Here is a 113,049-nt window from a genome sequence, read left to right as displayed (position 1 = left end):
GGGTCTGGGTCTGGCCGGGAATGTTCGAGACAAAGGTGATGGTGGCCCCGAACTCTCCCATCGCTTTGGCGAAGGCCAAAATGGCCCCGGCGATCACGCCGGGCAGGATCATCGGCAAGGTCACGGTGGCAAAAACAGCCGGGCGGGACGCGCCAAGGGTCGCGCCGGCCTGTTCCAGCTTCGGGTCCACCGCCTCGATCGACAGGCGAATGGCGCGGACCATCAGCGGAAAAGCCATGATGCCCGCCGCCAGCGCAGCCCCGGTCCAGCGAAAGGCCACGACGATGCCGAACTCGGCCAGCAACCGGCCCATCGGCCCCTGAATGCCGAAGGTCAGCAGCAGCAGGTAGCCGGTCACGACCGGGGGCAGGATCAGCGGCAGATGCACCAGACCGTTCAGAACCTGCCGTCCCGGAAACCGCCACCGCGCCAGAGCGTAGGCCACGAAGATTCCGAACGGCAGGGTGGCAAGCGTGGCCCAGAACGACACGCGCAGCGACAGTTTCAGCGCCTCAAGCTCTGCGGGTCCCAGCCAGTCCATGCCGGTCACCCATCCGGCAGGGTAAAACCCTGCGCTTTGAACTCGGCCCGCGCCGCATCCGTCTGCAGATGATCCAGAAAGGCCTGCGCACCGGGCACCGCCGTTAGGGTCACCGCTGCCGGGTAAATGATCGGCGGGTGCGTGTTGGACGGGATGACACCAACGACACTGACGCCCGGGTCCACCATCGCGTCGGAACGGTAAACGATCCCCAACGGCGCAGCCCCGGCAGACACCAGCGCCAGCGCCGCGCGCACGTTGTCGGCCTGTGCGACGCGATCCTGAACAGCATCCCACAGACCCAGCCCCTGCAACGCGGCCTTGCCGTAAATCCCCGCCGGAACCGCATCGACCAGCGCCATGGCCAGATACCCCTCGCCCAGCTCTGCAGCCAGATCATACTCGGACCCGATCTGCCCAACCGGGGTGCGGCCCGCATGGCCAATCAGAACCAGCCCATTGCCCAGCAGATCAACGCGCGAGGCCGGATCAATCAACCCCTCGCCCTGCAGCACATCCATCCAGTCGGGGTTCGCCGAAATGAAGATATCCGCCGGGGCCCCCAGCTGAATCTGCCGGGCCAGAACCGAGGACGCGGCGTATGACACGGTCACCTCCTGTCCGGCCTGCTGCGGAAACCCGGGCACAATCCGGTCCAGCGCGGTCTTCAGGCTGGCAGCGGCAAAGACCAGAACTCCCTCGGCCCCGGCGCGAACCGGGACCAGCGCCAATGCGCCAAGAACCAGCAGCGCAATCAGAACGCGGCGGACCGAGGATGGGATCATGTGCGCTCCGGACCAAAGGGTTACAGTCTTATCGGGAATATCGGAGGCCGCAGGTCACACGCAAGCGCCTTTGCCGATTCTTCGCGTGAAGGCTATTCAAATCGCTGCAAATTTGCGGCCAAGGGCCATTTCCTCCAGATCAATGGCCACAGACGCCGCAATCGGTCTTGATCCCGGGTGCCGACCCGGTGAACTCTGGCGCAAAGCCGCACTGGCCAGACCCATGAAAACAGGACATCGATTATGCTGCACGAAACACCCGGTCTGATTGACGCCATCCGCGCCCGGTTTGCCCATGTCGATGCCTGCCCCTTTCAGGGCAACCGAATCTTCTTCGAAAATGCCGGAGGTGCGCTGACCCTGAAATCCGTCGTCGAAACCTCGGCCAAATTCGCGGCGATTCCCGACAATCAGGGCCGGGACAACGTGGCCAGCCATGCGCTGGTCGACATCATCAACACGGCCAAAGCCGACCTGTCAGTGTTCATGAATACCTCGGGCGGCCAGTTCTTCGTGGGCGAAAGCGGGACCGAGTTGCTGTTCCGCATGATCCGCACCGCCTGCGTGAACGCCCCAAAAGGCAGCAGGGTGATCGGCAGTTCCATCGAACATCCGGCCAGCCGCAGTGCCGCGCGCCGATGGGCCGGGATTGCCGGGCTGGATTACGTCAACGTCCCCCATGACGACGCCACCGGTCTGGTAACGCCCGAAGCCTATGCCGCATTGATGACGCCGGATGTGTCTGTCGCGACCATCCTGCATGCCTCACCCGTGACGGGCATGGGTATGGATGTCGCCGCCATCGCAGAGGCCATTCGTGACGCGGCCCCCGACTGCTTCATCATCGTCGACGGCATCCAGCATGCGGCCCACGGCCAGCTGGACCTGAGCAGCTACGATGTCGATGGCTATGCGATCTCTCCTTACAAAGTGTTCTCGCGCCACGGATATGGCGTGGCCTGGATATCCGACCGGCTGACCGCCCTGCCCCATGACCAGTTGATCGACGCCCCGGCGGAAGGTTGGGAGTTCGGTACCCGCGACACCGGCGCCTATGCGACGATGTCGGATGTTGTCGGCTACTTCGACTGGCTCGGCACCCGGGTCTCGGACAGCACCGACCGCCGCACCCGGATCGAGGCCGCAGGACGCGCCATTCACGGCTATGAGACCCACCTGACCACCGCGATGATCAACGGCACCGGCAACCTGCCCGGCCTTCGGGACATGGACCACGTGACCATTCTGGCCGGGGCCGACAACACCGCCCGCGAGGGGCTGGTTTCGATCACGGTGCGCGACATCCCCTCGGCCGAGGTCGTGACCCGGCTGAACGAACAGGGCATCCGCACCCATACCCGCAAGGCCGATCACTACAGCGGAAATGTCCTGACCCCGCTGGGTCTGAGCGACTGTATCCGGATTTCGCTGTGCCACTACAACACCGAAGCCGAAGTCGCCCAGCTTCTGGCCGCCGTAAACGAGATGTCCACCTGACGCGCCTTTGGCAAATTCCGGCCAAGAAATTCGCGCAGACCCTCTTGCACCCGCGCGCAGGCTTGGCTACATGCACCGTCACGGGTGATTAGCTCAGTTGGTAGAGCGCTTCGTTTACACCGAAGATGTCGGGAGTTCGAGTCTCTCATCACCCACCATTCTCTTCATTTTCAATGGCTTACTCAGGGTCTTGTAACGAGAACTTGGAGACTAATTGAGGATGAATGTACGGGAATCAAAACCTCAAAACCGTGTTGGACTACCCAGAGGATTGTTCCTTAGAGGTAAAGGGTACGCTCTCAGGGTATCTGTACCGACTGAGTACCAAGACATTGTTGGCAAACGAGAGATCGTCCGAGGATTAGGAACTCAGGACCTAGCCGAAGCATTGAAGCGCCGTCCAAGAGTCCTTGAGGAAATCCTTGAGGCGATCACCGAAGGACAAACACCGTCTCAAGCATTTCGCCCAAACCTTCCGAAACAAGAGAATACTGTGAGAGATACTGCCGACAGGTGGTTAGCTGAATCGGACGGGATAAATAGCAGCACAAAGGTTAGATACCGCCAACACCTTAGGACATTTGAGGCGTACTCTGGAAACATACAGGTCACAGACATTAACCGCTCTCTTGCACTGGGCTTCATTGAGCACCTTAAGGCCACTTCTTCAAAGCGAACTGGGCAACCACTCTCGGGCCGCTCTCTTCAATCATGCCAATCTTGCTTAGCTTCTTATTGGCGTGTGCTGGACCACTGGGGGCTGGTTGATCCCGATATGCGGAACCCCTTTGGCTCTCTCCTGAGACGTGTAGCCGGTCAAAGAAAGAAGAAGGACCCACGTGTCAAGAAACTGAGGCCTGTCACTAGAGGTGAAGCTCAAAAGCTGCTGCAGTACATCGCTGGCAACAATGGCCTCAAATATCAGTTCGAGATGTATGTCACAGTAAGACTGCTTTGGGTCACTGGATGCAGACTCAATGAAATCTGCTCGAGGTACTTGAAGGACATTGAGGACAGAGGGGATCACATCAAAATCAGCATCCCTCAGAGCAAGACAGAAGCCGGAATAAGGGATGTAATGATCGTTGGCGCTGAGGATTGTCAGCTACTCCGGGAAGCTACCAAAAGGGCAACGATAGTAGAGCCAAGTTGTCCAGAGAATATCGGTAGGTTGTTTCCTCGTATTGCTTTGGGTGGCTACGATAGACACCCCAGTCACTACCTCGGGAAGGCGCTTGAGAAAGCCCGAAAGAACCTTGATGGCGATAATTCCAATTGGGATATGCATTCATTCAGGAGGACTTCTGTGTCCGCCCTAGTGAATGCTGGGGTTTCCCGAGAAGCCAGAAATCTTATCGTGGGTCACTCCAACAAAGACGATATCGGCATAAGTGTTTATGCGAAGAGAGCCGAACTACATGGGATCATTAGGAATACATTCGAGGTCCTACATAAAGAACTTGGAGGGAGTCTCGTAGGAGTAGTTCCTTTGGATTAATCCAAGGTAGGAGGTATCTATCTGTACCGTTAACAGATAGAAACTCTGAGGGACGTCGATTGGCAGCCCCTGTCGGGCTTAGGGTCATGAACTTTAAAATGAAGGCTAGAGCGGTCATTCCCAGTGTTAGATATGAAAGACCGCTCTGCGCGATAAACCTGCTGCTCGTTTTGCTTACATCGATGTCCGCTTTCAAGGCAGCATTCCCGGATTGGTTTTATTCCGAATAAGAGCTCACGGTAGTTTCATCACCCAGTCTTTATGAGTCAAAAGATTTGCACTCCAAGTTCAGCATCAACTGTCAGGTACGTAGATCGCCGCATGAACGGCTCCGTGAACGAAAAAAGCGTCGATTGCGAATTCGCCTCTAATGTAGTGGTCGCAAGCACGTTCTCTGGACCAATATCCGGCTTTCAACGGGATTTGCGATGGCGAAGGAAGGCAGAAATCTGCTGTACCGGCAGTTTCTGCGTTGTCAAACATACGGCTAACTAAGCAGTAGGATATCTTACCCGCCCCGTACAAGTCACGATGATAACCTACGCTCCCTGGCCTCAACCAAACGGATTCCACGCTATCACTGTACGTGTCCGGACAATCACACACCCTAAGTTCGGCGTTTATCTTCACAACTTCACCGGGGTTTTTCTCTCCGAACTCGAAGAGTCGCGACAACTCCTCATTTCGCCAGAACCCTTCTGGTGAGCACCCAAGAAACAGATCAAAACTTGGGGCGGATGTCTTCTCTTTACTGGCAAGGCCTGCAACAGTTAAGTTACCTACGCACGTCACATAATCCGCGTATGTGAAGTCCTCAATTTGAAGCAATAAATCCCCGCCCTTGAAGATCGACAATTCACCTTGGCTCTTTCGGACGCGGAGTCCATTCTCATCAATACTGAAGTTAGCATCGTTGTCTTCCAGAGACTGACTGCCAGCGCTGCAAATGGCTATAATGTTCTCGGCGCTCAGACCCTGCGCATTAGCATTACCAAAAGGAACCAAGCCAAGAATTAACACGGCAACGAATGGAGATGTGAGTATGCTTAAAAAACTGGCGATAATTTTTTTTATGTACATTGGACTCATCGCGTCAATTTTCGGCATTATGGTTTTTCTCCTCTATTTTTCTGATAACGCCAATTTCAATCAGCCTTGGATAAGGGAGACGGTGCCTTTCCTGTTGGACTTAATAAAGTTTATTTCAGGTGCTGCAGTTGGGACGCTTGGCACAACGATTGCATACTTTATCGAGTCCGAGAAGAAAAAAGCTTAGGGTCAGATGGCTTGCCTCTGCCGCCACATGCGCAGAGCGATGTCTTGTTCGTCCTTCCTTGCCGCTATCGGCGTAGATCGTCGTGGTAGTCGACTGCGCATGTTCCATCCACTTTTGAAGCATGGCTGTAACCTACACCGGCCTTGCGCTCCACCCCTGCTAACCTGCCGCCAAGTTCTCTGCTTGTGGTGCATATTCCGTGACTGACCTACCATTTGCAGAAGCTGACCTTCGCTACAGCACAGAGCGTCAGGAGGTTTGGGCTCCGTTGCGCCATTCGCTGCACTGCGAACCAAGGTCCGCTTTCCCAGAAAGTGAAGGGCTGTGTTTATAGGTCCTGACTCTAGAGACAAATCATCTGTCGACGATGCAGCGCTCGGACCATCCTTCACAAATTTCGAAACTATGGGTCACAGTGGAAAACACTAACGGCTTTATTTCATGTACTTGTGGATATGGCAGTATCTGCCTTGGAGGAAACAGCTTCATTGGATCGGTCCAATGGAAAACCAAAATGATTTCCTCGGGAGAGACCTTTGGGATTGAGATAAGACTATCTCTCCGAGAAGTAGTTTGAAGCTCTCAGCGACTGCCTGATTGGCTCTATGGCGACCCAAATAGCAGCCCCAGACGATGAGAGAATTTTCTTCACCAGTGCTCATTAAACGAAGTGCACTAGTCGTTAATTTGCCTGCCGACGCCTCTGTCACGCCCAGCGCATAAGGGTCTCCAACTGTACCCTTAAGGAGCCGAAGCAGCTTCGACCGAATAGCGCCTACTCAGGCAGGCTTAAGCAACCCACTCTAAATTAGCGAGACATTAAACCATGAGGCATTATCCTCTGCCATTTGCCGATTCAACATCCCTTGCCCGCCCAGTTGTCATCTTTGATCGACCATGTGGTACCGGGAAGACAACTGAGATGATCAGCAACCTTGAGGCAACAAAACGCTATCTCATCGTCACTCCATTGTTGTCGGAGTGTGATCGTATCATCCGAGAAGCCCGTGTGTCCGTGAGACAGCCAGAGGTAGTCCAAGACGACCGAGAAATTGAAACCAAGAAAGATCATCTGATTGCACTGCTGGAGGCGAGGCACAACGTCGTCACCACTCACGCCATGTTCAATAACCTTGCTGACGTTGCTCAGATGGGTCTGCTGGACGGGTACGAGATCATCATAGATGAGGTCATGACCGTTGTTGAGGACGGGTACCGAGTCAAAAAGAAGTCTTGGGAAGAGTTCTGCGTAAACGCGGGTTACGTAGTTATTGATCCTGATACTGGATTGATCACACCGACCGATCTATGGGCTAGGAACATAGATGAAGTCGACGATGCATTGAGGCCTGATATCTTTAGAACAGCCAATGCTGGTCGTCTCTATCATATCACTGATGGCATTAACATCGCGGTCATGCCTGAAGGTCTGCTCAAGGCTGGCAACTCTCTAACCGTATACACCTACAAAGCTGAGGGGTCGATCATGTACGCTTACCTAAAGCGCCTCGGGTTAGACCCAGTACACGACACAGGTTCACCAGAGATCGAGCGAGAGTTTGTCCGCAAGGCTAGAGAGCTCATCACCATCCAAGACATCCGTGCGCTCAGGGGAATTAGCCTCACCTTCAATAGCCAAACAAAAAAGAACTCTAAGAAATTGGAGGAAGTGGTCCCCAATGCTCTCAGTGGTCTTAGGCGTTACCGTCTTTCCGAGATGAGCCTTGAAAACATTCTGATCACTTGTCCCAAGCCCAAATGGTATCGGAACGGGAAAAGTCCAAAGGTTGGTAGTGATGGTGAGTTGCTAACGGCATTTAAGCCGGGGCCTTACGCCAGCGGTAGTCGTCTATCTCCCTGTGGTCGCTCTAAAGCAAGGGCCACGTGGGTACCGAATACAACCCGTGGTACGAACGACTATAGGCACTGTACTCACGCAATTTACCTGTATGACCAAAACCTTAATCCTTCGATCCTAAATTGGTTCGGTGGTCCAGATGTCATCTCTAATGATGATTATGCCCTTACTGAATTGATCCAATGGCTCTGGAGAACTCAAATCCGAGACGGGAAACCGATAACGCTGTTTTTGCCATCTTTGCGGATGCAGAAGCTGTTGCTGAATTGGTTGTGGGAAGGTGAAATTCCATCTGAGGAATGGAGCAAGATCAGGTCCTGAATTGGGTACCACAAAAACAGAAGTGTGGTGGCCCTTATTTTTCATTTATAAACAGCATCTTATGGCCGAACCCGTAAAAGAATAAAACCTTGAGGAACTCACTAGTACCGGGTCAACTGTATGTCTTGTTATGTCGGCATACGGTGGGCTTTGAAAGATAGAGGATTGGATGCTGAGGAAGCTTCTAAAAAGCTATTCAGTTGACATTGAATTACTCTCAGCGCTGGGCATCGTGTCAGTTGAAAGAACTCGATAGAAGCTGATCCTCTTCCTACTAATGAGATTAGTTGAGAGCTAACCCATAAGCAGCTTCATCCAAAATGATTTCTCAGTCTATCTTGGATCAGTCTACGGTAGCGGCTTCCTCTTTCACCTGCACTGAGCAACATACTTCCGCAAGAGGCAAACACATACTATCCACCCTTGGTGATTTAGTTCCATAACTCTGCGGAACTCTAAGCTCGGGTGAGGCTACTTTGCGTGAGATGGCCTCTTTTATGGACCGAGGGACCGTTTCTCAGAGGTAATAATAAGAACAATAATCCCCTACTTTTTGAAGTCGGTTTCTAAAACCCCCCACCCCTTTGTTTCCAGACAAAAAACGCTGCCAATAGGCCAAGGTCCAGTGTCCATCCACTGAGGGTGGCGGAAATGGTGGCAATGAAGTTGGTTTCTGCTTTTGGCAGGGAATTGACTCAACGTCTTAAAACCTAAAGGGAACCACCAACATGATCATTGGATACGCAAGAACATCTACACTGGAACAACAAGCCGGACTGGAAGCCCAACTGCAGACACTCTCGGAAGTTGGATGTGAGAAAATCTACTCCGAGCAAGTCTCCTCAGTAGCCCGTAGAGAGGCGCTGAGTGACGCCCTCAGCTTCTGCAGAGAAGGAGATGTCCTCATTGTCACCAAGCTTGATCGTCTTGCTCGTTCGGTTCGACACCTCGGAGAGATAGTGGATGAGCTCACAAAGAGAGGCGTCGCATTGAGGGTACTCGATATGTCCCTTGATACGTCCACAGCTACAGGCAAGCTCATGCTGAATGTGCTCGGGTCCATCGCTCAGTTTGAACGAGAGATGATGCTGGAGCGGCAGAGAGAAGGGATAGCCAAAGCTAAAGCTGAGGGTAAATACAAAGGCAGAAAACCAACGGCACGTATGAGGGCCTCTGAGGTGCTTCAGCTATTGGGGCAGGGCTACAAGAAGCCCGAGATAGCCCAGCGCTTGAGTATTTCTCAGAGATCGGTCTATCGGATCGTCAACGAGACCCGACAGTCTGCAGTTGTGGAGAGCAACCGCTAAAATAGATAGCAAGGAGCACAGCTAAAAGGTGTTGAAAAGACAGAAACCAACCTGTGGCTGTGCTTCCCAAGATACAGAGAGTGCTGACACTTTTTATAAAGAGGAAAGAAACGCCTACCGTACAAACCTATTAAAGCAATGCCAGAAGGCCTACATGGGAGGCGCAAGTTTCATCCAGTCTTGACCTCAACTAAAAGCGGGTCGGTAAGCTTACGACCAGAGTTATCGGCATTGCCTTTAAGTATGTTCTCAAAGACTTCGTTTCGCTTCGCCGCACGATCTGCCAAACGATTAAAATCAAGCACTTCGATCATCATATTATGCCAAGGAAAATAGCGATAGGCCATGGAACCACCCAAATTGGACAGCACAAACTCTTCTCGCTTTAAGTAAGCTTCTGCTTTTTCATTCCAATCCAGTAGAATATATGCCCGGACCATTCTGTCACTGTTAATGTTGATCTCGCGATCTCCACTGGTCTTAATGAAGCCCTTGTCTCTGATTTGCGCTACTTGATCTTTTACTTGTTGAACGGGGTTATCGGTAGGGTGTCTGGCCTCTTCATCATTTACGTACGTATTCTTGAGTGGTCGCTTCATCTCCACAATTAACAGTTCTTCTTCACTGTTGATTAGTAGATCGTGTGCGTAATCCCCTGATCGCCTCTTTCTGCCCATCGTCGTTCTGTCACTCGAGATATATTCAGCATACGCCAAGTCATCGTCGATTAACCAAAGGTTGTGCCCCTCATAGTCGATCTCTTCACTGTCTTTGTAGCGAGGATAGATCAGTTCATGAACGGCATCTTCCTTAGCCACCTTTCCATCTCGACGGTTTAGCATCTCGATTAGTACTTTAATTACATTTGTTCGGTAGGCGACGTATACGGCAAGGGCTTCCTTTGCTTCTTCCCTAATATTGTCCCTCACAACGCGTTGAAGTTCCTCATATGGCATAGAGGAATTGACTCTGGCGAAGTCGAATTTGATACGCTGTCTTTCTATGAACAAATCGCTGGCAAGTTGCTCTTTGCTCTCCAGAATCCCTCGGCTACTGACGAATTCTTCGATCGTATTGTTACCAAGACCCCGTCTAAGGATTGGATCAAATACAAGAATCTCTTGAAGGTTCCTGCGAATAATATCCCTGCGTTTCCTTGTGTAGCTTGGCTCCAATTCGAGGATGAGGTCCTTCGCTCGCTGTGCGAGAATCTTTTTTAGAGCCTGACTACTTCGCCCCTTGCCTACTTGAACATTCAAGTTTTCGATGCGGTCACGAGACTGACTTGGACGGAAGTACTCACTGGTTACGGCCACGAGGTAGAAGTACTTTCGCCCCTCTTCATCTTGAAAGGCACTTTCTTTCAGACCTTTTGAGATGTGCTCTAAATCGCTGGTAGCTCTGTTATCGGCATAGAAATACAGATCATGCTGATTTGCTTTGTCGGCATCAATCTGCATGAACGTGAACTCGAAAGTTTCCTCTTTGCCTTCGATCTCGATTGGAACTATTTGCGATCCCTTGTCCAAGATACTGCTTGAGAAATATTCGGTCAGATTGAAGGGAACCCCACCAATTTCGAGCACGAAGTTTGTAGGGACCTTGTTTTGAATAAAGTTAAGCAGAAAGTGATCTAGGATCGCTGTAACGATGCTCAATTCAGTATAGTCTTCGTCGGCTTCATCCGACGAGAAGTCAAAGAACTTAAGATGCTCTTCCTTCGGCTTGCGAAACGAAACCGAGAGCCCTCTGTCGTGTGGATGCCGTGCGATCCTATCAGTGTCATCCAAAGGAACCAGATTATCGTCGGGATCGGTAGGGCGATATTCATAAATGGCGTTATGAAACAATCCATCGGAGCTTTCTGTAGGAGAAGCGTACAACACTTCGTCGAACACCTTGAACGAGATGAAACGCCCAAAGCCTTTGCCATTCCGCCGCAACTTGTGCCCGGTAAAAGGCGTAAGAAAGTGCTTAGTGTTTACCCGAGTGAAGCCTTCGCCGTTGTCAACTACGTCAATGCGCTGTTGATCCTGATCAAACAAAATTCTGATCATGCCTTTTTGCTGCGCTTCATCGTCAAAGCGATCTTCAATTGAGTGCAGAGAGTTCGTGACAGCTTCAAACAATGGGAACAAGAAGCCCTCGAGGCCGCGTGGTAGGGATGCACGTTCAATCTGTGTCGCCAAATCGGGTGGTCTATGTTTCAAATGTCATTCCTCAGCAAAATATCCTCAGATGATTGGACTGCACTTTGTCGCTCGATCAGAGCATTTGCAATGACGTGATGAGATCAAACGCTATTATCGACGTCCAGTAGGTCACTGTCCCGAGATGTTAAATCTTCTGTCGCAAACAAGAGGTAGACGTACATGTAACGACTTGACCTCTGATTCCGTTACAGTAAGTGTCGTACTCGAACCACGAGGGTTCACCTGAGAAAACCGCAGTTGATGCTTTGGGAAAACACATACAATCCGTCACGGGTGACTAGCTCAGACAGCGGAGCGTCTGTGTAACAGTTGGTAGAGCGCTTCGTTTACACCGAAGATGTCGGGAGTTCGAGTCTCTCATCACCCAGCATTCCCTTTCTGCCATCAAACATAGCCTCCGCCAGACCGATTGCCTTGATTGCAACCGGTTGCAACGGCAGTGCGTTAGTGCATAATGCCTTTGCTATGAATACACTCTCGGCCCTCTTGCCCCGCCAACGCCTTAGGCGACCGCGATGAGCGTGACTCTGAAAGACGTCGCGGCGCTTGCGGGCGTTTCGCGCTCGGCTGTGTCGCGGACGTTTACCGAGGGCGCGTCGGTGTCGGCCAAAACCCGCAGCAAAGTTGAAAAAGCGGCGCGCGAGCTTGGGTATAGTCCGAATGCGCTGGCCTCGTCGCTGACGACCGGACGGACCAAGCTGATCGGGCTGATTTCGAACAACTTCCACAACCCGATTTTCCTTGAGGTCTTCGACCAGTTCACCCGCGCGCTGCAGGAGCGGGGCCTGCGGCCTTTGATCGTCAACCTGACCGATGAGACCGAGCCCGCCAATTCGGTCCGTATGCTGCGGCAATATTCGGTCGATGCGGTCATCGTGGCCTCATCCACCCTGCCGCCCAGTTTCGCCAAGGCGTTTCACGATGCGGGTGTGCCGGTGGTGCATACGTTCGGGCGGTCTGCCACGTCGCCCGAGGTGCACGTGGTGGGGATCGACAACGTGGAATGCGGGCGCATGGCGGCGCGGGAACTGGTGGCGCGGGGGTATCGGCGCGTGGGGTATCTGGGCGGGCCGCAGGATGCGACCTCGGCCTTGGACCGGCATCGGGGGTTCATGGAGGAACTGGCGGATCATCCCGACATCAAGGCCACGCATTGCTTTGCCGGGGCCTATTCGTTCGAGGCCGGGCGGGCTGAGATGCTGCGCCTGCTGGGCAACGCTCCGGCCGAGGCGTATTTTTGCGGCGACGATATCCTGTCGATCGGCGCCTTGTCGGCCCTGAAGGATCACGGCCTGAAACCCGGACACGATATCGGCATCATCGGCCTGAACGATATGGAGATGTCGCGCTGGGAAAGCGTCGATCTGACCACCATTCACCAGCCGATCAAGCAGATCATCACCTCGTCCGTCGATCTGGTCGAGGAGATGCTGAAAGAGCCCCAGCGCTACCCCGAGGCCAGGATCTTCCCCTGCCGGGTGATCGAGCGGGGCACGCTGCGGCCCCGCGCATGACTATCTGAACATCGGCGGGCGGGCGTCCTGCCATGCGCCATCGGCTTTACCCGAAGCAACAGCCGCATGCACAGCTGCAATTGACCGGACGCCGTCTGCCGCACCCGGCAAGCCGTCGCGGGTCTCGCCCCGGATTGCATCGGCCAGATCGCAGTAGATATTGGCCACGGCCAGCGGGAACCCCTCGGGGTGTGCGATGGCCACGCGGGACAGGCGCTGCACCTCGTCATGCAACCCGCCTTCGCCTTTTTCGATGATCTGGGTGCGGCCGCCGACCGGGGTGTAGATCAACTGGTTCGGCTGTTCCGATGCCCACAGCAACCCGCCGGTTTCGCCAAAGACCTGAATGTCGAACCCGTGCTGCCGTCCAATCGCGACCGAGGATGTCCACAGCCGCCCGACCGTGCCGCCCTCCATGCGGAAGCTGACCAGGGCGTCATCCTCCAGCTCGCGGCTGGGGATGGTCGAGGCGAGGTCGGCGGACAGGGATTTGACCTCATCATCGCAAACAAAGCTGGCCATGTGCAAAGCGTGGATACCGCAATCGGCGAACTGGCCGGACACACCCGCCATTGCGGGATCATAACGCCAGCGCACGCGCGGGTTGTCTGCGTCCGTTGCATCGCCGTGGTGGCCGTGGCTGAAATTGGTCACGACCAGACGCACCTTGCCAATCTCGCCCGCCCGCACCATCGCGCGGGCCTGGCGCACCATCGGATAGGCCGAATAGCAATAGTTCACCGCGCAGATTTTGCCCGATTTTTCGGCGACGCGAACGATCTCTTCCCCTTCTTCGACAGTCATGGTCATCGGCTTTTCGCACAGCACATTGAACCCGGCCTCAAGGAACGCTTTGGAGATTTCGAAATGGGTGGCGTTCGGGGTGGCGATCGTCACCAGATCGATGCGGTCGTCGCGGTCCTTTTCCCCGGCCAGCATTTCTTGCCAGTCGCCATAGGCGCGGTCGGCGGCGATGCCCAGCCGCTGGGCGTATTCGCGGCCCTGCTCGGGCCGGTGATCCAACGCCCCGGCGGCGAAATCAAACAGCCCGTCGGCTTGCGCGCCCAATCTGTGGGCGGGCCCGATCTGGCTGCCTTCCCCACCCCCGATCATGCCCCATCTCAGCTTTGCCATGGTCTTCGTCTCTCTTCAGAATGTGCAGGTCCTGCGATCAGAAATCGCTGATGTTTTTCCATCGCCGCTGGTCCGAGGACGCCAGCGCCGCCGCCACCACGCGGTTGACCTCGTGCCCGTCGCGGAAGGTCGGCCAGATCGCTTCGCCGGTATGAATGGCCTGCAGGAAATCCTTGGCCTCGATGATGATCTGGTCCTGATAACCGGTGCCGTGGCCCGGGCCCTGACAGAACGGCTCGTAATCCGGGTGGGCCGGACCGGTCAGGATCTTGGTGAAGCCCCGGGTGGCTTCCGGCCCGTCATGACGGTAATACCAGAGGGCGTTCTGATCCTCCTGATCAAACCGGAACGCGCCTTTTGTACCCGAGATTTCGTAGGCATAGCCCATCTTGCGCCCAGTCGAGATACGGCTGACATAGATATTGCCCATAGCCCCGTTCTGAAACCGGCACATGATTTGCGCATGGTCATCATTGGTGACGGTGCCGCCGGGGCGGGTGTGGTGAACGGTTTCGACCTCGGCCATGACCTCGGCAATGGGTCCGATCAGGGCCAGCGCGCCGTTGATCATATGCGGTGCAAGGTCCCCCATCGTGCCGTTCGGCATCCCGGTGGTGCGCCATGTGGCCGGGGCTTGCGGGTCGGCGTAGAAATCCTCGGTATGCTCGCCGCGAAACCAGGTGATGTCGCCGATGTCGCCGTCTTCAATCAGTTTGCGGGCGTATTGAGTGGCCGGGGTTCGGACATAGTTGAACCCGACCATGTTGGTGATCCCGGCCGCCTCGGCTGCGGCCACCATCGCCTGCCCGTCCTCCAGCGACGATCCCAGCGGTTTTTCACACAGCACCGGCTTGCCCAGGGCAAGCGCAGCCTCGGCAATTAGGCGGTGAGTGGACTGGGGCGAGGCGATCACAACGGCTTCGACTTTCGGGTCGTTGACCAGCACTTGCCAATCCTCGGTGGCGCGCTGAAATCCGTAAGCGGCCCGGTAGCGCTCGGCGCTTTCGGGGGTCGAAGCGCAGATCATCTCAAGCCGGGGCCGCAGCGCCGTGTTGAACACCGCGCCCACCGCCGCCATCGCGACCGAGTGCGCCTTGCCCATATAGCCGCCACCCACGATTCCAATTCCGATTTCAGGCATCTGTCACGGCTCCGAACATATCATTTGCAACCGGTTGCAAAATCAGTATCGTGTGAATCGATTCAACGCAAGGTCCAAACTTTGCCGATCCCATTTCGCCGGAGGATAAGACGTGAGCGCCTTGATGGACGGTATCAAAGGAAACCGGTTCGCCGTGTTCGGGCGCGCGGGGATGGACATGTTTGCCAATCCCATAGGCGTCAAAAGCGAACATGCCGAAACCTTTCGCGCCGATCTGGGCGGATCCTCCGCCAATATCTGCGCCGGGCTGGTGAAATTAGGCAGTCAGACATCGCTGATCACCTCGGTCTCAGACGACGCGGTGGGGCGGTTTTGCCTGAACCGGCTGGCGCATTACGGCGTGGACACGACTTTTATCCGCGTGGTTGGGGGCGAATACCGGGTTTCGTTGGCGGTCTATGAAAGCTGTATCGAGGATTTCCAGAACGTCATATATCGCAATGGCGCGGTGGATTTTCAGGTCACGGAAGAGGATATGGATGGCATCGACTTCTCGGCATTTTCTGCGGTGATCTCGGCCGGAACTGTTTTTGCCGCTGAACCGTCGCGCAGCGCCACGTTCCGGGCCTTTGACCATGCGCGCAAGGCCGGGCTGCCGATCATCTTCGACATCGACTACCGCCCCTATAGCTGGCCCTCGCCCGAGGTGGCCGCCGACGTGCTTTCCCGCGCCGGGGAAGCCAGCGACCTGATCGTCGGCAATGATGAAGAGTTCGGCTTCATGGCCGGTGGCATCGACAAGGGATTTGCCAAGGCCAAAGAGCTGGCGGAGAAACCCGGCCGGATTGTCATCTACAAGATGGGTGAGAAAGGCGCGGTCACTCTGGCGGATGGTCAGGAAATCCGCACCGGCATCTACCCCGTCACCGCGGTCAAACCCAACGGCGCCGGTGACAGTTTCATGGCGGGCTTGTTGGCCTCGGTCGCGGCGGGACATTCGCTGACGGATGCGGTGATGCGCGGCTCGGCCTGTGCGTCGATCGTGGTGTCCAAGCCCGGTTGCGCCGGAGCCATGCCTACAACCCCGGAACTGGACGCGTTCCTTGCCAATCATCCCGGCCCGACGACATAGGAGAGGCCCATGCATATCGCACCCTATGACAATCAGAACAAACCCATCGTCGATGCCGACGATCCCACTGTACCCCTGAATTACTTCAACATCGTCAAGTTGAAGAAGGGCGAGGCGTTTGAATACCAGGTGCCGGGATACGAGACCTGCATCGTCCCCGCAACCGGCAGCGTCGATGTGGATGTCGAAGGCGTGCCCTTTCCCAATCTGGGCAACCGGGGCGAGGATGTCTGGGATGGGGAACCCGAAGGGGTCTATGTACCCGTCGGCGCCAAAGCGCAGATGGTCTGCGTCTCGGACGAGGCCGAGGTGTTCGTCGCCGGGGCCAAATACGACAAGGTGCTGGATCCGTTCGACGTGCGCGAACATGACCTTGTGCAATATGGCAGCGACGACACCAAGACCCACCGCAAGATCAAGCACATCCTCGGCCAGAAACAGCACGACAAGGTGGGCCGCCTGCTGGTCAGCGAGCTGTTCACCGTCGGTCAGGGCGGCTGGTCGGGCTTTCCCAGCCACAAGCACGACACCAACCGTCTGCCCGACGAGTCCCGGCATGACGAGACCTATAATTTCCGCTTCAAGCCCAACTGGGGCTCGGGCCTGCAGATGCTGCAGCGCGCGGATAACGAGCCGGGCGATGCCTATCACATCGTCGACGGCTCGACGATCTGCATCGACACGGGCTATCACCCCTGCTGCGTGCTGCCGGGGTACGAGATGTATTATTTCACCATTCTCGGCGGTCTGAGCCAGCGCTCGCTGGTGCAGTATTTCCAACCCACCCATGCCTATCAGATCGAGACGATCCCGGGCATCAAAGACATGATCGCCAAGTTCAAATGACCCTTGTTACGCTGAAAGATGTCCTGACTCCGGCCTATGAACAGGGATACGCCGTCGGCGGTCTGGTCACGCTGGGGTGGGAGGATATGCGCGCCTATGTGGCCGCGGCCGAGGCGGAAAACGCTCCGCTGATCCTGCAGGCCGGGCCAAGCTGCCGCGAACACACGCCGCTGCCCATTCTGGGCAAGATGTTCCGCCATCTGGCCGAGGGTGCCTCGGTCCCGGTCGTGGCGCATCTGGATCATGGGTACACGTTTGAGGAGTGCAGGATTGCGCTGGACAGCGGCTTCACCTCGCTGATGTTCGACGGATCGCGAAAGCCGTTGCAGCAGAATATCGACGAAACCGCCGCCATTGCGGACATGGCCCACGCCGCGGGGATATCCTGCGAGGGCGAGATCGGCTTTGTCGGCTATTCCGGCGGCGAAGGGTCGAACGGCACCGACCCGTCCGAAGCCGCGCAATTCGCGCGCGAAAGCGGCGTGGACGCAATGGCAATCTCGGTCGGCAACGTTCATTTGCAGCAGGACAAGGAAGGCGGTCTGGACGAGGCGCGCATCGCCGAAATCGACGCCATGACCGATGTGCCGCTGGTGATCCATGGCGGCTCGGGCGTGCCGGTGGACCAGCGCAGCCGGCTGTCGCGTCAGACCTCGATCTGTAAGTTCAACATCGGTACCGAACTGCGCATGGCCTTCGGCCACGCCCTGCGCGACGCGGTGAACCGCGACCCCAGCCGGTTTGACCGCGTGACCATCCTGAAAGAAACGCAGGACCCGGTCGAAGCCGCCGCACGGGTTGTGATCCGCGCCTTCGGGGCTCCGCCGCAGAGATAGCGAAAAGGCCTAGATCGAACCGCCCTCGACCATGAAGTTGCCGGCACTGCACATGGCGGCGTCGTCCGAGGCCAGAAACACCACCATCCGCGCCACATAGACCGGATCAATCGGATCGGGCAGACATTGGCGGTCGACCTGCTTGGCCAGCCCCTCGGGCGTGACCCACAGGTCTTTCTGACGCTCGGTCATGATCCATCCGGGCACCACGGTGTTTACGCGGATTCTGTGATCTCCCAACTCGCGTGCCATGGTGCGGGTCAGGCCATGAACGGCAGATTTGGCGGTGGCGTAGGCCGGGAAACCTGCGCCCGCCTCCCACCACGAATTCGAACCGAGGTTGACGATGGCCCCGCCGCCGCGTTCGATCATCGCGGGCGCGACCGATTGGATCGTAAAGAACATATGACGGATATTCGTCGCCATGCGCTCGTCCCAATAGTCTGGCGTGAGCTCACGCCAGTCGTGCCGGTCATCATGGGCCGCGTTGTTGACCAGAACATGTGCTGCGCCGAGTTGGCCAACCAGATCGGCCAGCGCGATACGCAGCGCTTCGATATCGCGCAGGTCGCATTGGGCGAACGCATGATCCCCGCCCAGTTCCGCAAGCAACGCCTGCCCGGCGTCTGCGTTGATGTCCAGAAATCCGACCTTGGCCCCTTGCCCTGCGAAGGCGCGCACGGTTTCCGCGCCGATGCCCCCAGCGCCGCCGGTTATGAAAACGGTCTTGCCGTTCAGGCTGGGATAGGTGGCAAAGCTCGGGGTCATGCATCGCGCTCCATAATCCATTCAACCTCGGGCGCCGGAACAAACCGCCATTTCCGCAGAGGGCCGGCCATGACGTTCAGATAGTACATCTCGAACCCATAGGGCGCGCCGCAGGGGTGATGGCCGCGCGGAACCAGCACGACGTCGCCATCGGATACGGCCATCGTCTGGTCCAAAGTTCCGTCATCGGTATAGACCCGTTGAATGCCGAACCCGTTGGCCGGGTTGAGACGGTGGTAATAGGTTTCCTCCAGATAGGTGATCCTTGGGTAGTCATCCTCGTCATGGCGATGGCTGGGGTAGGACGACCAGTGGCCGTTCGGGGTGAAGACCTCGGTCACCAGCAGGCTATCGGCGTAATCCTCATTCTCCATCGCGATGTTGTTGATGTGCCGCGTGTTCACACCTTTGCCGCGTTCGGTCAGGGTGATCCCGTCGGGGCCGATCCGCCGCGCCGGATACCCGCCCATGCCCGGTGCCGAGCAAACGGCGATCACGCAATCGGTTTCGGCCACCGCCTCCCACTCGGACCCGTTCGGCAGGTACAGGCAGTGCGGCGGTGTCTTTTCGAACACGTTCATCCGGTCGCCCAGCACGCCCCAGTCCTGCCCCGCGCCGGTGATCTGCGCCTTGCCTTCCACCATGACCAGAATGACCTCGCGCTCGCCCGTGGCCTCGGCCACCCGGTCCCCGGCGCGCAGATGGTGCAAGCCGAACCCGACATAGCGCCACCCGGCGCTGGCAGGCGTGATGTCGTGGACTTTGCCGTGCGTTCCAAAGGGTTTTCTGAGCAGGTCTGCCATTTTAGTCTCCTTGATGCCTTCGCCGGATGGTCTCAGGCAGCTTGCCGTGTTTGCAGGGCCGCAAGGGCCTTTTCCAGTTCCGCCTCGGCCCACCCGTCACGAACCGCCCGCCGCAGAATATCGGCCTGGCTTTCCGGCGCATTGCCCCCGGTTGGGGGGTCAGTGTCCAGATTGGTCGGGAACGGGTACCCTTCGGCCGTTGCAACGATGGCGGCATCCAGTTCGGTCGCGGTCAGTTGGCCCCGTTGTTTCAACGCAACCAGCGCCGGGAAAACGGCTTGCGACATTGCGCGGCGGTCCACAGCTTCCATCGCGCGGCCGAAGGCGGAGGAGATTTGCAGCAGGTTCGCCATTCTGTGTATGTCCGCGCTGCTGTTTTCGCCCGCCGCGTGGAACAGGGCGGGGTTGAAGAAAACGGCATCGCCCTTGGACAGCGGCAGTTGGATACAGGCCTGTTCGAAATGATCCTGATGCGCCGGATCGTGGAACGCCAGATAGCCCGGCGGGTAGAGCTGCGAGAATGGCAACAGCTTGGTCGGGCCACTTTCCACCGGCATATCGCAATGGGCCACTGCGCCCTGCAAGGTCAGCGAAGCCGTCACCAGATGCGCGTGGGCCGGATACCGCGCCGCGCTGTCGGCGCTTTGAAACCCCAGATGATAGTCACGATGCGCCTGCTGGGCCTTGCCGCCCGGCCGCACCTGATTGATCTGCGCCGTCATTTGGTAATTCGGCCCCAGCCATGCTTCACACACAGCCGCGATTGAGGTATTCGCAAAGTAAAGCGCAAACCCTTTGGGGTCGCGCAGGCACTGTTTTTGCAGCGCGTTCCAGATCCGGTCATTCGCGCCCGAGGCCGCAAAGTGATCGCCTTCGCCCGCGCCGCTCTGGCGTTCTTCTTCGATGATCTGGCGAAAGACCATGGACGCGCGGTCAATCACCGAGGTGTCCGCATATGCGCCCCGCAAAACGATCACACCCGCCGACTTGCCAAGCACCCAGGCCCATTCCGCCAGCACGGCCCTGCGTTGGCCTGCCTGCGCCAGCATGGGGCGCAGCACGTTCATGTCATAGATCGGCACATTCTTTTCGACCGATGCCGCATGCGGAACCGCCGCAGGCGAAAGCACCTGAGAGGTCAGCGCCTTGAAGCCATCCAGATCGCAAGAGGCGCGGTCGAAGAAACCGACATATCCGGGGTCTTGTTGCTGCATCACAGGCTTCCTTACAGTTTCATCGGCATCCGTGACCTAAGTCGTGATCTCCAGCCCTGCTGCGGTGCAGACCTCGACAATGTGATCATAGCCCATCTTGGAATACTCATAAGGCGGTGCCTTGGCCGGGTCCTGCTCGGCCTCGACCACGATCCAGCCGTCATAGTCCATCGCCTTGAGCGCAGTCGCCACTGACCGGAAATCGATGCACCCGTCGCTTGGAACGGTGAAGGCCCCGCCGACAACCGCGTCCAGAAAACTGTGGTCCTTTTCGCGCGTCGCCTGCACCACATGAGGGCGAATATCCTTGAAATGCACGTGGTGCACCCGGTCGCCCCAGCGATCCAGAGTCGCCATCACGTCGCCGCCGCCAAACAGCAGATGGCCGGTATCAAAGCACAGGTTCACCTCGGGGCCTGACCCATCCATCAGCCAGTTCACCTCATCCTCGCTTTCGATGATCGTGCCCATGTGGTGGTGATAGGCCATTGGCATGCCCTGATCGGCCATCCATTTCGCAAGCTCTGTGATCCGGGCCGCGTAAGCCTGAACCTCGTCTTTCGACAGTTTCGGGCGGTGGTTTACAGGGGTGCCGATCTGGCCCTGCACTGTGTTGGAACATTCGGCATAGACGATGCACGGGCTGTTCAGCGCCACGAACTGCTCGACCTGCGCGCGCACGGCCCCGCGTTCCGTTGCGAAATCGTTGACCAGCGACGCACCGGAACACCAGCCACCGCAAAGCGCAATGTCGTTCGCGTCCAGATAGGCGCGCAGCCCTTCGGTGTCTCCCGGCATCCGCTGGCCGCGTTCGACGCCTGTATAGCCGATCTCGCGCGCCTCTTTCAGCGCCTGCTCCATGGTGAAATCCGCAGTCAGGTCCGGCAGGTCGTCATTCTGCCAGGCGATCGGAGAGATTCCGATTTTCACGCTCATTTCGCGTTTCTTTCCTTGATCGCAACCTCATAGGCCGCACGTTTTTCGTTCACTTCCGGGCGGATGCTGACCTCGGGAACCGCGACCTCCCACCATGTGCCGCCATATTCGGTCGAGGGGTAGGGATCGGTGTCGATCACCACCACGTAAGGACCCTTGATGTCAGACCGTTTCGCCAGCGCGTCCTCCAGTTCAGCAATCGATGAGACCTTGACCGAGGTTGCGCCCATCGCCGCCGCGTGCGCCGCAAAATCGATGGCTGACGGGTTTTCGTGCACAGCATGGTCCAGCAGGTTGTTAAACTCGGCCCCGCCAGTGCCCATCTGCAGCCGGTTGATGCAGCCAAAGCCGCGGTTGTCAGTGATGACGACGGTGAAGGACACGCCCATCATCGCCGCCGTCGCCATTTCCGAGTTCGCCATCATATAAGTACCGTCACCGGTAAAGCAGATCACGTCGCGGTCGGGCTCGGCCATCTTGATGCCCATAGCGCCTGCGATCTCGTACCCCATGCAGCTGAAACCGTATTCCATGTGATAGGCGCCGGGGCGCGGCGCTTTCCACAGCTTGTGCAATTCGCCCGGCATCGTCCCCGCCGCGCACATCACGACCGTATCGTTGTGCGAGGCGCGCTGAACCGCGCCCACCACCTGCATGTCGGTGGGCAGGGCGTTGCCGTCACCGGGGGCATTCGTGAGAGTATCGACCTTGCCGAACCAGTCGGATTTGAGCGTGTCGGAAACCGGATCGGCCCGATAGCCCTGCAGCCCTTCAGCCAACGCTTCCAAACCCACCCGCGCATCCGCCTGCAACGGCATCGCCCCGTGCTTTTCGGCGTCATAGGCCGAGGTGTTGAGGCAAAGCATCTCACGTTCAGGGTTCGAGAACAGACCCCAGCTTCCGGTGGTGAAATCCTGCAGCCGCGTGCCGACCCCCAGCACCAGATCGGCCTCGGCACAGATGGCATTGGCAGGCTCACCGCCGGTCACGCCAACGGGGCCGAGGTTCAGCGGATGATCCCAGGCCAGCGCGGATTTGCCCGCCTGTGTCTCGGTCACCGGGATGTTGTGGGTTTCGGCAAAACTCTGCAACGCATCCGTCGCGCCCGAGTAATGCACGCCGCCCCCGGCCACGATGACGGGCCGTTTGGCCGCCTTGATCGCGGCAACTGCGCGGGCCAGTTCGCCCTCATCCGGACGGAGGCGGCGCTGATACCAGACGCGCGGCTCAAAGAAGCGTTCGGGATAGTCATAGGCTTCGGCCTGCACATCCTGACAGAAGGCCAAAGTCACCGGTCCGCAATCGGCCGGGTCGGTCATGGTGCGGAAGGCGCGCGGCAAGGCGGTCAGCAGATGTTCGGGCCGGGTGATGCGGTCGAAATAACGGCTGACCGGGCGGAAGCAGTCGTTGGCGCTGATGGTGCCGTCGCTGAAATCCTCGGTCTGCTGCAGAACCGGGTCGGGCCCCCGCGTGGCAAAGACATCGCCGGGCAGCAACAGAACCGGCAGGCGGTTCACATGCGCCAGCGCCGCCGCCGTAACCATATTGGTCGCCCCCGGCCCGATCGAGGAGGTTACCGCCATCGCCCGCGTGCGCCGCATCTGCTTGGCATAGGCAATCGCGCAATGGGCCATGGTCTGTTCGTTATGGCCGCGATAGGTGGGCAGGCTGTCTTTCACCGCATGCAGCGCCTCACCCAGCCCGGCAACGTTGCCGTGGCCGAAAATGGCCCAGACACCGGCGATAAAGGGCTCTCCGGCCTCGTTCATCTGCGCCCCAAGATAGCGCACCAGCGCCTGCGCCGCCGTCAGTCGGACTGTTTTGCTCATCATGATCCCTTTCGACTCGGAGCCGCCTTGAGCGGTCCGCGGGTTTTCTCATTTGCGAAGGTGTCAGGCCTTTTTCTGAGCCTAAAAACAGAGTGGCGTCAGATGCGACCACCCGAAGGATGCCCCCTTTTGGGGGCACCCGAATTTTGAGATGTTTAAATCGTACCGCCCAGCGAACCTTCCAGTTCGGCCATTTCCTGACCACCTGCCATCAGGTCCTGCAGCTCTTCGGGTGTGATTTCACCGCGTTTGGCCGTGCCCAGCGTTTTGCCACGGTTCAGAACGGTAAAACGGTCACCCACCGCAAGGGCATGGCGCACGTTGTGGCTGATGAAAACAACACCGACGCCTTGGCTGCGCACCCGGTCGATAGTGGCCAGAACATTAGAAGTCTGACGCACACCGAGAGCCGAAGTAGGTTCGTCCAGGATCAGGATCTTGGCACCGAAATACACGGCGCGGGCAATCGCGACGGTCTGACGCTCACCACCTGACAGAGTGCCGACAGCCTGATCCGGCCCGCGCAGGTTGATGCCCATCTTGCGCATCTCTTCCATGCAGACTTGATTGGCCTGTTCGACATCGAACCGTTTCAGCAGGCCTTTGCCCTTGGTCGGTTCACGCCCCATGAAGAAGTTGCGCGTCACGCTCATCAGCGGGATCATCGCCAGATCCTGGAAGACGGTTGCAATGCCCGCTTCCATTGCATCGCGCGGCGTGTCGAAATGCAGCGGCTTGCCTTCAAACAGGATCTCGCCCTTGGTGGGTTTGTGCACCCCGGACATGGTCTTGATAAAGGTAGACTTACCCGCGCCGTTGTCGCCCAGCAGGCAATGGCATTCACCCGGCTTGACGTCAAAGCTGACCCCAGCGAGCGCGATGATATTGCCAAAGTGCTTTTCGATGTCTTGCATCTGAACGATGGGTGCCTGATCACCGGCAGCATCGCCATGATGGAACTTGGTATCGTCGGTCATATCAGCGCTCCCCGGTTACGCGTTTACGGATCGCATTGTTGAACAGAACGGCGATCAGCAGCATCGCGCCAAGGAAGACCTGGAACCAGTCCTGATCAAAGTCGGTATAGGTCAGGCCGATGACAACCATGCCAAAGATGATCGAGCCAAAGAACGCCCCGATGGCCGAGCCGTAGCCGCCCGTAAGCAGGCACCCTCCGATCACCGCTGCGATGATCGCCTCGAACTCCTTCTGGAAGCCGCGGCGCGCATCCGTTGAACCGGCGTCTATGACGGTGATGATGGCCACAAGCGCTGCGCAGCAGGCTGTCAGCATGAACAGCGACACCTTGATCCTGCTCACCGGCACACCCGAGTTCGATGCCGCCGTGCTGTCGCCGCCTGCGGCGAATATCCAGTTCCCCGCAGGTGTCCGCAGCAGCACATAGGTTGCCGCCAGCGCCAGCAGGATAAACCACAAAATCTCGACCGGAACACCGGGCACTTTGGGCGCGCCGCTTTTGAACGTGTCGATCATTCCGTTGGCGGCGAGCCAGGCAAACAGGCTGCCAAAGGCCTCGCCCGAAAAGAACGGGGCCAGCCAGTCGTTTTCAACCGCGTCACGGACGCCGCGCAACTGCGTCGACCCGCCGGTTGCGGCCTTCAGACCGACCAGAGACAGACCGCGCAGAATAAATAGGAAGGCCAGTGTCACGATAAAGGACGGCAGACCGGATCGGATCACGATATTGCCGTTGATCGCGCCCACACAGGCCGCAAAAACGAATGTCATGGGGATGGCGATGACAAGCGGCAATTGCCAGGTCACTACGCAAACGCCAAAGAACAGGCCCGCAAAGGCAACCATGGAGCCGATGGACAAGTCGAACTCGCCACCGATCATCAACAAGGCCGCGCCGATGGCCAGAATGCCCAGCTGCGCCGCCGGCGTCATGAAGTTCATGACCCCCGCCAGGGTAAACATCGACTCATCCGCCGTCATGGCGAAGAAGATAACCACCAGGACGACACCAGCCATTGCACCCAGTTCGGGTCGTTTCATGAGCTTGGTCAGGAAAGGTTCTTTCTTTAACCTTTCGTCCCCTGAAAACTGCGCCGAGTCACTCATCGTTTCCTCCCACTTGGGTGGGAACGGCGCCGCTGCGCCGCCCCGCTTGATTCAGTTTGCAGTGTTGATCAGCGGATGCCCTGCGAGGACAGTTCGATCACCTGGCCCGCCTTGTCCTGGGTGATCAGGTTCGGACCCGAGGGCACGTTACCACCGGGCATCAGGCCGTATTTGGCATGCAGACCCATGAAGTTCACCGCCAGGTAGCCCTGCAGATACTGCTGCTGGTCGATTGCAAAGGCTGCATCACCGTCGACGATGGACTGCAGGAAGTTGGCCGAAAGGTCGAACGATGCCACGTTCACGTCCCGGCCCGACCCTTTGACGGCTTCCACTGTTGGCTCTCCAGCCGAGCTGGCACCCAGCGCCATGACCGTATCGACAGCCTCGTCGGCCGCCAGAGCTGCAGACACTTTCGATTCGATCTCGGACGGATCATTCGATGTCGGCAACACGGTGACTTTTCCTCCGAAGCCTTCCGCGAAACCTTCGCAACGCAGGTCAAGCGAAACGTTGCCAACTTCGTGGTTCACGCAGATTGCGTTGGTACCACCCATGGATGCCAGTTGCGCGCCCGCGGCCTTACCTGCATCAAACTCATCCTGCCCGACATGCAACAGGGCACCAAGCTCCTTCGCAACTTCTGCGCCTGAGTTGATCGAGATCACCGGAATTCCCGCCGCAACGGCACGCTCGATTGACGGGCCAAGCGCGTCGGCATCGGGGATCGAAACGATCAGCCCGTCCGGTTCCTGATTCACAGCCGCATCAATCAGTTGCGACATGGCCACCATGTCGAAGGTTTCTGGCGCACGGTATTCCACGTTAACGCCAACATCCTTGCCGGCTTGTTCAACGCCGTTCTTGACGACGTTCCAGAACGCATCATTGGCCTGGCCATGCGACACGACCACGATTTCCTGCGCGAAAGCAGGCGTAGCCAAAGCCAGCGCGCCAGCAGCAAGTGCGCCTTTCATGAAGTTTTTCATTTCCATTCCTCCCATTAGAACAGTTTGTCTTTTGGTTGAGGCCTCAGCCCCAATCATCCGGCACTGCCGAATCTCTGCTGCCCCGATCCAGAGCGGAGCTGGGTTCAGTTTGAAGAATTCCGCTCATTTTGCAACCGGTTTCAAAATTTCAGCCATCTGCACGGGCACACCCGACTGCGCCGAGTGGGTTGCGGCCTCGGCCATCGCAAGGGCCGCAACACCATCCTCAAGCGTCACCGGAACCGCCGCGCCGGACAGGGTGGCGTCGACAAAAGCCGCCCATTCCGCCCTGTAGGCAGGCATGTATCGTTCCAGGAAAAAATACGTGGGTTTGGCCCCCGTAACACCATCCGCCGTCGATTTGACAACGGTGTTTTCCAGCACGTTCTGCGCCTGCAACAGGCCCTTAGAGCCCAGCATTTCAACCCTTTGGTCATAGCCATAGGCCGCCCGGCGCGAGTTTTTGATCACCGCGATCCGGCCGTCCGCATAAGTCATCGTCGCAACCGCCGTATCCACGTCTCCGGCGGCCCCGATTTCAGGATCAACGACCGAGGTTCCCACAGCCGAGACTGTCACCGGCAGTTCGCCCATCAGAAAATTCGCCATATCAAAATCGTGGATCATCATGTCGCGAAACAGCCCGCCGGACACTTTGACATAACTCACCGGCGGCGGCGCGGGATCGAACGAGGTGATCGCCAGCATCTCGGTCTTGCCGATCTCGCCCGCATCCGAGGCGGCCTTGATCGCCGAGAAACCGGGATCAAACCGGCGGTTGAACCCGACCATCACGGGTTGCTTGTGCGCGGCCACCGCCGCCTGACACGCCAACGCACGCTGCAAATCAAGATCAACGGGCTTCTCGCACAGGACCGCTTTGCCCGCGTGCGCGGCGGCCTCGATCAGATCGGAATGCGTGTCTGTCGGGGTTGCGATCAGAACTGCGTCAATATCGGGATCGTTGATGATCTGATCCGAGCTACCCACTTGCGCCCCATGGTCCCGGGCCAGGCTGGCGGCTGCGTCCTCGACAGCGTCGGATACCGAACACAGCCTGCTTTGCGGATGCGCAACAATCGCCTGCGCGTGAACGCGCCCAATACGACCGGCACCAAGCAGTCCAACCCTCAGCATGCCAAACTCCCGAATCTAGCGTGCCTGCACAATGCTCATCTTTGCAACCGGTTGCAATATTTTTTTCCGGGCACCGGCGCTTTCGCTCATCACCCTCAATTCACATGAGGTCGATGTTCTGGAACGTCACATGGGATCTTTGGGCGCGGAAACCAAAAAACACCCGCTTAACCCGGTGCTGCACGGGGCATGAAACAAGGCGCTTATTTTCTCTGATGCGTGAACATGTGATCGCGCCATCTCTGATGGTCACAACCCCGTTCGTCCTCCGGGGAGCAAAGGCGCGACGCACCAAACTCGTACCCCCTCAAATAAATCGCTAACCCCCTCAAGGCGCGCCGCCCTTGTTTGCTACGCGCGTCCCATGTCTGAAATGTGTCAGTTTTATTAAATCCGCAAAATGTCACGAAATGGCGATCCCTGAAGGACTCGAACCCTCAACCTGCTGATTAGAAGTCAGCTGCTCTATCCAGTTGAGCTAAGGGACCGCTGCGCCCTTCTTGCGGCTTTTAGCCAGCAGGTTCAAGGGCCAAGCGCATGAAGGCGCTGTTTGGGTCCGGAGTGTAGCCATTGATCGGGCCGCAATAGGAATAGCCCAGCGATTCATACAGCCTGCGCGCCGCGTCATATTCGGACAGATGCGCCGCGCCGGTTTCCAGAACCAGCGCCCGGATGCCCTCGGCCTGCGCCAGATCGGCCAGATAGGCCATCATCACCCGCGCCAGCCCGCGCCCACGCGCCGCCGACAGGATGTGCACCGATTTCACCTCGGCCGTGCCATCAGGCAAGGCCTTAAGCGCGCCGCAGCCAAGGGGAACATCGTCTTCAAACAGCGCCCAGAACCGCATTCCGGGTTCACGCAGGGAGTCCACGTCCAGCGTGTGGTTGGACGTTTGCGGCGTCGCCTCCCAGCTATGGGCAAGATGGGCTTCGATGATGGGGCGAATGTTCGCGCTGCCCGGATCAGCCTCACGGATTTCGATCATTCAGTGCGACTCGATCAATGAGTCCAGGGGCCACGCCGGTTGGTGGCGAAATTCTCACCGTAACCACCTGCGCGCACATTCGGCTTGCGCTTGTGCGGCGCGACAACCTGCGCGTCGATACCGTTGTCCTTGGCGTAATCCAGCGCCTCTTCCCGGGTATCGAATTTCAACCGCACCTGGGTCTGTGTGTCATTGGACGAGGTCCAGCCCATCAGCGGATCAACTTCACGCGCCGATGCGGGGGCGTATTCCAGAACCCACTTGCGGGTCTTGGCCATGCCCGAGGTCATCGCGTTTCGCGAAGGCTGGTAAATCCGTGCGCGCATGTCGCCTCTCCGTACTCACTTGACTGAGCTTGTTTATGCGTCAGAGCGCGCGTGGGGACAAGATGACAATTGTCGCGGCGCATTGATGCCAGAAATTGTCACCAGGGTGCGCTAGACCGGGCGCGGCGTAAACACAGGACAGCAGGAATGAGTCACCACAAGCGCAGCCTCGATATCCATGCCCGCCGCGAAAGTTCCGGCGAATACGCAGATACAGCCTGCATAAGGCCTTGCAGATGGACAAAATAAGAACAAGTGTAAGGGCCTGACCCCGGAGCCTGCCCATGCCCTACGCCCATTCCGACAAGACGCAACTGACAGCCGACGACGTGCGCGCCCGCTTGAAACTGGAAGGCGGCAAGCAGTTCGTGATGCATACCGAATTCAACCCGGCAGGCGACCAGCCAACCGCGATTGAGGAACTGGCAGGCGGCGTGAATGACGGCGAACGTGATCAGGTGCTGCTGGGCGCGACCGGGACGGGCAAGACTTTCACCATGGCCAAGGTGATCGAGGAAACCCAGCGCCCCGCGATTATCCTTGCGCCCAACAAGACGCTGGCGGCGCAGTTATATGGTGAGTTCAAAGGCTTCTTCCCCGAAAACTCGGTGGAATATTTCGTATCCTACTACGACTACTACCAGCCCGAGGCCTATGTACCGCGCAGCGATACCTACATAGAAAAAGAATCGCAGATCAACGAACAGATCGACCGGATGCGCCACTCGGCCACCCGCGCGCTGCTGGAACGGGACGATGTAATCATCGTCGCCTCGGTATCCTGCATCTATGGCATCGGCTCGGTCGAGACCTATGGGGCGATGACGCAGGACCTGAAGACCGGCAAAGAGTATGACCAGCGGCAAGTAATGGCCGATCTGGTGGCCCAGCAATACCGCCGCAACGATCAGGCGTTTCAACGGGGCTCGTTCCGGGTGCGGGGCGACAGTTTGGAAATCTGGCCCGCCCACCTGGAGGATCGCGCCTGGAAGCTGTCTTTCTTCGGCGAGGAACTGGAACAGATCACCGAATTCGATCCGCTGACCGGTGAGAAAACCGACACGATGGAGCATATCCGGGTCTACGCAAACTCGCATTACGTGACGCCGAAACCGACGATGCAGCAGGCGATCATCGGGATCAAAAAGGAACTGCGCATCCGGCTGGATCAACTGGTCGGCGAGGGTAAATTGCTGGAAGCCCAACGTCTGGAACAGCGCACCAATTTCGATCTGGAAATGCTTGAGGCCACCGGTGTCTGCAACGGGATCGAGAATTACTCGCGCTATCTGACAGGCCGCGCGCCGGGCGAGCCGCCCCCGACCCTGTTCGAGTTTATCCCCGACAACGCCATCGTCTTTGCCGACGAATCCCACGTCTCGGTCCCGCAGATCGGCGGCATGTACCGGGGCGACTATCGGCGCAAGTTCACGCTGGCCGAACACGGTTTCCGCCTGCCGTCGTGCATGGACAACCGGCCTTTGAAGTTCGAGGAATGGGACGCCATGCGCCCGCAATCCGTTTTTGTCTCGGCCACCCCTGCGAAGTGGGAGATCGAGCAAACCGGCGGCGTCTTCACCGAACAGGTGATCCGCCCCACCGGCCTGCTGGACCCCGAGGTCGAAATCCGACCCGTCTCCATGCAGGTGGACGACTTGCTGGACGAGGTGCGCAAAGTCGCCGCCAACGGCTTCCGCACGCTGGTCACGACGCTGACCAAACGCATGGCCGAGGATCTGACCGAATACCTGCACGAACAGGGTATAAAAGTCCGCTACATGCACTCGGACATCGACACGCTGGAACGCATCGAAATCCTGCGTGATCTGCGGCTGGGGGCCTTCGACGTGCTGGTCGGCATCAACCTGCTGCGCGAAGGCTTGGATATCCCCGAATGCGGGCTGGTCGCCATTCTGGACGCGGATAAAGAGGGGTTCCTGCGTTCGGAAACCTCGCTGATCCAGACCATCGGCCGCGCCGCGCGCAACGCCGATGGTCGCGTGATCATGTATGCCGACAAGATCACCGGCAGCATGGAGCGCGCCCTGAACGAGACCAACCGCCGCCGCGCCAAACAGCTTGCCTATAATGAGGAACACGGCATCACCCCCGAGACGGTGAAAAAGAATGTCGAGGACGTTCTGGCCGGTCTCTACGAAGGCGACGTCGACATGAACCGCGTCACCGCCACCATCGACAAACCGATGCACGGCGCGAACCTCGAGGCCCATCTGGACGGCCTGCGCGAGCAAATGCGCAAAGCCGCCGAGAACCTGGAATTCGAAGAGGCCGCCAACATCCGCGATGAGATCAAACGTCTGGAAGCGGTTGATCTGGCGGTGGCCGACGACCCGATGGCGCGGCAGTGGGCGGTCGAGAAAGCGTCCGAGGATGCGGTTAGGTCGCGTGGTCGGTCAACGGCTGGGAGGCCGGGGCAGCGGGGTGGGAATGTGAAGAGAAGGAAGCGGTAGATCGTCATTAGGCTGTGATCTATAGCTAGTTCAATTTGTTGGAAAAATTGACGTGTGGCAAAAAGGCGATTTTAGTTTTTTGGCTAACGAATTGCCTTGACCTACGACCACATAAATCGTCTCTGGGCTGTGCAAATCTATCGGAGCACAACCTTCATGCCAAAGCGAATTGAAGCGGAAAAATCATTCACCACAAAAACTGAAGGCGATCAGTGCATTATAACTTTCGTCCCGGCGCGCTCAGTTGGTTTCACGTCGTTTTTGGTTAGGATTGCTTTTATCCCGGCATACTTCGTTGGTTTTGTGCTTCTCGTCTATGTCTCGAACGATACAAATTCGCTTGTAACAGGTGCAGTCTCGGGGCTGTCTGTTGTTTTAGGGTATCATGTTCTTAAGCACATTGGACTGGAGAAGATCAGAAAGAATACGAGCCGTTCCGTAAACAGGATCGTTCTTACTGAAGATGAACTTAGATGCCATTTCGGGATCTACAATCGAGAAGATATCCGAGGAGTGAAATATGTCACACCGGATACGTCTTTCACCTACAAAGGTGAAGTTTCATATGCCATCAACAAGCATGATGCGCAGAAACGCGCAGTCACACAATACGCTATTGTCCTTGAATACGGCGCGAAAGACGTTGACGTCTCTGGTCGGATTCTAAGCCAGCATCAAGCAAATGACATTGCATACTTCTTGGCATGCTGGTCCCGTGATCCTGATTCCGCTCTGGGCAAGCGAGATCAGGCAGCGTAACTCTGCAAAGTAATAGCAGCCGGTAACTTTATCGAAATGCAAAAGCGACACTTATTGGGAAGTATTCTTTGGGTTTTGGCTACGCCTTACCTTGACTCCTAATCGTTGCGCCCCATCCCCACTACGTCGCGGTTCGCCCACTACGTGAGCGAACCGCGTAAAACCCCTCACTCCACTCTTGCACCCCATCCCACCCTCCTCCACGTTTGAAATCACAAATTGTGATTCCAAACGGTTGCCATGACGAACCCCAACACCCTGCCCAGCCCGCATGAGGTCCAAAGCGCCATTCACCGGGTGCGCGGCACCCGCGTGGTGCTGGCCGAGGATCTGGCGCAGTTCTATGGAAAATCCGTCAGCGCCTTCAATCAGGCGGTCTCGCGCAACAAGGACCTGTTCGAGGGTTACCGCTTTCAGCTGACCGATGCCGAGGTCGCCGATTTGATATCACAGAATGTGATTTCAAAACCCAAGGGCCGCGGCGGGCGGCGGGTCAATCCGTGGGTCTATACGGATTACGGTGTGGCCATCGCCTCAGCCCTGTTCAAGGACCCGCGCGCGATCAAGATCACTCGGATGATTACCGAGGCCTTTGTGGACGGCGCAAATGCTCTGGCCGAAACCCCGCGCAGCGTACCCGAAATCCTGCCGCCCGAGGATGCCCCGGCCCCGCTGCTGCCCAATGGCGAGCAGCTGCGCGATCTGGCCGAAAACATCCTCGATTCCGGGCAGCAGAGCCTTGTGGATTACATCGCCAACCCCACCACCAAGCGCCAGCAGGCGGTGGCGGCGATCATGAAAACCCTGGCTGAGACCGCAGGGGAAGAGGTCCGCACCCAACAGGAACGTCTGCGCCTGCGCATTGCCGAGCGTCTGGCCACCGGCGACTACACGGATGACGATGACCGCAAGCAGTTGCTGGAACTGCTGCAGGCGATGAAGGGTTAGACGCCCAACTCGGCCCGCATCTTCCTGGTCAGCTTGGCCACGACCATCTCGTAAGAGGTCACGATATGCTCGCGCAGCGAGGCGTCGCTCATCCCGCGCTCTTCATAGACCTGAAGCCATTTCATCCCGCGCGAGGCCAGATAAGGCGCTGGGCGGATGCCGGGTTCGTCGCTCAGAACCTCATAGGCCAGATCGGTGGCCTTGAAGGTGAATGCATCGCGCCCGTCATTCCAGCCGCAGATCGCAAACACCTTGCCGCCCACTTTCCACACATCCGCATTGCCCCATTGCACCACGTGCGAGGTGGCCTTGAGGCCGGAACAGAACGTGTTGAATTCATCGCGGGTCATGGTGGCGATACTGGCGGTCGGACCCGTGCAAGGCAACCGCCAAACCGGGCGCGCAGGTTAACGCGGCCTTAACCCTAACGGCCCAATGCTGCGGTCATGGAAAACCGAAACTCTCCGCTCTCGCCCGAGGTCTGGCTGAAAGACCTGTTTGCGTCCAAATCCGTTCAACAGGGCGGCGTCATCCGCCGCAAGGCCCGGGATATCGAACGCTTTGCCGGGATGGAGCGGTTCATGACCGAAATCCACCGCCGCGGCTATCAGGTGGCCGAAAATTCCGGACAGATCGTCATTTTCTGCAACCGTGTTCCGGTGCAATGGCTCACGTGAGCCGAGCATCGCTTTCTTGAAAAGAAAGCGAAACCGAAATCTTTTCAAGATTTCGGTCCCCCGTCGCGATGCCTATGCGTTGTGCCAATGCGCGATCACGTCATAACCCACTGGCGACGGCGGGCCTTCCAGATACTCGGCAAACTGTCCCCACAGTTCAGCCACCTTGGGCGCGTTGGCGTCCGAGGTTTCTTCGCTTTCGACCACCGAGATCACATAGCCGCTGCCATCTTCGTTCATAACATTTGTAAAGCAATGCATGCCCGGCATCCCCAGAATGTCGGCCTTCAGGGCATTCATCTTCGCCGTGGCCGCCTCGCGTGTGCCGGGTTTCATTTTGTATTGAGTAACGCGTGCAAACATGTGTTTTCTCCGTTTCAGGGCGAAATTGCCCATTGGCGGCACCAAAACGGCCCCCACCGCGCGCAGATTAACACGTTCAGGGCAATTCCCTCAGCTTCACAGGCTTAGCGGTTTTCCCGCTGCCTTGGATCAACCAAAAGGCGGTTGGGTTCAGGGCCGCACAAATTTGGCGTTGCCGACCATCCTTGCCTTTGCCCCCTCACCCCGTTGCGGGGCCGAGTGAGTGGCCAGGGCAGGCGCATATTTCTCACACGCCAGACCATCCCTGTCAGGATCGTTGTGCTTGTGATATCCCGGCTGGCCCCTGCGGAACGGGCCCAGCCCCAGGGCCTCGGCCGCGTCGCATCCGGCCAGTGCGATCAGATGAACAACCGCTTCATTGCGCTCGTAATCCGACACCCGCATGTAGACACCAACGCCAATCACCGCGGTGGTCAGCGGCAACGCAAGAACCATCGTGAGTATCCGCACCGGCGACAGCGCCTGCCGCCGCACCGCCTCGGCACGGCGCTGACGTCTTGAGGGCGGCGGATCGCCCTCACTCCCGGCGGGTTTTCCAAGCAACATGATCTCGTTTTAGGCGACGTATATGGCAAAGCCGAGGCAAGTCTGAAAAAATCAGATTTACCAGCAGCGGGTGTGCCATACCGGTATCATCAAGAAACCCTGACGGACCGAATGCCGTGACCAAAGACGACCCTTACAGGCCAACAGATACCGCCGCACGCGCCCAGGCGCGGGACCTGATTGCGGGGGCCCGTTTCGCCGCGCTCGCCGTTCTGCGCCCGGATGTGGCCGGCCCTTCGGTATCGCGGATTGCGCTGGCCGCGGATGAGCGCGGCCACCCCATAACGCTGATTTCGGACCTTTCCGATCACTCGCGGGCGCTGCAGGCAAACCCGTCTTGTGCCTTGCTGATTGGCGAGCCACAGGACACGGGCGATCCCCTGACGCATCCCCGGCTGACACTGCACGCCATTGCCCGCAAGGTGGCGCGGGGCACGTCAGATCATGAGGACTTGCGCGCCAGATTTCTGAACCTGCGCCCCAAATCGAAGCTCTATATCGACTTCGCGGATTTTGTCTTCGCCCGGTTCGACATTCAGGACGGGGTTTTGAACGGCGGTTTCGGCAAGGCCTATCGTCTTGCCGCCTCGGATTTCTGACCCTCACCGCACAACGTGCACCGCACAATTGGCATGGCGCACAACATGGGAGGCCGTGGACCCCAGCAACAGGTCCTGCATCCCGGGTCTGTGCGAGGCCATAATGATCAGATCCGGCCCGTTCGCCTCGGCCCAATCCAGAATGGAGCGGCCCGAATGACCTTCGATCACTAGCCCTTTCGCATTGGGCAGATTGGCCGCCAGATCATCAAGCTCGGCCTGAATCGCTTTACGCGCTTCACTCAGATACTCGGCGGGCATGTATGAAATCACGTAGTTCGGGATATGTTCAACCACATGCAGCAACGTCACCTGCGCGTCGGGGGTCCCCAGCATCCGGGCCAGTTTCAGCGGGCCAGAGGTATCCCTCTCGGGATCAAAGGAAATCGGGACAAGAATGTTGTGATACATGGTGCAAGCCTCCGCAGTACTTCCTCAGAGTGAAGCGGGTTTTGCACCGTGGCCTTGATTCAGGTCAGGAAACGTCAAAGGTTTCTGCCACGTCATACATGACCGGCTCGAAACTTCTGCACAATTCGTTGATCTTGCGATTGCGGTCGCGCATTTCGGTCGAGCGCAGCATGGCCAGAAAATCCTCGCGCCGTTCCCACTGCGAATAATTGGCGATCCGGGTCTGGGCGTCGTTCACGTGCAGCCCAGCCGATATGAAGCCGGGCTGCTTCGAGATGAATTCGGCATACGCATCGGTCAGCGCCTCCAGCAAATCCTGACATGTCCCCGGTGACATCTCGAACGTGGTGATGACAGTCTGGATGCTGGCGCTTTTGGAAATCGTGGGCATCTGGCTTCTCCTTTGACTGGGTCAAGCCTAGCACAGGAATTTCAAACGTCGCCCCTTTCCTTTGCTTTTCAACGCGGTTTCACAAAGATCGCGCATTGGGTGGCCGCGTGTTTCCAAACAGCCACCCGGGCAATTCAACGTTCCATCCGCATCAGGACCGATACTTCACCCCTGACGCTCTCTGGCCAGCGCAGCAACAGACCGTTGCCGTTGACGCCGTGCTCAAGCTCGACGTAGGGCGCTAAATAGCGAAAGGACCCGAAGGTATTTCGCAGCGGCCCCAGGGCCGTTACCGCATCGCAACTGCGCGCCTTGCCATCGAAAGGCAACTGCCCGCTCGACCAGACCGCCCAGGCCGAGGCTGCACTGTTTTGCGAATAACGCAAACGCAGCGGGTTTTGGGCCTTGTTGTTGACGCCGTGATAGGTGTTGTTTTGGAAGGTGACATTCACATGCCGGTCTTTGTTCAGATCGGCAAAAGTGGTGTCGACCCGTTCGGCCCGCTGAATATCGCTGCTGCTGGCCCGGAACTTGTTGCCGGTCACCGCCAGCCCGTTCAGGAAATGCCCCGGACCATGCGGGCGGATGACGATATAGCTGAACCATGGCGGCGCTTCGCTGGAATTAAAGATATTATCCGTGATGCTCATCGCGCTGAACGAATAGCCCGAGACATATGTGGGATTCGCGTCGCGTTCATTCGTCCATTGAATAAAGCAGTTGTCCACGTAGTTCTCGGCCATGGTCGAGCTGTTATAGGTCCCGATCATGATCAGGCCAGCCGTCCGGACACCCTGCGGAATGCTGTCGCCCTGAAAGAAGTGGTTGCCCAGAACCATGTTGTTGTCGCCGCCCAGCACCGCAAAATGCTTGAAGCGTACAGCCCGGTTGTGCCGTAGCTTCACATCGTTCGAACTGGTGTTCAGCGCAATCGATTTGCGGTCGGTGACGTCAAAGGATTCCTCGGAAGACAGGAACTGGCAATTGTCGATCAGCATGCCCTTGCAGCCTGTCCCGATCGAGGTGATGCCACGGTCCAGCGGGCGGCTGATGAAACAATCCGACACCGAGAACGTGCTACCCGACGGGGCCAGCCGAATCGCGCTGCAGCGCCCGTTGCACTGAAACTCGATCTGCTCCATCCCGAACTTGCGCAGCGTGCCGAAGCCGCTGAAATCCAGCAGATATTTGAACGACACAAAGGTGAAAGTCTGGGTTCCCGACGCATCGTAAATCGGCGCGTTCAGCGTGATCTCACCAGCGGCCACATCCTTGGACCGCACATAGATTTCACGCCCGACGCCACTGCCCTGCACCAGTGCCCCCACGGGGATATTCGCCACATTCACCACATTCGTCAGCCGCTTGGAATCCGACGGATCATAGCTCGCGACCGAGGTGAAGGTCTCGGTATCCCAGGCCGAACTGGATTTGACATCAAACTGACCATTGCGGATCACCCGGCGCGTCGAAAAGCCCGTTTTGTTCGGCACCGCGGCCGCCATATCGATCGGAGCGGTAACCGAGATTTTGCGCCCACCCAGATCCAGCGATTCATGGTCCGAGTTGTTCAGCAGCGCCTGAAACGCCTTTTTGAACGCCAGTTCTTCATCGCCCAAGGCCGCGATATAGGCCGCAAGGTCAAAGTCCCCGGTCAGCAGCAGCATCTTGTCGTCGGGCATTGTCACCGTGCCCTCGAAATCCATCTCGGCGGCCATGCTGGTGTTCTCGGCCAGATGATAGGTGCCTTGCGGAACGTAAACCCGGCGGCCACCTGCCGCCTGATCCGCCGCCTCGAACGCGGCGGAATCATCCGTGACGCCATCCCCAACCGCGCCGAAATCGCGCACATCCACAACGCTGATCATCTCGCGCAGGAACACGCCGGTGACATCCGTTATCTCGATATCATCGACGCGCACCAAAGCCCCGTTCGCGCCCTCGATATCCAACCCGAAATGTCCATACAACGCCGCAACACCCCAGGGCATATCCACCCCCGGACGCCGCCCGGAACCCACGATTGCCGTGATCTCGTGCACGGTGCCATAGCCGGAAAGCTGGGTGGCCTGCCCCTGCTCGATCACGCCCGCCACATGCGCATCCCCGGCCCCACCGGCCCACGCGGCAATACGCACCTGCGGCAGCGGTCCGCTGATCGCCTTGACCCGCGCTTTGATCTGCAGATAGCAGCCGGGGAACATGGGCGTCTGCCCCATATACCGCAGCTTCTGCGTCGTACTGACCTTAAGAATCTCAAGACAGCCGCCAAAATCCGCATCCGCAGGCACAAAGGCCCCGGTGCCCGATCCGTCATAGGTCGGCGACCCGGGCGTGCCATCACCCGCAGACCAGACCCCCAGACCATTCGCGAAAACAGGCGGCATGAACACGATGCCGTCGGTGATTGCCTTGTTCATGAAAATCCCTTTCCCAATCGCGCCGCCCTTGTCTGCGGCACGTTCAAACCCCGTGTTCAGGTCCAGCCCGAACGCGAAAGTCTGAGTATCGAAAGGGGGTTAACCGCCGCTCACAGCACCGTCACGGCGGTGTTGCATCACGCCGCCGGGTCCGAGTTCCCCAGCAACTGCACACCGTTGATCTTCCAGCCGTTTTCCTGTTGCACCATCTGATAATCCAGAATGTGCACCCGGCCATCACCATCCACGACCATCACCTTCTGCCACAGCGAACCGGCCACCTCGCGCAGTTCCAGAAACTGCACATCCGCAGGTCGCCAGACCATCGGGTAGCCATTGCGCACCATCGTGCCGAAGTTTTCGGGGTTCCCGAACAACCGCTGGATATTGGGGCTGGCAAAGGTAAAGGCGGTGGCGAAATCATCCGCCTTGAACGCCTGTATCTGGGCCGAGATATTGGCCTCGATCTCGGCGCTCTGGGCAAACGCGCCCGAGGCCAGTCCGGCGCTCAGGGACAGGGCAAGCAAAACACGACGCATGGGGCCACCTCCTGTTGCAAGGGTAGCCCCACGCGGGTTCAGGTCAAATCAGACCAACTCTCCGGCCAGCGCCTTGTCGATCAGGGCGATGGTTTCGGGCACGCCATAAAGCGCGATGAACCCGCCAAAGCGAGGCCCTTGCGAGGCCCCCAGCAGCACCTCGTACAACGCGGTGAACCAGCCCCGCATCGGATCGAACCGCTCGCGCCCGATGGAATAGACCACCGATTGCAGCGCCTCATCCTCGATGGGCCCGTCATAGGCCGCAAGCGCGGCTTTCAGCGCCTCCAGCGCTTCACGTTCCTGATCGGTCGGCGCGCGGTGCTGGCGGGTGGGCTTCACGAAATCGTTGAAGTACCGCACCGCAAACCCGGCCGCCTGATCCAGATCGGGATGCGATTCCGCAGTGGCCTCGGGCGCATAGCGGCGGACAAAGCCCCACAGCGCCTCTTTGTCTTCGGCCCCCGAGACCGACGCGAGGTTCAGCAGCATCGCAAAGGGCACCATCAGCGTCGATTCCGGCACGTCCCCGCCATGGATGTGCCAAACCGGGTTGTTCAACTGCGCTTTCAATTCCTGACCCGGATAGGCGCGCAACTGCTGATGATATTCATCCACCGCCTTGGGGATGACATCAAAATACAGCCGCTTCGCCGTTTTGGGCTTCTGATACATGAAATACGACAGGCTTTCGGGCGCGGCATAGGTCAGCCATTCCTCCATCGACAGGCCATTGCCCTTCGACTTGGAAATCTTCTGCCCCTGCTCATCGTTGAACAGCTCATAACTCAGCGCCTCGGGCGGCTGTTTGCCCAGCGCCCGGCAGATCTTGGACGATTGCGTGACCGAGTCGATCAGGTCCTTGCCCGACATTTCATAATCCACGCCCAGCGCGGCCCAGCGCATCGCCCAGTCCGGCTTCCACTGCATCTTGACGTTGCCGCCCGTGACCGGAATCTCGACCTTCTCGCCATCGGGTTCCTGATACACGATCGTCCCCTTGGCGACGTTCCGCTCCAGCGTCGGCACCTGCAGGACATGGCCCGTTTTCGGGCTGACCGGCAGAAAGCACGAATAGGTCTCACGCCGCTCGGGGCCCAGCGTCGGCAGCATGATCTCCTGAATCTTGTCGAACCGCTCCAACGCGGTCAGCAGCATCTCGTCGAACCGCCCGCTGGTGTAATAATCGGTGGCCGAGGCAAACTCGTACTCAAACCCGAAACTGTCCAGAAATTCGCACAGCATCGCATTGTTGTGCTGCGCAAAGCCCTCATGCGTACCGAACGGATCACGCACCTTGGTCAGCGGCAGATGCAGGTCCTGCTTTAGCTCTTCCTGCATCGGCACATTGGTCGGAACCTTGCGGAACCCATCCATATCGTCCGAGAAACAAATCAGCCTGGTCGGAATGTCACTGATCTGTTCGAACGCATGCCGCACCATCGAGGTCCGCGCGACCTCGCCAAACGTGCCGATATGCGGCAGTCCCGAGGGGCCATAGCCGGTCTGAAACAGCACATACCCCTTTTCCGGCGGCGCCTGTCTGTAGCGTTTGAGCACCCGCCGCGCCTCTTCAAAAGGCCAGGCCTTGGACGTCATCGCGGTTTCACGCAGGTCAGACATTTGACTATCAGCTCCATCCGAAAAAACTGCCGGTTGCCCTGTGCAATCGACCGACCCCTCCTATTGTGCCAGTGCAGCATGAGTCAATGAGCCGAGGCGTGTTTCCTTTGGAATGGCGGATGGTTTCGCGCACATGCGCCAAAAAACAATGTGTTGAACCTGCCCGCTCTGCCTCATATCTTCCGTCCTCGAACACCCTTATCAAGGACCACACGATGACCGAGCAAGTGCCCCACCCCATGTCCCCCCAGGATTGTCTTGTGGCCATCATGGTCGCGGTCTCGGCTTCGGACGAAAACATCCGCACCGCCGAACTGGTCAAGATCGAAGGCGCGGTGAATATGTTGCCCGTTTTTGCCGGTTACGATATCGACCGCACCCGCCGAGTCTCGCAGATCGTGTTCGACCTGTTCGAGCAGGAAGACGGGCTGGATGCACTGTTCGGCCTGATCCGCGACAACCTGCCCGAACGTCTTCACGAAACCGCCTATGCGCTGGCCTGCGACGTGGCTGCCGCCGACGGGTCACTGGCCGAGACCGAACTGCGCCTGCTGGAAGAAATCCGCTACGAGCTGAACATCGACCGCCTGCACGCCGCCGCCATCGAGCGTGGGGCCCGTGCGCGTCACGTGGTCTGATCCGCCTTAACTGCCGTAAAGCGCACCCCAGCGTTCGATCAACGCGCGCTGCAGCTTGCGCGACCGCCGGTTCCAGTTGCGCGCGCCTTCCGGACGCTCGCGATGCTCCCGAGGGATCGTCGCGCGGTGGTCTACATCTGCGGTGAAGATGGCAAAGGCCAATTCCGACCCATCGGCGGTTGTCAGAAACCCGCCAAGGCCCGACACGAAATTCAGGGTTCCCGTCTTGGCGTTGACCTTGATCGGATGATCCCGAACCGTGCGCCCCTGCTTGTCGGTCAACGCAAACGACTTCAACAAGGGGCGCAACGCACCCGTCTTTCGCGCCGCCACCAGCGCCGACACCAGATCGCCCGGCACCATGCGCGAGGCATCCCCCAACCCCGAATGATCCACCATCGCAATCCGGTTCGCGCCATAGGTCTCGGCGGCCCACCGGTTCATCTCGGCGGCGGAGTCCTGCAGATTCTGCGGTTCTGCCCCGCGCGCCTTTGACGCTGCAAGGCCAACCATCTCGGCGGTGATATTGGTCGAATACTTCAGCATGCCCTTCAGAATGCTCTTCAACGGGTCACTCTGATGCACCACCAGAACCGTGCCCTGCGGAGCCTCGCGCGTCACCTGAACCCGACCCAGAACGATCCCGTTCGCCCGTGCCAGGGTGCGGAACACATCCCCCGTGTAAAGCGCCGGCTTGCGCACCGGCAGCCAGCGTGCGCCGCCATTGCCCAAGGCTGCCTTGGCCACGGTCCAACGGTCCTGCCGCGCACTGGGTTGGTAGGTGTAGATCGGCAGGCGGCGGGCCTCGATCTGCATGGCCGCCATATCAACACTGGGCCTGTATTTGGCGCTGCGCGCATCCATGGTCACGTCATACTTTGTGCCATCGCGCTTCCATTCGAAATGCACCCGGTTGAAATTCAGGGAAATGCCGCTGATCGCCGGGCTGTAGCCGACATGATCGGGCTGCCCGGGGTCGATGCTGAACACGTAAGGCAGCGCACCCGAATAGACTTTGAAGGCGCCGCGCACCTCGATAATCCCGGCCTCACGCAGATTGGCGGCCATGCTGGCCAGCGCGTCCGTGTCCAGCAAAGGATCGCCCCCGCCCACAAGGATCAGGTCGCCCTTCAGGATGCCATTCTCGATCGGCCCATCGGCCATCAGCCTGGTTTCAAATCGATGCTCCGGCCCCAGAACGTCCAGCGCATAAAGCGCCGTCAGCGCCTTGGCGACGCTGGCGGGCGGCAGGCCTGCCTCGCCGCCGAACACCTCAAGCTCTGTGCCGGTTTCCACATCGGCCACGGCGAACACTACGTCGCCTTTCAGCCCTGCGGCCCGAATGAACCTTTCTGCCCCGCTGACCTGCTTGCCGCGCAGGCGTGGGCGCAGGGATTCCAGCGGCGCACCGGCCAATGCCGTGCCGGGGACAACAGCAGCCCCCAATCCCGCCAGAAACAAACGACGCGAAATACGATCAACCATGCGCCAATTAAAATCCCAGAGACTAAAATCTAACAACCATCGCGTGAGATTATGCGACCGGTGTGGCTATTCCGGCAACACCCCATCTGCCCAGATGCCGCGATTGCGAAGATCCGTTGAGCTGACGTCGACCATCGGCACGTTCACGAAACACCACGCCGGGGCCTGCGCACGGCCCAGCAACTGCCGCGCCTGCCCGTCGATGCGGTACCGCGCGTAAACCCGCGCCGCCGGCGACATCCGGGCCGAAATCCGGTCCCCCGGACGCGCCACAACGCCCACCGGCACGCTGTCCATGATCCGCCGCCAGTCCTTCCACTTGTGAAACTGCGCCAGATTATCCGCCCCCATCAGCCAGACAAACCGAACCTCGGGGTAAAGCCGCTGCAAAGCCGCCAGCGTGTCCGCCGTCGCCCGCGTCCCCGTCAGCGCCTCGATATCCGTGACCTCGACCTTCGGGTGCTGCATCACCGCCCGCGCCGCCTCCATCCGCTGCGCCAGCGGGGCGGGCCCGCGGTCCTTCAACGGATTGCCCGGCGAGACCAGCCACCACACCCGATCCAGCCCGAACGCCTTCATCGCCTCAAGCGTCACATGCACATGGCCCTTGTGCGGCGGATCAAAAGACCCGCCGAACAGCCCCACGACCTGCCCGGGGCGCGCATATGGAATCCCGTACCGCTCCATCCTTCGCTGATGTTCAGAACTGAGGCCGCTTGTCAATCAACCGGCTGCACCTTGTCCCCCAGCCGGACCTGCCCGGGCTGCACCACCTCGGCACACCACCCGCCATGTCCCCGCACGGCGGAATAGCCCCCTTTGCCCAGCGCCTCCTCCATCCGGCTGCAGGGCGCGCAGATCACGGTCAAGCGCAGGATGGCCTCACCCACCTGCATCTCACGCCCTTTGAGCGCCGCCAGATTGATCCCCGACACCACCAGATTTCTCCGCAGAATGTCGGGTGCCACCGGCCCCTGCCCGAGATAAGAGCCAATCGCCGCCAGATGCTCCTGCTGGATCAAGGTCACCGCCCGCTTGCCCGCGCGGGCGCGGTCACCTTCTAGGCCGTCGGCAGAAATTAAAACAGTCTTCACATCCTGAATCTCTGCGCGCCGATCTGGTCGCACGCCGATCCAATCGACACGACCCGGTTGCGCCCAACCGGAAATCAAGTTCTTCAGGTGCATTCAGTTACCTAGTTAATTTGCAAAAAATAAATCATGCCCCAAGAGATCGTTACCTCTAGCAACATCCTTCTAAAAGCACCGAACCAGTACTTCCGAAATTCAACATCTTGCGGGCTGCTATTGCTCCTCGAAGCCGGAATAGGAATACGAATATGGTCCGCTGGCGAAACAGGCTCGTTAAAAATTTGGGAGCGCGCACGCACAACATTCGACCAGAACCTGGCTATTCGAAATGTCGCGAAAATGGCCAAAGCGGCTACGGCCAGATCAACTAAGGAACCTAGAAAATCAGCTGAGACTAACAAATACGTCAACTCCAATAGGACATTGATGAAACCCCTTCACGATAACTTACAACATTAGCATCGCACACTATTATTCAGCGCTGCCAAACACATTGCCCCCACCAACCGCATCCGCTATCACACCGCCCAACCCAATTTCCCCGACCCAGAGGACGCGACATGGCCGCCTATCAATATGTCTACCACATGCAGGGTGTCTCCAAGACCTATCCCGGTGGCAAGAAGTGCTTTGAAAACATCCACCTGAGCTTTCTGCCCGGCGTGAAAATCGGTGTTGTCGGCGTCAACGGCGCGGGTAAATCGACGCTTATGAAGATCATGGCGGGCCTCGACACCGATTTCAGCGGTGAGGCTTGGGCGGCCGAGGGCGCCAAGGTCGGCTATCTGCCACAGGAACCGCAACTGGATGAATCTCTGACTGTCCGTGAAAACGTCATGCTGGGCGTGGCCGCGAAAAAGGCCAAGGTCGACCGCTTCAACGAGATCGCCATGGAGATCGCCGAGAATTACTCGGACGAGTTGATGGAGGAAATGACCACCCTGCAGGACGCCATCGATGCGGAAAACCTCTGGGACCTCGACAGCCAGATCGACGTCTCGATGGAGGCGCTGCGCTGCCCGCCGGACGATGCCAACATCGCCAACCTCTCGGGTGGTGAGAAACGCCGCGTGGCGCTCTGCAAGCTGTTGCTGGAAGCGCCCGACATGCTGCTGCTGGACGAACCGACGAACCACCTGGACGCCGAGACCATCGCCTGGCTGCAACAGCACCTGATCGACTACAAGGGTACCATCCTGATCGTAACCCACGACCGTTATTTCCTGGATGACATCACCGGCTGGATCCTCGAACTCGACCGTGGCCGCGGCATTCCGTACGAGGGCAACTATTCCTCATGGCTGGAACAGAAAGCCAAACGGCTGGAGCAGGAAGCGCGCGAGGACAAGTCCAAGCAGAAAACCCTGCAGCGCGAACTGGAATGGATGCGTCAGGGTCAGAAAGCCCGTCAGGCCAAATCCAAGGCCCGCATCAACGCCTATAACGAACTGGCCGAGCAGTCCGAACGCGAAAAGCTCACGCGCGCGCAGATCGTCATCCCCTCGGGCCAGCGCCTTGGCGGCAAGGTGATCGAGGTCGAGGGTCTGTCGAAACACATGGGCGACAAGCAACTGATCGAAGGGCTGGATTTCGCCCTGCCCCCCGGCGGCATCGTCGGCGTCATCGGCCCCAACGGCGCCGGTAAATCAACCCTGTTCAAGATGCTCACCGGTCAGGAACAGCCCGACAGCGGTTCGATCACGCTGGGCGATACCGTGCAACTGTCCTATGTCGACCAGTCACGCGACGACCTGAAAGACAACGACTCGGTGTGGGAGGCGATCACCGGCGGGGCCGAGATCATCCAACTGGGCGACGCGCAGGTCAATTCCCGCGCCTATTGCTCGTCCTTCAACTTCAAGGGCGGCGACCAGCAGAAAAAGGTCTCGCTGCTATCCGGCGGTGAACGCAACCGCGTCCACATGGCGCGTCTGCTGAAAGAGGGCGGCAACGTCCTGCTGCTCGACGAACCGACAAACGATCTCGACGTCGAAACCCTGCGCGCACTGGAAGACGCGCTGGTCGATTTCGCCGGCTGCGCCGTAGTCATCAGCCACGACCGCTTCTTCCTCGACCGGATCTGCACGCATATTCTGGCTTTCGAGGGCGACGCCCATGTGGAGTGGTTCGAGGGCAACTTCGAGGATTATGAAGAGGACAAAAAGCGCCGTCTGGGACCGGACGCGCTGGAGCCCAAGCGGTTGAAGCATAAGAAGTTTGCGCGGTGACACCTGGCGGGATGGGTGGCGATGATCAAGATAAATGCAAGTCCGCAGGCTGAATAGCCGGCCACTCCAAAAGGGACCGGGTCATGGGCCATAACGGTTACGGAACTTTCTGGTCTGGTCCATCCCTCGGCCCGCTGGAACAGGCCTGCCTGTCGTCCTTCGTGCAGGCCGGTCAACCGATCACCCTGTATTCCTACGACCCGTGTGTTGCGGGCGTCCCGGACGGGGTCGCCCTGCGGCACGCGTCACAGGTTCTGGCCCTGACAGACGGTTTGGAACGCATACTTTCAACGCATACAGCCCGCTTTTCCGATCTGTTCCGGCTGAAGATGATGCAGGCGGAAAATCTGGTCTGGATCGATTGCGATGTCTATCTGTTGAAGCCGGTCACTTTCGAGGAAAACCTGATCACGATTGGGCGCGCGTTCCGGGATGGCACCCGGTTTCTGTGGAACGGCGTCATGTATCTGAACCCGGCCTCGGATCTGATTGCCGACTACCTGTCGCTGACCTCCGCCGACACAATCCAATTCCGTGACAGTTGGGACACCAATGTGGAAACCGGTGTCGAAAACAAATCGGCACGGGACATGTTTGACAGGTTGGGACAGGTGAATTTCTTCTCCGACGACCTTCCGCGGAACTTTTTCGGCCCGATCTTGCTGACCCTGCTGGCCCGGGATCACCAGCAATCGGACCTTATCCCCCCTCGGGTCCACTATCCGTTCGGGGCTCCTAAACTTCGAAAGAACACGCACGATCCCATCGGGTTTCCACTCGCCTATCCGAAACACAGCGAATCCATCCACTTCTTCGGCTCAATGGTGCGCAAGGCGTGCGGCCCGTACTGGAACCCCGAAACAAACTCCTATGACCAGCTTCCGTCGGGCAGCCTGCTTGAGCAAGCGCTGAACGGGACGCTTGCCCGGAACTGCCGTCAGGCGTTGAACCCCGGCGCATGACGCTGGCGGAATCGCATCCCGCGGTGCCGGGCGCAGGGTGCAAACAACCCGATATTTCGCCCCCGCCCACGCGGAAATCGCGACGAACCTACGAATACGGCCACGCGGCCAGATGCCAATTGCTCGGCGGATTTCCGACCAAAACGCCCGTTGGGCCCTGAAAGCAAAGTGAATTCCGCCCAATCCACCCTTGCCACACGCCCTCGCCGATGCCATATCCAAAGGGCATACGTTTTTCTATTTCGACCTGCTGTCTCCTCTCACGGCGCTCAGTCTATCGATACAGACGACGACGCCAGGCTGCCGCATCCCCGTGGGCAGCACAAAACAGGAGATAACGGATATGCCCGCAGGCACCGTAAAATGGTTCAACACCACCAAAGGCTACGGCTTCATCGCGCCCGAAGAGGGCGGCAAAGACATCTTCGTGCACATCTCTGCCGTTGAACGCTCGGGCCTGACCGGTCTGGCTGACAACCAGAAAGTCACGTACGAACTGCGCGCCGGTCGCGATGGCCGCGAAAGCGCCGACAATATCGAGCTTGCATAAGCTTCTGAAAGGGTGAGGGGTTTCTCTCACCCTTTTCATTTACGCGCCCTGCGCACTGCCACTGGCAATGGTCAGAGTGGCACGCAGAACACATCAATTTTCAGTTATTTTCGCCCTACAATTGACCAAATCAGCTATCATTTTGAAATAGTGCTAAGATTTATTTGATCCTTTGAAGGGGTTCGCAATGTTCACTCGCCGCGTATTTCTGGCCGGAACGGCAGCCAGCCTGCTGCCCGGAGTCGCAAGCGCCAAGAAGGCCGTCGAATACGACCCGACGCCGCAATTTGTGCGGATCAAAAAGCAGTTTGTCCCCGGCCAGCTTCTGGTCGTTCCACGCTCGTTCTACCTGTATTACGTGACCGAGCCGCGCAAGGCGGTCCGCTATGGCTGCGGCGTTGGTAAGGCGGGGCTGGAATTCACCGGCACCGCGACAATCGATGTCAAAAAGGAATGGCCCACCTGGCGGCCAACCGAAGAGATGATCGAGCGTGATCCCGTGGCCTACGCCAAGTTCAAGGACAACGACTATGTCCAGCCCGGCGGCGGCGACAACCCTCTGGGCGCGCGGGCGCTGTATCTGTTCCAGAACGGGGTCGATACCTATTTCCGCATCCACGGAACCACGCAACCGCAGACCATCGGGCGCGCCGCATCGAACGGGTGCATCCGCATGCTGAACGAGCACGTCATTGATCTGTATAACAGGGTTCCGATCGGAACGGTTGTGACGGTTGTCTAAGCACCCGCTCAGGGCGCCGTCCAATCCACATCCGTCGCTTCTTCGATCTGCAACAGCCCGTCCGGCCACGGCTGGGCCAGGGCCTTTGCCTGATCCTCGGACCCGGTGAGCCAGACATCCACCCCATCCCGATCCAACAAGACGCCCATGCGATGATGGATCGGTTTCACATCGCCATTCGGCTCACAGGTGACCGCCGCGAATTGATCAACCGTCAGACCGCCCGGAGCCTGCCACCTGTCGGTGATCGCGGCAAAGAACAAAGGCGCGCCATCTGCCGAGGCAATGCGCCATGCGGTTTTGCGGCGCTTCTCACCTGTCCATTCATACCAGCCGTCCACGGGGACCACCGCGCGGCCCACGCCCTCGAACGCGGTTTTGTCAAACACGGTTTCCGATCTGGCATTGATGATGGTTTCCATCACGGGCCGCCCGCGCGCGTTAACCCGACCCACCGGGATCATGCCCCAACGCATCGGCACCAACCCGCCCGAGGTCAGCACCATCACCTCCTGCCCCGGCTGAATGTTCCGGCGCGGCGGCTGCGCGGCAACGTCGGGGGTGCCGAGGGTTTCGGCAATCTCGGACAAAGGTCGGGTCAGAAAGAAACGCCCCGGCACAGCTTACTCCCGTTTTGCAGCTTCGGTTGTCAGGTCCAGCACATAAGGCCCCAGCGCCTCGACAATCCGGGCAACCCCTTCGGCGTTGGGGTGAATGCCGTCGGGTTGCATGAATTGACCTGCGGCGTTTGGATCGCCCTCCGCAGCCAGCCCGTCAAAGAAACCGGGCGCGAACAGGGTCTGATACGCCTGCGCCAGTTCCGGATACATCGCGTCGAAATCCTGCTTGTATGCGACGCCATAGTTTCCGGGGGCCTGCATTCCAATCAGCAGGACGGCAACATCCCCCGCCTCGGCAGCGGTCAGGATCTTTTCAAGATTGGCGCGGGACACCGCCGGGTCGATTCCGCGCAAAAGGTCATTGCCGCCCAGCGCCACGATCATCCCATCCACCTCTGGCGTCAGCGTCCAGCCCACGCGCGCCGCGCCTCCCGCTGTCGTGTCGCCGGACACGCCCGCATTGATCAGCCGAACCTCTGCGCCCTGCGCCTGCAACCAGCGTTCAAGCTGGGGGACAAACCCGTCCTCCTGAACCAGCCCATACCCCTGGGTCAGCGAATCCCCCAAAGCGGCAATCACCACGGGTTCGGCTGTGGCCGCAAAACCGCAGCATACAAACAGCCCCGGGATCAAAGTCTTGCGCAAATCTGTAACTGCTCCATATCCCAAATGACCGGTCCCTTTCGGAAAGCCCCATGACGCATCCTGTCCTGACCCTTCAAAATGCCGCATTGTCGCTGGATGGCAATGCCGGGCGGGTGAATATCCTGCGCGACATTTCTCTGACCGTCCAGCAGGGCGAAACGCTGGGGATGGTCGGGCCGTCGGGTTCGGGAAAATCCTCGCTGCTGATGCTGATGGGCGGGTTGGAGCAGGCCACCGGCGGCAATGTGACCGCGCTGGGTCAGGACCTGAGTGGCATGGACGAAGACAGTCTGGCCCGTTTTCGCCGCGACCGGATGGGCGTGGTGTTTCAGAATTTCCATCTGATCCCGACCATGACGGCGCTGGAAAACGTGGCCACGCCGCTGGAACTGGCCGGTCACAAGGATGCCTTTGCCCGCGCCGAGGCCGAGCTTGATGCCGTTGGCCTGTCGCACCGGCGCGATCATTATCCGGCGCAGATGTCGGGGGGTGAGCAGCAGCGCACTGCGCTGGCCCGCGCCTCGGCCCCGCGTCCGCAGATCCTGTTGGCGGACGAGCCCACAGGCAACCTGGATGAGGCAAACGGCACGGCCATAGTCGATCTGCTGTTCGGGCTGCGCGACAGGCATGGGGCCACGTTGGTTCTGGTCACCCACAGCCACGCGCTGGCGGCACGATGCGACCGGGTTGTCCGTTTGCGCGACGGGCGCATTGCCGAAGACACCCAGAGCGAGGCGGCGGAATGAGCCTGAAACTGGCCGGAAGGCTGGCCCGGCGCGAGCTGCGCGGCGGCTTGCGCGGGTTTCGCATCTTTCTGGCCTGTCTCGCCCTCGGCGTCGCCGCCATCGCTGCTGTAGGGTCGGTGCGGCATGCGATTCAGGCTGGCCTGACCCGCGAAGGCGCCTCGTTGCTGGGGGGCGACGCGCAGATGGAGTTCACCTATCGCTTCGCCAGTGCCGAAGAACGTGCATGGATGGACGGCGCGGCTGAACAGGTTTCCGAGGTGGTGGATTTCCGCTCCATGGCCATCGCGCCCCGCGACACTGGGCCGGAACGGGCGCTGACACAGGTCAAGGCCGTGGATGACGCCTATCCGCTGATCGGAGCGGTCACGTTGGACCCCGAAATGCCGTTGCCCGCGGCACTTGCCGGAGCCGATGGCCTGCCCGGCGCAGTCATGGACCCGCTACTGATCGACCGCATGGGCCTTGCTATCGGCGACAGGTTTGCCCTTGGCACGCAGGATTTTGTCCTGATGGCCGCTTTGACACAGGAACCGGACGGCGCGGCAGACGGGTTCGCCCTCGGGCCCCGTACGCTGGTGCGAACGCAGGCCCTGCAAACCTCGGGCCTGCTGGCCCCCGGCACCCTGTTTTCAACCAAATACAGGTTGGACCTGCCGGACGATGCCGAACTCGCCACCCTGTCCACACAGGCCAGCACCGCGTTTGACGGCACCGGCATGCGCTGGACCGACGCCCGCAACGGCGCGCCGGGGATCACCGAATTCGTCACCCGCCTCAGCGCGTTTCTGGTGCTGGTCGGCCTGTCCGGTCTGGCGGTTGGCGGCATCGGCGTGTCCGCCGCCGTCCGCGCCTACCTGACCCAAAAGACCGAGACCATCGCCACCCTGCGGACATTGGGGGCGGACCGGGCAACGATTTTCCAGACCTACATGATCCAGATCGCCGTCCTGTCAGGCATCGGCATCGTCATCGGCGTGCTGCTGGGCGGGTTGGCGCCTTTGGCTCTGGCCCCGATCCTCGAAAGCCGCCTGCCGGTGCCGGCAGTGTTTTCACTCTACCCCCAACCCTTGGCCGAGGCGGCGCTTTATGGTGTGTTAACCGCCTTCCTGTTCACCCTCTGGCCGCTGGCCAGAACCGAGAAGGTCCGCGCCGCCACCCTGTTCCGCGACGCGCTGACCTCGGCCAGCGCCATTCCGCGCGCGACCTATGTCATCGCAACCGGATTTGGTCTGGCTCTACTCGTTGCCTCGGCGGCATGGTTCAGCGGTTCGACCCAACTGACCCTTTGGACCAGCGGCGGGCTGGCCGGGGCGCTGATCCTGCTGTCGCTATCCGCATTTGCAATCCGACGGTTTGCCCGGTCCGGGGCACCCTGGGCGCGTGGACGGCCTGCATTCCGCTGGGCGCTGTCGGCCATCTCGGACCCGCGCGAAGGGGCCGGTTCGGTTGTCCTGTCCCTTGGCCTCGGCCTGTCGGTGCTGGCGGCGGTGGGGCAGATCGACGGCACCCTGCGCAATGCGATATCCGGCAATCTGCCTGAAATCGCCCCGTCCTATTTCTTTGTCGATATCCAAAAGGACCAGATGCCGGGTTTCACCGAACGGCTTGAAACCGACCCCGCTGTCAGTCGCATCGAAAGCGCCCCGATGCTGCGCGGCATCATCACACGGATCAACGACCGCCCCGCCGCCGAAGTTGCAGGCGACCACTGGGTGCTGGAAGGCGATCGCGGCGTGACCTATTCCGCCCTGCCGACAGAGAACACCCGGATCACCGCAGGCAACTGGTGGCCCGAGGGCTACACAGGCCCGCCACAGGTCAGCTTCGCTGCAGAAGAAGCCGAGGAAATGGGCCTGAAACTGGGCGATCAGCTCACCGTCAACATTCTGGGGCGCGATATCACGGCTGAACTGACCTCGCTGCGCGAGGTTGATTTTTCTACCGCTGGCATGGGTTTCATCATGTCGATGAACCCATCGGCACTGGCCGGGGCCCCGCATAGCTTCATCGCCACCGTCTATGCCGAAGAACAGGCCGAGGCCGCCATTCTGCGCGATCTGGCCGGGCAGTATCCCAACATCACCGCCATCCGCGTCCGGGATGCCATCGACCGGGTTTCGGGGCTGCTGGCCGGGATTGCGGCGGCCACTTCTTACGGGGCGGGCGTGTCACTGCTGACCGGGTTTCTGGTCCTGATCGGCGCGGCGGCTGCGGGCGAACCCGCGCGCCGATACGAGGCCGCGATTCTGAAAACACTGGGGGCCGACCGACGCCGCATCCTGCTCAGCTTTGCCCTGCGCGCCATCCTTCTGGGGGCCGCCGCCGGGTGCGTTGCACTCTTTGCCGGTATTCTGGGCGGGTGGGCCGTTGCCACCTATATCTTCGACACCAGTTTCTCGATCATCTGGCCCTCGGCGCTTGGCATCGTCGTGGCCGGAATCGTCGTCACGCTGGGCGCAAGCCTTGTCTTTGCCCTGCGTCCATTGTCCGTCCGTCCGGCCCGCATCCTGCGCGCCAGCGACTGATCTCAGCGCACACAGGCGACCGGCTGCAGGATTTTGAGCAGCGGATCATTGTCGCAGACCAGCGCGTCCAGCGTGATGTCGTCGAGCGAGGCATAAAACACCTCGGCAGCGTCCTGCAGGGCCAGCCGCAGACGGCAGGCATCGGTCAACGGGCAGGTATTGTCGGCATCCGCAAAGCATTCAGCGATGGGAAGCGATCCTTCCACATGGCGAAAAACTGCGCCGATCTGAATTTGATCCGCCGGGCGCGCCAGCGACATGCCGCCATTGCGTCCGCGCTGGGTGCTCAGAAACTCCAACTGGCTCAGTTGGTTGATGACCTGCGCAAGATGATTCTCCGAAATGTTGCATACTTCGGCGATCTCGGATTTCGTCACCAGCCGGTCCGGATGGGCCGCACAATACATCAGCAGGCGCACGGCAATATTCGTTCGTTTGGTAATCCGCATGAGGACCTCCCGAAAATCAAGATGCAACCTTATTGCATGTCCGACTAAAAAGCGGTTTGACATACATCAATCGCTCACAAAGGACCGCGCATCCCATGGCAGACCCCTATTTCTTTGGCTATGGCAGCCTTGTGAACCTGGCGACGCACGACTTCCCCGACCCCCGGCCCGCAAAACTGAAAGGCTGGCGGCGGGCCTGGCGGCACACCGACCTGCGCCCGGTTGCCTTTCTGACCGCGATCCCCGATCCCAGTTCCGAGATCGAAGGCATGATCGCCCATGTGCCCAAAGACGACTGGACCGCGCTGGACGAGCGGGAATGGGCCTATGACCGAATTCCCGCGACGCAATCGGTCACGCATCCGCTGACCCATGAAGTTGAAATCGCGGTCTACGCCGTGCCGAAAGACCGGCACAATGCGCCAACCAATCTTCATCCATTGCTGCTCAGCTACATTGATGTCGTCGTGCAGGGGTATCTGCGTGTATTCGGACCGGGTGGGGTCGACCGTTTCTTTGCCACAACCGACGGCTGGGGCGCGCCTGTTCTGAATGACAGGGCCGAGCCGAGATATCCACGCCACCAACAGCTCAAACCTGACGAGACCGCATTCGTGGATGACTGCCTGAAACGCGCGTCGGTGAAGGTAATCCAACCGCACCAACAAAATGAGGCAGACAACCTGCCTGCCTCGTTCAAGTTCTAGACGTCGTCGGCCCTGAGGTTACGGCGTTCACCCCCGCGCGCGGATCACCTGCAGCAGCGGCAAGAGCGCGGCCATCTCAGGCCCCCGCTCCATCCCGGTCAGCGCCTTGCGCAGCGGCATGAACAGGCCCTTGCCCTTGCGGCCTGTGGCCTCTTTCACCGCTTTGGTCCAGACACCCCATGTCTCGCCATCGAACGGGCCTTCGGGCAGCAGCGCGACGGCCTCGGCGATAAAGTCACGGTCCTCATCGGCGATCAGCGGCTCGGCCCCGTCGCGGCACAACTCCCACCAGCCTTTGAGATCCGCCAGAGTGGTGATGTTCTCGCGCGCCATCGCCCAGAAGGGTTCGGCGAGTTCAGCAGGAACCCCTGCATCTGCCACCGCATCGGCTACATCGGCCAGCCGCAGAGACTGCAAGTGCTTGGCGGTCAGCGGGAACAGGTCCTGCACGTCAAACTTGGTCGGCGCGGCACCGAACCGGCTGACGTCAAAGCCGTCAATCAGTTCAGCCATATCTGCGCGCAGTTCCACCGGATCAGACGAGCCCAGCCGCGCCATCAGGCTCAGCAGCGCCATCGGCTGTACACCCTGATCGCGCAGGTCACGCAGCGCCAGCGTACCCAGCCGTTTCGACAACGCCTCGCCCTGCGGACCGGTCAGCAGCGAATGGTGGGCAAAACGCGGGCAGGAACCGCCCAGCGCCCCGATGATCTGGATCTGCGTTGCGGTGTTGGTCACATGGTCCGAGCCGCGCACCACATCGGTCACGCCCATCTCGGTATCGTCCACCACGGATGCAATCGTATAGAGAACCTGACCGTCCCCCCGGATCAGAACCGGATCCGAGACCGAGGCCGCATCGATCGAGATATCGCCCAGAATGCCGTCATTCCACTCGATCCGTTCGTGATCCAGCTTGAAGCGCCAGACGCCGTTGCCACGTTCACCCCGCAGCGCCTCTTTCTCGGCATTGCTCAGGTTCAGCGCGGCGCGGTCATAGACCGGCGGTTTGCCCATGTTCAGTTGCTTCTTGCGCTTCAGGTCCAGTTCGGTCGGCGTCTCGAACGCCTCGTAGAACCGACCCATCTCGCGCAGCTTATCCGCAGCTTCGGCATAGCGGTCCAGACGATCCGACTGACGCTCCACCCGGTCCCAGTGCAGGCCCAGCCACTCCATATCCTGCTTGATGGCATCGACATATTCTTCCTTCGACCGCTCGGGGTCGGTGTCGTCGATGCGCAGGATGAACGTGCCACCCGCCTTGCGGGCGATCAGATAGTTCATCAGGGCGGTGCGCAAGTTGCCCACATGGATGTAACCGGTGGGCGACGGGGCAAAACGGGTGGTGGTCATGGGTGTCTCCTGTTGGCGCGGCTCTTGTCACAGGATCGGCGGATTGTCCAGCAGATGGCGGTAAACGCGTCTAACGACGCGTGCCTTCGGCGAGAGTATTTGGAAAAAGATGAAGAGGTTCAGGTCGGCTCGACCGGCCACACGCCGTTCAGATCATCCAGCCCGGCGCGGATCAACTCGGACAAAACATCCAGGTCAATATCCGCCAGCTTGTTCACATACAGGCAGGACTTGCCCAGCTTGTGTTTTCCCAACCGGGACAGGATATCACCGAAATCGGTGTAGCCGGGCATGATGTAAATCGAATGCGCCGCCTTGCGGGGCGAAAACCCGGTGGCCAGAAATTCACCCTTACGCCCGGATTTGTAGCGGTAGCGGTATTTCCCATATCCGATCATAGAAGGCCCCCACATAACCGGTGCATAGCCGGTCACTTTACGGAATAGTGCATCCAATATGTGCGCCTCGTCCGCCTTCCGTGCGGGTTGGACCGCGTCCAGAAAACGCTCGACACCGAGCCCGGTTGGAACGGTTTTGTTTTCTGATCGCGGCATGAACAAATATTAACACGTAATGTTCATCTGCGCAGCCCATGTGTTGCGGGTACAAAGTGGCAGACGACACTGACCGACCTAGTTCAAGTTCTGATGTTCTGACAGGGAGAACCAAAATGACCATCAATCTGACACGCAGAGCGGCGCTTGGCGCCGCAGCAGCCTTGCCCTTCGCATCCGCCGCCGCCCCGGTTCTGGCCGCAGGAACCGAGGCCAAGGCCAACTCGACCATCGCCAGATCCTTCAAGCTGGGCGATTTCACCGTCACCACGCTGCTGGATGGCAGCGCTCCGCGCGACGACGTCAAAGAGATGTTCGGCGACGGTGTCCCGGATGAGGAGTTTGCCCGGGTCTCATCCGAAAATTTCATCTCGCCGGACAAGGCACAGCTGCCCTTTACCCCGACGCTGGTCAACACCGGGTCCGAGCTTGTTCTGTTCGACACAGGGCTTGGGCAGGGCGGCATTCAGGCCGCGCTTGCAGATGCGGGCGTTACCCCGGATCAGATCAACGTCGTGGTGATCACCCATATGCATCCGGACCATATCGGCGGCATGACCACAAATGACGCCCCGACCTTCCCCAATGCGCGCTACGTGACCGCGGCGCCGGAATATGATTTCTGGTCCGCGCAGGAAGCCGGCAACCGCGTCGGCGATATCGTCGCCGCCAAGGTGACACCGCAGGCCGAAAAGATGACCTTTATCGAAGATGGCAGTGACGTCGTATCCGGCGTGACGGCAATGTCGGCGTTCGGGCACACACCCGGCCACACGGTCTATCATCTGGAAAGCAACGGTCAGCGTCTGATTCTGACGGCGGATCTGGCCAACCATTATGTCTGGTCCTTCGCCCACCCGGAATGGGGGTTCAAGTTTGACATGGACAAGGCGGCCGCCACTGAATCCCGCCGCAATGTGCTGGGCCTGCTGGCCGCCGACAAGGTGCCGATGATCGGCTATCACATGCCCTTCCCCGCCGCCGGTTATGTCGAAACGCGCGGCGATGGCTTCCGGTTTGTTCCGGTCAGCTATCAGATGGCGGGTTAAGGGGCTCAGTACCCCGGGTCCGGCCGTACCTTTGAGCCATCCGTGAAACGGGACAGGCGGAAGGCGGCCGGATCGACACATGGCGTTGTGCCTGTCACCAGATCAGCCATCAACCGGCCCGCACCGGGGCCGATGCCAAAACCGTGGCCGGAGAACCCGGTTGCGATGAACATCCCCGGCAACGTGTCCACGCCCGAGATCACCGGTATAGCGTCCGGCGTCACATCAATCATGCCTGCCCAGCTTTGCACGATTTCAGCCTGTTCCAGCACCGGAAAGCCCTTGCGCGCCTTGGCCCATGTTTTGCGCAGAATCTTCTGCGAAGGTTCGGGGTCCAGCACCCGGCAATGTTCGAACGGGGTCACGTCGCTGGGCAGCCACGACCTGTCCTCGGCCGCCTCGGCCATCCAGCGCTTGGACAGGCGGAAGCGGAGCGATCTCCATTCCTGCGCAAAGGCGGGCAGGAACCGCCAGGCCAGCCGGAAACTGTCGGGCACCAGATCCACCGTGTTTTCGTGGCCCGATGCAATCGTATAGCCGCCATCCGCCCGTTTTCGGATGGCAAACCCGTCGGACCACAGCGCGGTCTCGGGTCCATCCTCGGCGGGTGATATGCGCATCACCGTGTTCAGCACCTTTAGCTGCGGCAGGCTGATCCCGGCATTTCCGGCAAACAGGCGCGACCACGCGCCCCCGGCCAGAACAACGCCTGCGCAGGCCACCCGCCCGCGCTCGGTAAAGACCCCGGCGATGCGGCCCGCCTGCATATCGACGCTGCGCACGGCGCAATTGGTCATGATCACAGCGCCATTGTCGCGGGCCCCTTCCGCAATGGCGGGTGCGGCCCATTGCGGCTCGGCCCGGCCATCCTGCGGCATGTGAAGCGCGCAATCGGAACCGTTCTGAAGACCCGGCAACAGGTCGTTAAGTTCGGTACCCGAAACGATCCGCGCACCGGTCTGAAGGCCATCGACATGGCGCATCCAACGGTCCAGATTTCCGGCGGACCGTCCACCAGAGGCCCCGAACACTATGCCGGATTGCGTGTATCCGGTCTGGCGGCCCAAGCGCGCGTCCAGCCCCTGCCAAATGCCTAACGCCTCTTGCATCAGGGGGATTTCGCGCGGGTCGCGCAGTCCCTGCCGCACCCATCCCCAGTTGCGCGAACTTTGTTCGCCCGCGATCTGGCCCTTTTCGCACAGCAGCACCGAGACACCGCGTTCCGCCAGTTCAAGCGCGGTCGATGCACCGATGATGCCGCCGCCAATCACGACGACATCCACCGTTTTGGGCAAAGACAGGTCTGATTCCACGGGGGTCGGTTTGGGACCGGGCATCAACGGCTCTTACTCAATCGCTCGGACCGCTATGGATGCGCAGGAAACGGATGCAGGCAACCGCTTTGGCCGGGTCGCCGCGACGATTGTCGCAACCTGTGGCCAACGTGCAAAAGCCCGGGCCAGAACTTGGGCCCGGGCTGACTTTGGGTAAGGTAAGGTGCTTAAGCTGCGCCCGAGAATTCGGCCCATTTCTGACGCAGGACCGCCGACAAGCCGGCATCCTTGTGCACGTCCAGCGCCGTCACGTCTTCCTGCGATTTCAGATCCGGGAATTCAGGACGGCGGATGGGCTCGACCTTGTTGTCCACCACGCGGTCTTCTTTGAGCATATCCGCGATGGCCGCGTCCAGCTTGGCTTCATCCAGCTCCTGCGCCGGAGACTCCATCGTCTTGTACCTCAATGGCCCGTGAAGGCTCGTGTCATATTCCTCGTACATTTTAACACCACACCGTTAACTCAGATAAACAGCCCCGGGGTGCGCCACATCCAGATCAGCTTTCGCCGACGATCTGCAAACTGTGCAGCCTTGCGTCACACCCACCCCACATGAGGCAACTTCCAAGCATAAATGTGGCGGAAAAATGTCAGTCAAACAAGTGAGATAGCCAGAATCTGGCAAAAACATGCTCGATTGAAAAGGAAACGGAAACAGTCGATGATTCCCGGCCCGCACTGTCCCTTAATTTGAGCAAATTCAGCCGCGATCCCGCCAGCGATTCACAATTGGATAGCGCCGGTCCAGCCAGAAGGCGCGGCTGGTCAGGCGGGTTCCGGGGGCCGATTGGAACCGTTTGTATTCGCTGATGTAGATCAGATGCTCGACCCGGCGGGCGTCGCTTTCGTCGAACCCGGCGGCGACACAATCGGCAATTGAGCCGTCCTGATCGACGAGAATATCCAGAATCCCGTCCAGCACCGGGTAGTCCGGCAGGCTGTCGCTGTCTTTCTGATCCGCGCGCAATTCCGCGCTGGGGGGCTTGTCGATGACCGAGGGGCGAATGACCTCACCTTCGGGGCCCATCATCCAGTCGCGGTGATTGGCGTTGCGCCAGCGGCAGGTCTCGAACACGCGGGTCTTGTACAGGTCCTTGATCGGATTGTAGCCGCCATTCATGTCGCCATAGATCGTGGCATACCCCACCGCGACCTCGGACTTGTTGCCGGTGGTCAGCAGCATCTCGCCAAACTTGTTCGAGATCGCCATCAGCAGCAGGCCGCGCAGGCGCGACTGGATGTTTTCCTCGGTCAGGTCTTCGTCACGCCCGGCAAACAGCGTCGCCAGCGTGTCGGTCACCGCGGCGCGGCTGTCCGAGATCGGCACGAAGTCATAGTGAACGCCCAGCGCCCTGGCGACCGCCTCGGCATCGTCCAGCGAGGACTGGCTGGTATATTCCGAGGGCAGCATCACACAGCGCACGTTTGCGGCCCCGATCGCATCCACCGCAATGGCGGCAACCAGCGCGGAATCGACCCCGCCTGACAGGCCCAGCAGCGCCTTCTTGAAGCCGGTCTTGCCCATGTAGTCGCGCAGGGACTGCACCATGGCGCGGTAATCCTGCTCCCACGCGTCGGGTTGCGGCACAACCTCAGTCGGGACGATCCGCCAGCTTTCGTCGCCGCGTTCAAGATCGACATGGGCGATGGTCTCATCAAAGACGGGCATGCGGAAAGCCAGTTCGCCGCCCGGGTTCAGGCCAAAGGTGGCGCCGTCAAACACCTGATCGTCCTGACCGCCCACCATGTTCAGATAGATCAGCGGCAAGCCGGTCTCGACCACGCGGGCGACCATGTGATTCAGGCGCACATCGTATTTGTCGCGGAAATAGGGCGAGCCATTGGGGATCAGCAGAAACTCGGCCCCGGTCTCTTCCAGCGTTTCGGCCACGTCAGGGTGCCAACTGTCCTCGCAGATCGGGCTGCCGATTCGGGAATTGCCCACAGAATAGGGCCCCCCCAGCGGACCCGAGTCATACAGGCGGACCTCGTCAAAAACCGTCTCATTCGGCAGGTGATGTTTCAGCACCCTGCTGGTGATCCGGCCCCCTTTCAGGATCAGATAGGCATTGTGCAGGCTTTCGCCTTCGACCCATGGCCCGCCGATGGCCAGCGCCGGACCTTCGGCGCATTGCGCCGCCAGCGCCTCGACCGCAGCCATGGCGGCGCGGTGAAACACCGGTTTCATAACAAGGTCCTGCGTGTTGTAGCCGGTGATGAACATCTCGGGGAAGGCGACCAGATCGGCCCCTTCCGCGCGCGCCTCTTCCCAGGCGGCCAGCGCCTTGGCTGCGTTGCCGTCGATATCCCCGACAACGGGGTTAAGCTGCGCCAGAGTAATGCGGAAACGGTCGGCCATGCTGCCCTCTTGCCCTCGTCCTTCTATTGCCATTTAGCAGATCACCGCCCGAGTGGAAGACCAATGCGGCAAAACCCGTTGCTCTGCCCGGTGCAGTGCCCTAGTTTTGCGCGCGGGAAAGCAACAAAGATGACCGGGCAGGCAGAAGCAACCATGAACGTGATCCGCATCTCAGTCACCGCAGGGATTCTGGCCGTGGCGGCAGGTTTCGCCGCCGCGCAGAACGCAGATGTTATCATCAAGGATGACGAGGTCGGCGGCGTCTACGAAGGCACGTTTGAAAACGGCCTGCGCCACGGGACCGGCACCTATCGTCTGCCCAGCGGGTTCGAATACACCGGCCAATGGGTCGGGGGCGAGATTCAGGGCGAAGGCATCGCCCGGTTCGCCAATGGGTCGATCTACGAAGGCACCTTTGCCAAGGGCCAGCCCGAGGGGCGCGGCAAGATCACCTATGCCAATGGCGGCAGCTACGAAGGCGACTGGGCCGGTGGTGCGATCAACGGCACCGGCGTTGCCACATACGCCAACGGGGTCAGCTACCAGGGCGAATTCAAAGATGGCCGCCATCATGGCAAGGGCAAACTGACCGATCCCAGCGGCTATACCTATGAAGGCGACTGGCTGGACGGCGCGAAACAGGGCACAGGCAAGATCACCCTGGCCGACGGTTCGGTTTACGAGGGCGAGGTGCAGAACGGCCAGCGCCACGGCAAGGGCCGGTTGGTGCAATCCGACGGCATCGAATATGACGGGCAATGGGTGGACAACCTGATGACCGGCACCGGGCGGCTGACACTTGCCAATGGCGATGTCTACGAGGGCGAGTTGCTGGAGGGTCGCCGTCAGGGCAAGGGCAAAGAGATCTATGCCAACGGCAATACCTACGAAGGCGACTATGTGGATGACAACCGCCACGGCAAGGGCACTTTCGTAGGCACCGATGGCTACCGCTATACCGGCGACTGGGCGGATGGCCAGATCGAAGGCTTCGGCGAAATCACTTATCCTGACGGCGCGACCTATATTGGCGAGCTCAGCGCCGACCTGCCGCACGGCAAGGGACAGAACACCTATCCCAACGGCACGATCTATGACGGAGAATGGATTGCCGGCGTTTTCGAAGGCACCGGCAAGGCAACCTATCCAAACGGCGTCGTTTATACCGGCCAGTTCCGCAACGCGGTCAGCCACGGCACCGGCGTCATCACCTTTGCGAACGGCTATCGCTATGAAGGCGACTGGGTCGAGGGCGTCCGGCAGGGCAAAGGCAAGTCCAGCTTTTCGGACGGCACCAAATACGAAGGCGATTTCCTTGATGGCAAGCGCCATGGCACTGGCACCATCACAACGCCCGGCGGCTTCACCTATACCGGCGATTGGGCCGGGGGGAAGATCACCGGCATTGGCGTAGCCACCTACAGCACCGGCGATGTGTACGAGGGCGGCTTCCTCGACAACAAACGTCAGGGCGAAGGGACCATGCGCTACGCCAACGGGCAGGAGGAATCGGGCGTCTGGGAGAATGACGAGCTGCCTGACCGAAATGCGGCCTCTGACGCGACCGAGGCAGAAGATCAGCCCCCTGCAGCCGAGAACGCCGAAGACGACGCAACAACCGAACCATCCGACGGCTGAGCCGTCACCACGGCACCGGTTTCCCGGCCCAGTCGAAAAAGCCGCCCGTATCGGCAGGTGTCAGTGCCCCGATCACATTCAGCAGATTTCCGGCAGCGTCCTGCGGCTCGACCGCCGGGTGCCTGCCAAGGTATTTCTGCGTAAACGCCGTTTTGACCGTTCCGGGATGCAGCGCGACGCAGATCGCGTCGGGATGGGTGCGCGCCAGTTCGATGGCCGCCGTATGCACGATCTGGTTCACTGCAGCCTTCGCCGCGCGATAGCTGACCCAGCCGCCCGCGCGATTGTCCCCGATCGACCCGACCCTCGCCGACAACACCGCAAAGACCGACCGCCCCTTGCGCGGTAACAAACGTTGCGCCCGGCTCAGAACCAGCGCCGGGCCGACAGCGTTCAGGGCAAACTGATCCATCATCGCCGGTGCCGACACCGCGCGCAGGGTCTTTTCGGGCTCCGCTCCGTTGATTTCCAACGCGCCCGAGGCGACCAGCACCAGGTCAAACGGGCCGGGGTGCGCGTCCAGTATCCCAAGCGCCGCATCCGGTCGGGTCAGATCGAACCCATCAACGGACCGGGACAGCCGCGTCACCGCCACCTGCTTTGCCACTAACCGGTCGCAAATTGCGCCGCCGATGCCACCCGTCGCGCCGATGATCAGTGCCGTTTTCATGCCCCACACCTAGCGGCATCACTCGGGCAATCAACATGCAACGCGCGGGAAGCAGCCCCTTGCAATTTGGTTCTTTTCATTCCCGGCGCGGGCTGTATAACCTGACGGCATGATCAACCGCGCAGATATCCCTTTTGCCGCCACCGCCCTTCGCGGTGCGTCTCTGCGTGGCCTACTGATCCTAATCCGCCTCTGAGCGTGCCAACCGGCGCGCCCGCTCAGAGGAGGACGCCCGCGCGCCATAGGCTTTAGGACAGAAGAAGAAAGAGTATCCCATGACAAACGTGACCGACCAAGACCGCGTCTTGATCTTTGACACAACGCTGCGCGACGGCGAACAAAGCCCCGGCGCAACCATGACCCACAACGAAAAGCTCGAGATTGCCGAGCTGCTGGACGAGATGGGCGTCGACATCATCGAAGCCGGGTTCCCCATCGCCTCCGAAGGCGATTTCAAGGCGGTCACCGAGATTGCCGAACGGTCGAAGAACAGCCGCATCTGCGGGCTGGCCCGCGCCAATTTCGCCGATATCGACCGCTGCTGGGAAGCGGTGAAACACGCGGGCAAGAACCGCATTCACACCTTCATCGGCACCTCTCCGCTGCATCGCGCCATCCCGAACCTGACGATGGATGAGATGGCCGACAAGATCCACGAAACCGTCAGCCATGCGCGCAACCTGTGCGAAAACGTGCAATGGTCGCCGATGGATGCGACGCGGACCGAGTGGGATTACCTGTGCCGCGTGATCGAGATTGCGATCAACGCGGGCGCGACCACGATCAACATCCCTGACACGGTGGGCTATACGGCCCCGATGGAATCCGCCGACCTGATCAAACGCCTGATCGAAACGGTGCCGGGCGCGGATGAGGTCATCTTTGCCACCCATTGCCACAACGATCTGGGCATGGCGACGGCGAACTCGCTGGCCGCCGTCGCGGGCGGCGCGCGGCAGGTCGAATGCACCATCAACGGGCTGGGTGAGCGCGCAGGCAACACCGCTTTGGAAGAGGTGGTGATGGCGCTGCGCACCCGCAACGACATCATGCCGTGGAATACGGGCATCGACACCACCAAGATCATGCATATCTCGCGCCGCGTCGCGACCGTGTCGGGCTTCAACGTGCAGTTCAACAAGGCCATCGTCGGCAAGAACGCCTTTGCCCATGAAAGCGGCATTCATCAGGACGGGATGCTGAAGAACCGCGAAAACTTCGAGATCATGCGCCCCGAGGATATCGGCCTGTCGGGCACGTCTTTGCCCTTGGGCAAACACTCGGGCCGCGCTGCGTTGCGCGACAAGCTGGAAACGCTGGGGTTTGAAGTTGGCGACAACCAGCTCAAGGACATCTTCGTGCGGTTCAAGGATCTGGCCGACCGCAAGAAAGAGGTGTTCGACGACGACCTGATCGCCCTGATGACCCTGGACGAGGCCGATGATCACCTGCAACTGGTGTCGATGAAAGTCACCTGCGGCACAGGCGGTCAGGCGGAATCGACCGTGGAACTGGAGGTCGATGGCAAGGATGTCATCGCCACCGAACACGGCGACGGCCCGGTCGATGCGAGTTTCAAGGCGATCCGCGCGATCTACCCGAACAAGGCGCATCTGCAGTTGTATCAGGTCCATGCGGTGACCGAAGGCACCGACGCGCAAGCCACGGTTTCGGTGCGTCTGGAAGAGGACGGCATGATCGCCACCGGCCAGTCGGCGAACACCGATACGGTCGTTGCCTCGGCCAAGGCCTATCTTCATGCGCTGAACCGTCTGATCGTGCGCCGCGAAAAGGCCGGTCCGGGTGCGGATGCGCGCGAGATCAGCTACAAAGACCTGACCTGAGCGCGGCGGGTGGGACCGGTTTCTTGAAAAGAAACCGTGCCTGAAACTTTCGAAGTTTCAGGCCCCCCGCCACCCGCTCAGAGCCGGGCGAACAAAGCCGTCAGGCGTTCAGCCTCCTGCACCAGTCCAAAGGGCGCGTTCAGCACGAACATGCCCGATCCGACCATCCGATGCCCCTCGCGCGCCGGGGGGAACGTCACCTCGTGGCAAATCGTCTTTGGGTAGCCCGCGGATTTCAGGGCCGCGATCATGGGCCTGTGGCGCGCATCCGTCAGGATCGGATACCAAAGCGCAATCACCCCGACATTCCACTTGCGATGCAGTTTGGCGATCACCCCCGGCAGGCGGTCGTAATCCGCCTTCACCTCATAGCTGGGATCAATCAGCAGCATACCGCGCCGGGGTGTCGGTGACAGCAGGGACTGCGCCAGCGCAAACCCATCCTGCGGATACACTTTCGCCCGGAAGGGCGACACCGCCAGAGACAACGCCGCGTGTTCCTGCGGATGCAGCTCGGCGAAGTGCAGACTGTCCTGCGCGCGCAACAGGTTGGCCGCAATCAGCGGCGATCCCGGATAAGCCGCCGCACCATGGCGATCTTGCACCGCCTGCAGCACCCGCGCCATCGGATGTTCGGGGCCGAACCAGCCCTCGCGCTGCGCGCGTGCGATCCCGGCGGCGGCTTCGCCTGTCCGCACAGCCTCGGCCGCGTCCAGGTGGTACAAACCGCGCCCCGAATGCGTCTCGATATAGCTGATCGGTTTGTCCTTTTGCGTCAGGTAATCCAGCGTCCACGCCAATAAAGCGTGCTTTTGTACATCAGCCAGATTTCCCGCGTGGTAAATGTGTTGATATGAGAGCATTTTGCCTTCTAAAGTCCCTATCAATAAGGCGGAAAGGTGCTGATTGTCGCGGAATCAACCCTTTTATCGGGCGTGTTGGCACCCTATAAGGCATCCGTCCCGGAACCGTCGAGTCGCGGGCAGTAGAAAAACCGACATACAGGATCACGGAAAACATGGGCATCTTTGGCAATCTGGGCGGCCTGTTCACAGCGGACATGGCAATTGACCTCGGGACAGCGAACACGCTGGTCTATGTCAAAGGGCGCGGTGTGATCCTGTCGGAACCCTCGGTCGTGGCCTATCACGTCAAGGATGGCGTGAAGAAGGTTCTGGCCGTGGGCGAGGACGCCAAGCTGATGCTGGGCAGAACCCCCGGCTCGATCGAGGCGATCCGCCCGATGCGCGAAGGCGTGATTGCCGATTTCGACACCGCCGAGGAAATGATCAAGCATTTCATCCGCAAGGTGCACAGACGCTCGACCTTTTCCAAGCCCAAGATCATCGTCTGCGTCCCCCATGGCGCAACACCCGTCGAAAAGCGCGCAATCCGCCAGTCGGTTCTGTCTGCCGGTGCCCGCCGCGCGGGCCTGATCGCGGAACCCATCGCTGCCGCGATTGGTGCGGGCATGCCGATCACCGACCCGACCGGCAACATGGTCGTCGATATCGGCGGCGGCACCACCGAAGTGGCGGTGCTGTCGCTGGGTGACATCGTCTACGCCCGCTCGGTCCGCGTGGGCGGAGACCGGATGGACGAAGCCATCATTTCGTACCTGCGCCGTCAGCAGAACCTGCTGGTCGGCGAATCCACCGCCGAGCGCATCAAGACCACCATCGGTACCGCCCGGATGCCCGACGATGGCCGTGGCCAGTCGATGCATATCCGGGGCCGCGACCTGCTGAACGGTGTCCCCAAGGAAATCGAGATCAGTCAGGCGCAGGTGGCCGAGGCGCTTTCGGAACCCGTCCAGCAGATTTGCGAGGCGGTGATGACCGCGCTGGAAACCACGCCGCCCGATCTGGCAGCGGATATCGTCGACCGGGGCGTGATGCTGACCGGCGGCGGCGCGTTGCTGGGCGATCTGGACCTGGCTCTGCGCGAACAGACCGGCCTGGCCGTGTCGATTGCTGACGAAAGCTTGAATTGTGTGGCTTTGGGGACCGGCAAAGCCCTGGAATATGAAAAACAGCTGCGCCACGCGATTGACTACGAAAGCTAAGGCGCGCACCCTTTGCACATAGGGTAAATTCGGCACGAGCAGCACGGGAAGGTAACCTGTGGCAAAAGACCGATCACAGCGCGACGAATACACGACCCCCCTGCGCCGCCTGCTGTTGGGGATCGTCGTTCTGTGCCTGCTGGGTATCTTTCTGGTCTGGCGCATCGACAGCCCGCGCGTGGAACGTTTTCGCGCGCAGGTGGTGGACAAGGTTGTGCCCTCGATGGAATGGGCGATGGTGCCTGTCACCGCCACCGTGAACCTGATCCGCGATTTCAAAAGCTATCAGCGGCTGAGCGAGCAGAACCGCGAGCTGCGCAGCGAGCTGCGCCTGATGCGCGCCTGGAAAGAGGCTGCCCTGCAGCTGGAGCAGGAAAACGCGCGGCTGCTGGACCTCAACAACGTCCGCCTCGATCCGCGTCTGACTTATATCACCGGCGTCGTGATGGCCGATAGCGGTTCGCCCTTCCGGCAGTCGGTTCTGCTGAATGTGGGCGAACGCGACGGGATCGTCGATGGCTGGGCCACGATGGACGGGATCGGGCTGGTCGGGCGGATTTCCGGCGTCGGCGCGGACACCGCGCGGGTGATCCTGATGACCGATGCCTCAAGCGCGATACCGGCCACCATTCAGCCCTCGGGCCAGACCGCCCTGATCAAGGGCGACAACACCCCCGCCCCCGCCGTCGAGTTTCTGGAAAACCGCGAGCTTGTCCGCCCCGGTGACCGGGTGATCACCTCCGGTGACGGCGGCGTGTTTCCCGCCGGTCTGCTGATCGGACAGATCGCCGCCGATCCCGGTGGCCGGTTGCGCGTACGCCTGTCGGCCGATTTCGAACGGCTGGAATTCCTGCGGGTTCTGCGCTTTAACGCAGCCCCGCACATCAACGACCCCGGTGGCATCGTCGGCCCCGCACGCCCCGAAGCCGCCCTGACCCCCGAGGAGGCCGTGGATGGATAAACCGGCCTCTCACAACTGGGGAATGCGCGGGCTTTACGTGTGTCTGACAGTTCTGGTGCTGTTCCTGCACCTGCTGCCACTGAACACGCCGCCGGATCGCTGGCCATTTCCCGACATTCTGATCGCGCTGACCTTTGCCTGGGTCCTGCGGCGACCGGACTATGTGCCGACCCTGCTGATTGCCGCCGCGATGCTGATGTCGGACCTGCTGCTGCAACGCCCGCCCGGCCTGATGGCGGCGCTGGTGGTGATCGGCGCGGCTTACCTGCGATCTGCGGCCCCCGGAATGCGGGATGCCGGTTTCGTGGGCGAGTGGACCTCGGTCGCTGTCGTGATCACCGCCATCTTTCTGACTAACCGCATTGTCCTGTCCGTTCTGTCCGTTGAACAAACCGCACTGACCCCGGTGGTCGTGCAACTGGTTCTGACCGTTTTGGCCTATCCGCTGATCGTGTGGCTCAGCCAAAGCGTCTTTGGCATCCGCCGCATGTCCTCGGCGGATGCAAGCGCAGTGGGGTCGCGGGTATGAAACAGCGCAAACCCAAATCTCAGGGACTGGCCTATAAACGGCTGCCACGGCGGGCGCTGGTTCTGGGCGGGTTGCAGGCCGCGTTTGTCGGCGGGCTGGCGGCGCGCATGCGGTTCATGCAGGTGGATCAGGCGGATGAATACCGCCTGCTGGCCGAGGAAAACCGCATCAATATCCGCCTGATCCCGCCAAACCGGGGCCGGATTTACGACCGGAACGGGCAGATTATCAGCCAGAACTCGCCGTCCTACCGCATCGTGATCGTGCGCGAGGATGCGGGCGACGTGGACAAGGTGATCGCCAAACTGTCCGAACTGATCCCGCTGAATGAGGATGAGATCGAGCGCGCCCGCACCGAAATGCGCCGCACCGCCCCGTTCCTGCCGGTCACGCTGGCCGATCAGGTGACGTGGGAAGATATCTCGAAAGTTGCCGTCAACACCCCCGCCCTGCCCGGCGTCACGCCCGAGGTCGGCCTGACGCGCCAATACCCGCGCTACGAGGATTTCGCCCATATCGTCGGCTATGTCGGCCCGGTCAGCGACTATGACCTCAGCCAGATCGAAGACCCCGAGCCGGTGCTGCGCATTCCCCGGTTCCAGATCGGCAAGGTGGGGCTGGAAGCGAAACAGGAAATCTCACTGCGCGGCAAGGCCGGTGCCAAACGCGTCGAGGTCAACGCCACCGGGCGCGTGATGCGCGAACTGGACCGGCAGGAAGGTCAGCCGGGGGCGGACTTGCAGCTTTCGGTCGATGCGGACCTGCAGCAATATGCGCAGGCCCGACTGGCCGGGGAAAGCGCCGCCGCCGTCGTCATTGATTGCGAAACCGGTGACATGCGGGCGATGGCCTCGGCCCCCAGTTTCGATCCCAATCTGTTCGTACGCGGCATCTCGGTCGCGGATTACCAGATATTGACGCAGGACAAGTACCGCCCGCTGGCGAACAAGACCGTGCAGGGCACATACCCGCCGGGCTCGACCTTCAAGATGATCACCGCGCTGGCCGCGCTTCAGGCCGGGGTCATCGGCCCCGGCAACACCGTCTACTGCCCCGGCCACCTGAAGGTCGGCAGCCGCCGCTTCCACTGCTGGAAACGCGGGGGGCATGGGATGGTGGACCTCAACACGTCCCTGAAACGCAGTTGCGACGTTTACTATTACGATGTCGCGATAAAGGTCGGGATCGACAAGATCTCGGACATGGCGCGCACTCTGGGGCTGGGTATCAAGCACGATATACCCATGTCCGCCGTACGCGCCGGTTTGGCCCCCAATCAGGAATGGAAGCGCCGGGTTCATGGCGAGGAATGGCTGATCGGGGATACGGCCAACGCGTCGATCGGGCAGGGGTTCATGCTCGCCTCACCCATGCAACTTGCGGTGATGACGGCACGGATCGCGACCGGTCGCGCCGTCGCGCCCCGCCTGGTGCGGTCGATCAACGGGGTCGAACAGCCGTCAGGTGCGGGGGAACCGCTGGATATCAGCCCCACCAATCTTGAGTACATAAGGCAGGCGATGTGGTCCGTCTCGAACGACCGGCGCGGGACGGCCTATCGCAGCCGCATCATCGCGGATGACTTCCGCATGGCGGGCAAAACCGGCACCAGCCAGGTCCGCAATATCACCAAGGCCGAACGGGCCGCAGGCGTAATCCGCAACGAAGACCTGCCGTGGGAACGCCGCGACCACGCGCTGTTCGTCAGCTTCGCGCCCTATGACAACCCGAAATACGCCATTGCGGTTGTGGTCGAACATGGCGGCGGCGGGTCCAAGGCGGCGGCCCCGGTGGCGCGCGATATCATGCTGCAGGCGCTTTATAACGGCACGCCTCCGCTCGAGGCCTATCCGGTCGGGGATCGCGACCGCATCAAGGAACAGCAAAAACGGCTCGAGGGCGACCGCCGCCCCAAAGCGCGTCCCAGTGAAAAGGACCGCGCATGAGCTATCTTGAATATGCGGTCAAATCCACGCCTTCGGGGTTTCGCAAGTTTCTGTATATGAACTGGCCGCTGACACTGCTCTTGATCAGCACCGCCAGCGCCGGATTTCTGATGTTGTTTTCGGTGGCGGGCGGGTCATGGCGGCCCTGGGCCGAGCCGCAGATGGAACGCTTTGGCCTTGGCCTGACGGCCATGTTCATCATCGCACTGGTGCCGATCTGGTTCTGGCGCAACATGTCGGTTCTGGCCTATCTCGGATCGATCGCCCTGCTGGTGTTTGTCGAGCTGTTTGGAACCATCGGCATGGGCGCGCAGCGCTGGATCGACCTTGGTTTCATGCGGCTGCAACCCTCTGAGGTGATGAAAGTCACGCTGGTGATGCTGCTCGCGGCTTATTACGATTGGCTGCCATCGCACAAAACCTCGCGCCCTTTATGGGTGATCATCCCGGTCATTCTGATCCTGATCCCGACCTTCATGGTCCTGCGCCAGCCGGATCTTGGCACCTCGATCCTGCTGCTGGCCGCAGGCGGGGGGCTGATGTTCCTCGCCGGGGTACACTGGGCCTATTTCGCCGCCGTGATTGCGGCGGTTGTCGGGCTGATCGCAACGGTGTTCAATAGCCGGGGGACCGAGTGGCAGTTGCTGAAGGACTATCAGTTCCGCCGCATCGACACCTTTCTCGACCCTTCCACCGATCCGCTGGGCGCGGGCTATCACATCACCCAGTCTAAGATCGCTTTGGGGTCAGGCGGCTGGAATGGGCGCGGCTTCATGCAGGGCACCCAGTCGCGCCTGAACTTCCTGCCCGAGAAACATACCGATTTCATCTTCACCACACTGGCCGAAGAGTTCGGCTTTGTCGGCGGCATCACTCTGCTGGTGCTTTATGCGCTGATCCTGGTCTTTTGTATGGTCACCGCGCTGTCGACCAAAGACCGGTTTTCGTCGCTGGTCACGCTGGGCATCGCGCTGAACTTCTTCCTGTTCTTTGCCGTCAACATGTCGATGGTGATGGGACTGGCCCCGGTTGTGGGCGTGCCGCTGCCTCTGGTCAGTTATGGCGGGTCGGCGATGCTGGTTCTGATGGCCGCCTTCGGTATCGTGCAAAGCGCCCATATCCACCGTCCCCGCTGATCTGAAAGGCCCTCCATGCCCGTGAACGTCCTGTTTTCCGCGCGCCCTGCCCTGTGGCCGATCTACGAGCCGCTCTTGTCGCAAGGCCTGCACGACGCGGGCCTGGAGTTCAATCTGGCCACTGAGATTGCCCCGGATCAGGTCGATTACATCGTCTATGCCCCCAATAGCGGCTTGCTGGATTTCACCCCCTACACACGCCTCAAGGCAGTTCTGAGCCTGTGGGCCGGTGTCGAGCAGATCGCGGGCAATGAAACCCTGACCGTTCCGCTGGCGCGGATGGTGGATCACGGGCTGACACAGGGCATGACCGAATGGGTCGTCGGCCATGTGCTGCGCTATCACCTTGGCATGGATAAACACATCACAGTTCAGGACGGTGTCTGGACACCCGACGCCCCGCCTCTGGCATCCCAGCGCCGTGTCTGCGTGCTGGGATTGGGGTCACTGGGACAAGCCGCCGCCGAAGCGCTGACCGCGCTGAGTTTTCAGGTGACGGGCTGGAGCCGGACGCAAAAGGATATCCGCGGCGTGACCTGCCTTAGCGGGCCCGAGGGGCTGCGCACAGCCCTGTCACAGGCCGAAATCGTCATCCTTCTGCTGCCCGATACGCCCGCCACCGAGAATACGTTGAACGCCGAAACGCTGGCCTTGCTGCCCAAAGGCGCAAAGATCATCAATCCGGGCCGCGGGCCGCTGATCGACGATGAGGCGCTGCTGGACGCCCTGAACTCGGGTCAGGCGGGCCACGCCACGCTGGACGTGTTCCGCGTTGAGCCCTTGCCGCCGGAACATCCCTATTGGGCACATCCCAACGTGACGGTCACGCCGCATATCGCCTCGGAAACCCGCCCGGTGACCGCCGCGCAGGTCATCTGCGACAACATCCGGCGCGGTGAGGCAGGCGAGCCGTTCCTGCATCTGGTGGACCGCCAGTTGGGATACTGACGGCCCGTCCGGCTCAGGCCGCGATCAGGCCGCGCCCTTTCAGCAGGGCCTCAACCCCCGGCATCCGACCGCGAAAGGCCAGATACAGGTCTTCGGCCTCGCGCGAACCGCCGGTTGACAGGATGTTCTCCTCCAACGCCTTGGCGCGATCGAGGTCAAAGGCGCTGCCAGCCTCTTCAAAGGCGGCGAAGGCGTCGGCATCCATCACCTCGGACCACATGTAGCTGTAGTAGCCCGCGCTATAGCCGTCGCCCGCAAAGACATGCGCAAAATGCGGGGTGGCGTGGCGCATGCCGATGGCGGCTGGCATTCCGATGCCTGCCAGTACTTCGGCCTGTTTCGCCATCGGATCAGCCGGGGCGTCGCCGTCATGAAAGGCCAGATCGACCAGCGCCGAGGCAACATATTCCACCGTCTGGAACCCCTGATCGAAATTGGCGGCTTTCAAAACCTTCTCAAGCATCTCCTGCGGCATGGGTTCACCGGTTTCCGCATGGGTGGCGAATTCGGCCAGAACCTCGGGCACTTCCAGCCAGTGTTCGTAGAGCTGGCTGGGCAGTTCCACAAAATCCCGCGCCACACTGGTGCCCGAGATGCTTTCGTAGGTCACATCCGACAGCATCTGATGCAGGGCGTGGCCGAACTCGTGAAACAGGGTCCGGGCGTCGTCATACGACAGCAGCGAGGGCTCGCCCTTGGCAAAGTTGCAGACATTGGTCACCACCGGGGCCTGATCCTTGGGAAACTTGGCCTGCCCGCGCATGGCGCTGCACCATGCACCCGAGCGTTTCGAGCCGCGCGCGAAGTAATCGCCGATGAACACAGCGATATGCCTGCCGTTCCGCGTGACCTCCCAGGCGCGGCAATCGGGGTGATACAACGGCACGTCCAGCGGCGCGAAGTCCAAGCCGAACAGGCGGCCAGCGCAGGCAAAGGCGGCCTCGATCATCCGGTCCAGTTGCAGATACGGTTTCAGCGCCGCCTCATCCAGATCATGCTCGGCCTTGCGGCGTTTCTCGGCATAGTAGCGCCAGTCCCAAGCTTCCAGAGGGCCGTTCACACCGTCCTCCTGCATCATCCGGGTCAGAATGTCGGCATCGGCGTCGGCGCGCGCCTTGGCGGGTTCCCAGACCTGCATCAACAGATCGCGCACCCGGTCCGGTGTCCGCGCCATTTCGGTTTCCAGCTTGTAGTCGGCGAAGCTGTCATAGCCCAACAAACCAGCCCGTTCTTCGCGCAGCTTCAGAATCTCGGCGGCAATGGCGCGATTGTCCGTTTCGCCACCATTGGCCCCGCGCGCGGCCCAGGCGCGATGTGCCTTTTCGCGCAGATCGCGGCGGGGTGAGAATTGCAGGAAGGGCACGATCAGCGACCGCGACAGGGTCACGACAGGGCCATCGGTCCCCTTTTCCAGCCCCGCCGCGCGCGCGGCATCGGTGACGAAATCGGGCAGGCCCTGCAGGTCTTCTTCGGTCAGGTCCATGAACCACTCCCGCTCATCCGCCAGCAGGTTCTGGGTAAAGGATGTGCCCAATGAGGCCAGCCGGGACTTGATTTCCTGCATCCGGGCATCGTCCTCGCCCTGCAAGGCGGCCCCGGCCCGCACGAAGCCCCGATGGGTCAACATCAGAACGCGGGCCTGTTCGTCGCTCAGGCCCAACTCATCGCGGCGGTCCCACAGATCAGCGACGCGCCGAAACAGGGCCTTGTTCGACGATATCCCCGAAAAATGCGCTGACAGCTTGGGCGAGAATTCGCGCTGCAGCTCTTCCCGTCGGGGATTGCTGTCGGCACCGGCGACGGTGAAGAAAACCGACAGGACCTTGTCCAATGCCTCGCCCGCAGCCTCCAGCGCTTCGATTGTATTGGCGAAGCTGGGCACTTCTGGGTTTGCGGCAATCGCATCGATCTGCGCGTTATGCGCTTGCATCGCCTGTTCCAGCGCGGGCGCGAAGTCATCGTCAGAAATCTGCGCGAAAGGGGCGATTTCAAACGGGGTGGTCCAGTCGGACAGGATCAGGTTGGTCATTGTGATCTCCTTTGCCCCAATAGCTAGGCAAGCCTGCCGTGATGATCCAGATCAGCCGGGGGATTTGATGCTATCAATCCGCCGCGCCACAGACCGGACAGTCAGCGCGGCGCGACAGGGTGATTTTCCGGCTTTCGCCGTAAAGCGCGTCGTAAATCAGCATCTCACCCCGCAGGGCCGCCCCCGCGCCGGTGATCAGCTTGATCGCCTCGACCGCCATCATCGACCCCACCACACCGGGCAAGGGGCCGATCACCCCGGCCTCGGAACAGGAGGGGGCCAAGCCGGCAGCGGGCGCTTCGGGGAAGATGCACTGGTAGCAGGGCGCGCCGTTCGCGGGGTCGAAAACGCTCAGCTGCCCTTCCCATTGCGACAGCGCGCCCGAGATCAGCGGCTTGCCCAAGGCAGCGGCGGTGCGGTTGGCCAGATAGCGGGTTTCGAAATTGTCGGTGCCGTCCATGATCAGATCGAAATCCGCGAACAGGTCCTGGGCGATCTCTTCGGTCAGGCGGCGGTGATAGGGCAAGACAACCACATTCGGGTTTTGCGCCAGCATCGCCTGCTGCGCCGAAAACACCTTGGGCATGCCGATATCAGCGTCGCGGTGGATCACCTGACGTTGCAGGTTGGCGTTCTCGACCTCGTCATCGTCGATCACTCCGATTGTGCCCACACCAGCCGCTGCCAGATATTGCAGCACCGGCGCGCCAAGGCCGCCCGCGCCAATCACCAGAACCCGCGCCTGTTTCAATCTCTTCTGCCCCGGTCCCCCAAGCTCGCGCAGCACGATATGGCGCGCATAGCGTTCCAGTTCGGTTTCGCTGAATCGGTCGGATGGCATGGCGGGCTCCTGATCTGACGCGGGCGTGGCGCGGTTGCGCAACGCCTTCAGCCCTTTGCCATACAGCAAAATCAGCGCGGCGAAACCCGCCAGGATCAGCCACGGTGCGGCAGTGCCACCCGTTGCCTGACGCAAGGGGTGCCCGTCAGGCAGGATCAGTTGGGCGATGATCACCCCCAGCAGCAGCACGCCAATCGAGACCGTGCGGGCGGTGCGGGACACGCCCGCCAGATAGCCGACACCCCAAAGCCCTGCGCACAGGATCAGGATCAGCAGCATCAGCTGCGCCCGGTCGAGCCGAAACCCCCGGCCCCGCGCGCGGTATCGCCCAGCGCCTCGACCGGCTCAAAAACGGCCTGCACGACGGGGGCGACCACCAATTGCGCGATGCGTTCGCCATGGGCGATCTCGAACCGTTCCTGCCCGGCGTTCAGCACGATCACGCCCAGCGGGCCGCGATAATCGCTGTCGATGGTGCCCGGCGTGTTGGGCAGCGTGATGCCGTGTTTCAGCGCAAGGCCCGAGCGGGGTCGCACCTGCACCTCGTACCCGCTGGGGATCTCGATCCGCAATCCGGTGGGCACCAAAGCGCGTTGGCCGGGCTCCAGCATGATGGAAGCGCCACCCGGCAGGTTGGCGCGCACATCCGCCCCGGCGGCGCCGGTTGTCTCGTACGAGGGCAAAGCCACCGACGCATCGGCCCAGTCTTCGCGGATCACACGAATTGCTACCATCATTGCACCTCTTGCTTTTTTGCTTTGCCTTACCCCGCCAGAGCGTCGGCAATTTTTCTGGCCAGCCGATCCGCCACCGCATCCTTGCCCATACGCGGCCAGTCTTCGGCCCCGTCATCCGAGATCAGGATCACCGCGTTTTCCGACCCGCCCATGATGCCGGTGGCCGGGCTGACATCGTTGGCGACGATCCAGTCACATCCCTTGCGCGCCCGTTTGGCGGTTGCGTTTTCGACAACATCATTGGTTTCCGCCGCAAATCCGACCACCAGCTCGGGCCGCCCCGATCCCATCTGCGCGACCCGTTTCAAAATGTCGGGGTTTTCCGCGAACTCCAGCGACGGCAGCCCGTCGCGGCTTTTCTTCAACTTCCGGTCCGAGGCTGTTGCCACCCGCCAATCGGCCACCGCAGCGGCAAACACGCCCGCATCCACGGGCAGGGCAGTGTCGACCGCATCCAACATCTGCTGGGCGGTTTCCACCCGCACGACCTGCACGCCATCGGGCGGCGGGACATCGGCAGGGCCGGTGACAAAGACCACATCGGCCCCCAGCGCTGACAGCGCCCGCGCCACCGCTGTTCCTTGTGCGCCCGAGGACCGGTTGGCGATGTAACGCACAGGATCAATCGGTTCATGCGTCGGGCCGGAGGTCACCAGAATGCGCTTCCCTTTCAGCGGCCCATCGGCGAGTTGCGCTTCGACCGCCGCAACAATCTCCAACGGTTCGGACATACGGCCCGGACCATATTCGCCGCAGGCCATATCGCCTTCGTTGGGGCCGACAAAACGCACCCCATCCGCCTGCAATTGCTGCAGGTTGCGGCGGGTCGCGGGATGATCCCACATGCGCACGTTCATCGCAGGCGCACACAGAACCGGCGTATCCGTCGCCATCAACAGGGTCGAGGCCAGATCATTGGCCAGACCCGACGCCATCTTGCCCATCATGTCCGCCGTCGCCGGGGCCACAACGATCAGATCGGCCGATCGGGACAGCTGGATATGGCCCATCTCGGCCTCATCCGTCAGGTCGAACAGATCGCGAAAGACCTTTTCGCCCGCCAGCGCCGACACCGACAGGGGCGTCACAAACTCCTCGGCTGCGCGGGTCAGAACCGGCGTCACGGCTGCGCCACGCTCTTTCAGCCGCCGGATCAGGTCCAGCGACTTGTAGGCCGCGATGCCGCCGCCAATGATCAGCAGAATGCGCTTGGATGCCAGCATGTTCAGCCCTTCCCGTTCCGGTCGATCCTGACATTAGGCAAGGCCAACAGGTAGTTCCAGCGGTTAATTCTGCTTATCAAAAGCCTTGCAGGGGTCTGCGCGCTCGACCGAGGGGCTGTCAATCACCGCGTCGAATTCGCCATCAATAGCGCCATCCTCGGATTGCCCCAGAACATAGACCTTCAGCCCCGGACGCAGGCGCGACAGGAAGGTCGGGATGCCGCGATCCTTGCGGGCATGCCCGTTTCCGGTGATCACCGCCACCGGCCCGCCCGTATCCTCGGTGGCCTGCAAGATCGCCCGCGTCAGAACCGCATCGCGCAGGCGCTGGATGGCAACCATCTGAGGCAAAGCCTCGGCCGGCAGGGCGTCGCAATGGGCGGCCAGTTGATCGGCCTCGCGCGCGGCCTGTTCGTCGGGCGGCAGCGGGACTGTCAGCCCATACCGGGCCGCATCCGCGCCCAGCGCCGTCGCGGCACCACGTTCCATCGCCGCACGGGCGGCGCTGCGCGGAACCATGGCCCCGTACACCGGCGCGTTCGTCGCCTGAAACACCGGGTAATACATGCTGAGCGGTGGCCAGCCGGTTTCGGCCCACTTCAAGATCCGCTCAAGCTCTTCGGTATTGGAAACGGCCTTTTGCGCCAAGCGCTGCGCGCCTTCTTCGGTGATCATTTCCCATACCACGGCAGTGGGTTCGATCACCTCAATCGCTTCGGCCTGTACCTTGTGGTGCCGGGGATTGTCGTGGATTTCGCCAAGAAGGATCACATCCGCCGCCTGCATCGACGCGGCCACGTCATCCGTGATCATGCCTGAAGCCAAGCCCGGGCGCGCCAGGACAAGTGTCAGAGCACTCAGCAGAATCGCAAGGTGTTTCATGCGATGAAGTGTTGCACCTCGCGCGATTGCGCTTCAAGGTTCTTGCGCATTTTCACAAAAGCCGCGGCCTCGAGCTGGCGCACGCGCTCTTTCGACAGGCCCAGCTCATTGCCCAGGCTTTCCAGCGTCCGCGCCGGTTCGCGCAGCTTGCGTTCGCGCACGATTAAGCGCTCGCGTTCGTTCAGCGACTGCATCGCCGTCAACAACCATTCGCGTAGTTGCCGTGTATCATGGCGATGCTCGACGGCCTCGGCGGCCTGTTCCCGCTCATCCTCCAGCGCGTCGATCCACTCGCGCCCATCCTCATCCGCCGACTGCACCGCGTTCAGCGAGAAGTCCGAGCCGGACAGGCGGCCCTCCATCATCTCGACATCGCGCAGGGGAACGCCGATTTCGGTGGCGATCATCTGGTGCAGCTGATGCCGGTCCAGTCGCATCCCTTCGGTTGCCGCCTCACGCTCCAACCGGGCCTGCACGCGGCGCATGTTGAAAAACAGCGATTTCTGGGACGAGGTCGATCCGGTCCGCACCATCGACCAGTTGCGCATCACGTAATCCTGAATGCTGGCCTTGATCCACCACACCGCATAGGTCGAAAACCGCACGCCGCGATCCGGGTCGAACTTGTCGGCCGCTTTCATCAGGCCCAGACCGGCCTCTTGAATCAGATCGTTCATCGGCGCGCCGTAGCGCTTGAACTTGGCGGCCATCGAGATAGCTAATCGCATATAGGCAGTGATCAGACGGTGCAGGGCCTTTTCGTCGCGCTGGTCGCGCCAGGCATAGGCCAGTTGCAATTCGGTCTCTGCATCCAGCAACTCGGCCTTCATCGCCTGCCGGGACATCGAAAAATCGGTCGCGTTGTCCAGTGCCATGAAACTCTCCCCTTTTTCGCTGGCGCAGGCCGGGCTTGCCTTGCCGACCTAGGGTCGATACGCAGAGCAAAACCACGTGGATCACTTGGAAGGTAAGAATTGTGTATCCCAATTTAACCTTTGTGCTGGGTGGGGCCGCGTCGGGGAAGTCTGTTTTGGCAGAACAACTTGTTGTTTCATCAGGGAAAAAACGCGTCTATATCGCGACATCACAAGTGTTTGATGATGAGATGCGGCAGAAGGTTCAGCGCCATCTGGCCCAGCGGGGCGATGGCTGGGAAACGGTCGAGGCCCCTTTTGACCTTGCTCCGGTTCTGGCCGGTCTGACGGCGGATCAGGCCTGCCTGATCGACTGCGCCACGATGTGGCTGACCAACCATCTGCTGGCCGAAAACGATCTGGAACAGGCCCAAACCGCACTGCTTGGGGCGCTGCGTAGCTGCGCTGCGCCAATTGTCATCGTCTCGAACGAGGTCGGCCACGGGATCGTCCCCGAAAACGCGATGGCCCGTAAATTTCGCGAGGCGCAGGGGCGGCTGAACATCGCGCTGGGGGCGCAAGCCGATCTGGTGGTTCAGGTCACGGCGGGCCTGCCGCTGGTGCTGAAGGGGCAATTGCCGTGACGCGGCTGCATCTTGTCCGGCACGGGCCGACGCACGCCAAAACCATGGTCGGCTGGTCCGACATCCCCGCCGACCTCAGCGACAAAGCCGCGCTGGCCCGGCTGCACAACCATCTTCCGCCTGATGCGCTGGTCGTATCCTCAGACCTTTCGCGCGCCGTCGACACTGCGTCAGCCATTCAAGGCGCGCGCCGCCGACTGCCACATCATCCCGACCTGCGAGAGATCAATTTCGGCACATGGGAACTGCGCTCGTTCGCCGAAATCGAAGCCGTAGACCCCGATCTCGCCTTCGCCTATTGGGACGCCCCCGGCGAGGTGCGCCCGCCGCAGGGCGAAAGCTGGAATCAGGTGCGCGCACGGGTGGATGCGGTGATCGACAGGCTGATCGCAACCCATAGGGGGTCCGATCTGGTGGTCGTGGCGCATTTCGGCGTGATCCTGACCCAGATCCAGCGCGCCCTGAATCTGAACGCGCAACAGGCGTTTTCGCATCGGATCGACAACCTCTCGGTCACCGAGGTCATGTTTGACGGTCAGACATGGTCGGCAGGGGCGATCAATCACCTTCCGTGATGCGGCCACGCACAAAACTCTGATTTACGGAAGCGCGGGCCTGCGCCATCGTCGGGTCATGACCTATGACCTCTTTATCGGCGACCGCCTGTTTTCAAGCTGGTCCCTGCGCGGCTGGCTGATGCTGGAAAAGTTCGGCCTGCCCTATCGCAGCCACATGATCGGGCTCTATTCGGGCACGATGGCTGAAGATATGAAACCGCTGGCCCCGGCCCGTCTGGTGCCCGCCCTGCGCTTGCCCGACGGCACGGTGGTCGGCGAAAGCCTGGCCATCGCCGAGACGCTGGCCGAACGCCACCCCGAGGCCGGCCTGTGGCCGCAAGACCCCGCCGCGCGCGCAACCGCCCGATGGCTGTGTGCCGAGATGGTGGCCGGGTTCGACGCCCTGCGCGGCGAATGTGCGATGCAGTTGCGGCATGTTTGGCAGGGGTTTGCCCCATCCGAGGAAACGCTGGCCGATTTGCAGCGGATCGAGGCGCTTTGGGCGCACGCGCGGCAGGTCTCCGGGGCCGAAAGTGGCCCGCTTTTCGGGGCCTATTCGCTGGCGGATGTGTTCTATACGCCGGTGGCGGCGCGGATCATCGGCTATGGCCTGCCGGTGTCGTCCGCCACTCGCGACTACTGCCTGCACCTGCTGTCGGATATATCCGCCCGGCAATGGCGCGCGATGGGTCTGACGGTGTCCTACGATCCGTTTCCCTATCCCCAGGACTTGCCATCCGCGCCGTGGCCCATCGGAGGAGAATCCTCGGCCAAAGCGGTCACCGAGGGGCCATCGATCAACCCCGCCTGCCCCTATTCCGGCAAACCCGTCACGGATTTTCTGGAGCTCGACGGGCAGCGCTGGGGCTTCTGCAACCCGTTCTGCCGCGACAAAACCGTGGCCGATCCGCAGGCCTGGCCCAAATTCACCGCCCTGCGCGAGGCCGTTAACGATTCCTAAACCGCCGCCATGGCAGCAACATCCTGTTAACCAAGAAACAGGATTGCCATGGTCGCCCGTGCCCACACCGTAGCCTTTCAGGGGGTCGATGCCCGCCCGGTCGAGGTGCAATGCGCCGTATCCCCCGGCCTGCCCGCCTTTTCCATTGTCGGACTGCCCGACAAGGCGGTGTCCGAGGCGCGCGACCGGGTGCGCAGCGCGCTCAGTTCGATGGCCATCGCGCTGCCGTCCAAGCGGATCACCATCAACCTGTCTCCGGCCGACCTGCCGAAAGAGGGCAGCCATTTCGACCTGCCCATCGCTGTAGCGCTTTTATCGGCGCTGGACATCATCCCCTCGGACGCCGCCGAAGGAACCGTTGCGCTGGGTGAATTGTCACTGGACGGATCGCTGGTGCCCGTCGTCGGTGCCCTGCCCGCTGCGATGACCGCCGCCGCCGAGGATCGCGCCCTGCTCTGTCCCCGCGCCTCAAGCGCCGAGGCGGCTTGGGTCGACGCCACGCAGGTGATCGGGGCCGGGTCTTTGGGCGATGTGGTCCGCCATTTCTCGGGCCAGTCGCCACTGCCAGCAGCGCAGCCCGGCGAGGTCAATCTGGCCCCCAGCGCCCGCGATCTGCGCGACGTCAAGGGGCAGGAACGGGCCAAGCGCGCGCTGGAAATCGCCGCTGCCGGGCGACATCACCTGATTAATATTTGTCTAATTAGTTCCCATGGAGACTATTGATGGAGCTTTGATTTGGATTACCTGTAGGCTAAGCTATTCGTCAGGCTTTCCAGTGCACTAACCTTATGATCCTGAATGAAATTTGAACCAAAACTAAGAATATCTTTCAACGGTCAGCTAATCGACAAGCAGCCGCCAACCGAAACCCGCTTTTATGCGCAAGGATTTAAATCGGACGAAGTTTCACTGAGTGAACTTGAAGATAACATTCGGCTTGGCTTCGCCTTCAGCTACCAGTTTGAAAACGGATATCGAATAAGTGAGGGCTTCTTAGCAACAGATATCTTGGTCGTTGACATTGATGGCGGGCTCAAAATTCACGAGTGCCTAGACTTGCCATTAGTCGAGAATTTTTGCTCGCTACTCTATACGACCGTCAGCCACACGATTGACCATCATCGCTATCGCTTGATTTTTGCTTTGCCACGAACCATCACCGATCCAAATGAGGTATCGTTCGCCTCTAAAGCACTCGCTCAACGGCTTGATGGTGATCTAAGATCAACTAACCCAGCGGCCCTCTTCATGGGTTCTACAGGTTGCCACATCGAACGAGTTGGCCAAGCGATTGCAAACGACTTTCTAGACGAGCTGATTGAAGATGGCAGCACTATCACTTCAGGGTATCCAGAGGTCTGACAGGTACCGGATAGATATTCGGATACCCGATCATCAATCAAATCTCTGTCAGAAACCGACGGACCTAACAATCACTGCCGGAGCCAGAGATCTGAAAACAAGGAGGATCAAAATGAAGTCGACATCCACCAATCCACCGTTTCCTGGAATCCTGATGAACTTCAGGATTCCGTCTAACCTGAAATCTGATTTTCAGGAGGTTTGCCGACACCAGCATGTCAGCATGACCGCTAGGTTGAATCTGATGATCCGGGATTTCCTTGAAGAACAAGAGACCGGATCAAGAGTAACAAGTCCGAAACCCAAAAGACGATCCGACTGGGACACAGGAGACGCCTGGAGAGACCGTCTCCATGGTTGATGATAAATCCAACACGGCGATGTCTGCCGACACTCAGGCGGCGACCAGAGCTCCCGGGAGGATGATCAGGTTTCGGGAGTGGTGGACTCTTGATGAGGCAAGGACGAGATCGAAGCCAAAGATTGATCCCGTGAAGCAAGCGTTAAGGCAGATGGACCTGCTGACCCGGAAGATCGACAGAAGTCCCAGGTCACGAAGCCGAGATAGAAATCTGGCTCGGCAGAACCGAATTCTGGCTATGATGGCGGTTCGGCTGGCTCGGTCAAGTCAGAGAGCCAACCTGAATCGAGCCCGATGGCGCTGCCCGCGATTGAAATGTCAACTGAATTGAGGTTCCACCACGAATGCCCGACGGTCATTTACAACAATAGATGGGTTTTTACTCCAATTTCTATTAATGTCATCTTTGAGGCGAGGTAGCGAATACGCCCACCTAGAAATTAAGATACTCAAATCTTGGAGGTTGATCATATCCATGGAAGCTATTCAAAACGGAGCCAAGTTAGTCAAATTGCCAGAGGTAGAGCGTGCCTTGCAGATTTTGGCCAAGTACGGCTTGGGGGCTTGTGTGCCCCACATGCATGACGACGACGACCAATTTGCGTCGTTACCGACAGATACCGTTCAGGTAGAGGAGCGCGGTCGAATAACATTCCAAAACAAAAACGAACTCGATGCTTCGTATATTCCTGTTGCTTGGAGATGGGACGGCGACTCCTGCGTGATCGCCGTGATAGCAGTGTGCAAGGGTGGAGACCCGTGCCGACTTTCGCGAGAGCCTCAGGTGGCAAATAGCTCCATAACCGGATGAAATTGCGAATAATGCGATAATACGCATCCCGACTGTAGTGGCTGGAACCGTTCAGATGCGGCCAAGAAAATTGGCAGGCCAACTTCACCACGAGTTAATTCTTTGCGTTTCCAGCAATGTACTTTCCTTGTGGTTGGGTCTGTCATCGGTCGTAACTAGGTTCTATTAGCGCTGACCATATGGGCTAAAACACAACATCAATTTTTCTTTGTGTCTTTCTCCGGACGACAGCCTGACGCCAGGTCCGAAACATTCCCAAGGCAACGACAAAGAAACCCAGAATGCGGATGAAAATGAATCGCGAGTATCAAACCATACATTCCATCAAATAAGAGGCCTACCAAGAGCGGGTCCAAACCAGCTGAAGCGCCCAAAGCGTCCAACGAGAACGAAAGCAGCAAGTCCGACTCGAGAAATCATTTTTTGACGGGACAACATACACAGCCTGTGATACACAAGTAACACTTCAAACCCTTTGATTGTCTGAGGTTGAACATGACACTAATGGACGACGAACCATTCGCAACATCTGAACGTTCTCATGAGGCCAAAAAAAACGCAATTGAGACTGCTAGAAAGCTGTTCGAAGTTACCGGTGGTCGGATGCGATTCACGACAGTGAACTCGCGCGAGAAGTTTGAGATATCCTTCGAATACCCCAAGACGGGTAGAGAAGAAGACGCCGACATGGCGGATATCATCATAGCATCAAACGGAAGCGACGTATAATCATCTAGATTGTGGGCGCCTTGGTTTCCCATTTGCGAGATACCTTGCAATGGGCTCAGCAGCATACGAGATTTTATCAAAAGATGGTGACGCAACCATCTTCCTCGATATTGTCAACCGAAGACTTCGCAAATTATGTCCCCGTTATCGACAAGTCCATTTGGATCAAGTCACAGGATGAGTTCGTTGACTTGGAAGAGCCGCCAATCGCAGTCAACGTTACCGGCGGCACAATGCATCATGAAGGCTCTCAACCACTCCTAATCTTCTCTACACGTTTATCGTACTTGTCTCAAAATTTCAGAATTGAGAATTACAAACCCTCTACTTCAGGCAGACTAAGGCCACTCTGCCTTCAAATTTCAAATTTTACGCATGGCGCGGGTAAATTCCAGTATCCAGGACTCCTCACCATGCCCCAGACTAGGCGCCAACACTTTGACGCGATTCACCACATTCTGCAACGAGCATTTAAATTTGAGGGATTCGATCACAGAATTACGCATTTGACTGGAAGCATCAATCAAATCAAGATTCTCACTCTGAAACTTATGGAAATGGGCGTCCCTTCCTCAGAGTTCAAGATCAAGAGTGTGACTGTGGCGTCCTATATGCTATCTTCAAGATGGCGTTCGATTCTAAATGAGTATTGGAAATGCCCAATTTTTGAGTTGTATGGGCTTTCTGAAATTGCAGGATTCGTCGCGCAAAGTACGGATGCGAATCGAATTTTTGAGTTCTCAAAAGCGGTGTATTTAGAGTGCTTAGATCTAAATTCCGATTGTGAAAGTACCGGCAAGATTGGCCGCCTAGTCGCGACGCCCCTTTTTCCATTTTCGCCGCAACATCCCGTGTTGAGATACGATACAGGAGACCTAGTGGAAGTGGTCAGTTGGAAACCTGAGGATCCGCATTACAAATTCAAACTCTTGGGGCGCAGAAGCAAGTGCGTTCTAATTGAGAGGGCAGGCGTACTCTCTCTTGCTCTTGCGGCATCTTCAATTGAGGAGGTTTTAAGCGATCTTCCGGAAGTTGATGATATTCCCTATCACGGAAACAAAGTATTTGGTCTCAAGACAAACTTCGGGCTGCCAAAATATACGGTTAGTCAAAGCACAAAAAATGGCGCCCAAGTTATTGATCTCGAGGTCACGCTGCGGTTCTCCCCAATAGAATTCCCCGAGGCGGCGAGAAATCTATCAATGACTATAAAGCAGCGCCTCCTTAAGATCGACCGCTCTCTGCGCAAGTTGGCTGAAGACGATGACGTAGCCATAAAGGTCAGTTGCGCACCCCCAGAGGCCTCTCGGCAATAATAATTAAAACCCCTAAATAGGCTATTCTTTGACGTCCTGTGATTCATGATTTTTGAGCTCCAGCTTATGTTGGGATTGGTAGTTTTGGAGGGAAGATCGTTAACTCTCGCGAAGGAGCGTCAATCTAATCATCCAATCAAGTTTGAAACGCCCATTACATAAACGCAATTGAGAAGATAACGGTAGTAATTCAGATCATATGATTGGATCATTGGGACTCCGCGTCCGCGTAGTGTACAATCCACTTACGAGAAAAGGCCGAGGAAAGATCCAAATTTGCGGAATGTGCGAACATCAGAACAAGCATTATTACGTCAGTTGCTTGATTCTCGAGATCGTTTTTGATGACACAAATGTCCCTGCCGTCGCTCTGGCGACGATTTGTAACCGTGAGCCAAGCTTGCAGCATTTCGCCACACTCCTCTATTACCTTCATAGCATAGGCGTCGGCATCCCTTTCTATACCTTGCTCGTGGCAATAAACTTGATCCAATTCGTGAGCCGTAATTGAAATTTTGCCCAGTAGAGATTTGAATAGCTTAGCTTCCGCCACGTTATCTGTTTTAGCCATCATTATGGGTCAATCACCTTGATAAAGTGTCAAATCTGAGTCAAGTTGGTTGTACTCCAGCAATTCGAAGATTTCCTCCATCGTAGCTATTATATCCTCGATATCCGAAACGGATTTTTTTTCGTTGATGTGTGAATAGGTCTCTCTCAAGCATTTTACGACAGCACGAACTCCATGGTTTGCCCAAATCAGCCCATTAACTTTGAGAGCATTGAATTTTTTTGTTGGAACAGAGGAATAAGTTGTCGGTATCAGAATAACAGGCGCTCGACTTCGCCAAAGGCGAAAAAACTCTTCGATGTCGTCAATCCTCGCCGCCTTGGAATGCACAACGACAGCGTCGGCACCCGCGTTGACGTAAGATCGGCATCTATCCAGAGCCGCTTCCACACCAAGACCATGCACAAGTGCTTCCGTGCGGGCAACGAGTACAAAAGACGGTTCATTTAGTACATCTTTTATGGCGCGAAGCTTGCCACAAAATTCAGCTTTGCTCGCGATTTCTTGACGCTGGTCTCGAAAGGAGTTCATCTTTGGGAAGCGTTTGTCCTCAATGCACAAGCCGGCGGCTCCCACTCTTTCGACCCTTCGCGCGAAGATGCGAGCGGAATTGAAATCTCCAAATCCGGTATCACCGTCAACCAAAACTGGAACGCCGGAACATTCTACGATACGTTCGACAACATGAAGAACTTCTGTAGCTGAGGCTTCATTGCTGTCGCGGTAACCAAGCGTTGTTGAGATTGAAAAGCCCGAGGCCCATAGTGCGTCGAACCCCGACCTGGCGGCTAGTGTTGCTGAAAGCCCGTCGTGTGCGCCCATCAAGAAGAGTATCTCCGGGTCCGTAAGTAATCGTCGGAGCCGGTGTGACAAAGAAACTCGATTGTGTTCAGTGTTCATCTTTTGCCCTTGTCAAAAGTTGCGTCATTCCCAATGGATCGGGCCTGAGCGCATTTGAGTAGCTTGTCGAATAGTACGGCAGTACTCAAGTGACTCTGCAAAGAGCTTTTGCCTTGTGACCGGGACAACCAATCCAAGAACAGTTGCTTTCGTGGTTTTGCAAAATCGGCACCTCCAAAAGTACTGCTGTCCCCCTGGAAGATCTTCTTTCGATGATGGGAGGCACTACGAGCTAATTGGCTCCGCCACAGAGAAATTTTTGCGGTCCTCTCAAATTGCTCAGGCGAAACGCAACCTTTTTGGCGTGGCCGTTTGTATGCCCGAAACTCGAGCGAGAGTAGCGGACCAATATTTACTCTAATCCGATCGAATGGAAGTCTACCATTACGGTTGTAAATTCCCTTAGGCAGTTCGTCTTTCATCCTCAATGAGACACTTGTTTGCAGCAGATTTAGATTGAATAAGCATTGAACTCTTCCCAATTCGTCAATTTGATATCCGCTGGAGGTCAAATCAGTCTCGCCATAAAACTCCGGCTCAGAGAATTGCGTCCTGGACGATGTCGCAGAACCTGCAAATTCAACTCCTTGCAACATGCCTTCCGGTATTTGCGCAATCGAATGATCTGCTGGCGCCGTGTACATACTAATATTCTGGCAACTGCTCTCTAAGTCGCTTGAGTTTATTGAAAGGAACGAGGCGAGCAAATCTACAAAGTGGTATCCAGAGTGACAAAGCATTCCATAGCCGTACTTGTATGGGTGGTCCTCGCGTCGCTGCACTTCGGAAAGTGTGTTCCACACGCCTTCGTGATGCTCGATGCCGATGTATGTTACCGGGCAATTTAGAGATCTTGAGGCGCTGAGAATGTAACGAAGCATCAATCTGTATGGTGCGGAGTACCTTCTGGCCGTCATTACAGAGCAGTTCACCTGATTCTGCTTTTGTTTATCAAGTAGTGTCTTTATATAGCTGGAGTAATCTGAATGGATGATGCCTTTTTCTGAGGTTTGAAGGACAATCGGTTTGTCAACGAGGCAATCTAAGCCACAATCCATAGAGGTTGTCATGTAACCAAAGTGAGCCTTTGGTTCGGTCGAGATAACCACCCCTGTTTCGTGGCTGGCCATCGCCTTGATTTGTTCATTGCTATGCTCTGTGAACCAAACCTTTTTATGACGATAGTCAGGTACAAAAACAACATTCTTAACCGGCATATTGCACATAGAGGAGAATTGCTCAGTCTTGCGTCGAGCACTCTCGAGTTCCACAAGATTTAACTCATCGATGAGGCCCTTCTGATATGCGTCCTGAATCATCGGTAGGTATTTGAACTTTGCCTGGGGCCCTAGTCCTGCAAGAATTAGTTTCCGGATCATCTCTACTTGGCCTTTAGCTTAATGAGCTCGAGTAGAGGATTTGGTAGCTCGATACCGTGCTTTCGGACTTCATTCCATTTGTCCCGGCTATTCTCTCCAGATACGTGAAAGTCATCCGAGATTGCCATCATGCTCTGCAATTGAGAATGAACTTCCGACACAAAAGCACTTGTGGAACCTATTGCCTCAATGTCGACACACAGAAAAAAGTCACCCTTGTTGGGTATGTCTGTCGGCCATCGGGTTGCTCGCACCTTGTGGTTGGCGACGCCGCCTATCAAAGGTCCTGCGAGTAATGAGAACAGTAGATTGATGAGTACGCCCTTAAAGCTGTCTCCAATTGGAGCTATTGCCCCATTAAGGATGCTTTCGGGATCGTTTGTCGCACGTCCATTAACATCGTAACCAACGCTACTTTGCAACAATCGATCATCTTGCCTTGCCGCGAGCACCTCACCTCGTGAGCTTTTTGCCAACGAGAAATCCGCACAGAAAATGCCGTTTCTCATTGGAAAGGCGTAAGCAAGAGGATTAGTCCCAAGAACCTTACTCCCAGACAGCGGCATTGATACTGCAGGAGAAGACACTGAAGCGACTACGGCGAAGTGTCCGGACTCAGCCGCTCTTTCAGCGTAGTGCGTAAGGTAACCAATATGGCTCGCGCCGACCACTCCAGTCATTCCGATCCCAAATTGGGCCGCCAGATCCATCGCTTTGTCTATTGCCTGCACTGCGACGCTATGCCCAACAATCGAAGGTGCCTTAATGATTGCGACAGCTGGCGCACGTAACTCCACCCGAGGAATCGCGGCTTGCGGGTCAATTAATCCCGACCTCACGAACTTCTCAATCTCCGCTATTCGGCAAAGTCCTTGAGAAGAGTACCCTCGTGACTCAGCTTCTAAGAGAATTGACCCAACGATTTCTGCGACAGATTTGTCAAATCCCAAATCTTCAAGCTTCTCGATTGTTTTTTCGAGAACCCTTTTGTATTTCCACCGCATGCTCAACGCTGATGGATCAAGAACAGGCCAACGAATCGCGGGTAATATTCTGCATTAGTGACACTTGGGACGGGCACGTCAAGCAGCCACGATTGTTCTTGTACGACCGAAGGGCAAGAGAGTTGGTCCACTCGCTTACGAAGTCAAAACCGGGATCTAAAATATTGCCGACAACGAATTCTTTGTCGGTGCGATCGCCAAAAATATACGAACAGGGGTATATGTCACCGTTTGTAGACAAATACCCCGAATTCACGCCGCAGTCACATCCATGGAATCTGACATTTTCACTATTAAATGAGCTGGTATCGACAAAGATTGGAGGTGCGAGGTCAAGGGTCGTTGAGTGGTTTCTCGATTCGAAAATTAGCTTAGTTTGGAGTTCCCTTATTTCGTTGGTATCAGTCAAAAACGCATCTGCGTTGTCAATCGCGACGCCGGCTGCAAACATCGGTTTTATTTTGAACGAGCTTACTGGAACTGATGCCATGAGTCTGTAAGCCTCCAACGACTCACTTACATTGTTTCGATTTGCGGTCATTCTAGCTTGAACTCGAGCACCCAACGCCACGGCCTGTGACATTTGTCTCAGTGCGCTATCATACACTCCGGGGCGCCTCCGAAAAGTATCCACCGTGTCAGGGGTCGCCCCATCAAAACTAAATTGAAAAAGCAGCTTAGATGGATCATCGAAGTGAGAAACAATGTGTGCAATCTCGATTTGTCCTAATCCGCCCGTGTTCAACTGAACTTCAAGCCCAGTGTTGTTGGCAAACTCCAACAAACTAGATGTCCGAGAGTACACTTTCTTCAGTAATGGCTCTCCACCAGTGACTGATAGCTTGCTTAAGCCGTGTGCCCGATGAAGGTAATCTAAAAACGTCGTGATTTGCTGTATGGAAACTTGGCTAGGCTCAAGAAGTCTCTTGTATCCATCACGCAGTTCAACAGGCACATAACAGTGTTCGCAATGTAAATTGCAGTAGTACGTGACACTTACTCGCATATGATTAATCAAAATGGTTGACGCTGTTCCATCCATTCCATTCTCCTGACGATCCATAATGACCGATAGCAAAGATGTCGTGAAGTCATGCACATTCCGTTCCAACAATCAACCAAGCACTACGGTCGAGCTCCCGTGGATAGACTCTAACGATTTCTCCTGCGATCCAAGCCCACTTTACCATGCTACATCGCTCTTAGCATACCCGTCACTGAACCGATAGAATGAGGCTGATCGAGGGAAGGGGGAAAGTGCACTCAATCCCAGGTTTTGCGCATCAACGCTATTCTACAGTGGAAGACATACAACAAACGAGTGCTGAACAACATAACTGGCCCTGACGCAGAAAGCGTATCTCATTCCCAAATTTCCCGAGTCCTCCTCAAATATAAAGAATTCGTTGTGTCCACCGGGAACCTCCATTCAGAAGTGTGCCTTGTGGGTTTCCGCCAATTGCATTTCAACTGATAGATAGTTGCCTTTGCCTTTGGGCTTCCGCACAATCGGTGGCTTGACATACAGGATTGCGCGGAATTTGTGGCGCTGACTTTCGTACGCTCAACAGCATCTTGTTGTTTGTTCTCACTGCATGACTTCGCCGTCTAAAGTGCAAACGGCCACTTGTCGAAGGCCTAGTCGGTTATAGAATTATCGTTGGATAATCAGTCCACGCAAAATATTGATAAGTAACGCAATTTCCTGATTTTCTGGATGTGTACGGTTTGCACTCATTATTTTATAATCTATAACGGAGATATTATAATGAGAACGAGATGCCTCTTACCCGTCAAGCGAAGACGCTGAACAAAAGCCAAGTTAACGCAGTCCTGAACCATTTGGGCGGTCGGAGAAACGCCCTTCGCAACCAAATTATCTTCTTACTTTCAGTGAAAGCAGGTCTGAGGGCAAAGGAAATTGCAAACCTGCGCTGGGAGATGATCGTGGATGCAGATGGCGGCCTATCAAGTCAGATCTACCTTTCGAACGACGCTTCGAAAGGTAGATCTGGCAGGCGTATTCCGATGAACAAACATCTTCGATCCAAGTTGAAGGAGCTCCATGAAGACCGGCAGCAAGACAAGCGTTTCTCTTCTGGCGACCATGTGGTTCGAACCGAACGATCACCAAAAACATCCGCTCAGGCCATCGTGAATATGTTTAGCCAATGGTACAAAGAGCTAGGACTCATCGGCTGTTCATCACACAGCGGACGGCGCACGTTCATCACAAATGCTGCGAAGAAGATTACCACGGTTGGCGGATCGCTCCGAGATGTTCAGTACCTCGCTGGGCATACCTCACTACAGACAACAGAAAGATATATTGAATACTCGGAACAAGCTCGACGAAGCATTGTCGACATCATCTAAGAATTCGGAGGAAGTACGCTACGTGGACAGAATACCGTCTCAACCCTATTCCTCAGCTAGTGGAAAGGTCGGCTTCCAAGCCCGTTTCCCGGTCAAAAGCAGCAAACGAGCCGTCATGCAAGAGGATGCGCATCTGACCATTCTTGAAATGAATGTAGGTAACACGCTGGAATTCTTGATGTTTTGAAAATCCAAATTCTGAGGCTACATACTCCAAGGGTGTCTGGTACTTCCAACGATCTTTTTTGTTTTCGTTGAACCAGTCCAAGAAACCTGGAGCTAAGTCACCTTCCGTCAGCAGCTCGACATCATCTCGATGGAACCATGAGGAGTTGTCGACATGGATGCCTTCAATCAACCGTTTCAGTGAGTGGTTGATATCTCGCCGGATGCTTTCCGTTTCGTCATGCCCCTCAGCACTGTTAAGTAGTCTGCGAACGTCGCGAACGAGTTCGTTGTGAATGTCCTTGCTGGTTCTATTGCGCAGATCCTCTAGCTTTGACTGGCGCTCCGCCAGCTGCGCTTCATGTGCCTCCAGATCGGCGTCCACACCGTTCATGCGCTCACGTATTCTGGTTTTGAGCGATGAACGTAATTCCGGTTCAGACAGTTCGCCGAATAGTGAGTCCAACTCCGCTTTGAGCTTAGCGATTGAAGCCCTGTCAACGCTGATCGCCAGCTCGAGAGCTCGCTCCTCACTTTTGAAGTCGTCATCTCGGAACACCGAGGCAAAATCTACGTCAGATACTGCAGAAAAGAACTGGTCTTCAAACACTGAATAGCTGATCGTTTTAGCGTCACAATCGCCCCGGTTTTGAAGCGCTGCGCTACAATGTAGCGTGACGGTACCTTTTGGCCCCTTGCCTCGGTCCCGATATCTGAGCGTTGAATGGCATTTGTGACATTTGACCAATCCAGTGAAGAGGTTTGGAAAGCCAACACCCTTACGTCCCCGACCGTTGATGGTCCTTTGCCTTTGTCGTTCCTGAGCAAGAAGAAACTCTGCCTCTTCAATGACCGCCGGGTAGTAATTCTTTATCGGGTCGCATGCCGGGACTCTCTTACCGCCAACGATCTTCATCGGTTGAAACTCACCGTAGACAGTCGGCGATCTGAGGATTTTCTTCACGTAGGAGTCACCCCACCCGGCAACTGCATTTTTCCGCTTAGGGGACTTCTTCGGATACTTGTCTGGGTTTGAGTTCAAGTATCTTGTGATTGCAAATGAGCCCATATTCTTGTTGATGGTCAGGTCGAAGATTCTCCTTATGACCATTGCTTCTGTTTCGTCTAGTTCGTAGCGCATGACCTTACCGGTGCTGTCCTTCACAACATTAATCCAGTTCGGCGATTTCGAAGTCAGGTAAGTGCCTGGGTTCTGTCGTTTCTTTTCCCACACTGCCGCTAGCCTCTGCGACTTTGTTCGGGATTCATCATACGCCCGCATCATTTGACCGATCGAAAGGAACAGGAGCCCCGGATTGGCTGCCACCATTTCCTTCGTGTAGATCTGACTATCAAATAGCGTGTGAATCTCAATTCCGTACGACAGGATTTCGGAAAACTGCGACATTGCCGTCAAAGGATTCTGCCTGGAAAGCCGGTCTAGATTTTCGACAATCAGAATTGTACTGGGGTCGATTTCCTTTCTCTTGACGCCTTCAAAGAAGACACCAAGCTGACCCTTCTCCCGATGTCTCCCGTGGAAGCCGGACAGGCCAATATCCTGCAACTCATCCACCAGTTCCAAATTGTGCCTTTCGCAGTACTCCACAGTGAGTTTTCTCTGGCGAGAAAGCGAGTGTCCTTTCAGTTGCACCTCTGTGGACATTCGGATGTAGGATATTGCTTTTCGGCGCTCAGATTGGATTTCCAATCCCTCCATTATATCAACGCATTAAGCCAGTTTCATATTCTCTCTATTTCCATGTATGCTAGTTTACACACAATGGGTACTAATTAGTATACTTTTATCATGATCGGCACACCCGGTTCCGGCAAATCCATGCTGGCGGCGCGGTTGCCGGGCATCCTGCCGCCTCTGACCCCGGTCGAGGCGCTGGAAACCTCGATGATCCAGTCGCTTTGCGGTTTGCTGGACGAAGGCGGCATCAGCCGCGCCCGCCCCTTTCGCGAGCCGCACCACACCGCATCCATGGCCGCCATTGTCGGCGGCGGCAAGGGGGCCAAACCCGGTGAGATTTCGCTGGCCCATAACGGCGTTCTTTTCATGGACGAGTTCCCCGAATTTCCCCGCACGGTTCTGGAAACCCTGCGCCAGCCGATTGAAACCGGCGAGGTCATGGTGGCCCGCGCCAACGCCCATGTGAAATACCCCTGTCGCTTCATGCTGGTCGCGGCGGCCAACCCCTGCAAATGCGGATATCTGACCGATCCCGCGCGCGCCTGTTCCCGCGCGCCGGGTTGCGGCGAGGATTATCTGAACCGCATCTCCGGCCCCCTGATGGACCGGTTCGACCTGCGGATCGAAGTGCCGCCCGTGGGGTTCACGGACCTTGACCTGCCGCCCTCGGGCGACAGCTCTGCCACGGTCGCCGCGCGGGTCGAAAAGGCGCGGGCCGTTCAGGCCGCGCGCTTCAGCGACACGCCCTCGGTCCGTCAGAACGCGGATATCGAGGGCAAACTGCTGGACGAGGTCGCCGCGCCGGATGCCGAAGGCAAAGAGCTGTTGCTGAAAGCGGCGGACAAGTTCGGCCTGTCCGCCCGTGCCTTTCACCGCATCCTGCGGGTCGCGCGCACGATCGCGGATCTTGAAGATGCGCCAGACGTCCGCCGCCCCCATATTGCCGAAGCGCTGAGCTTTCGCATCAGCGCCCGCGTGATGGCCTAAAGCTTCGCCTCGATGGCCTGCCATATCTTTTCGGCAATATTCTCGCCGTTGAACCGCTCCAGCTCCTGAATGCCGGTGGGCGAGGTCACGTTGATCTCGGTCAGGTAGTCGCCAATCACGTCGATCCCAACAAAAATCTGCCCCTTCTCGCGCAGCAGGGGCCCGATGGCCGCGCAGATTTCCAGGTCGCGATCCGAAAGGCCGATCTTCTCGGGGCGGCCGCCGACATGCATGTTCGACCGGGTCTCACCTTCGGCAGGGACCCGGTTGATTGCGCCAACAGGGTCCCCGTCCACCAGAATCACGCGCTTGTCACCATTGCGCACATCGGGCAGGAATTTTTGTACTATCAGGGGTTCTCGTGAAAAGCCGGTGAACAGTTCGTGCAGCGAAGTCAGATTGCGGTCGTTCGCATCCAGCCGGAACACACCTGCACCGCCATTGCCATAGAGCGGCTTCAGGATGACATCGCCATGCTTTTCCTTGAACGCCTTGATGGTCTGCAAATCGCGGGCAATCGTGGTCGGCGGGGTCAGGTCCGGGAAATCCAGAACCAGCAGCTTTTCGGGATAGTTGCGGACCCAGAACGGATCATTGACCACCAGTGCCTGCCCTTTGAGCCGGTCCAGCAGATGGGTCGAGGTGATGTAATGCATGTCGAACGGCGGGTCCTGACGCAGCCAGATCACGTCGAACTCGGCCAGATCGACCTCACGCTCGGGGCCCAGAACCGCCGGGTTGCCCGGTACGCGCTGCACCGTCATGTCCTGTCCGCGCGCGGTAATCCGGCCTTCCTGATAGGCCAGTTGATCCGGGCTGTAGAAAAACAGCTGATGCCCGCGGGCCTGCGCCTCTTCCGCCAGACGGAAGGAACTGTCGGCGTTGATATCCACGGCCCCGATCGGGTCCATCTGAAAGGCGATTTTCATGGCGTGTCCCTTTAGCTGTGTGGCAGATACATGGCGCAGCCAGCCAAAGGGTTCAATGGGTCAGGCGTGCCCGAAAGCGTTTTCGATGATCTGTACAGCGCCGGTTCCGTCCACCAGCGCCGCGTCGAAACGCACATTCGTCAGTTGCCCGCCCGGCTCGTTTTCCAGAAACTGCGCCGCAGAGGCATAAATGCGCTTGATCTGGCGCGGGTTGATCCGGGCAGCGGCCGCGTCGAAACTGGAGCTTGCCTTGACTTCGATGAAAATCAGATCGTCGCCATCCCGGGCGATCAGATCAATTTCACCCCCCGCGCCGCGCCAGCGGTGGTGGGCGATTGAAAAACCGCGCCGTTCATAGTCGCTCGCGACCCGCAATTCCGCGGCATGCCCCGCATGATAAGAAACCGAACCGCGAGCCGAGCACCTGACCATGTTATCCCTTTCCCAGTTTCAGAGCCTTCTGATAGATCGGACGGCGCGGCAGATCGTACATCTCTGACACAAAATCCGCCGCGTCCCGAACCGAATGGGTTTCCAGGGCTCTTACAAGTGCCTCTTCTACGTCAGATTCGTTAACGCTTTGCGAATGGCTGCGATCCACCAGCAGGACGACCTCGCCCTTGACGGTTTTGTCACGATACTCTTCGGCCAGCTCACCCAATGAACCGCGCCGGACCTCTTCGAATTTCTTGGTCAATTCGCGACACAACGCACCCTGCCGGTCCGCGCCCAGCACTTCGGCCAGATCCGACAGGCAATTGGCCACGCGCTTGGGCGATTCGTAGAACACCAGCGTTCCCGGGATGTCGCGCAGCGCTTCGATGCGGGCGCGGCGGGCGCCAGCGGCATTGGGCAGGAAACCGGCAAAAAAGAACGCATCCGTGGGCAGGCCCGCCAGTGTCAGCGCCGCCAGCGCGGCGGACGGGCCGGGGGCGCAGGTCACGCTGTGGCCGGCCTCGGACGCCTGCCGCCCCAGATCGTATCCGGGGTCGGCGATCAGCGGCATTCCGGCCTCGGACGCATAAGCAACCGAGAGGCCCTGTTCCAGAGCCTCAAGGATTTTGCCGCGCGCGCCTGCGCCGCTGTGATCGTGATAGGCCTGAATGCGCCGCCCCTCCAGGGGAACGCCGTGAATCTCCATCAGCCGCCGCAGGCTGCGGGTGTCTTCGGCGGCGATCATGTCCGCCGAGGCCAGAACATCCAGTGCCCTGAGCGTAATGTCGCGCGCGGTCCCGATCGGAGTGGCAACAAAATACAGGCCCGCAGCCAATCTGATCTTTTGGAAATTCAAAGCTGGACCCTCACAGCGTGACGTTTATTATCGCGGCTCGATAGAACAGCAGCGCCCCGCGCCGCCGGATCAGGGAGTTTTCATTTAGATGTTTACCGTTTGCAAGCCCGTAAGCAAGCTGGCGAAGGCCGCTGCTGCCCTGACCACCGCTGTATTCCTGGCAGCCTGTGAACCGGGCGGCTTGGGCGGCGGGCCGTCGATCAACACCTCCGATCCGGTCCCCGTGGCGCTGCTGGTTCCGCAATCCGGCGATGCCGCGCTGGCGCAAAGCCTTGAAAACGCAGCCCGCATGGCGATGTCCGATCTGCCGAATGTTCAGATCGACCTGCGCGTCTATGACACGGCGGGCAACCCGAGCACCGCAACCGCCGTGGCGCAGCAGGCGGTGGCGGATGGGGCAAAGATCATCCTCGGGCCGGTTTATGCGCAGGCCGCCAATGCGGCGGGCCTTGCGGTGCTGAGCAACAATGTCAACGTGCTGTCCTTCTCGAACAATACCAGCATCGCAGGTGGCAATGTGTTTGTTCTGGGTCCGACCTTCGACAACACGGCCAACCGGCTGGTCCGCTATGCGGGCAGCCAAGGCAAGACCGGCACGGTGATCGTGCACAGCAACGATGCCGCCGGACAACTGGGCCAGGCGGCGATTGCCAGCGCGCTGGCCAGCAGCCGGGTCAATAATGCCGGAACCGTCGGATATGACCGCTCGCAGCAGGGGGTCATCAACTCGGTTCCTGCGATCAAGGCCACGGTCGATTCTACCGGGGCCGATTCCATTTTCCTGACCGCCACCACGGCGGGAGCACTGCCGCTGTATTCGCAACTGCTGCCCGAGGCCGGCGTGTCGCCGTCGACCACGCAGTTCATCGGCCTGACCCGCTGGGATATCCCGCCCCAGACGCTGGAACTGCCCGGCGTGCAGGGCGGCTGGTTCGCGCTTCCCGATCCGGCCAAGGCACAAGCCTATCGCCAGCGCTACAACAACACCTACGGTCAGGCCCCGCACCCGATCAGCGGGCTGGCCTATGACGGGATCGCCGCCATCGGAGCGCTGGTGAGCCAGGGCAAATCCGATGCGCTGACCGCCTCGGCCCTGACACAGAACGCCGGTTTTCAGGGCGTCGGCGGCATCTTCCGCCTGCGCGCGAACGGCACCAACGAACGCGGTCTGGCTGTTGCCACGATCCAGAATAAACAGGTGGTTGTGATTGACCCTGCCCCACAAAGCTTCTCTGGCGCCGGTTTCTGACCGGCCCGGCGTGATCACCCCGCCCGACGGCACCCTGATCTGCCCGGCCGAAGACATTTTCGACAGCACCGGGGTTGAGGCACAGCTTGCCGAAGCGCTCAGGTCCTGTGCGGACAACGCCGCCATGCGGTCTGAAACCGTACGCATCCTGCGCGAGGCTCAAAAGACGGGTCGTCAGGCAATTGCCGATGCTTTTGCCGCCCATCCCTTCAGCGCCCGCCCGCTGACCCGGTCCTATACCTATCTGACCGACCAACTTGTCTGTACTGCCATGCGCATCTCGAGCCAGCGGCTGCATCCCCTGGCCACGCCCACGCGGGGGGAAAAGATCGCGGTGCTGGCCGTTGGCGGCTATGGGCGGGGGGAAATGGCCCCGGCATCCGATGTTGATCTGCTGTTCCTGACACCCTACAAGATCACCGCCTGGGCCGAGAGCGTGATCGAATCCATGCTCTATATCCTGTGGGATCTGCGGCTGAAGGTCGGTCATTCCTCGCGCACCATCAAGGATTGCCTGCGTCTGGGGGCCGATGACTTCACCATCCGCACCGCCATGCTGGAACAGCGCTACCTTGCGGGTGACAGGGCGCTGGCCGAGGCGCTGGAGGCGCAGCTCAAATCCGATCTGTTCAAAGGCACCGAGCGCGAGTTCATCGAAGCCAAGCTGCAGGAACGGGATGCGCGCCACCTGAAACAGGGTGAGCGCTACATGGTCGAGCCCAATGTGAAAGAGGGCAAGGGCGGCCTGCGCGATCTGCAATCGCTCTACTGGATCGCAAAATATGTCTATGGCGTGCACGATGTGGCCGAACTGGTGCCGTTGGGCCTGTTCACGCCGGAAGAATTCCAGACCTTTGTCCGGGCCGAGGATTTTCTTTGGGCCGTCCGCTCTCATCTGCATCTGGTGACCGGGCGGGCGACCGAGCAGCTTACCTTCGACCTGCAGGTCGAAGTGGCCGATCGCATGGGATACCACGACATGGCCGGTCGCCGCGCGGTCGAGGTTTTCATGCAGCGCTATTTCCGCGAAGCCACCCGCGTGGGGGAACTGACCCGGATTTTCCTCACCAAGCTCGAGGCGCAGCATATCAAGACCGCGCCGTTGCTGGAGCGCATCTTTCGCCGCCGTCCGCGGGTCAAACCGGGCTACAAGGTGGTGCATGGCCGGTTGGACGTGGCCGACCCCGAGGCCTTCCTGTCCGACAAGATGAACCTGCTGCGCCTGTTCGAAGAAGGCCTGCGGACCGGCATGCTGATCCACCCCGATGCCATGCGTCTGGTGGCGGCGAACCTGTCGCTGATCGACAAGGACATGCGCAACGACAAAGAGGCGCAGCGGATTTTCCTGGACCTGATGCTGAAACACGGCAACCCGGAACGGGCCCTGCGGCGCATGAACGAACTGGGCGTGCTGTCGGCCTTTCTGCCCGAGTTCGAACACATCGTGGCGATGATGCAGTTCAACATGTATCACAGCTATACGGTGGATGAGCATACGATCCAGTGCATCGTCAACCTGGCCCAGATTGAACGGGGGGAGCTGGTGGAATCGCTGCCGCTGGCCTCGTCAATCCTGAAGGGCGGGGTCAACCGCAAGGTGCTGTATGTCGCTTTGCTGCTGCACGATATCGCCAAGGGGCGGCCCGAAGATCACTCGATTCTGGGGGCGCAGATTGCGCGCAAGGTCGCGCCCCGGCTGGGCCTGAGCAAATCCGATGCCGAGACGGTGGAATGGCTGGTGCGCTATCACCTGCTGATGTCGGACATGGCGCAAAAGCGCGATATCTCGGACCCGCGCACCGTGCGCGATTTCGCCAAGGCGGTGCAGACGGTCAAGCGGCTGGACCTGCTGACGGTGCTGACAGTCTGCGACATTCGCGGCGTCGGCCCCAACACCTGGAACAACTGGAAAGCCACGCTGCTGCGCGCCCTGCATGCCGAAACCAAGCGGGCGCTTGAGACGGGGATGGAGGACCTCAACCGCGCCAATCGCGGGGCCGAGGCCAAAAAGGCCCTGCGCGCAGAGCTTGGGTCGTGGTCCAAGGCGGACCTCAAGGCCGAAACCGGCCGGCATTATGCGCCCTATTGGCAGGGTCTGAACCTGTCAACCCATGTGGAATTTGCCGAAATGCTGCTGGCGCTGGAAACCAGCGGCGATCCCGGCGCGATGGAAATCCGCCTGCACCCGGATGAAGACCGCGACGCCACGCGGGCCTGTTTCGCCATGGCGGACCACCCCGGCATCTTTGCCCGCATCGCGGGTGCTCTGGCGCTGGTCGGTGCGAATGTGGTCGATGCGCGCAGCTACACCACCAAGGACGGCTATGTGACGGATGCGTTCTGGATACAGGATGCCGAAGGCCACCCTTTCGAATCCAGCCGCCTGCCCCGCCTGACCCAGATGATCCACAAGACCCTCAAGGGCGAAGTCGTCGCCCACGACGCGCTGAAATCCCGCGACAAGATCAAGAAACGCGAGCGGGCTTTCAACGTGCCGACCCATATCACCTTCGACAATGACGGGTCCGAGATCTACACGATCATCGAGGTCGACACCCGTGACCGGCCCGGTCTGCTTTATGATCTGACCCGCACGCTGGCCGCCGCCAATGTCTATATCGCCAACGCGGTGATAGCGACCTATGGCGAACAGGTGGTGGATACGTTCTATGTCAAGGACATGTTCGGCCTGAAATACCATTCGGAAAGCAAACAGAGCGGCCTTGAGGCCAAGCTGCGCAATGCCATCACCAAAGGTGCGGAGCGCGCCGCGTCATGAAGCAAATCCGGCTGTTTTCGGGCCTGTTCACGGTCGGGTTCTGGACTCTGGCCAGCCGGATACTAGGCTTCCTGCGCGAGATTCTGCTAACCGCCTATATCGGCCCCGGCCCGGTGATGGACGCTTTTGTCGCCGCCTTCCGCCTGCCCAACATGTTCCGCCGTTTCTTCGCCGAAGGCGCGTTCAACGCGGCCTTCGTGCCGATGTTCTCGAAGCGGCTGGAAGGGGAGGACGACGCGCAGGGCTTTGCACAGGATGCCTTCAACCTGCTGGCCGTGGCTGTACTGGCGCTGGTCGGGCTGGCGATGGTGTTCATGCCGGGCCTGGTCTGGCTGACGGCCGAGGGGTTCTATGGCGACGAACGCTTCGATCTGGCGGTCGATTATGGTTACGTGGTTTTCCCCTACATCCTGTTCATGTCGCTGGCGGCGCTGTTTTCCGGCGTTCTGAATGCAACGGGCCGCTTCGCAGCGGCAGCGGCGGCCCCGGTCCTGCTGAACATCTTTGCCTGCACTGCCCTGATCGCCGGAGCCGTCTCGGGGGGCGAGGTCATTCGCTGGCTGATCACCGTCATCCCCATCGCAGGCGTTGCACAGCTGGCGCTGGTCTGGGTCGCCACCGAACGCGCGGGTATCCGCATCCGCCCCGGCCTGCCGCGTTTGACGCCCGAGATGCGCCGCATGGTGCGCATCGCGATCCCTGCCGCGCTGGCGATGGGGGTGACGCAGGTCAATCTGGTCGTGGGGCAACTGGTGGCCTCGAAAACCGAAAAGGCCGTCAGTTGGCTGTTTGCCGCAGACCGGTTGTATCAATTGCCGCTCGGTGTTGTTGGCATCGCCGTGGGCATCGTCCTGCTGCCCGACCTCTCGCGCCGTTTGCGTGCGGGCGATAAGGACGGGGCCCGCAATGCCTTTTCCCGCGCCGGAGAGTTCACGTTGCTACTGACCCTGCCGTCAACGGTGGCGTTTCTGATCATTCCCAACGCGCTGGTCTCGGTCCTGTTCCAGCGCGGTCAGTTCAGTGCCGAAGATACCGCCGCCACCGCTCTAGCCGTTGCGATCTATGGCGTCGGGCTGCCCGCCTTCATGCTGCAAAAGCTGTTGCAGCCTTTGTTCTTCGCACGCGAGGATACAAAATCACCGTTCCGCTATGCCGTCGTTGCGATGATCGTCAACGCGGCGTTGGCCTTTGGCCTTTACCCGATCGTGGGCTGGATCGCACCGGCCATCGCCGCCTCAGCCGCAGGCTGGGCCATGGTCGCGCTTCTGGCCCTCGGCGCGCGCCGGATGGGGGAGGAAGCGCGCTTTGATGACCGGTTCCGGCAGCGCGCGGGGCGGATCGTGGGGGCCTCAATCGGGATGGGTATCGTGCTTTATGCTGCAATCCACTTGTTCGGCTGGACGTTCGAGGTGCCGGGCTGGCGTTATCTGGCGCTGTTGATGCTGATCGCCATCGCGGCAGCCGCTTATTTCATCCTCGGCCACCTGTTGGGGGCGTTCAAACTGTCCGAGTTCAAACAGAGCCTGCGCCGGTCGTGATCAATCGCGCCGGATACGGCCCCGGATCCGCGCCCATCCGCCCGGTGCCAGAAAGAAGGACAGGCCGAACCCGGTGGCAAACCCACCCAGATCGGCCACCCAATCCAATGTTCCGCCAAAGATCAGGCCAAACAGCAACTGGATCCCCATCAGCACCGCAATCAGACTGAAAGCGCGGGATTGATTTTCCCCCACCAGCGACAGTTTGCGCCAGAGCAGCCAGGTGAATGCGCCGATCAGGCCGTAGACCGGCGGGAACCCTCCGACCAGCGGATAGGCCGGGTCCAGCAGCAGCGCATAAGCCAGCGCACCGCCCACACCGGACAGCACAAAGATGATCAGCATGGCGACGCTGCCAAAGACTTCGGCCACCATCTTGCCCATGGCCAGAACAAAGACGCAGACAAAGATCGCCTGCGTGAAATTGGCCGAAACAAAGGGATAGGTGACAAAGCGGATCACATGCTCGAACGGCCAGCGCCCGTTCTGCACCATCCAGTCGAAGATATCGGGCGAAAACGTATATCGCTGCAGCGCATCCAGCCGCCAGCCCACCGCCGATGGCCCGCCCACAAGACCGCGTGAGCCCAGATACAGGATCACCTCGATACCCATGATGAACAATGTCAGCGCCACGACAACGGGCGGCAAAGGGTTCACGGGCGGCGTATAATGCTCACTGCTCATTGGGCTGGCCTTTCGCGGCTGTTGACGTCCCTTGGCCTCATGGGTAAGCGACGGGGGCTGATTTTTCCAGACGGGAGTTCCCTTCGATGACCGAAACCCAATTCACGCCGCGCGTGTTTTCCGGCATCCAGCCTTCGGGAAACCTGCACCTTGGCAACTACCTGGGTGCGCTCAAGCGTTTTGTGGATATGCAGGGCGAAGATTTCCAGACCATCTATTGCATGGTCGACCTGCACGCGATCACCGTCTGGCAGGACCCGGCCCGTCTGCGCGAAAAAACGCGCGAGGTCTGCGCGGGCTTTATCGCCGCAGGTCTGGACCCTGAAAAATCGATCCTGTTCAACCAAAGCCAGGTGCCCGAGCACACACAACTGGCCTGGATCTTCAACTGCATCGCCCGCATTGGCTGGATGCAGCGGATGACCCAGTTCAAGGACAAGGCGGGCAAGAATGCCCAGAACGCCTCGTTGGGGTTGTTTGCCTATCCGGCGCTGATGGCGGCGGATATTCTGACCTATCACGCCACCCATGTGCCGGTGGGTGAGGATCAGAAACAGCATCTGGAATTGACCCGCGATATCGCGATCAAGTTCAACCATGACTATGGCGTCGATTTCTTTCCGGTGACCGAACCGGTCATCGGCGGCCCTGCGCCGCGAGTGATGAACCTGCGCGACGGGTCGCGCAAGATGTCATCCTCGGACCCGTCCGACATGACCCGGATCAACATGACCGACGATGCGGATGCGATTGCCAAGAAGATTCGCAAGGCCAAGACCGACCCCGAGGCCCTGCCCTCGGAAATCGACGGTCTGTCCGAACGTCCCGAGGCGCGCAATCTGGTGAATATCTACGCCGCGCTAAGCGATCAGACCGCCGAGCAGGTTCTGGCCGAGGTCGGTGGCAAGCAGTTCGGTGAGTTCAAGCCGATGCTGGCCGAGCTGGCCGTGTCGAAACTGTCGCCAATCTCGTCCGAGATGGCGCGGCTGATGGGGGAAGAGGCTGAAATCGACCGGATTCTGGCACGCGGGTCGGAAAAGGCCCGTGCGGTTGCCGCGCCGATCCTGAAGCAGACCTATGACATTGTCGGAATGGTCGGCGCAGGAAAGTCCTGATCCAAATCAAAGAAAGCGCCGCCCCAAGGGGCGGCGTTTTTTGTCAGGCGGCCTGCGGGCGCAGCACCTCCTGAACAATCGATTCCGCCACGGCATGCGGGCTGACCGCTTCGGCCCGGGCGCGGGTCAGGATGCGGTCCATCGTCTGCTCAAGCGCCCGCAATCTGCGGTTCACCCAGACCTCACGCTCGGCGACCTGCAGGATTTCGGTGGCAACATTCACGATCCCGCCGCCATTTGCCACAAAGTCCGGAGCGTAAAGGATACCGCGCGCGTGCAGCCGGTCCGCATCCGCATCCGTGGCAAGCTGGTTGTTCGCCCCGCCTGCAACGGCCCCGACCTGAAGCAGAGGGATGCTGGAGTCGTTCAGAATGCCGCCAATTGCGCAGGGGGCGAAGATATCGGCGTCGACGCCGTAAATCTCGTGCGTTTCCACCAATGTCGCCCCAAATTGGCGTTCTGCCCGCGCCATCTGCTGCGCATCGATATCTGTGACGATCAGGTGCGCACCGCTGTCATGCAGCAGACAGCACAGGTGCCAGCCGACATTGCCCAACCCCTGAACCGAGACCGTGTGCCCCGTCAGATCGGCTGAGCCGAACCGATGCGCCGCCGCAATACGGATCGCGTTGAAAATACCCCGCGCCGTGATCGGCGACGGATCGCCGCTGGCAAAGTCACCCTCGGACAGCCCGGCGACAAATTTGGTCTCGGACCCGATCTGCGCCATGTCGGCGGGGGTCATGCCCATATCCTCGGCCGTCCAGTACTGGCCGCCCAAGTGCTGGACCACGCGCCCGAAGGCCCGCAGCAGTTCCGGCGATTTGTCCGAGGCCGGATCGCCGATGATCACGGCCTTGCCACCACCCAATGGCAGGTCCGCAGCGGCGTTCTTGAACGTCATCCCCCGCGACAGGCGCAGCGCGTCATTCAGCGCCTCGGCGGGATGCCCGTAATGCCGCATCCGTACGCCGCCCGCCGCCGGGCCCAACTGTGTCGAGTGAATTGCGACATAGCCCGAAAGACCGCAGGCTTGATCTTTGAATTCCACCACACGCTCGTGCCCCGGCGCGTCTATCTGGGTGACTTCCATGGCTCTCCTCCGAAAAAGTTGAACCGAGTCTGCCACGAATATCGGAACGAATTTCGCCAATGCACGCCCTCGTGTTGACCGACTTTGGCGAAATACTCTACATTGGCGGGATTGGTTGGAGAATTTCTCTATGGATAAAATTGATAGGAAAATAGTACGCGCGTTGCAGAAAGATGGCCGCATGACCGTCATCGATCTGGCCGAGCATGTCGGCCTGTCGCCGACCCCCTGCGCCAGACGGCTGGACAGGTTGCAGCGCGACGGGCTGATTACGGGCTACGCTGCGCAGGTCGATCCCGAATTGCTGGGCTACGGGGTCACGATCTTCATCTCGGTCGAACTGGAAAAGCAGGACCGATCCGCCATCGACTCGTTCGAAAAGGCCATCCGCCGCTGTGATGAGGTGATGGAGTGCTATCTGATGACCGGGTCGCGTGACATTCTGCTGCGCGTTGTCGCCAAGGACCTGAAAGCCTTTGATGCGTTTCTGGAACATCGGCTGATGCAGATACGGGGCATACGCAACCTCCGCTCAAACTTTGCCCTGCGCACGATGGTCAAGCGCGAGGCTCTGCCGCTGCCGGTGGGATAATCTTCTGGACGTCTCAGCCGCACGCTCCTAGGTTTCGCCGGAACGAGCGGAGGGGACCATGGCGGTTGGACAAAACATCCGAACCTATTTCGAAGGCCGGTGGCATGACGGCGACGCCCCCATTATGCGGGCGGCGGACCACGGCGCATGGCTGGGGTCATCGGTGTTTGACGGTGCGCGGTTTTTCGAGGGTCTGGCCCCCGATCTTCTGGCCCATTGCGCCCGCGTGAATCGCTCGGCCGAGGCGCTGATGCTGACCCCGACTGTTACGGCCGAGCAGATGGTCGATCTGGTCCGGGACGGGTTGCAGGCCTATGCGCCTGGCGCTGCGGTCTATATCCGGCCGATGTATTGGGGGCTGGACGGCGATCATACCGCCATCGTCCCGCAGGAAAACAGCACCGGCTTTGCAATCTGCCTTGAGGAAATTCCGATGGCGCCGGAAACCGCCTCGGCCACTTTGACGACCACGCGGTTCCGGCGTCCGGTTCTGGAAAACGCCGTGGTGAACGCCAAGGCCGGGTGCCTTTACCCCAACAATGCGCGGATGCTGACAGAGGCGCGCGCCAAGGGCTTTTCCAACGCTTTAGTCGCCGATGCGATGGGGAATGTGGCGGAAACCGCGACCGCCAATATCTTTCTGGTCAAGGATGGTGAGGTGTTCACCCCGGTCCCCAACGGCACGTTCCTGGCCGGGATCACCCGTGCGCGCCACATCGACAACCTGCGCGCCGATGGGGTGACGGTGCACGAAGACATCCTTGGCTTCGACGATTTCCATCAGGCGGATGAGGTGTTCATGACCGGAAACATGAACAAGATCACCCCGGTCACGGCGTTGGACGATACACAATTCCAGATTGGCCCTATCGCCCGCCGCGCCCGCGCGCTTTACTGGGATTGGGCGGCAAGTGAACGCTAGCACGGGTAGAGGGATCGCCCGAGTTGCCAGCCCGCACGCGGTGGGGCATGATCCCCGAAAGTACAGAGGACACCCATGCGCAAGTTCTTAGTAGTTCTGGATGACAGCCGCGAATGCCTGAACGCGATGCGGTTTGCCGCGATGCGCGCGGCGCATACCGGCGGCGGTGTGACCATCCTGTCGGTCATTCCGCCCGATGAGTTCAACCACTGGATCGGTGTTGCCGAGGTCATGCGCGAAGAAGCGCGCGAACGTATCCACGCCCATTTCGAGGTTTTTGCGAAATGGATGCGCGACAAGCAGGACGTTGAACCCGAGTTGGCCATTCGCGAAGGCGACCCGGTTCCGCAGATCATCGAACACGTCCAGGCCGACCCGGAAATCGGTGTTTTGGTGCTGGGCGCCGGCACCGACAAGAAAGGCCCCGGCCCGCTGGTCACCCAATTGACCCGCAACTCGGGCAGCCTGCCGATTCCGATCACCATCGTGCCCGGCGATCTGAGCAAGGAAAAGCTGGAAGAAATCACCTGAGGTCTGGCTATGGGCGCAACGGTTCAGTTCTGGTTCGAATTCGCCTCGACCTACTCCTATCTGAGCGCGATGCGCATCGAGCGGCTTGCGGCGGAGAAACGCGTCTCTGTCGATTGGCAGCCGTTCTTGTTGGGGCCGATCTTTGCGGAACAGGGGTGGGATAACTCTCCGTTCAATATCTACCCCGCCAAGGGGCGCTATATGTGGCGCGACATGGAACGGCTGTGTGCCGAACGCGGTTTGCCGTTCCACCGGCCCGATCCCTTTCCGCAAAACGGCCTGCACGCGGCGCGCCTGACCCTGGTGATTGACCATGCCGACCAGCGCGCGGCGTTTGTGCGGGCGGTTTATGCGGCGGAGTTTGGGGAAGGCCGCAATATCTCGGATTCAGATGTGCTTGGCGACTGCCTTGCCAAGGCAGGGCTGCCGTTGGACCTGATGGATCGCGCAAAAGAGCCGGAGATCAAAGCCGCCTTGTTTGATCAGTCCACGCGCGCCAAGGAAAACAGCCTGTTCGGCGCGCCCAGCTTTGTGGTCGGGGATGAGCTGTTTTGGGGCGATGACCGGCTTAAGAGCGCAATAAACCACGCCACGGCAATTTAGAACGGTTCCAAATCTTGACTTCCCAAGCGCCTGCCCGCATATCAGGGGCACCATAGACGGAGCTGTCCCCATGTTCATTCAGACCGAATCCACCCCGAACCCGGCGACCCTGAAGTTTTTGCCCGGCCAAACGGTGCTTGAGGCCGGAACTGCGGACTTTCCAACCGCCGAGGCCGGGGAGAAATCCCCGCTCGCCAAGCGCATCTTTGCGGTGAACGGCGTCACCGGCGTGTTTTTCGGCAATGATTTCGTCACCGTGACCAAATCCGACGACGTGCAGTGGGATCACATCAAACCCGCGATCCTTGGTGCCGTGATGGAGCATTACCAGTCCGGTCAGCCGGTCATGGGTGCCGGTGCCGAAACCGCCTCGGGCCATGCCGAGCATTCCGGCGAGGACGCCGAAATCGTCAACCAGATCAAAGACCTGCTGGACAGCCGGGTGCGTCCGGCGGTGGCTCAGGACGGTGGCGACATCACCTTCCACGGGTTTGATCGCGGCGTGGTCTATCTGCACATGCAGGGGGCCTGCGCGGGCTGCCCGTCCTCGACCCTGACGCTGAAAATGGGCATCGAGAACTTGCTGCGCCACTACATTCCCGAAGTGACCGAGGTACGCCCTGTTGCTGTCTGACGCGACGATACTGGCTTTCGACACATCGGCCGCGCATTGCGCGGCCGCTTTGTTGCGTGGTGATGAGATTGTCACCGCGCACGCCGAAGCAATGTCGCGCGGGCAGGCAGAACGGCTGATGCCCCTGCTGGAAGAGGTTCTGGCCGAGGCGAACTGCACGTGGCGCACCTTGGATGCTATCGGCGTCGGCGTTGGCCCCGGCAACTTCACCGGCATCCGCATCTCGGTCTCAGCAGCGCGCGGGCTCGCCCTTGGGCTGGGTGTTCCCGCTGTGGGCGTTTCAGGGTTCGACGCCCTGACCGCGCTTGCCCCGCAAGGACGGCTTCCGGCCATTTCCGCGCCCCGAGATCAGGTTTATGTCCAGTTGCCCGAGACCGCGCCGCGCCTGCTGCCAAGGGCCGAGGCGGAAATCTTGGGACCCTTGTATTTCAACGACGATCCGGCTCGGCAAGCACAGGCCATCGCCCGGATCGCAGCGCAGCGCTGGCCTGACACGCGCACCTCTCCGGCACCGCTATATGTGCGCCCCGCCGACGCCGCGCCGTCCAGCGATATTCCGCCGGCGCTTCTGGACGGATGACCCCGCAGGACATGGCCCTGATCCACGCCGCGGCCTTCACACAGGCGCGCCCGTGGACCGCTGACGAGTTCGCCGACCTTCTGGCCAACCGATTCACCCATGCGACAGGCAACGCGCACTGCTTCGCCCTGTTTCAAGTCATCGCGGATGAGGCCGAGTTGCTGACCATTGCGACTCACCCCGCTCATCAAAGGCAGGGTCTGGCGCGGCAGGGCATGGAAACCTGGCATATCCGCGCCCGGGAACTGGGCGCGCGGCGCGCATTTCTTGACGTGGCGGCAGATAATGCAGCCGCAATTGCACTCTACGAAAGCTGCAATTACCGCCCCTGCGGCCTGCGCAAAGCCTATTACGCCCGCAAAAACGGTGAAAACACCGATGCGATCATGATGGAACGCAGCCTGCCCTGACTGCAAACGCATATTTTTCGACCAACTGGTCAAAAACCAGTTGACCCTTCCTGTTGCAAACGTCCTTAATTCCCGCCATCACAACGGTTATGCTCGCTCTGAGTGGGTAAACAGGGCTATCTTGGTCCGGAACCGATAAAACCAACGGGAGTAACAAATGACCCTGATGAAATCTTTGATGGGCGCGGCCGCTGCGGTTGCACTGACGGCTGGCGCAGCTTTGGCCGAACCGGCCCTGATCTTTGACCTGGGCGGCAAGTTCGACAAGTCGTTCAACGAAGCGGCCTATAACGGTGCGCAGCGTTGGGCGGATGAAACCGGCGGCACCTATCGCGAGATCGAAATGCAGTCCGAAGCCCAGCGCGAACAGGCGCTGCGCCGTTTTGCCGAAGCGGGTTCGAACCCGATCATCACCATGGGATTTGGCATGGCTGATCCGCTCAGCGCCGTTGCCCCCGATTATCCGGATACAACCTTTGTTGTGGTCGACGTAACCTGGCTGGACGCGCCGAACCTGCGTCAGGTGGGCTTTGCCGAGCATGAGGGCTCGTACCTGGTCGGCATGATGGCCGCGATGGCCTCGAAATCCGGCACGGTCGGTTTCATCGGCGGCATGGACGTTCCGCTGATCCGCCATTTCGGCTGCGGTTACGCGCAAGGGGCCAAGGCGGTGAATCCGGATATCAACGTGGTCGCCAACATGACCGGCACCACTCCGGCAGCGTGGAACGACCCGGTGAAGGGGTCCGAACTGACCAAGGCGCAGATCAGCCAGGGCGCTGACGTGATCTATGCTGCCGCAGGCGGCACCGGCGTGGGCGTTCTGCAGACCGCAGCCGACGAAGGCATCCTGTCGATCGGCGTGGACAGCAACCAGAACCACCTGCACCCCGGCAAGGTCCTGACCTCGATGCTGAAACGCGTGGACGTTGCCGTCTACGAAGCGATGAAGGCGGGTGACAGCGTTGAAACCGGTGTGTTCACCATGGGTCTGGCCGAAGATGGCGTTGGCGTTGCAATTGATGACAACAACAAAGAGCTTGTCTCGGGCGAGATGAGCGATGCGGTCGATGCCGCACGCAAGAGCATCATCGATGGCGACATTTCCGTCGTCAGCTATTACGAGAACGACAGCTGCCCGGCACTGCAGTTCTGATATCATGCGGGGCGGTGGGTCTGGCTGCCGCCCCGCTTTCCACTCTGCCGCGATCCGCGCGGCCCTTTCGGCAACTGAGGACAAGACATGACCGTCCCCGCCATAGAGCTCAAAGGGATTTCCAAGGCCTTTGGGCCGGTTCAGGCCAACAAAGACATTTCCATCAGCGTCGCCCCCGGCACGATCCACGGGATCATCGGTGAAAACGGTGCGGGCAAATCCACGCTGATGAGCATCCTTTACGGCTTCTACAAGGCCGACAAGGGCGAGATCTGGATCAACGGGACCCGGACGGACATCCCCGACAGCCAGGCGGCGATTGCTGCGGGTATCGGGATGGTGTTCCAGCATTTCAAACTGGTGGAAAACTTCACCGTTCTGGAAAACATCGTTCTGGGGGCCGAGGATGGCGGGCTGCTGGCCCCGTCGCTGGCCAAGGCCCGGAAGGAACTGAAAGAGCTCGAGGAAGAATACGAGCTGTTCGTCGACCCCGACAAGCGCATCGACGAGATCGGCGTGGGGATGCAGCAGCGGGTCGAGATCCTCAAAGCGCTATACCGCAAGGCCGAGATTCTGATCCTTGACGAGCCCACCGGCGTGCTGACGCCTGCCGAGGCGGATCAGCTGTTCCGCATCCTCGACCGGCTGCGGTCCGAGGGCAAGACGATCATCGTGATCACGCACAAGCTGCGCGAGATCATGGAAAACACCGACACCGTGTCGGTGATGCGCCGGGGTGAGATGACGGCCACGGTCAAAACCTCTGAGACCAGCCCAGAACACCTCGCCGAGCTGATGGTGGGCCGCAAGGTGCTGTTGCAGGTCGACAAGGTTCCCGCGCGGCCAGGCAAGCCGGTTCTCGAGGTCGAAAACCTGCGCGTGTTCGATCAGGCCGGGGTTGAGCGGGTCAAAGGCATCGACCTGACCGTCCGCGCCGGTGAGATCGTGGGCATTGCCGGTGTTGCGGGAAACGGTCAGTCGGAACTGCTGGAAGTTCTGGGCGGGATGCGCCCCGGTCAGGGCACGATCCGGCTGAACGGCGCACCGCTGGCGCTCAGCGGGCCGGGATCGGACGGGCAGGCGCGGCGCGCCCAGCATATCGCCCATGTGCCCGAGGACCGGCAGCGCGAAGGTCTGATCATGGATTTCCACGCCTGGGAAAACGTCGCCTTCGGCTATCACCGCGACCCGGCCTATCAGCGCGGCATTTTCATGGACAACGCCGCCCTGCGCGCCGACACCGAAGCCAAGATCGAGAAATTCGATGTCCGCCCGCCCGACCCGTGGCTTGCGGCCAAAAGCTTTTCGGGCGGCAACCAGCAAAAAATCGTCGTCGCGCGCGAGATCGAGCGCAATCCCGACCTGCTGCTGGTCGGCCAGCCCACACGCGGCGTGGATATCGGCGCGATCGAGTTCATTCACAAACAGATCGTCGCCCTGCGCGATCAGGGCAAGGCGATCCTGCTGGTCTCGGTGGAACTGGAGGAAATCTTCTCGCTATCCGACCGGATCGCGGTGATGTTCGACGGGCATATCATGGGCGAGCGCCTGCCCGCAGAGACCGATGAAAAAGAACTGGGCCTGCTGATGGCCGGTGTTGCGGGCGAGGCCGCGTAAGACATGGAAAAGATGCCAAAATGGGCCGATGTCGTTCTGATCCCGCTGATCAGTCTGATGCTGGCCGCCATCCTGTCGGCGCTGGTGATCCTCGCCATTGGTAAAAACCCGGTCGAGGCCGTGAACCTGATGGTCACGGGCGCGCTGGGGTCGACCTATGGCTGGGGCTATACGCTGTATTACGCCACCAACTTCATGTTCACCGGGCTGGCGGTGGCCGTGGCCTTCCACGCCCGGCTGTTCAACATCGGTGGCGAAGGTCAGGCGATGCTAGGCGGGCTGGGCGTTGCGATGGTCTGCCTGTACATCCCGTGGCCGCATTGGAGCATCGCCCTGCTGGCCGCCTGTGTCGGGTCGATGATCTTTGGCGCAGCATGGGCCGCGATTCCGGCCTATCTGCAGGCCAAGCGCGGCAGCCATATCGTGATCACCACAATCATGTTCAACTTCATCGCCGCG

107 protein-coding genes, 2 tRNA genes and 2 pseudogenes (2 of these 111 cut by a window edge) are annotated in these 113,049 nt (G+C 59.3%); 55 read left to right on the top strand and 56 right to left on the bottom strand.

Annotated elements, in window-relative coordinates:
* Positions 1–541, bottom strand: partial view of a molybdate ABC transporter permease subunit gene (modB, locus tag ACR0K1_RS12040; RefSeq protein ID WP_480617461.1) — the 5' portion only. The gene continues 152 nt to the left of window position 1, outside the view; 541 of the gene's 693 nt are visible here — the first part of the coding sequence; it begins with the start codon at positions 539–541; the stop codon falls past the left edge of the window.
* A gap of 5 nt (positions 542–546) precedes the next feature.
* Complete coding sequence (modA, locus tag ACR0K1_RS12035) at positions 547–1,326, bottom strand: molybdate ABC transporter substrate-binding protein (RefSeq protein WP_480850766.1); 780 nt, start codon at positions 1,324–1,326, stop codon at positions 547–549.
* Between the two features lie 243 nt (positions 1,327–1,569).
* Here modA and ACR0K1_RS12030 point away from each other — a divergent pair, with 243 nt between their 5' ends.
* The 3 genes from ACR0K1_RS12030 (at position 1,570) to ACR0K1_RS12020 (ending at position 4,321) form a co-directional block, all read left to right on the top strand.
* Entirely contained in the window at positions 1,570–2,823 is a 1,254-nt protein-coding gene (locus ACR0K1_RS12030; protein WP_480850764.1) for an aminotransferase class V-fold PLP-dependent enzyme, read from the top strand.
* A gap of 82 nt (positions 2,824–2,905) precedes the next feature.
* Positions 2,906–2,981 (top strand) — tRNA-Val (locus ACR0K1_RS12025).
* A 62-nt stretch (positions 2,982–3,043) separates the two neighbouring features.
* A complete protein-coding gene (locus tag ACR0K1_RS12020) occupies positions 3,044–4,321 on the top strand; it encodes a DUF6538 domain-containing protein (protein WP_480850762.1) in 1,278 nt (425 codons plus the stop codon).
* Positions 4,322–4,615: 294 nt separating this feature from the next.
* Here ACR0K1_RS12020 and ACR0K1_RS12015 read toward each other — a convergent pair whose 3' ends face one another.
* The gene (locus ACR0K1_RS12015) at positions 4,616–5,428 is read right to left on the bottom strand and encodes a hypothetical protein (RefSeq protein WP_480850760.1); all 813 of its coding nucleotides are present in this window, start codon (positions 5,426–5,428) and stop codon (positions 4,616–4,618) included.
* Between the two features lie 1,091 nt (positions 5,429–6,519).
* Here ACR0K1_RS12015 and ACR0K1_RS12010 point away from each other — a divergent pair.
* Together ACR0K1_RS12010 and ACR0K1_RS12005 are read left to right on the top strand one after the other, a co-directional pair.
* On the top strand, positions 6,520–7,776 hold the full coding sequence (locus tag ACR0K1_RS12010) for a hypothetical protein (RefSeq protein WP_480850758.1): 1,257 nt from the start codon (positions 6,520–6,522) through the stop codon (positions 7,774–7,776).
* A 728-nt stretch (positions 7,777–8,504) separates the two neighbouring features.
* Entirely contained in the window at positions 8,505–9,083 is a 579-nt protein-coding gene (locus ACR0K1_RS12005) for a recombinase family protein (RefSeq protein WP_480850756.1), read from the top strand.
* Between the two features lie 170 nt (positions 9,084–9,253).
* Here ACR0K1_RS12005 and ACR0K1_RS12000 read toward each other — a convergent pair whose 3' ends face one another.
* Entirely contained in the window at positions 9,254–11,272 is a 2,019-nt protein-coding gene (locus tag ACR0K1_RS12000; RefSeq protein WP_480850754.1) for an ATP-binding protein, read from the bottom strand.
* 539 nt (positions 11,273–11,811) lie between these two features.
* On the opposite strand from ACR0K1_RS12000, the gene ACR0K1_RS11995 reads away from it, so the two are divergent.
* Positions 11,812–12,810 (top strand): LacI family DNA-binding transcriptional regulator, encoded by a 999-nt coding sequence (locus ACR0K1_RS11995; protein WP_480614470.1) that lies wholly within the window; start codon positions 11,812–11,814, stop codon positions 12,808–12,810.
* On the opposite strand, the gene ACR0K1_RS11990 is transcribed toward ACR0K1_RS11995, so the two are convergent.
* Both ACR0K1_RS11990 and ACR0K1_RS11985 read right to left on the bottom strand, forming a co-directional pair.
* A complete protein-coding gene (locus ACR0K1_RS11990) occupies positions 12,811–13,944 on the bottom strand; it encodes a Gfo/Idh/MocA family protein (RefSeq protein WP_480614467.1) in 1,134 nt (377 codons plus the stop codon). It abuts the gene before it with no gap.
* A 37-nt stretch (positions 13,945–13,981) separates the two neighbouring features.
* Positions 13,982–15,085, bottom strand: a complete 1,104-nt coding sequence (locus ACR0K1_RS11985) for a Gfo/Idh/MocA family protein (RefSeq protein WP_480850752.1) — start codon at positions 15,083–15,085, stop codon at positions 13,982–13,984.
* A gap of 124 nt (positions 15,086–15,209) precedes the next feature.
* Between ACR0K1_RS11985 and ACR0K1_RS11980 the strand changes: the two genes are divergently transcribed.
* Genes ACR0K1_RS11980 through ACR0K1_RS11970 form a run of 3 tightly spaced genes read left to right on the top strand, consistent with a single transcriptional unit; the run spans position 15,210 to position 17,860 of the window.
* The gene (locus ACR0K1_RS11980; protein WP_480614488.1) at positions 15,210–16,178 is read left to right on the top strand and encodes a PfkB family carbohydrate kinase; all 969 of its coding nucleotides are present in this window, start codon (positions 15,210–15,212) and stop codon (positions 16,176–16,178) included.
* 9 nt (positions 16,179–16,187) lie between these two features.
* Entirely contained in the window at positions 16,188–17,024 is an 837-nt protein-coding gene (locus ACR0K1_RS11975; RefSeq protein ID WP_480850750.1) for a 5-deoxy-glucuronate isomerase, read from the top strand.
* Complete coding sequence (locus ACR0K1_RS11970) at positions 17,021–17,860, top strand: class II fructose-bisphosphate aldolase (RefSeq protein ID WP_480614460.1); 840 nt, start codon at positions 17,021–17,023, stop codon at positions 17,858–17,860. The genes ACR0K1_RS11975 and ACR0K1_RS11970 overlap by 4 nt, the downstream gene beginning before the upstream one ends.
* A 9-nt stretch (positions 17,861–17,869) precedes the next feature.
* On the opposite strand, the gene ACR0K1_RS11965 is transcribed toward ACR0K1_RS11970, so the two are convergent.
* The 9 genes from ACR0K1_RS11965 to iolG form a co-directional block, all read right to left on the bottom strand.
* A complete protein-coding gene (locus ACR0K1_RS11965; RefSeq protein WP_480614458.1) occupies positions 17,870–18,628 on the bottom strand; it encodes an SDR family NAD(P)-dependent oxidoreductase in 759 nt (252 codons plus the stop codon).
* Entirely contained in the window at positions 18,625–19,431 is an 807-nt protein-coding gene (gene iolB / locus ACR0K1_RS11960; RefSeq protein WP_480614455.1) for a 5-deoxy-glucuronate isomerase, read from the bottom strand. The genes ACR0K1_RS11965 and iolB overlap by 4 nt, the downstream gene beginning before the upstream one ends.
* Before the next feature lie 32 nt (positions 19,432–19,463).
* The gene (locus tag ACR0K1_RS11955) at positions 19,464–20,645 is read right to left on the bottom strand and encodes a phytanoyl-CoA dioxygenase family protein (protein WP_480850747.1); all 1,182 of its coding nucleotides are present in this window, start codon (positions 20,643–20,645) and stop codon (positions 19,464–19,466) included.
* 36 nt (positions 20,646–20,681) lie between these two features.
* Positions 20,682–21,581 (bottom strand): myo-inosose-2 dehydratase, encoded by a 900-nt coding sequence (gene iolE, locus ACR0K1_RS11950; RefSeq protein WP_480614449.1) that lies wholly within the window; start codon positions 21,579–21,581, stop codon positions 20,682–20,684.
* Positions 21,578–23,410, bottom strand: a complete 1,833-nt coding sequence (iolD, locus tag ACR0K1_RS11945; protein WP_480850745.1) for a 3D-(3,5/4)-trihydroxycyclohexane-1,2-dione acylhydrolase (decyclizing) — start codon at positions 23,408–23,410, stop codon at positions 21,578–21,580. Before iolD ends, iolE begins: the two co-directional genes overlap by 4 nt.
* 155 nt (positions 23,411–23,565) lie before the next feature.
* Positions 23,566–24,387: an ATP-binding cassette domain-containing protein gene (locus ACR0K1_RS11940; protein ID WP_480614444.1), complete on the bottom strand. Its 822-nt coding sequence runs from the start codon at positions 24,385–24,387 to the stop codon at positions 23,566–23,568.
* A 1-nt stretch (position 24,388) separates the two neighbouring features.
* Positions 24,389–25,495, bottom strand: a complete 1,107-nt coding sequence (locus ACR0K1_RS11935; protein WP_480614442.1) for an ABC transporter permease — start codon at positions 25,493–25,495, stop codon at positions 24,389–24,391.
* Positions 25,496–25,563: 68 nt separating this feature from the next.
* Positions 25,564–26,484, bottom strand: coding sequence for a sugar ABC transporter substrate-binding protein (locus ACR0K1_RS11930; RefSeq protein ID WP_480614439.1), 921 nt, complete (start codon positions 26,482–26,484; stop codon positions 25,564–25,566).
* 123 nt (positions 26,485–26,607) lie between these two features.
* A complete protein-coding gene (gene iolG / locus ACR0K1_RS11925) occupies positions 26,608–27,621 on the bottom strand; it encodes an inositol 2-dehydrogenase (RefSeq protein WP_480850741.1) in 1,014 nt (337 codons plus the stop codon).
* Positions 27,622–27,652: 31 nt separating this feature from the next.
* Between iolG and ACR0K1_RS11920 the strand changes: the two genes are divergently transcribed.
* Positions 27,653–27,814, top strand: a complete 162-nt coding sequence (locus tag ACR0K1_RS11920; protein WP_480614434.1) for a hypothetical protein — start codon at positions 27,653–27,655, stop codon at positions 27,812–27,814.
* Between the two features lie 218 nt (positions 27,815–28,032).
* On the opposite strand, the gene ACR0K1_RS11915 is transcribed toward ACR0K1_RS11920, so the two are convergent.
* From ACR0K1_RS11915 to ACR0K1_RS11905, 3 genes are all read right to left on the bottom strand, one after another.
* Positions 28,033–28,109 (bottom strand) — tRNA-Arg (locus ACR0K1_RS11915).
* Between the two features lie 21 nt (positions 28,110–28,130).
* Entirely contained in the window at positions 28,131–28,607 is a 477-nt protein-coding gene (locus tag ACR0K1_RS11910) for a GNAT family N-acetyltransferase (protein WP_480614431.1), read from the bottom strand.
* 14 nt (positions 28,608–28,621) lie between these two features.
* Positions 28,622–28,933, bottom strand: coding sequence for an ETC complex I subunit (locus ACR0K1_RS11905; protein ID WP_480614428.1), 312 nt, complete (start codon positions 28,931–28,933; stop codon positions 28,622–28,624).
* Positions 28,934–29,217: 284 nt separating this feature from the next.
* On the opposite strand from ACR0K1_RS11905, the gene uvrB reads away from it, so the two are divergent.
* The 3 genes from uvrB to ACR0K1_RS11890 all read left to right on the top strand — a co-directional run bounded on the left by uvrB (position 29,218) and on the right by ACR0K1_RS11890 (position 33,111).
* Complete coding sequence (uvrB, locus tag ACR0K1_RS11900) at positions 29,218–31,404, top strand: excinuclease ABC subunit UvrB (protein ID WP_480614426.1); 2,187 nt, start codon at positions 29,218–29,220, stop codon at positions 31,402–31,404.
* 156 nt (positions 31,405–31,560) lie between these two features.
* Positions 31,561–32,163 carry a hypothetical protein gene (locus ACR0K1_RS11895; protein ID WP_480850738.1) on the top strand — a complete coding sequence of 201 codons (603 nt, stop codon included), beginning with the start codon at positions 31,561–31,563 and terminating at the stop codon, positions 32,161–32,163.
* A 240-nt stretch (positions 32,164–32,403) separates the two neighbouring features.
* Positions 32,404–33,111: an ORF6N domain-containing protein gene (locus ACR0K1_RS11890; RefSeq protein ID WP_480850736.1), complete on the top strand. Its 708-nt coding sequence runs from the start codon at positions 32,404–32,406 to the stop codon at positions 33,109–33,111.
* Here the strand turns inward: ACR0K1_RS11890 and ACR0K1_RS11885 are convergent.
* Positions 33,108–33,461, bottom strand: a complete 354-nt coding sequence (locus ACR0K1_RS11885) for an MmcQ/YjbR family DNA-binding protein (RefSeq protein WP_480850734.1) — start codon at positions 33,459–33,461, stop codon at positions 33,108–33,110. The two genes, ACR0K1_RS11890 and ACR0K1_RS11885, sit on opposite strands and share 4 nt — an antisense overlap.
* 96 nt (positions 33,462–33,557) lie before the next feature.
* Here ACR0K1_RS11885 and ACR0K1_RS11880 point away from each other — a divergent pair, with 96 nt between their 5' ends.
* Positions 33,558–33,788 (top strand): aspartate aminotransferase, encoded by a 231-nt coding sequence (locus ACR0K1_RS11880; protein ID WP_480614416.1) that lies wholly within the window; start codon positions 33,558–33,560, stop codon positions 33,786–33,788.
* A gap of 72 nt (positions 33,789–33,860) precedes the next feature.
* Here ACR0K1_RS11880 and ACR0K1_RS11875 read toward each other — a convergent pair whose 3' ends face one another.
* Both ACR0K1_RS11875 and ACR0K1_RS11870 read right to left on the bottom strand, forming a co-directional pair.
* Entirely contained in the window at positions 33,861–34,151 is a 291-nt protein-coding gene (locus ACR0K1_RS11875; protein WP_480614413.1) for a hypothetical protein, read from the bottom strand.
* 150 nt (positions 34,152–34,301) lie between these two features.
* The gene (locus tag ACR0K1_RS11870) at positions 34,302–34,718 is read right to left on the bottom strand and encodes an excalibur calcium-binding domain-containing protein (protein ID WP_480850732.1); all 417 of its coding nucleotides are present in this window, start codon (positions 34,716–34,718) and stop codon (positions 34,302–34,304) included.
* Positions 34,719–34,834: 116 nt separating this feature from the next.
* Between ACR0K1_RS11870 and ACR0K1_RS11865 the strand changes: the two genes are divergently transcribed.
* On the top strand, positions 34,835–35,317 hold the full coding sequence (locus tag ACR0K1_RS11865) for a HugZ family pyridoxamine 5'-phosphate oxidase (protein ID WP_480850730.1): 483 nt from the start codon (positions 34,835–34,837) through the stop codon (positions 35,315–35,317).
* 3 nt (positions 35,318–35,320) lie between these two features.
* On the opposite strand, the gene ACR0K1_RS11860 is transcribed toward ACR0K1_RS11865, so the two are convergent.
* From ACR0K1_RS11860 to ACR0K1_RS11840, 5 genes are all read right to left on the bottom strand, one after another.
* Positions 35,321–35,728 carry a universal stress protein gene (locus tag ACR0K1_RS11860; RefSeq protein WP_480614405.1) on the bottom strand — a complete coding sequence of 136 codons (408 nt, stop codon included), beginning with the start codon at positions 35,726–35,728 and terminating at the stop codon, positions 35,321–35,323.
* Positions 35,729–35,792: 64 nt separating this feature from the next.
* Positions 35,793–36,119 (bottom strand): antibiotic biosynthesis monooxygenase family protein, encoded by a 327-nt coding sequence (locus ACR0K1_RS11855; protein ID WP_480614403.1) that lies wholly within the window; start codon positions 36,117–36,119, stop codon positions 35,793–35,795.
* Positions 36,120–36,253: 134 nt separating this feature from the next.
* Positions 36,254–38,539 (bottom strand): glycosyl hydrolase family 28-related protein, encoded by a 2,286-nt coding sequence (locus ACR0K1_RS11850; protein ID WP_480850727.1) that lies wholly within the window; start codon positions 38,537–38,539, stop codon positions 36,254–36,256.
* A 137-nt stretch (positions 38,540–38,676) separates the two neighbouring features.
* Positions 38,677–39,078, bottom strand: a complete 402-nt coding sequence (locus ACR0K1_RS11845) for a DUF4864 domain-containing protein (protein ID WP_480614399.1) — start codon at positions 39,076–39,078, stop codon at positions 38,677–38,679.
* A 48-nt stretch (positions 39,079–39,126) separates the two neighbouring features.
* A complete protein-coding gene (locus tag ACR0K1_RS11840) occupies positions 39,127–40,701 on the bottom strand; it encodes a lysine--tRNA ligase (RefSeq protein ID WP_480614397.1) in 1,575 nt (524 codons plus the stop codon).
* A 215-nt stretch (positions 40,702–40,916) separates the two neighbouring features.
* On the opposite strand from ACR0K1_RS11840, the gene ACR0K1_RS11835 reads away from it, so the two are divergent.
* Complete coding sequence (locus ACR0K1_RS11835; RefSeq protein WP_480614394.1) at positions 40,917–41,339, top strand: tellurite resistance TerB family protein; 423 nt, start codon at positions 40,917–40,919, stop codon at positions 41,337–41,339.
* Positions 41,340–41,345: 6 nt separating this feature from the next.
* Here ACR0K1_RS11835 and dacB read toward each other — a convergent pair whose 3' ends face one another.
* The 3 genes from dacB to ACR0K1_RS11820 all read right to left on the bottom strand — a co-directional run bounded on the left by dacB (position 41,346) and on the right by ACR0K1_RS11820 (position 44,011).
* Positions 41,346–42,824 (bottom strand): D-alanyl-D-alanine carboxypeptidase/D-alanyl-D-alanine endopeptidase, encoded by a 1,479-nt coding sequence (dacB, locus tag ACR0K1_RS11830; protein ID WP_480614392.1) that lies wholly within the window; start codon positions 42,822–42,824, stop codon positions 41,346–41,348.
* Between the two features lie 66 nt (positions 42,825–42,890).
* The gene (locus ACR0K1_RS11825; RefSeq protein ID WP_480614390.1) at positions 42,891–43,511 is read right to left on the bottom strand and encodes a nicotinate-nucleotide adenylyltransferase; all 621 of its coding nucleotides are present in this window, start codon (positions 43,509–43,511) and stop codon (positions 42,891–42,893) included.
* 32 nt (positions 43,512–43,543) lie between these two features.
* Positions 43,544–44,011 (bottom strand): MOSC domain-containing protein, encoded by a 468-nt coding sequence (locus tag ACR0K1_RS11820; RefSeq protein ID WP_480614388.1) that lies wholly within the window; start codon positions 44,009–44,011, stop codon positions 43,544–43,546.
* Positions 44,012–44,475: 464 nt separating this feature from the next.
* Between ACR0K1_RS11820 and ettA the strand changes: the two genes are divergently transcribed.
* From ettA to ACR0K1_RS11800, 4 genes are all read left to right on the top strand, one after another.
* A complete protein-coding gene (gene ettA, locus ACR0K1_RS11815; RefSeq protein ID WP_480850723.1) occupies positions 44,476–46,143 on the top strand; it encodes an energy-dependent translational throttle protein EttA in 1,668 nt (555 codons plus the stop codon).
* 83 nt (positions 46,144–46,226) lie between these two features.
* Positions 46,227–47,105, top strand: a complete 879-nt coding sequence (locus tag ACR0K1_RS11810; protein WP_480614383.1) for a hypothetical protein — start codon at positions 46,227–46,229, stop codon at positions 47,103–47,105.
* 343 nt (positions 47,106–47,448) lie between these two features.
* Positions 47,449–47,655, top strand: coding sequence for a cold-shock protein (locus ACR0K1_RS11805; RefSeq protein WP_480614380.1), 207 nt, complete (start codon positions 47,449–47,451; stop codon positions 47,653–47,655).
* 187 nt (positions 47,656–47,842) lie between these two features.
* Entirely contained in the window at positions 47,843–48,397 is a 555-nt protein-coding gene (locus tag ACR0K1_RS11800; protein WP_480614378.1) for a L,D-transpeptidase, read from the top strand.
* Positions 48,398–48,405: 8 nt separating this feature from the next.
* Here the strand turns inward: ACR0K1_RS11800 and ACR0K1_RS11795 are convergent, their stop codons facing one another.
* Together ACR0K1_RS11795 and ACR0K1_RS11790 are read right to left on the bottom strand one after the other, a co-directional pair.
* Entirely contained in the window at positions 48,406–49,017 is a 612-nt protein-coding gene (locus ACR0K1_RS11795) for an SOS response-associated peptidase (protein WP_480614375.1), read from the bottom strand.
* Positions 49,018–49,020: 3 nt separating this feature from the next.
* Positions 49,021–49,662 (bottom strand): arylesterase, encoded by a 642-nt coding sequence (locus ACR0K1_RS11790; RefSeq protein WP_480614374.1) that lies wholly within the window; start codon positions 49,660–49,662, stop codon positions 49,021–49,023.
* Positions 49,663–49,712: 50 nt separating this feature from the next.
* On the opposite strand from ACR0K1_RS11790, the gene ACR0K1_RS11785 reads away from it, so the two are divergent.
* Both ACR0K1_RS11785 and ACR0K1_RS11780 read left to right on the top strand, forming a co-directional pair.
* Entirely contained in the window at positions 49,713–50,408 is a 696-nt protein-coding gene (locus tag ACR0K1_RS11785) for an ABC transporter ATP-binding protein (RefSeq protein ID WP_480614371.1), read from the top strand.
* Positions 50,405–52,933: an ABC transporter permease gene (locus ACR0K1_RS11780; RefSeq protein ID WP_480850720.1), complete on the top strand. Its 2,529-nt coding sequence runs from the start codon at positions 50,405–50,407 to the stop codon at positions 52,931–52,933. The genes ACR0K1_RS11785 and ACR0K1_RS11780 overlap by 4 nt, the downstream gene beginning before the upstream one ends.
* A 2-nt stretch (positions 52,934–52,935) precedes the next feature.
* Here ACR0K1_RS11780 and ACR0K1_RS11775 read toward each other — a convergent pair whose 3' ends face one another.
* Positions 52,936–53,382, bottom strand: coding sequence for an RrF2 family transcriptional regulator (locus ACR0K1_RS11775; protein ID WP_480614365.1), 447 nt, complete (start codon positions 53,380–53,382; stop codon positions 52,936–52,938).
* A gap of 95 nt (positions 53,383–53,477) precedes the next feature.
* Here ACR0K1_RS11775 and ACR0K1_RS11770 point away from each other — a divergent pair, with 95 nt between their 5' ends.
* Positions 53,478–54,089, top strand: coding sequence for a gamma-glutamylcyclotransferase family protein (locus ACR0K1_RS11770; RefSeq protein ID WP_480614363.1), 612 nt, complete (start codon positions 53,478–53,480; stop codon positions 54,087–54,089).
* 27 nt (positions 54,090–54,116) lie between these two features.
* On the opposite strand, the gene gltX is transcribed toward ACR0K1_RS11770, so the two are convergent.
* Both gltX and ACR0K1_RS11760 read right to left on the bottom strand, forming a co-directional pair.
* On the bottom strand, positions 54,117–55,442 hold the full coding sequence (gltX, locus tag ACR0K1_RS11765) for a glutamate--tRNA ligase (protein WP_480614360.1): 1,326 nt from the start codon (positions 55,440–55,442) through the stop codon (positions 54,117–54,119).
* A 119-nt stretch (positions 55,443–55,561) separates the two neighbouring features.
* Positions 55,562–55,996 carry a DUF1801 domain-containing protein gene (locus ACR0K1_RS11760; RefSeq protein ID WP_480614357.1) on the bottom strand — a complete coding sequence of 145 codons (435 nt, stop codon included), beginning with the start codon at positions 55,994–55,996 and terminating at the stop codon, positions 55,562–55,564.
* A gap of 116 nt (positions 55,997–56,112) precedes the next feature.
* Here ACR0K1_RS11760 and ACR0K1_RS11755 point away from each other — a divergent pair, with 116 nt between their 5' ends.
* Entirely contained in the window at positions 56,113–57,045 is a 933-nt protein-coding gene (locus tag ACR0K1_RS11755) for an MBL fold metallo-hydrolase (RefSeq protein WP_480614355.1), read from the top strand.
* Positions 57,046–57,050: 5 nt separating this feature from the next.
* Here ACR0K1_RS11755 and ACR0K1_RS11750 read toward each other — a convergent pair whose 3' ends face one another.
* From ACR0K1_RS11750 to ACR0K1_RS11740, 3 genes are all read right to left on the bottom strand, one after another.
* Complete coding sequence (locus ACR0K1_RS11750) at positions 57,051–58,382, bottom strand: NAD(P)/FAD-dependent oxidoreductase (protein ID WP_480614352.1); 1,332 nt, start codon at positions 58,380–58,382, stop codon at positions 57,051–57,053.
* A gap of 164 nt (positions 58,383–58,546) precedes the next feature.
* Positions 58,547–58,822 (bottom strand): hypothetical protein, encoded by a 276-nt coding sequence (locus ACR0K1_RS11745; protein WP_480614350.1) that lies wholly within the window; start codon positions 58,820–58,822, stop codon positions 58,547–58,549.
* 258 nt (positions 58,823–59,080) lie between these two features.
* A complete protein-coding gene (locus tag ACR0K1_RS11740) occupies positions 59,081–60,739 on the bottom strand; it encodes an NAD+ synthase (RefSeq protein WP_480614348.1) in 1,659 nt (552 codons plus the stop codon).
* A 153-nt stretch (positions 60,740–60,892) separates the two neighbouring features.
* Between ACR0K1_RS11740 and ACR0K1_RS11735 the strand changes: the two genes are divergently transcribed.
* Positions 60,893–62,377, top strand: coding sequence for a 2-isopropylmalate synthase (locus ACR0K1_RS11735; RefSeq protein WP_480850784.1), 1,485 nt, complete (start codon positions 60,893–60,895; stop codon positions 62,375–62,377).
* Between the two features lie 4 nt (positions 62,378–62,381).
* Here ACR0K1_RS11735 and ACR0K1_RS11730 read toward each other — a convergent pair whose 3' ends face one another.
* Entirely contained in the window at positions 62,382–63,047 is a 666-nt protein-coding gene (locus tag ACR0K1_RS11730; protein WP_480850716.1) for an SDR family NAD(P)-dependent oxidoreductase, read from the bottom strand.
* A 275-nt stretch (positions 63,048–63,322) separates the two neighbouring features.
* Here ACR0K1_RS11730 and ACR0K1_RS11725 point away from each other — a divergent pair, with 275 nt between their 5' ends.
* Positions 63,323–64,891: a 2-isopropylmalate synthase gene (locus ACR0K1_RS11725; protein WP_480850714.1), complete on the top strand. Its 1,569-nt coding sequence runs from the start codon at positions 63,323–63,325 to the stop codon at positions 64,889–64,891.
* A 77-nt stretch (positions 64,892–64,968) separates the two neighbouring features.
* On the opposite strand, the gene ACR0K1_RS11720 is transcribed toward ACR0K1_RS11725, so the two are convergent.
* The gene (locus ACR0K1_RS11720; protein ID WP_480614340.1) at positions 64,969–65,754 is read right to left on the bottom strand and encodes a 23S rRNA (adenine(2030)-N(6))-methyltransferase RlmJ; all 786 of its coding nucleotides are present in this window, start codon (positions 65,752–65,754) and stop codon (positions 64,969–64,971) included.
* 155 nt (positions 65,755–65,909) lie between these two features.
* Between ACR0K1_RS11720 and ACR0K1_RS11715 the strand changes: the two genes are divergently transcribed.
* The 6 genes from ACR0K1_RS11715 to ACR0K1_RS11690 are packed head-to-tail and all read left to right on the top strand — an operon-like array spanning position 65,910 to position 72,476.
* On the top strand, positions 65,910–66,956 hold the full coding sequence (locus tag ACR0K1_RS11715) for a rod shape-determining protein (RefSeq protein ID WP_480614337.1): 1,047 nt from the start codon (positions 65,910–65,912) through the stop codon (positions 66,954–66,956).
* A gap of 58 nt (positions 66,957–67,014) precedes the next feature.
* Positions 67,015–67,917 carry a rod shape-determining protein MreC gene (mreC, locus tag ACR0K1_RS11710; protein ID WP_480614334.1) on the top strand — a complete coding sequence of 301 codons (903 nt, stop codon included), beginning with the start codon at positions 67,015–67,017 and terminating at the stop codon, positions 67,915–67,917.
* A complete protein-coding gene (locus ACR0K1_RS11705) occupies positions 67,910–68,446 on the top strand; it encodes a rod shape-determining protein MreD (protein WP_480850712.1) in 537 nt (178 codons plus the stop codon). Before mreC ends, ACR0K1_RS11705 begins: the two co-directional genes overlap by 8 nt.
* Positions 68,443–70,392, top strand: coding sequence for a penicillin-binding protein 2 (gene mrdA, locus ACR0K1_RS11700; RefSeq protein ID WP_480614329.1), 1,950 nt, complete (start codon positions 68,443–68,445; stop codon positions 70,390–70,392). The genes ACR0K1_RS11705 and mrdA overlap by 4 nt, the downstream gene beginning before the upstream one ends.
* On the top strand, positions 70,389–71,528 hold the full coding sequence (gene rodA / locus ACR0K1_RS11695; protein ID WP_480614326.1) for a rod shape-determining protein RodA: 1,140 nt from the start codon (positions 70,389–70,391) through the stop codon (positions 71,526–71,528). The genes mrdA and rodA overlap by 4 nt, the downstream gene beginning before the upstream one ends.
* A gap of 15 nt (positions 71,529–71,543) precedes the next feature.
* Positions 71,544–72,476: a 2-hydroxyacid dehydrogenase gene (locus tag ACR0K1_RS11690; RefSeq protein WP_480850709.1), complete on the top strand. Its 933-nt coding sequence runs from the start codon at positions 71,544–71,546 to the stop codon at positions 72,474–72,476.
* 13 nt (positions 72,477–72,489) lie between these two features.
* Here the strand turns inward: ACR0K1_RS11690 and ACR0K1_RS11685 are convergent, their stop codons facing one another.
* The 6 genes from ACR0K1_RS11685 to ACR0K1_RS11660 form a co-directional block, all read right to left on the bottom strand.
* The gene (locus ACR0K1_RS11685; RefSeq protein WP_480850707.1) at positions 72,490–74,505 is read right to left on the bottom strand and encodes a M3 family metallopeptidase; all 2,016 of its coding nucleotides are present in this window, start codon (positions 74,503–74,505) and stop codon (positions 72,490–72,492) included.
* Positions 74,506–74,578: 73 nt separating this feature from the next.
* Entirely contained in the window at positions 74,579–75,625 is a 1,047-nt protein-coding gene (locus ACR0K1_RS11680; protein WP_480614318.1) for a HesA/MoeB/ThiF family protein, read from the bottom strand.
* Complete coding sequence (gene dut, locus ACR0K1_RS11675) at positions 75,625–76,083, bottom strand: dUTP diphosphatase (RefSeq protein ID WP_480614315.1); 459 nt, start codon at positions 76,081–76,083, stop codon at positions 75,625–75,627. The genes ACR0K1_RS11680 and dut overlap by 1 nt, the downstream gene beginning before the upstream one ends.
* 26 nt (positions 76,084–76,109) lie before the next feature.
* Positions 76,110–77,306, bottom strand: coding sequence for a bifunctional phosphopantothenoylcysteine decarboxylase/phosphopantothenate--cysteine ligase CoaBC (gene coaBC / locus ACR0K1_RS11670; protein WP_480614312.1), 1,197 nt, complete (start codon positions 77,304–77,306; stop codon positions 76,110–76,112).
* Between the two features lie 63 nt (positions 77,307–77,369).
* On the bottom strand, positions 77,370–78,188 hold the full coding sequence (locus ACR0K1_RS11665; protein ID WP_480614309.1) for a ChaN family lipoprotein: 819 nt from the start codon (positions 78,186–78,188) through the stop codon (positions 77,370–77,372).
* The gene (locus tag ACR0K1_RS11660; protein ID WP_480614306.1) at positions 78,185–79,063 is read right to left on the bottom strand and encodes an RNA polymerase factor sigma-32; all 879 of its coding nucleotides are present in this window, start codon (positions 79,061–79,063) and stop codon (positions 78,185–78,187) included. The genes ACR0K1_RS11665 and ACR0K1_RS11660 overlap by 4 nt, the downstream gene beginning before the upstream one ends.
* 101 nt (positions 79,064–79,164) lie before the next feature.
* On the opposite strand from ACR0K1_RS11660, the gene cobU reads away from it, so the two are divergent.
* From cobU to ACR0K1_RS11625, 7 genes and pseudogenes are all read left to right on the top strand, one after another.
* Positions 79,165–79,686, top strand: a complete 522-nt coding sequence (cobU, locus tag ACR0K1_RS11655; RefSeq protein WP_480614303.1) for a bifunctional adenosylcobinamide kinase/adenosylcobinamide-phosphate guanylyltransferase — start codon at positions 79,165–79,167, stop codon at positions 79,684–79,686.
* The gene (locus ACR0K1_RS11650) at positions 79,683–80,261 is read left to right on the top strand and encodes a histidine phosphatase family protein (RefSeq protein WP_480850703.1); all 579 of its coding nucleotides are present in this window, start codon (positions 79,683–79,685) and stop codon (positions 80,259–80,261) included. The genes cobU and ACR0K1_RS11650 overlap by 4 nt, the downstream gene beginning before the upstream one ends.
* A gap of 58 nt (positions 80,262–80,319) precedes the next feature.
* The gene (locus tag ACR0K1_RS11645; RefSeq protein WP_480614298.1) at positions 80,320–81,204 is read left to right on the top strand and encodes a glutathione S-transferase N-terminal domain-containing protein; all 885 of its coding nucleotides are present in this window, start codon (positions 80,320–80,322) and stop codon (positions 81,202–81,204) included.
* Positions 81,205–81,252: 48 nt separating this feature from the next.
* Positions 81,253–81,897, top strand: a pseudogene (locus ACR0K1_RS11640) (magnesium chelatase domain-containing protein); the annotation flags it as partial.
* 105 nt (positions 81,898–82,002) lie between these two features.
* Entirely contained in the window at positions 82,003–82,566 is a 564-nt protein-coding gene (locus tag ACR0K1_RS11635) for a hypothetical protein (protein WP_480850700.1), read from the top strand.
* 1,676 nt (positions 82,567–84,242) lie between these two features.
* Positions 84,243–84,467 carry a hypothetical protein gene (locus ACR0K1_RS11630; protein WP_480850698.1) on the top strand — a complete coding sequence of 75 codons (225 nt, stop codon included), beginning with the start codon at positions 84,243–84,245 and terminating at the stop codon, positions 84,465–84,467.
* Positions 84,468–84,478: 11 nt separating this feature from the next.
* Positions 84,479–85,783 (top strand): phenylacetate--CoA ligase family protein, encoded by a 1,305-nt coding sequence (locus ACR0K1_RS11625; RefSeq protein WP_480850696.1) that lies wholly within the window; start codon positions 84,479–84,481, stop codon positions 85,781–85,783.
* 208 nt (positions 85,784–85,991) lie between these two features.
* Here the strand turns inward: ACR0K1_RS11625 and ACR0K1_RS11620 are convergent, their stop codons facing one another.
* The 5 genes from ACR0K1_RS11620 to ACR0K1_RS11600 form a co-directional block, all read right to left on the bottom strand.
* The gene (locus ACR0K1_RS11620) at positions 85,992–86,354 is read right to left on the bottom strand and encodes a nucleoside triphosphate pyrophosphohydrolase family protein (RefSeq protein WP_480850694.1); all 363 of its coding nucleotides are present in this window, start codon (positions 86,352–86,354) and stop codon (positions 85,992–85,994) included.
* Between the two features lie 9 nt (positions 86,355–86,363).
* Positions 86,364–87,254 (bottom strand): isocitrate lyase/phosphoenolpyruvate mutase family protein, encoded by an 891-nt coding sequence (locus tag ACR0K1_RS11615; RefSeq protein ID WP_480850692.1) that lies wholly within the window; start codon positions 87,252–87,254, stop codon positions 86,364–86,366.
* Entirely contained in the window at positions 87,251–88,573 is a 1,323-nt protein-coding gene (locus ACR0K1_RS11610; RefSeq protein ID WP_480850690.1) for a Gfo/Idh/MocA family oxidoreductase, read from the bottom strand. The genes ACR0K1_RS11615 and ACR0K1_RS11610 overlap by 4 nt, the downstream gene beginning before the upstream one ends.
* Before the next feature lie 62 nt (positions 88,574–88,635).
* Positions 88,636–89,637, bottom strand: a complete 1,002-nt coding sequence (locus ACR0K1_RS11605) for an Ldh family oxidoreductase (protein ID WP_480850688.1) — start codon at positions 89,635–89,637, stop codon at positions 88,636–88,638.
* A gap of 16 nt (positions 89,638–89,653) precedes the next feature.
* Positions 89,654–90,679, bottom strand: coding sequence for a radical SAM protein (locus ACR0K1_RS11600; protein WP_480850686.1), 1,026 nt, complete (start codon positions 90,677–90,679; stop codon positions 89,654–89,656).
* A 737-nt stretch (positions 90,680–91,416) separates the two neighbouring features.
* Here ACR0K1_RS11600 and ACR0K1_RS11595 point away from each other — a divergent pair.
* Complete coding sequence (locus tag ACR0K1_RS11595; protein ID WP_480850684.1) at positions 91,417–92,013, top strand: tyrosine-type recombinase/integrase; 597 nt, start codon at positions 91,417–91,419, stop codon at positions 92,011–92,013.
* Between the two features lie 52 nt (positions 92,014–92,065).
* Here the strand turns inward: ACR0K1_RS11595 and ACR0K1_RS11590 are convergent, their stop codons facing one another.
* Positions 92,066–93,889, bottom strand: coding sequence for a recombinase family protein (locus tag ACR0K1_RS11590; protein WP_480850682.1), 1,824 nt, complete (start codon positions 93,887–93,889; stop codon positions 92,066–92,068).
* Between the two features lie 96 nt (positions 93,890–93,985).
* Between ACR0K1_RS11590 and ACR0K1_RS11585 the strand changes: the two are divergent.
* A pseudogene (locus ACR0K1_RS11585) lies at positions 93,986–94,864 on the top strand (YifB family Mg chelatase-like AAA ATPase); the annotation flags it as partial.
* Here the strand turns inward: ACR0K1_RS11585 and gshB are convergent.
* From gshB to rsmI, 3 genes are read right to left on the bottom strand one after another with little or no spacing between them, the layout of a single operon-like run.
* The gene (gene gshB, locus ACR0K1_RS11580) at positions 94,861–95,793 is read right to left on the bottom strand and encodes a glutathione synthase (protein WP_480614293.1); all 933 of its coding nucleotides are present in this window, start codon (positions 95,791–95,793) and stop codon (positions 94,861–94,863) included. The pseudogene ACR0K1_RS11585 and the gene gshB sit on opposite strands and share 4 nt — an antisense overlap.
* A gap of 60 nt (positions 95,794–95,853) precedes the next feature.
* On the bottom strand, positions 95,854–96,225 hold the full coding sequence (locus ACR0K1_RS11575) for a YraN family protein (RefSeq protein WP_480614290.1): 372 nt from the start codon (positions 96,223–96,225) through the stop codon (positions 95,854–95,856).
* A 1-nt stretch (position 96,226) separates the two neighbouring features.
* The gene (gene rsmI / locus ACR0K1_RS11570) at positions 96,227–97,084 is read right to left on the bottom strand and encodes a 16S rRNA (cytidine(1402)-2'-O)-methyltransferase (protein WP_480614287.1); all 858 of its coding nucleotides are present in this window, start codon (positions 97,082–97,084) and stop codon (positions 96,227–96,229) included.
* An 88-nt stretch (positions 97,085–97,172) separates the two neighbouring features.
* Here rsmI and ACR0K1_RS11565 point away from each other — a divergent pair, with 88 nt between their 5' ends.
* Genes ACR0K1_RS11565 through murJ form a run of 3 tightly spaced genes read left to right on the top strand, consistent with a single transcriptional unit; the run spans position 97,173 to position 102,650 of the window.
* On the top strand, positions 97,173–98,333 hold the full coding sequence (locus tag ACR0K1_RS11565; protein WP_480614285.1) for a penicillin-binding protein activator: 1,161 nt from the start codon (positions 97,173–97,175) through the stop codon (positions 98,331–98,333).
* Positions 98,293–101,112 carry a [protein-PII] uridylyltransferase gene (locus ACR0K1_RS11560; RefSeq protein WP_480614283.1) on the top strand — a complete coding sequence of 940 codons (2,820 nt, stop codon included), beginning with the start codon at positions 98,293–98,295 and terminating at the stop codon, positions 101,110–101,112. Before ACR0K1_RS11565 ends, ACR0K1_RS11560 begins: the two co-directional genes overlap by 41 nt.
* Entirely contained in the window at positions 101,109–102,650 is a 1,542-nt protein-coding gene (gene murJ / locus ACR0K1_RS11555; protein WP_480614281.1) for a murein biosynthesis integral membrane protein MurJ, read from the top strand. Before ACR0K1_RS11560 ends, murJ begins: the two co-directional genes overlap by 4 nt.
* Here the strand turns inward: murJ and ACR0K1_RS11550 are convergent, their stop codons facing one another.
* Positions 102,651–103,337: a rhomboid family intramembrane serine protease gene (locus tag ACR0K1_RS11550; protein WP_480614279.1), complete on the bottom strand. Its 687-nt coding sequence runs from the start codon at positions 103,335–103,337 to the stop codon at positions 102,651–102,653. It lies immediately after the preceding gene.
* An 86-nt stretch (positions 103,338–103,423) separates the two neighbouring features.
* On the opposite strand from ACR0K1_RS11550, the gene trpS reads away from it, so the two are divergent.
* The gene (gene trpS, locus ACR0K1_RS11545) at positions 103,424–104,452 is read left to right on the top strand and encodes a tryptophan--tRNA ligase (RefSeq protein WP_480850678.1); all 1,029 of its coding nucleotides are present in this window, start codon (positions 103,424–103,426) and stop codon (positions 104,450–104,452) included.
* Positions 104,453–104,495: 43 nt separating this feature from the next.
* On the opposite strand, the gene ACR0K1_RS11540 is transcribed toward trpS, so the two are convergent.
* Positions 104,496–105,545 (bottom strand): Glu/Leu/Phe/Val family dehydrogenase, encoded by a 1,050-nt coding sequence (locus ACR0K1_RS11540; protein ID WP_480614275.1) that lies wholly within the window; start codon positions 105,543–105,545, stop codon positions 104,496–104,498.
* Between the two features lie 130 nt (positions 105,546–105,675).
* On the opposite strand from ACR0K1_RS11540, the gene ACR0K1_RS11535 reads away from it, so the two are divergent.
* The 10 genes from ACR0K1_RS11535 to ACR0K1_RS11490 all read left to right on the top strand — a co-directional run.
* Positions 105,676–106,137, top strand: coding sequence for an Lrp/AsnC family transcriptional regulator (locus ACR0K1_RS11535; RefSeq protein ID WP_480614273.1), 462 nt, complete (start codon positions 105,676–105,678; stop codon positions 106,135–106,137).
* Between the two features lie 58 nt (positions 106,138–106,195).
* Positions 106,196–107,059 (top strand): branched-chain amino acid aminotransferase, encoded by an 864-nt coding sequence (locus tag ACR0K1_RS11530; RefSeq protein ID WP_480614271.1) that lies wholly within the window; start codon positions 106,196–106,198, stop codon positions 107,057–107,059.
* Positions 107,060–107,134: 75 nt separating this feature from the next.
* Positions 107,135–107,590 (top strand): universal stress protein, encoded by a 456-nt coding sequence (locus tag ACR0K1_RS11525; protein WP_480614269.1) that lies wholly within the window; start codon positions 107,135–107,137, stop codon positions 107,588–107,590.
* 9 nt (positions 107,591–107,599) lie between these two features.
* Positions 107,600–108,193: a DsbA family protein gene (locus ACR0K1_RS11520; protein WP_480614267.1), complete on the top strand. Its 594-nt coding sequence runs from the start codon at positions 107,600–107,602 to the stop codon at positions 108,191–108,193.
* Positions 108,194–108,263: 70 nt separating this feature from the next.
* Complete coding sequence (locus ACR0K1_RS11515; protein WP_480614265.1) at positions 108,264–108,827, top strand: NifU family protein; 564 nt, start codon at positions 108,264–108,266, stop codon at positions 108,825–108,827.
* Positions 108,817–109,407 (top strand): tRNA (adenosine(37)-N6)-threonylcarbamoyltransferase complex dimerization subunit type 1 TsaB, encoded by a 591-nt coding sequence (gene tsaB / locus ACR0K1_RS11510; protein ID WP_480850674.1) that lies wholly within the window; start codon positions 108,817–108,819, stop codon positions 109,405–109,407. Before ACR0K1_RS11515 ends, tsaB begins: the two co-directional genes overlap by 11 nt.
* Positions 109,404–109,817 (top strand): GNAT family N-acetyltransferase, encoded by a 414-nt coding sequence (locus ACR0K1_RS11505; RefSeq protein ID WP_480850672.1) that lies wholly within the window; start codon positions 109,404–109,406, stop codon positions 109,815–109,817. The genes tsaB and ACR0K1_RS11505 overlap by 4 nt, the downstream gene beginning before the upstream one ends.
* Positions 109,818–109,974: 157 nt before the next feature.
* Positions 109,975–110,973, top strand: coding sequence for a BMP family lipoprotein (locus ACR0K1_RS11500; protein ID WP_480614260.1), 999 nt, complete (start codon positions 109,975–109,977; stop codon positions 110,971–110,973).
* A gap of 87 nt (positions 110,974–111,060) precedes the next feature.
* Positions 111,061–112,590, top strand: a complete 1,530-nt coding sequence (locus tag ACR0K1_RS11495; protein WP_480614258.1) for an ABC transporter ATP-binding protein — start codon at positions 111,061–111,063, stop codon at positions 112,588–112,590.
* 3 nt (positions 112,591–112,593) lie between these two features.
* A protein-coding gene (locus ACR0K1_RS11490; RefSeq protein WP_480850669.1) for an ABC transporter permease crosses the window boundary here: on the top strand, positions 112,594–113,049 show its beginning. It continues 639 nt past the right edge of the window; 456 of the gene's 1,095 nt are visible here — the first part of the coding sequence; it begins with the start codon at positions 112,594–112,596; its stop codon lies beyond the right edge, outside the window.

It is taken from the genome of Ruegeria sp. F5 (assembly GCF_056533845.1).
This window is presented reverse-complemented; position numbering and strand designations above follow the sequence as displayed.

What these genes read in the sequence shown, in the direction of transcription:
- modA (WP_480850766.1), bottom strand. Translation starts at nt 1,326, where the DNA reads ATGATCCCATCCTCGGTCCGCCGCGTTCTGATTGCGCTGCTGGTTCTT.
- ACR0K1_RS12030 (WP_480850764.1), top strand. Translation starts at nt 1,570, where the DNA reads ATGCTGCACGAAACACCCGGTCTGATTGACGCCATCCGCGCCCGGTTT.
- ACR0K1_RS12020 (WP_480850762.1), top strand. Translation starts at nt 3,044, where the DNA reads ATGAATGTACGGGAATCAAAACCTCAAAACCGTGTTGGACTACCCAGA.
- ACR0K1_RS12015 (WP_480850760.1), bottom strand. Translation starts at nt 5,428, where the DNA reads ATGCCGAAAATTGACGCGATGAGTCCAATGTACATAAAAAAAATTATC.
- ACR0K1_RS12010 (WP_480850758.1), top strand. Translation starts at nt 6,520, where the DNA reads ATGATCAGCAACCTTGAGGCAACAAAACGCTATCTCATCGTCACTCCA.
- ACR0K1_RS12005 (WP_480850756.1), top strand. Translation starts at nt 8,505, where the DNA reads ATGATCATTGGATACGCAAGAACATCTACACTGGAACAACAAGCCGGA.
- ACR0K1_RS11995 (WP_480614470.1), top strand. Translation starts at nt 11,812, where the DNA reads ATGAGCGTGACTCTGAAAGACGTCGCGGCGCTTGCGGGCGTTTCGCGC.
- ACR0K1_RS11990 (WP_480614467.1), bottom strand. Translation starts at nt 13,944, where the DNA reads ATGGCAAAGCTGAGATGGGGCATGATCGGGGGTGGGGAAGGCAGCCAG.
- ACR0K1_RS11985 (WP_480850752.1), bottom strand. Translation starts at nt 15,085, where the DNA reads ATGCCTGAAATCGGAATTGGAATCGTGGGTGGCGGCTATATGGGCAAG.
- ACR0K1_RS11980 (WP_480614488.1), top strand. Translation starts at nt 15,210, where the DNA reads ATGGACGGTATCAAAGGAAACCGGTTCGCCGTGTTCGGGCGCGCGGGG.
- ACR0K1_RS11975 (WP_480850750.1), top strand. Translation starts at nt 16,188, where the DNA reads ATGCATATCGCACCCTATGACAATCAGAACAAACCCATCGTCGATGCC.
- ACR0K1_RS11970 (WP_480614460.1), top strand. Translation starts at nt 17,021, where the DNA reads ATGACCCTTGTTACGCTGAAAGATGTCCTGACTCCGGCCTATGAACAG.
- ACR0K1_RS11965 (WP_480614458.1), bottom strand. Translation starts at nt 18,628, where the DNA reads ATGACCCCGAGCTTTGCCACCTATCCCAGCCTGAACGGCAAGACCGTT.
- iolB (WP_480614455.1), bottom strand. Translation starts at nt 19,431, where the DNA reads ATGGCAGACCTGCTCAGAAAACCCTTTGGAACGCACGGCAAAGTCCAC.
- ACR0K1_RS11955 (WP_480850747.1), bottom strand. Translation starts at nt 20,645, where the DNA reads ATGCAGCAACAAGACCCCGGATATGTCGGTTTCTTCGACCGCGCCTCT.
- iolE (WP_480614449.1), bottom strand. Translation starts at nt 21,581, where the DNA reads ATGAGCGTGAAAATCGGAATCTCTCCGATCGCCTGGCAGAATGACGAC.
- iolD (WP_480850745.1), bottom strand. Translation starts at nt 23,410, where the DNA reads ATGAGCAAAACAGTCCGACTGACGGCGGCGCAGGCGCTGGTGCGCTAT.
- ACR0K1_RS11940 (WP_480614444.1), bottom strand. Translation starts at nt 24,387, where the DNA reads ATGACCGACGATACCAAGTTCCATCATGGCGATGCTGCCGGTGATCAG.
- ACR0K1_RS11935 (WP_480614442.1), bottom strand. Translation starts at nt 25,495, where the DNA reads ATGAGTGACTCGGCGCAGTTTTCAGGGGACGAAAGGTTAAAGAAAGAA.
- ACR0K1_RS11930 (WP_480614439.1), bottom strand. Translation starts at nt 26,484, where the DNA reads ATGAAAAACTTCATGAAAGGCGCACTTGCTGCTGGCGCGCTGGCTTTG.
- iolG (WP_480850741.1), bottom strand. Translation starts at nt 27,621, where the DNA reads ATGCTGAGGGTTGGACTGCTTGGTGCCGGTCGTATTGGGCGCGTTCAC.
- ACR0K1_RS11920 (WP_480614434.1), top strand. Translation starts at nt 27,653, where the DNA reads ATGCTCATCTTTGCAACCGGTTGCAATATTTTTTTCCGGGCACCGGCG.
- ACR0K1_RS11910 (WP_480614431.1), bottom strand. Translation starts at nt 28,607, where the DNA reads ATGATCGAAATCCGTGAGGCTGATCCGGGCAGCGCGAACATTCGCCCC.
- ACR0K1_RS11905 (WP_480614428.1), bottom strand. Translation starts at nt 28,933, where the DNA reads ATGCGCGCACGGATTTACCAGCCTTCGCGAAACGCGATGACCTCGGGC.
- uvrB (WP_480614426.1), top strand. Translation starts at nt 29,218, where the DNA reads ATGCCCTACGCCCATTCCGACAAGACGCAACTGACAGCCGACGACGTG.
- ACR0K1_RS11895 (WP_480850738.1), top strand. Translation starts at nt 31,561, where the DNA reads ATGCCAAAGCGAATTGAAGCGGAAAAATCATTCACCACAAAAACTGAA.
- ACR0K1_RS11890 (WP_480850736.1), top strand. Translation starts at nt 32,404, where the DNA reads ATGACGAACCCCAACACCCTGCCCAGCCCGCATGAGGTCCAAAGCGCC.
- ACR0K1_RS11885 (WP_480850734.1), bottom strand. Translation starts at nt 33,461, where the DNA reads ATGACCCGCGATGAATTCAACACGTTCTGTTCCGGCCTCAAGGCCACC.
- ACR0K1_RS11880 (WP_480614416.1), top strand. Translation starts at nt 33,558, where the DNA reads ATGGAAAACCGAAACTCTCCGCTCTCGCCCGAGGTCTGGCTGAAAGAC.
- ACR0K1_RS11875 (WP_480614413.1), bottom strand. Translation starts at nt 34,151, where the DNA reads ATGTTTGCACGCGTTACTCAATACAAAATGAAACCCGGCACACGCGAG.
- ACR0K1_RS11870 (WP_480850732.1), bottom strand. Translation starts at nt 34,718, where the DNA reads ATGTTGCTTGGAAAACCCGCCGGGAGTGAGGGCGATCCGCCGCCCTCA.
- ACR0K1_RS11860 (WP_480614405.1), bottom strand. Translation starts at nt 35,728, where the DNA reads ATGTATCACAACATTCTTGTCCCGATTTCCTTTGATCCCGAGAGGGAT.
- ACR0K1_RS11855 (WP_480614403.1), bottom strand. Translation starts at nt 36,119, where the DNA reads ATGCCCACGATTTCCAAAAGCGCCAGCATCCAGACTGTCATCACCACG.
- ACR0K1_RS11850 (WP_480850727.1), bottom strand. Translation starts at nt 38,539, where the DNA reads ATGAACAAGGCAATCACCGACGGCATCGTGTTCATGCCGCCTGTTTTC.
- ACR0K1_RS11845 (WP_480614399.1), bottom strand. Translation starts at nt 39,078, where the DNA reads ATGCGTCGTGTTTTGCTTGCCCTGTCCCTGAGCGCCGGACTGGCCTCG.
- ACR0K1_RS11840 (WP_480614397.1), bottom strand. Translation starts at nt 40,701, where the DNA reads ATGTCTGACCTGCGTGAAACCGCGATGACGTCCAAGGCCTGGCCTTTT.
- ACR0K1_RS11835 (WP_480614394.1), top strand. Translation starts at nt 40,917, where the DNA reads ATGACCGAGCAAGTGCCCCACCCCATGTCCCCCCAGGATTGTCTTGTG.
- dacB (WP_480614392.1), bottom strand. Translation starts at nt 42,824, where the DNA reads ATGGTTGATCGTATTTCGCGTCGTTTGTTTCTGGCGGGATTGGGGGCT.
- ACR0K1_RS11825 (WP_480614390.1), bottom strand. Translation starts at nt 43,511, where the DNA reads ATGGAGCGGTACGGGATTCCATATGCGCGCCCCGGGCAGGTCGTGGGG.
- ACR0K1_RS11820 (WP_480614388.1), bottom strand. Translation starts at nt 44,011, where the DNA reads ATGCACCTGAAGAACTTGATTTCCGGTTGGGCGCAACCGGGTCGTGTC.
- ettA (WP_480850723.1), top strand. Translation starts at nt 44,476, where the DNA reads ATGGCCGCCTATCAATATGTCTACCACATGCAGGGTGTCTCCAAGACC.
- ACR0K1_RS11810 (WP_480614383.1), top strand. Translation starts at nt 46,227, where the DNA reads ATGGGCCATAACGGTTACGGAACTTTCTGGTCTGGTCCATCCCTCGGC.
- ACR0K1_RS11805 (WP_480614380.1), top strand. Translation starts at nt 47,449, where the DNA reads ATGCCCGCAGGCACCGTAAAATGGTTCAACACCACCAAAGGCTACGGC.
- ACR0K1_RS11800 (WP_480614378.1), top strand. Translation starts at nt 47,843, where the DNA reads ATGTTCACTCGCCGCGTATTTCTGGCCGGAACGGCAGCCAGCCTGCTG.
- ACR0K1_RS11785 (WP_480614371.1), top strand. Translation starts at nt 49,713, where the DNA reads ATGACGCATCCTGTCCTGACCCTTCAAAATGCCGCATTGTCGCTGGAT.
- ACR0K1_RS11780 (WP_480850720.1), top strand. Translation starts at nt 50,405, where the DNA reads ATGAGCCTGAAACTGGCCGGAAGGCTGGCCCGGCGCGAGCTGCGCGGC.
- ACR0K1_RS11775 (WP_480614365.1), bottom strand. Translation starts at nt 53,382, where the DNA reads ATGCGGATTACCAAACGAACGAATATTGCCGTGCGCCTGCTGATGTAT.
- ACR0K1_RS11770 (WP_480614363.1), top strand. Translation starts at nt 53,478, where the DNA reads ATGGCAGACCCCTATTTCTTTGGCTATGGCAGCCTTGTGAACCTGGCG.
- gltX (WP_480614360.1), bottom strand. Translation starts at nt 55,442, where the DNA reads ATGACCACCACCCGTTTTGCCCCGTCGCCCACCGGTTACATCCATGTG.
- ACR0K1_RS11760 (WP_480614357.1), bottom strand. Translation starts at nt 55,996, where the DNA reads ATGCCGCGATCAGAAAACAAAACCGTTCCAACCGGGCTCGGTGTCGAG.
- ACR0K1_RS11755 (WP_480614355.1), top strand. Translation starts at nt 56,113, where the DNA reads ATGACCATCAATCTGACACGCAGAGCGGCGCTTGGCGCCGCAGCAGCC.
- ACR0K1_RS11750 (WP_480614352.1), bottom strand. Translation starts at nt 58,382, where the DNA reads ATGCCCGGTCCCAAACCGACCCCCGTGGAATCAGACCTGTCTTTGCCC.
- ACR0K1_RS11745 (WP_480614350.1), bottom strand. Translation starts at nt 58,822, where the DNA reads ATGTACGAGGAATATGACACGAGCCTTCACGGGCCATTGAGGTACAAG.
- ACR0K1_RS11740 (WP_480614348.1), bottom strand. Translation starts at nt 60,739, where the DNA reads ATGGCCGACCGTTTCCGCATTACTCTGGCGCAGCTTAACCCCGTTGTC.
- ACR0K1_RS11735 (WP_480850784.1), top strand. Translation starts at nt 60,893, where the DNA reads ATGAACGTGATCCGCATCTCAGTCACCGCAGGGATTCTGGCCGTGGCG.
- ACR0K1_RS11730 (WP_480850716.1), bottom strand. Translation starts at nt 63,047, where the DNA reads ATGAAAACGGCACTGATCATCGGCGCGACGGGTGGCATCGGCGGCGCA.
- ACR0K1_RS11725 (WP_480850714.1), top strand. Translation starts at nt 63,323, where the DNA reads ATGACAAACGTGACCGACCAAGACCGCGTCTTGATCTTTGACACAACG.
- ACR0K1_RS11720 (WP_480614340.1), bottom strand. Translation starts at nt 65,754, where the DNA reads ATGCTCTCATATCAACACATTTACCACGCGGGAAATCTGGCTGATGTA.
- ACR0K1_RS11715 (WP_480614337.1), top strand. Translation starts at nt 65,910, where the DNA reads ATGGGCATCTTTGGCAATCTGGGCGGCCTGTTCACAGCGGACATGGCA.
- ACR0K1_RS11705 (WP_480850712.1), top strand. Translation starts at nt 67,910, where the DNA reads ATGGATAAACCGGCCTCTCACAACTGGGGAATGCGCGGGCTTTACGTG.
- mrdA (WP_480614329.1), top strand. Translation starts at nt 68,443, where the DNA reads ATGAAACAGCGCAAACCCAAATCTCAGGGACTGGCCTATAAACGGCTG.
- rodA (WP_480614326.1), top strand. Translation starts at nt 70,389, where the DNA reads ATGAGCTATCTTGAATATGCGGTCAAATCCACGCCTTCGGGGTTTCGC.
- ACR0K1_RS11690 (WP_480850709.1), top strand. Translation starts at nt 71,544, where the DNA reads ATGCCCGTGAACGTCCTGTTTTCCGCGCGCCCTGCCCTGTGGCCGATC.
- ACR0K1_RS11685 (WP_480850707.1), bottom strand. Translation starts at nt 74,505, where the DNA reads ATGACCAACCTGATCCTGTCCGACTGGACCACCCCGTTTGAAATCGCC.
- ACR0K1_RS11680 (WP_480614318.1), bottom strand. Translation starts at nt 75,625, where the DNA reads ATGCTGCTGATCCTGATCCTGTGCGCAGGGCTTTGGGGTGTCGGCTAT.
- dut (WP_480614315.1), bottom strand. Translation starts at nt 76,083, where the DNA reads ATGATGGTAGCAATTCGTGTGATCCGCGAAGACTGGGCCGATGCGTCG.
- coaBC (WP_480614312.1), bottom strand. Translation starts at nt 77,306, where the DNA reads ATGCTGGCATCCAAGCGCATTCTGCTGATCATTGGCGGCGGCATCGCG.
- ACR0K1_RS11665 (WP_480614309.1), bottom strand. Translation starts at nt 78,188, where the DNA reads ATGAAACACCTTGCGATTCTGCTGAGTGCTCTGACACTTGTCCTGGCG.
- ACR0K1_RS11660 (WP_480614306.1), bottom strand. Translation starts at nt 79,063, where the DNA reads ATGGCACTGGACAACGCGACCGATTTTTCGATGTCCCGGCAGGCGATG.
- ACR0K1_RS11645 (WP_480614298.1), top strand. Translation starts at nt 80,320, where the DNA reads ATGACCTATGACCTCTTTATCGGCGACCGCCTGTTTTCAAGCTGGTCC.
- ACR0K1_RS11635 (WP_480850700.1), top strand. Translation starts at nt 82,003, where the DNA reads ATGAAATTTGAACCAAAACTAAGAATATCTTTCAACGGTCAGCTAATC.
- ACR0K1_RS11630 (WP_480850698.1), top strand. Translation starts at nt 84,243, where the DNA reads ATGGACGACGAACCATTCGCAACATCTGAACGTTCTCATGAGGCCAAA.
- ACR0K1_RS11620 (WP_480850694.1), bottom strand. Translation starts at nt 86,354, where the DNA reads ATGGCTAAAACAGATAACGTGGCGGAAGCTAAGCTATTCAAATCTCTA.
- ACR0K1_RS11615 (WP_480850692.1), bottom strand. Translation starts at nt 87,254, where the DNA reads ATGAACACTGAACACAATCGAGTTTCTTTGTCACACCGGCTCCGACGA.
- ACR0K1_RS11610 (WP_480850690.1), bottom strand. Translation starts at nt 88,573, where the DNA reads ATGATTCAGGACGCATATCAGAAGGGCCTCATCGATGAGTTAAATCTT.
- ACR0K1_RS11605 (WP_480850688.1), bottom strand. Translation starts at nt 89,637, where the DNA reads ATGCGGTGGAAATACAAAAGGGTTCTCGAAAAAACAATCGAGAAGCTT.
- ACR0K1_RS11600 (WP_480850686.1), bottom strand. Translation starts at nt 90,679, where the DNA reads ATGGATGGAACAGCGTCAACCATTTTGATTAATCATATGCGAGTAAGT.
- ACR0K1_RS11595 (WP_480850684.1), top strand. Translation starts at nt 91,417, where the DNA reads ATGCCTCTTACCCGTCAAGCGAAGACGCTGAACAAAAGCCAAGTTAAC.
- gshB (WP_480614293.1), bottom strand. Translation starts at nt 95,793, where the DNA reads ATGAAAATCGCCTTTCAGATGGACCCGATCGGGGCCGTGGATATCAAC.
- ACR0K1_RS11575 (WP_480614290.1), bottom strand. Translation starts at nt 96,225, where the DNA reads ATGGTCAGGTGCTCGGCTCGCGGTTCGGTTTCTTATCATGCGGGGCAT.
- ACR0K1_RS11565 (WP_480614285.1), top strand. Translation starts at nt 97,173, where the DNA reads ATGTTTACCGTTTGCAAGCCCGTAAGCAAGCTGGCGAAGGCCGCTGCT.
- murJ (WP_480614281.1), top strand. Translation starts at nt 101,109, where the DNA reads ATGAAGCAAATCCGGCTGTTTTCGGGCCTGTTCACGGTCGGGTTCTGG.
- ACR0K1_RS11550 (WP_480614279.1), bottom strand. Translation starts at nt 103,337, where the DNA reads ATGAGCAGTGAGCATTATACGCCGCCCGTGAACCCTTTGCCGCCCGTT.
- trpS (WP_480850678.1), top strand. Translation starts at nt 103,424, where the DNA reads ATGACCGAAACCCAATTCACGCCGCGCGTGTTTTCCGGCATCCAGCCT.
- ACR0K1_RS11540 (WP_480614275.1), bottom strand. Translation starts at nt 105,545, where the DNA reads ATGGAAGTCACCCAGATAGACGCGCCGGGGCACGAGCGTGTGGTGGAA.
- ACR0K1_RS11535 (WP_480614273.1), top strand. Translation starts at nt 105,676, where the DNA reads ATGGATAAAATTGATAGGAAAATAGTACGCGCGTTGCAGAAAGATGGC.
- ACR0K1_RS11530 (WP_480614271.1), top strand. Translation starts at nt 106,196, where the DNA reads ATGGCGGTTGGACAAAACATCCGAACCTATTTCGAAGGCCGGTGGCAT.
- ACR0K1_RS11525 (WP_480614269.1), top strand. Translation starts at nt 107,135, where the DNA reads ATGCGCAAGTTCTTAGTAGTTCTGGATGACAGCCGCGAATGCCTGAAC.
- ACR0K1_RS11520 (WP_480614267.1), top strand. Translation starts at nt 107,600, where the DNA reads ATGGGCGCAACGGTTCAGTTCTGGTTCGAATTCGCCTCGACCTACTCC.
- ACR0K1_RS11515 (WP_480614265.1), top strand. Translation starts at nt 108,264, where the DNA reads ATGTTCATTCAGACCGAATCCACCCCGAACCCGGCGACCCTGAAGTTT.
- ACR0K1_RS11505 (WP_480850672.1), top strand. Translation starts at nt 109,404, where the DNA reads ATGACCCCGCAGGACATGGCCCTGATCCACGCCGCGGCCTTCACACAG.
- ACR0K1_RS11500 (WP_480614260.1), top strand. Translation starts at nt 109,975, where the DNA reads ATGACCCTGATGAAATCTTTGATGGGCGCGGCCGCTGCGGTTGCACTG.
- ACR0K1_RS11495 (WP_480614258.1), top strand. Translation starts at nt 111,061, where the DNA reads ATGACCGTCCCCGCCATAGAGCTCAAAGGGATTTCCAAGGCCTTTGGG.